Here is a 115,343-nt window from a genome sequence, read left to right on the forward strand (position 1 = left end):
TAAGGAGCCGCCCCCTGTGGCCCGAAGGTGATCCTCGCCTTCGGGCCACAGGGCCGCCTGGCCTGGGCCGCTCGGCTCCTCTGCTCAGTCTCCGGCAGCGGCAGGGCGCGGCAGGCGGAGTCCCTTGAGGGCAAGTGCGTTGACCGCGACGATGAAGCTCGATCCGGACATGGACAGGGCGGCGATCTCCGGGCGCAGCACCAGGCCGAAGGCGGGTTCGAAGACGCCGGCCGCGATCGGCAGCGCGATCGTGTTGTAGCCGATCGCCCAGCCCAGGTTCTGCCGCATCTTGCGTAGCGTGCCGCGGCCGATGACCAGCGCCGTCGGTACGTCGAGCGGATCCGAGCGCATGAGCACCACGTCGGCGGTCTCGATGGCGACGTCGGTTCCCGCGCCGATGGCGATGCCGAGGTCGGCCTGGGCGAGCGCGGGGGCGTCGTTGACGCCGTCGCCCACCATCGCGACCTTGCGCCCGTCGCGCTGCAGCTCGGCGATCTTGGCGGCCTTGTCGCCCGGCAACACCTCGGCGATCACGGTGTCGATGCCGAGCTGCCCGGCGATCCGCCGGGCGGTGGCCTCGTTGTCGCCGGTCAGCATGACGACCTCGACGCCGGCTTCGTGCAGCGCCGCTACCGCGGCCGGGGAGCTGTCGCGGGGAGCGTCGGCGATGCCGATCACGCCGGCCGCGCGGCCGTCCACCGCGACGACAACCGCGGTACGCCCGCCTGCGGTCAGTTCCTCGCGCCGGGAGGCCAGCGGGCCCAGGTCCACGCCTTCGGCCTGCATCAGCTTCGTATTGCCCACCACGACCCGGCGTCCGTCCACCTGCGCCGTGGCGCCGTGACCCGGGACGTTCTCGAACCTGGCGGCCCGCGGGACGCCGGGAGCGTGCGCGTCGGCGTAGCGGACCACGGCCTCGGCCAGCGGGTGCTCGGACTCGCGCTCGACGGCGGCGGCCAGCCGCAGCAGTTCGGCCTCCGCCATCCCGTCGGCGATCACATCGGTGACCTCGGGCTCGCCCCTGGTCAGGGTGCCGGTCTTGTCCATGACCACGGTCTGGACGCGGGCCGCGGTCTCCAGCGCCATGGCGTTCTTGAACAGCACGCCGCGCTTGGCGCCCAGACCCGTGCCCACCATGATCGCGGTGGGGGTGGCCAGCCCGAGCGCGTCGGGACAGGTGACCACGACCACGGTGATGGCGAACAGCATCGCCGTGCCGGCCGCCGCGCCCGACAGCAGCCACACCGCGAGCGTCAGCCCGCCGCCGGCGAGCGCGACGAGGACGAGCCAGAACGCCGCCCGGTCGGCCAGGCGCTGCCCGGGAGCCTTGGAGCTCTGGGCCTGCTGGACGAGCTTGACGATCTGGGCGAGGGCGGTGTCGGCGCCGACTTTGGTGGCCCGGACGCGCAGGGTGCCGTTCTTGTTGATGGTCGCGCCGACCACCGCCGAACCGGGGGCTTTGTGCACCGGCACGCTCTCGCCGGTGACCATCGACTCGTCGACCTCGCTTTCGCCCTCCATGACCGCGCCGTCGACGGCGATCTTCGCGCCGGGACGGACGAGCAGGACGTCCCCGGCCACGACCTCGGCGGTGGGGATCTCCACCTGCTCGCCGTCGCGGATCACCACGGCCTTGGGCGGGGCCAGGTCGAGCAGCGCGCGGATCGCGTCGTTGGCGCCGCCTCTGGCCCGCATCTCGAACCAGTGCCCCAGCAGCACGAACGCCGCCAGCACGATCGCCGCCTCGTAGAAGACCTCGCCGCCGCCGGTCAGCGTGATGTACAGCGAGTACAGCCAGCCCGCCCCGATCGCCACGGCGACCAGCACCATCATGTCCAGCGTGCGGGCCCGCAGCGCCCGTACGGCGCCGTCGAAGAAGATCCACGACGAGTAGAAGATCACCGGCAGGCTGAGCAGCAACGCCCACACGTCCTCGCGCAGCCCGAACGGCACCGGCACGTCCAGCCCCAGCACCTCGCGCCCGATCGGGGACCAGATCAGGATCGGGACGGACAGCACGGCCGCCACCAGGAACCGGTTGCGCATGTCGGCCACCATGGCCTCCATCGACATGGCGCCATGGCCCCCGTGCCCCATCATCTCGTGCGGCGACGGAGCCGCGTGCTCTCCATGCTCGGCAGGCGCCTCCCGGACGGCCGGGGCGACGTCCGGCGGGTCGGGCTCTGCCAGGGGATCGCAGACGTGCGACGGTACGGACTGCCCCGCGCAGTGGTAGCCGCATTCCTGTACCCAGCGGCGAAGCTCGGCCAAGGACGTGACCCTCGGATCGAACACCACGACGGCGCTCTGCCCGACCGGGTTCACCTCGACCTCGATCACACCGGGGCGGCGGCTCAGCACGGCACGCACCACGTTCTGCTCCGAGGCCCACTGCAGCCCGCTCACGTCGAGAACCGCCGTGCTGCGATCCTTGGTGTCCCCGGTCGTCATGGTTTCCCCTCCACCCGCGCCCGGTAGCGATTGATCTACTGTTTTCCATAGTAGACGTCGCCCCTCGGGCGCCATGGGCCGGCCTCAACGACTCCTGACGGCTTCGGGGATCCGATCCGCGATCACGGCCTGAAAGTGGGGACAACCGGCCAGGTCCTCGTGATCGCAGTCCAGCGCGCAGTCGACGAGCTCGAGCGACGCCTGCGCCTCGGCGATGCGCCGGGCCAGCTCCTCCCGGCGGCGCAGCAGGACGGCGCGCCGTTCCGCCGCGTCAGAGGTGGTCATCATCTCGTGGATCTCTTCCAGGCTGAACCCGGCTTCCTTGCCACGCAGGATCACGGCCACCCGGTAGAGGTCGTCGGACCTGTAGCGGCGGCGCGCTCCTTCGACGCGGATCGGACTGATCAGGCCCATCGCCTCCCAATGCCGCAGGACGTGGGTCGCCAGGCCGAACCGCTCCGCGACTTCACCGATGCTCATGGTCGCACTTGACTTCATGTCGACATTAAGTCGCATGCTGGCCCGCATGTCCAAAGACAACGACTCGATGGAATCACTCATCAAGCTGCTCGACGTCGCCGACGCGCTGCCCGGGGCGGTCGCGTTGCGCGCGCGTTCGTACGATCTGCTCACCCTCCCCGACGGCGCGGCCGTGGTGGATGTCGGCTGCGGCGCGGGCCGGGCGGTCGGCGAGCTCGCGGAGCGCGGGATGAGATCGATCGGCGTGGACCTCAGCGAGGAGATGATCGCGGTGGCCCGCCACCGCCGGCCGGATGCGGACTTCCGGCTCGGCGACGCTTTCGACCTGCCGCTCGAAGACGGGCAGGTCGCCGGGTATCGAGCCGAGAAGGTCTATCACGAGCTCGCCGACGCGGCCAAGGCGCTGGAGGAGGCCAGGCGGGTGCTCGCTCCGAGAGGGCGTATCGTGCTCGTCGGGCAGGACTGGGACTCCTTCGTCATCGACTCCGACGACCCAGCGCTCACCCGGGCCATCGTGCACGCGCGCGCCGACCTGATCCCGAATCCCCGTGCGGCCCGCCGCTACCGCAACCTGCTGCTCGACGCCGGCTTCCAGGACGTCGAGGTGGAGGCGCACGTCGGCGTCTTCACCGACCCGGCCATGCTGCCCATGCTCACCGGCATCGCGGAGGGCGCACGCGCCGCCGGAGCCATCACCCGCGAACAGGAGACGGCGTGGGCGAATGATCAGCGGACGCGCGCCCACGGCGGACGCATGTTCCTGGCGCTCCCCCTCTTCGTGGCGTCGGCTTCGCGGCCAGAGGAATAGCGCACGCGACGCGGCGGAAGCGGCAGACGATGGCGGCGATCACGCTCGGCCGTGATCGCCGTCAGAGCCTTTCCCGTGCCGTGATCGCCCGCTTGAGCTTGATCAGGTCCTTGGGGGAGTTGACGGCGACGGCGCCGACCAGCACGCCGTCCCGCGTGAAGGCCACGGCGAAGCGATCCTCTTCGGGGGAGCCGGTGGCGATGCTCGCCGCATCGGCGAGGTGCGGCAGTCCGGCGGTCTGGATGCGGGCGCCGTGCACATGGGTGGCGAAGTTCGGCACGTCCGCGAATGGTTGCGCGTTCTCCGCCCCGGCCAGCAGATTGCGGGCGGCGACCGCGCCCTGCTCGTTGGCGTTGGACCAGTGCTCGATGCGTACGATCTCCCCGCCGAAGTGAGCGTGCGGCCAGCGCGCGACATCCCCCGCGGCCACGATGTCGGCCGAGTCGGTCGCGAACAGCGTCGGCTCGCACAGCACGCCATCGTCCACGGCCAGGCCGCTGCCGTCCAGCCATTCGGTGTTCGGGATCACGCCCATGCCGCCGACGACCAGGTCCGCGGCGACGGTGCGGCCGTCGCCGAGCCGGACCCGGTCGCCGTCCACGGCGGTGACCCGGACGTTCGTGATGAGCTCGACGCCGTTGCGCTCGTGGTGCGAGGCCAGCCAGCGCGCCGCCTCCTCGCCCAGCCCGGCGTGCATGGGGTACGGCGCGGAGTCGATCAGGGTGACCTTCCGGCCGAGCTGCCGGGCCGTCGAGGCGACCTCGCCGCCGATGAACCCGCCGCCGATGACCAGCACGTGCTCGTGCCCCGAGTCGAGCTCGGCGCGCAGAGCCAGCGCGTCGTCAATGGTGCGCAGGGTGCGCACCCCGTCGAGCCGCCGCGGGCGCGCGCCGCTGGCGATGACGAGCCCGTCGTGGCCGAGCTCGGCGCCGTCGTCGAGGGTGACCGTCCGGGCCCGGGCGTCAAGGTGCACGGCCTTTCGCCCGCGCAGCCACTGGTCGCCGAGGTCCTCGGCGCCCGGGAGCGTGATGTCCTCGTCGCCGCGCAACATGCTCTTCGACAGGGGCGGGCGGTTGTACGGCACATGCGTCTCGGCGCCGACCAGCGTGACCTCGCCCTCGAACCCCTCCTGGCGCAGCGTCTGCACGGCCCGCAGTCCTGCCAGCGAAGCGCCGACAACGGTGATCTTGTTAAGCCTTCTCATGCCGTGGACCATACCTGGAGGGGGTATAGGCGTCGCAACGTGACATAGGTCTCATATACCCCTTACCCGTATGGCTTGCCTCGGCGGTGATCGCCGCGTACCGTCTCCTGTTGCACATACCTGGTAGGGGTATGCAGGAGAGGAGCCATGGCAATGAGCACCAGCACGTACAAGGTGTCGGGAATGACGTGTGGCGGCTGCGCCGGCAAGGTCAAGGCCGAGATCGGCAAGGTCGCCGGAGTCTCTTCGGTGGCTGTCGAGCTGGCGACCGGGCAGGTCACCGTCACCTCGGACGGCCTGCTCGACGACGCGGAGATCAGGAATGCCGTCGAAGAGATCGGCTACGAAGTGGTGGCCGTCTGAACGCGGGGGTGCCGCCGTCCACGCCTCGGCGGCCCGCCTGCTGAACTGCGCGCCGGACGAGATCGCGCTCGTCGACAGCGCGACCCGCGTGGGACCTGGCCTTTCTACGCGGTGCCCTGGCGGGCCGGCGACCGCGTCCTGACCAGCAAGGCGGGTACGGCGTGGCCGCCCGGCTCGGGCTGGGCGCGGCCATCGACGAGGCGCTCGCCCGGGGGCTCGAGCAGATCAAGAGCCGGCTGGCCGGCCGATCGATCTCGAGGAACTGGCGAGCTGAGGGGGATCGGCGCGGGCGAGGACGTCAGGCGGCGATCTCCGTCAGCGAGCGGTCCCGGGTGCGGACGCCGAGACGGATGATGCCGGCCGCGATCACGAGCAGGCCCACCATCACGAACGACGCCGGCCGGGCCCCGAAGGAGGTCAGGACGGGCAGCACCACGAGGGGCGCGACCGCGCCGCCCAGGTGGCCGACCCCGTCCGCGATGGCCGACGCCGTGCCCCGCGCCCGGGTGGGGAACACCTCCGCCGTGTAGGTGTAGGCGGGGGTGGCCATGAAGGCGATGCCGAACGAGCTGAACAGCGCCCCCACGGTGGCGACCGTCTCGCCCAGGTCGAGGGTGATGAGCAGCAGCGCGGCCGCGAACACCAGCGTGCCGATGATGACCATGGTGCGGCGTTCCATCCGCTCCACCAGCAGCACGGCGGCCAGACCTGACACCAGCGGCATGGCGCGGGTGAGCACGCTGACCAGGACCGCGTCGGAGGTCGAGATGCCGATGCCTTCCAGGATGAGCGGCAGGTAGCTGGCGTAGCCGTACATGGCGATGTAGAAGGCGAACCAGAAGCCGAGCACGATGAGCATCCGGCTCTGGTACGGGGGCCGGAACAGGGCCCGGACCGGCAGCCTGTCGTCAGCGTCAGCGTCAGCGTCAGCGGCGGCGGCGGCGGTCGCGGCGGTGTCGGGGACGGAGACGGTCCCGCCCGGGGGCAGGCCGACGCGGGACTCCATCCGGCGGACGATGCGGTCGGCCTCGGCGGAACGGCCCATCGCGACCAGCCAGCGCGGCGACTCCACCAGCGCCCGGTCGTTGATCAGCGGCAGCACCAGGAGCACCAGACCGCCGAAGGCCAGCAGGTACCGCCACCCGCCGGCGGAGGCGGCCAGCACCGGCAGCGACGCGAACCCGATCACCAGGAGCAGCACGGTGCCCACCATGTAGAGGCGTGACAGGTAGCCGCCGCGCTGGTGCTTGGGGGCCAGTTCGCCGATGTAGGCCGAGCAGAGCGCGAGCACTGCGCCCATGCCGCACCCGGTCACGAACCGGAAGAACGTCAGCGACCACACGTCCCACGAGAACGCCGTGAGGAATCCGCCGAGGCCGAGCGCGGCGATGGTCAGCGCGAGGCCCTTCTGCCGGCCGTGCCGGTCGGCGACGTGCCCGAACGCGTACGCGCCGACGCAGTAGCCGACGAGGTTCCACGTGACCGGGTACCCCAGCTCGGCCCCGGCCAGCCCCAGCTCGTCCCGCATGGAGGGCAGCGTGATGGTGAGGACGGAGATGTCATAGTTGGCGAAGAAGAAGCAGAGCATGAGCGCGAACCATGCGGCGCGGCTGAGCCCGACCTTCGCCATGGCGTCGATGCGGGCGTCGATGCCGCCGGCCGACACGGACGCGGGCGAGGGGGGTGTCTGAGACATCGTGGCCTCCTAGGGGGTAGCGCGAAGGCACCGCTGTGGCACGGGCGGCGAACGCCTCACAAAGGCCTCATGTAGCGGTGTGCGTGGAACCGTAAGCAGGCCGCACCGCCGGTGACCATTGCGCTTTCGCGCACGTGCACGTACGCGAATCCGCAACGTGCCCGCCGTCAGAGGGTGAGGCGGCGCCCGGCCCACTCCTGGCGTGCCACCTGGACGAGCTCCCGTACGACGTCGTCCTGCCGCGCCCGCGACCGGTTCCAGGCCACGCCGAGCAGGAAGTCCAGGTCGTCGCGGAGCGGAACGACCGCGAAGGCCGGGTCGTCGTAGACCCGGGCGCTGCCGCCGTTGCGCGGGTCGATCGTCAGCGTGATCCCGCCGTCGCGGCGGATGCGGCTGGCCAGCATGACCGCGTCGTTGTCCGGCATCTGGTGGAACGAGGTGAGGCCGGCGTCCTTCAGCCGCTCGTGGAACAGGTTGACCGCCACCGGCTGGGGCGTGGGCGGGCCGATGGTCAAGGTGCGGTGCGCGAGGTCCTTCAAGGTCAGCTCGGAGGCGGTGGCCAGCGGGTCGTCGGCCCGCATCGCCACGCGGAACAGGTAGCGGGCCACCACCAGGCTGTCGAGCCGGGGCCGGTCCAGCGGCAGGTGGACGAGGGCCGCGTCCAGCTCGCCGCGCTCCAGGGCCGGCAGCAGCTCGGCGGACGGCCCGATCGTCGCTTCGACCGTGCGGGCGGGGAGCGCCTGCCCGGCCAGGGCCAGGAAGCGGTCCATGACCGCCGGCGGGCACAGGTGCGTGCCGCCCACGCGCACCACCTGGCGACCGGCGGCCTCCTTGATCACGTCCTTCAGGCCGTCCAGCTGCCGCAGGATGTCGCGCACCCGGCCCGCCAGGAGCGCGCCGTCGGCGGTGAGCTCCACCTGGTGGTAGCGGCGGACGAACAGGTCGACGCCCAACTCCCGTTCGAGCTCCTTGACCGAGCGGCTGACCGGTGAGGGCGTCAGGTGCAGCCGCTCCGCGGCCCGGCCGAAATGGAGCTCCTCGGCGACCGCGAGGAAGCACCGAAGCTGCTGTACGTCCATGACCTGGAGTTTCGTGATGGTCGATGCCGTACGTCAACCGCGCACGTTGCCGATCCGGACGCGTGCCACGTTGCCGATTCGGACGTTTTCAGAACGGGACCGCCGTGGCAGCCTCACCTCAGGAACCTGTCCTCGACGATCCGCGGGACAGGTCATGTCCGGCGTACTCCGCACCCGCCCGTCCACACAGTGGGGTGATCCACCATGCCCGCAGCCGGGGACCTTCCCCTCGCCGGTCTACGCGTCATCGACCTGGCCGACGGCAAGGCCGAGATGTGCGGCCGGTTCCTGGCCGACCTCGGAGCCGACGTCATCCGCGTCGAGCCGCCGGGAGGCGCGCCGACCCGCCGGCGCGAGCCGCTCCACGACGGCGTGAGCCTCTACTTCGCCACGCACAACGCCGGCAAACGCGGCATCACCCTGGACCTGCACGACCCCGCCGACCGCGACCGGCTGCTCGGCCTGGCCGCCGGGGCCGACTTCCTCATCGAGACCGAACGGCCCGGCACCCTCGACGCTCTCGGCCTCGGCGCGGACGCGCTGCTCGCCCGCAACCCCGCGCTCGTCGTCATCTCGATCACCGACTTCGGGCAGAGCGGCCCGTACCGGGACTGGGCCGGCACCGACTGGACGCACCTGGCGCTCGGCGGGGTGCTGTCGCGTTCCGGCATCCCCGGCCGCGCGCCGGTCGTGCCGCCGGGCCCGCTGGCGTACGAGTCGGCGGCCGTCCAGGCCGCCTGGGCGGGCCTGCTGGCGTACACGAACAGGCTGGAGACCGGACGCGGCGACCACGTCGACTGCTCGGTGTACGAGATGACCGCGCAGGTCCTGGACCCGGGCTTCGGCATCGGCGGCTCGGCCACCGGCGGCGTGCCGGCCACGGAGCTGCCGCGCGGCCGCCCCGACGCGGGCAGCCTCTACCCGATCTTCCCGTGCGCGGATGGATATGTACGGATCTGCGTGCTGGCCAAGCGGCAGTGGCGGGGGATGTTCGGCTGGCTGGGCGAGCCCGAGGAGTTCGCCGACCCCAAGTACGACACCCTCGCGGGCCGCTACGGCGCGACCGAGCGGCTGCACGCGTTGATCGGCGAGCTGTTCAAGGACCGGACCAGGGACGAGCTCGTGGCCCAGGGCCAGGAGCGCGGCGTGCCGATCGCGTCGCTGCTCGCCCCCGGGGAGGTGCTCGCCGGCCCGCATTTCCGCGCGCGAGGAGGACTGGTCGACGCCGAGGTCGCGCCCGGCCTGACGGGCCGGCTGCCGTCCGGGTACGTCGAGCTGGACGGCGTACGGGCCGGATTCCGCGGCCGCGCCCCCGAGGTCGGGGAGCACGACGACGAGGTCTTCGCCGAACCGCCGCCCGCCACCCCGGCCCCGGCCGAGGGCGCGACCCGGCGGCCACTCGGCGGGCCCACCCCGTCCCCGGCCTCGGCCGGGGACGTGCCCCGGCGGCGGCCGCTCGACGGGCTGCGCGTGCTGGACCTGGGCGTCATCGTGGTCGGCGCGGAGCTCGGCCGGCTGCTCGCCGACCAGGGCGCCGAAGTCATCAAGATCGAGAGCCGCGCCTACCCCGACGGCAGCCGGCAGTCGCTGACCGGCGAGGCCATCAGCGCCGGCTTCGCCTGGGGCCACCGCAACAAGCTCAGCGCCGGGATCAACCTCCGCTCGCCCGAAGGGCTGGAGCTCTTCAAACGGCTCGCCGCCACCTCCGACGTGATCCTGTCCAACTTCAAGCCCGGCACGCTGGAGTCGCTGGGGCTCGGCTACGACGTCATCAGCGAGCTCAACCCCCGGATCGTCATGGCCGACAGCAGCGCCCTCGGCCCGACCGGGCCATGGAGCCGCCGCATGGGGTACGGCCCTCTCGTGCGCGCCTCCGCCGGGCTGACCGGGCTCTGGCGGGACACCGGCGTCGAGGCGGGATTCTGCGACGCCATCACCATTTATCCGGACCATCTCGCCGCACGGGTCGGCGCCGTCGCCGTGCTGGCCGCGCTCATCCGGCGGCGGCGTACCGGGAGGGGCGGCACGGTCAGCGTCTCCCAGGCCGAGGTCATTCTCACCCAGCTGTCCACGAGCCTGCTGCGCGAGTCGCTGGAGCCCGGCTCGTTCACCGCCCACGGCAACAGCGGCGAATGGGACGCGCCCCAGGGCCTCTACCCGTGCGCGGGCGACGACGAGTGGTGCGTGGTGAGCGTCGAGGGCGACGAGCAGTGGCGGAGCCTGTGCGGCGTCATCGGCCGCGCCGACCTGCTCGCCGACGAGCGGCTGGCCACCGCCGCGGGCCGCCGCGCGCAGCGCGGGCTCCTCGACGCCGCCGTGACCGCGTGGACGTCGGCCACCCCGCCCCGCGAGGCCATGGAACGGCTGCAGGCGGCGGGCGTGCCGGCCGGCGCGATGCAGCGGGTGATCGAATACCTCGACGATCCCCAGCTCGCCGCCCGCGGCTTCCTGCGCGAGATGCGCCACCCGCGCATCGGGCACGCCATGCGGACCGAGAACGGCCCGGCGACCTTCGGCGGGGTGGCCGACCCCGAGCTGCGCCCGGCGCCGCTGGCGGGCGAGCACACCAGGACGGTGGCCGCGAAGCTGCTCGGCCTCGCCGAACCGGAGATCCGGGCGCTCATCGAGGCGGGCGTCCTGGAAGAACCAGCTGAAGGAGTTGACCATGGGTGAGCCCGCCGCGCTCGTCGAGCGCCGCGACCACACGATGCTGATCACGTTCAACCGGCCCGAGGTGCGCAACGCGGTGAACGGGGCCCTGACCCGCGCCGTCGGCGAGGCTCTGGACGAGGCCGACGCCGACACCGGGATCCGGGCCGTGGTGCTGACCGGGGCCGGGGACAAGGCGTTCTGCGCCGGCGCCGACCTCAAGGAGGTGGCCCGCGGGGAGTTCTCCACCGAAGGATTCAAACCCCATTGGGGCTTCGCCGGGTGCGTGACGCATCCGATCGCCAAGCCGGTCATCGCGGCCGTCAACGGGTTCGCGCTCGGCGGCGGCACCGAGATCGCCCTGTGGGCCGACCTGGTGGTGGCCGCGGAGAGCGCCCGGTTCGGCCTTCCAGAGGTCAAGCGCGGCATCATCGCCGGCGCGGGCGGCGCGTTCCGGCTGGCCGCGCAGCTGCCGGCCAAGGTGGCCATGGAGATCCTGCTGACCGGCGAGCCCGTGACCGCCGCCGACGCCCTGCGGCTCGGCCTGGTCAACCGGGTCGTGCCGCAGGAGCGGGTGGTGCCCGCCGCCCTCGCGCTGGCCGAGGCGATCGGCGCCAACGCGCCGCTCGCCGTACAGGCCAGCAAGCGGATCGCGCGGGGCATCGCGGACGGCACGGTCGCCTCGGAACGGGCCGCCTGGGAGCGGACCGCCGCCGAGGGCGCCGCGATCATGCGCTCGTCGGACGCGAAGGAGGGGCCGCGCGCCTTCGCCGAGAAGCGCGCTCCCATCTGGGAGGGTCAATGAACCGCGCCCCCGTCATCGCCGGTCTCGGCATCACCGAGATGGGCAAGGTCTACGGCAGGACCGCCCCCGAGTTCGCCGCCGAGGCCGTCCGGCTCGCCGCCGCCGACGCCGGGATCGAGCTGCACGAGGTGGACGGGCTGCTGACCAACACCGGCATCACCGGCGACGTCGGCCTGGGCCTCCAGCGCGACCTCGGGCTGCGCCACCTGCGCCTGCTGTCGGAGGTGCAGGCGTACGGCTCGTCCGCCGGAGCCATGGTCCAGTACGCCGCCATGGCCGTGATGTCCGGCATGGCCGACATCGTGGCCTGCGTCTTCGCCGACGCCCCGCTGAAGGACAAGTCGGCAGGCGGCGGCGCCGCCTACGCCGCCGCGGGCCGGCGGCCGACGGGCTGGCAGGGCCTGACCGCCGCCTCGGGCATCTACAGCGCCAACACCATGTACGCGCTGGCCGCCCGCAGGCACATGCAGACGTACGGCACCACGAGCGAGCAGCTCGGCCACATCGCCGTCGCCCAGCGCGCCTGGGCTGCCCGCAACCCCCTGGCCCAGCTGCGCGAGCCGATCACCGTAGAGGACCACCAGAGCTCCAGGTGGATCGCCGAGCCGTTCCACCTCCTCGACTGCTGCCTGGTCAGCAACGGCGGCGTCGCGGTCCTGGTCACCTCCGCCGACCGGGCCGCCGGCCTCGCCCAGCCCGCCGTCCACATCCGCGGCTGGGGCCAGGCGCACCCGGGGTACGTCATGGGCAGGGACAGCGAGTTCGGCCTGGTCAGCGGCGCGGCCCTGTCGGGCCCCACGGCGCTGAAGATGGCCGGGATCACGATCGCCGACATCGACGTGGCCGAGCTGTACGACTGCTACACCTACACCGCGCTCATCTCGCTGGAGGACTACGGCTTCTGCGCCAAGGGCGAGGGCGGGCCCTTCGTGGCCGGCGGCGTGCTCGGACCGGAGGGGAGCCTGGCCGTGAACACCGGCGGCGGCCAGCTCTCCTCCTACTACATGTGGGGCATGACCCCGCTGTCAGAGGCCGTCATCCAGGCCCGCGGCCAGGGCGGCGAGCGCCAGGCGCCGCGCAACGACATGGTGCTGGTCAGCGGCAACGGCGGCCTCCTCGACCATCACTCCACCCTGATCCTCAGCCCGCACGCCCGATAGGAGCACGCCGATGCCTGTGGGAATCGTCCACCGCGACGCGGCCACCGCCGAGTTCTTCGACGGCACCGCCCGTGGCGAACTGCTGATCCGGCGCTGCCGCGCCTGCGGCGCCCATTCCGCGCCGCAGGCGCGCGCGTGCCCGCGGTGCGCCTCGCCCGAGCTGTCCTGGACGGCCGCGGCCGGGACGGGGCTGGTGGTGAGCTGGTCCGTGGTGCACGTCAAGGGCGGGCCGCCGTTCGTGGTCGGGATCGTCGAGCTGGACGAGGAGCCGTGGGTCCAGGCGCAGATCGTCGAGGTCGCCCCCGAGGACGTGCACGGCGGCATGCGCGTACGCGTCGCCTTCGAACGCCCCGAGGGGGGTGAGGCGGTCCCCGTGTTCCACCCGGCCTCGTGAGCCCGCGCGGAGCATGGTGGGCCTGCGCAGGCCGGATACCCTGTCCGGGTGGACATCCAGCAGCTCCGCTACTTCATGGTCGTGGCAGAAGAGCTCCACTTCGGCCGCGCCGCCGAGCGGCTGCACGTGACCTCCTCCCCGCTCAGCCGGCGCATCCGCGAGCTGGAGAAGGAGCTCGGCCACGACCTGTTCGACCGGGGCTACCACCAGGTCGAGCTGACCCCCTTCGGACGGACGTTCCTCGATCCCGCCCGCGACGTCCTGGCCCGCTTCGACGCGCTGTCCGAGCTGGCCGCCGGGGCCGCCCCGCCGCCGGCGGTCGTGCGCGTGGGGGCCACGCCGCTCGCCCCCACGCAGGTCCTGGACCTGGTCCTGGAGACGTTCGCCGAGGTCAGCCCCGGGACCGGGCTCCCGCTGACCCTGGAGCCGTCCGCGGGGCTGCTCGGCCTGCTGGCGGCGCGCAAGCTGGACCTCGCCGTCGTCCACCTGCCCGTAGACGCCGGCGGTCTCGCCAGCCTCGCGCTCGCGGAGTACCGCTTCGCGGTCGCCATGCGCGCCGACGACCCGCTCGCCGGCCGCCCCCGGCTCACCCTCGCCGACCTCGCCGACCGGCAGATGCTGCTCACCTCTCCGAAGGTGCATCCGCTGGTGATGAACGGGCTGCGCGACCACCTGCGCGCGGGCGGCGTCACCCGGATCCGTGAGCTGCCGCACAACGACGCGGTGCAGGTCGCCGCGCACGTCACCCATTCCAGAGCCCTGTCGCTGACCACGCTCAGCACCATCTCGGGCCGCATCTTCGGCGAGGCGGGCCTCGTGCTCGTGCCGCTGCACGACCCGGATCTCCACTTCCGGCTCGGCGTCGTCTGGCCCGCGAACGCGGAGGCGCGCGGCGGCCCGCTCGCGAAGGTCCTCGACGCGCTGCGCACGCGTCACGGAGACCACCTCGTCATCCTCTGAGGACGTCCGTGCGGCGATCGGCCTCCTGCGGCACGGGTTCCCCGGCCGGGCGGTAGCCGAGGCGGCCGCGGGTCGCGATGAGGACCACGATCGCCGCCGTGGCGCCCGCGAGCAGGGTGACCTGGCTCGCCTGCTCGGCGGTGGCGATCGACGGGAACATGTCCGAGTAGGCGAGCGACATGAAGTTGTTGACGCTGACGTGCAGCAGCATGACCAGGGGCAGGCTCTGGCCGGTCCGGTTGAAGACCCAGGTGACGACCACGCTGAAGGCGCAGGCGAAGGCGATGAACTCGCCGACTCTCATCCAGGTGACGTCCGGCCAGCCGCCCCACTCGCTCAGGAACAGCGGCAGGTGCCAGACGCCCCACAGCGGGCCGAGGACGAGGGTGGCGCCCAGCGGGCCGAACCTGCGCTGCAGGCGGGGGAGGGCGAAGTCGCGCCAGCCGGGCTCCTCCGCCAGACCGGTGGTGACGAGCTGGATCAGCAGCCCGGGCACGTAGGCCGCCAGCACGGCGAGCGGCGGCAGGTGGAGGTCCTCGCCGGACACCGCGACGCCGGCGACGATGATGGCGGCGGGGACGCCGAGGGCGGCCACGGCGTACCAGACCCAGCTGACCCGCCACTTGGTCATCCGCCCGATCCACCGGCGGAGTCCCTCCCTGCCGTCCGCGGCCGCGGTCACGATGAACGCGCCGAAGATGGGGCCGAGATAGGCGCCGGGGAGGACGCCGGTGAACTGCGTGGTCCCGAGCAGCGAGGGGAAGCTGAAATCCCAGACCCCGAGGCCGTTCGCCGAGAGGATGTAGGGCGTCCAGGCGAGCCAGCTCATCAGGTCGGCCAGGACGAAGAAGCTGATCAGCGGACGGCGGCGGATGAGGCCCCGGAGTCCGCTCCGCGGCCGGCTGTCGACTGCCATGTCGTTCTCCTTAGAGGAGGGCTTGAGTGACAGCGATCAGCACACCAGGTACGGGGGCCCGCGGTCGTTCCCGCCTGCGGCCCAATCGAGGTACAGCCAGGGGTACCACGGGGAGAACGCCCAGGTCACCGGTGGCTAGCGCCCCTCCGCCGCCAGCTCCCGGGCGTAGTCACGGGGCCGGTCGCGCAGGTCGAGCAGGCGCCGGTGCAGCCGCGCGAGCGGTTCCGGCGAGAAGCCGGTGTCCCGCCACGTCTCGAACGTGATGCCGATCCCCAGGTCGACGCAGAAGCGCACGTTACGGTCCTCGTGCTCGCCGTACCCCTCCAGGCAGATGATCGGCGTCGCCGCGGTGAACGCGTCGAGGATCGTGCCGCCGCCCAGCTTGGCCATGATGGCCACGGCGTGCCTGGCCAGGTCGAGTGCCTGGTGATGGTCCTCGGCCTGCTCGTACACGGGGGGCGCGCCGGCGACGATCTCGCCGAAGGGCGGGAAGCCGTCGTCGTGCCAGGGGCTCCAGGAGGGGTCCATCATGAAGCGGCGCGAGCCGGGAGCGAGGCCGGGGGCCTCGCCGACGTCGCGCACCACGAGGTCGAGCGGCAGGCCCTCGGCGCTCAGCTCCGCGGCCCGCTCCAGGTACGTGCCCATCGACCAGCCGCCGCCGTGCGCCAGGACGCGCCTGTCCCGATCCTTCCAGCGCAGCGGCGGCTCGGTGGTGGCCCTGATCGTCCAGGGGATGTCGTTGCCGGCGGAGTCGAACAGCCACACCTCCCGGTGCCTGCCCAGCGACTCGGCCCGGCGGGCGAAGGACGGCGAGTTGGCCGAGTCGGCGTGGCACACGTCAACGGGCACCGCCCCGAACTCCTCCGCGTAACGCTCCACGACGGGCAGCCAGAGACCGCTGAAGACGACGAAACGGCGGACCCCGCCGTCATGCCAGCGCTTCTTCGCCGCTTCGATCAGCATCGGGTCGAAGGCGTCCGACAGATCGCGGAAAAGGCGCTGGCCGACCCGGGCGAGGCGGAAGTCCCGCTGGTACGCCTCCTTGCTGGCGGAGATCCTGTCGCGCCGTTCCGGCCGCCAGAACGCCTCGGCCAGGAAGACCTCGCCGGGCGTCCCGAGCTCCTTGAGCCGCCGCCTGAGCAGCAGGCCGGTGACGTGGGCGCCGAGCCCCGGGCCGCCGGTCAGGATCGCGATCATGCCAGGGCGTTGACGTGCGCCAGGACGAAACCGCAGAAGGCGCGGATGGAGTACAGCCCCTCGATGTCCAGCCGGTCGAAGTCGAGCTCCACGTCGAACTTGTCCTCGACCATGAACAGGAAGTTGATCAACTGGATGGAGTCCATGCCCAGCTCGCGGATGATGTCCGCGTCGTCGCCGAGCTCCTCCGCGGCCCGGCCGTCGCCCAGGGCCTCGGCCAGCATCGACTTGATCTGCGGCAGGAGGTCGTCCATCTGGTTCACACTCCGTTCTCGTAGAGCGAGGAGCACTTCGAGCAGACGGGCATCAGACCCGTCGCGCGCAGCGTGGTGCGCACCCGGCGGAAGGCGGGGCTGTGCCAGACCTCCGCCAGCGTCCCGTCCCTGATGTCCCCGACGATGAACTCGGGGAAGAACTTGCACGAGCTGACCTTGCCGTCGGCGTGCACCTCCAACCGGCTGGAGACCGCCAGGCAGGTGGACTTGCCCGCGACCAGGCGGCTGCGGCCGAGGGCGAAGTCGGTGACGTCGTCGAGCGTCACCTCGGGCGTGTAGCGGATCCAGGGCCGCCACACGCGTCCGGCGAGCCTGCTCATCGACTCCCGCAGGACGGGGATGTTCTCCGGTTCGAGGTGGTAGGTGTAGGAGTGCCAGGTGGCCTGCCCGGGCGGGGGCGGCGGGTTGAGCCAGGCGAAGTCGCGCGCGTACACCTCGTCCATCCGCGCGGCGGCCTCGGGCGTGATCCACCAGGGCAGCTGGAAGAAGACCGAGTGGAGCTCCAGCTCCTCGGCCCACTCCATGAACTCGTAGAGGCGGCCCGCCGTCGCGTTGCTGACCATGGAGTTGACGGTGACCTCGCCCTGATAGTCCCCGCTCCTGCGCAGGTCGAGCAGGGTCTTGAGGTTGCGCTCCGTCCTGGAGAACGACCTCGGCCCGCGCAGCGCCTCGTGGTCGGCTTCGAGCCCGTCGAGGCTGACCGTCAGGTTGAGGTTGCTGCCGAGCTTGAGCAGGTGCTCCAGGTTGCGCTCGATGAGCAGGCCGTTCGTGCAGATGTTGGCCTTGCGGGGGTAGCGGAGAAGGAGCTCGACCAGCTCGGGTAGGCGGCGGTACATCAGCGGCTCGCCGCCCCACAGCCAGGTCTTGGGCTTGGTCTCGTCCGTCTCGCGGAGCAGCCGTTCGAGCACCTCGATGTCGAGCTCGGCGGTGACCCGGTCCCTGCTGTAGTCGCGCAGGAAGCCCTGGTCGTTCCACTGGAAGCAGTGGTCGCAGCGTAGGTTGCAGGAGTAGGTGAGCTGCAGGCTGAGCTCGCCGGGCAGGTCGGTGGCGTAGCCGGGATCGGCTCCGACGCCCCTCTTGGCCCGCGAGCGCACCGTGAGCTTGCGCCGGACGTCGGCGAACTCCGCCGGGGTCAGCGTCCTGCTGGATCGATTCTCCGTCAGCTTTCTTTCCACCTTGGTCATCTCCCTGCGCGGTTCAGCGGATCAGCTGTTCGAGGAGCGCTTTCACGACGCGGTCATGGCGGTCGGCGTCATCGAATCCCCGGGGCTTCTCCTCGATGATCATGATCAGGTAGAGGTAGGTCCGGTAGAGGGCGAGCCGGGCGAGCGCGCTCCCGGTGAGCTCGACACGTCCGCCGGCCTGCCGGTAGCCCCGCAGCAGGTCCGGGTCGTGCTCGGCTCGGCCGTACACGTCGAGGGAGACGAAGTCGGCCAGCGGATCTCCCCAGAACGCCCGTTCGTGATCGATCAGCGCCGCGATGCGCGGCGGCCGGCGGTCGAGGTCCAGCAGGATGTTGCCGGGCCACAGGTCGAAATGGATCAGGGCGGGCTCGGTGACCTCGTCGAGCGCGCCGGCGGCGGCCCGTACCGCCCGCGCGATCTCGCCGGCCGGCCAGGGCAGGTCGGCGTCGAACCGGACGGCGTCGGCGAGGAGGCCGTCGACCATGGCGAGGAAGGCCTCCTTCCAGGTGGCGGCCCTCATCCGGGGCAGGTGCGGGTAGCCGAACTCCGTCCCCTTGACGCGGTGCAGCGCGGCGACGTGCTCCCCGAGCGTGGAGCGCAACCGCCGGGTCTCCTCCTCGGTGAGCCGGTCGGCCGCCTCCGGCCAGGGGATTCCCTCGACCGCGGTCATGATCAGGTGTGGTACGGGCCCGTCGAGGCAGGCGTGGAGCAGGCGCGGCTGCGGGACGCCGGTCCTCTCGGCGAGGGGGTAGAACAGCGCCTCCGTCCGGATGATGTCCCGCTCGTAGGTGAGGAGCCGGGCGTCGCCGGGAGGGCTCAGCTTGAGGACCACCTCGGAGGCGTCGTCCAGCCGGACGCGCCACAGCGCGGCGAACGTGCCCGCCTCCAGCTCTCGCGCGGCGACGGCGCGGCGTCCGAGGGCGCGATGGACGAGCCCCTTGACCTCGGCCTCGGGCAGGCGTCTCTTGGTGTGCGCGTCCATCAGTGATCACCGCTGTCCATCAGCTTGCCCAGCAGGTCCAGGCTCCCGAGGACCGTGGAGGTCTCCAGGCCGAAGTCGATGAGGCAGGCGATCTCGTCCACGCCGATCGCCGCCAGCCGGCGGACCCGTTCCGCCGCGACGTCCGGTTCGCCCAGCAGGCCCGCCTCGTCGAAGAACCGTTTGACGGCTCTGCGCGTCATGAACTCGACGCCCTTGCGCCCGAGCGCGGCGGGGGCGACGTCGCGCGCCGAGCCCGCGTTCGAGCCGAGGTGCAGGCCGACCGAGCTCCGGACATACGCCGTCAGCGCCTCCCGCACCGCGTCGGACGGCGGCCCGAGGTAGGTGTGCAGCATCACCACCACGTCGCCGGGCCTGCCGGCGAGTCCCGCCCGGTATTCCTTGATCTTGAGCGCCAGCTCGTCGACGCTCTGGTTGAGCAGGTTGGTCAGGACGCCGACGCCGAGGGCGCCCGCCGTGCGGAACGTCCCGACGCTGCCGGAGCTCGTCAGCCAGACCGGGAGCTCCGGCTGGACGGGAGGCGGGAAGACGCGGACCGGTTGTTCCTCGCCCGTCCCGGTGACGACGCTCACCTCCTCGCCCCGCCACAACCGGCGGACCTGCTCCATGGTCTCGACGGTGATGCGGGTTCTGTCGGCGTACCTGCCGGGGTGGAAGGCGAAGTCCACCGCGTGCCACCCGGAGGCGAAGGAGACGCCCACCCGCCCGCCGGACAGGTTGTCGACCACGGCCCAGTCCTCCGCGATGCGGATCGGGTGATGCAGCGGGGCGACCACGCTGCCGGCGCGGACGGCCACGCGTTCGGTGACCGCGGCGACGGCCGCGCCGGTCACCGCGGAGTTCGGGTAGAGGCCGCCGAAGGCGTGGAAGTGGCGCTCCGGCGTCCACACGGCCGTGAAGCCGTGCGCGTCCGCGTAGCGCGCTCCCTCCAGGAGCAGCTCGTAGCGGTCGGCGGAAGGCTGGGTGCTGTCGTCGGCGAAGTAGAACAGACTAAAACGCATCGGCTCTTTCTTTTCCGCGGGTCTTCTCCGGAGGCTGGGGCAGCCGGGGACGGTCGACCTTGCCGCTCAAGGTCCGTGGCAGCTCGTCGAGCCGGACGAACACGGTGGGGATGACGCCGGCCGGGAGGTGCTCGCGCAGGTGGCGCAGCATCTCCTGCTCGTGGTGGCCGTCGTCGGCGACCACGTACGCGCAGAGCCGCTCGCCCGTGAGCACGACGTGGGCGTCGTGGATCCCCGGAGAGCGCATGAGGACGTTCGCCACGTCGTCGAGCTCGACGCGCACGCCGTTCACCTTGACCTGCCGGTCGCGTCTGCCCAGGAGCTCCAGGGAGCCGTCCGGCCGGAACCGCCCGAGGTCGCCCGTCCGGAACCGGTGCGGATCGGACGGGTCGAAGCCGCCCTGCCGCCCCCCGAGGTAGCCGTGGAGCGGGAAGGGCGTGCGCAGCTCGACCTCGCCCGACTCCAGCAGCCGCACCGCCACACCGGGGAGCGGCTTGCCGACGGGGACCGAGTCGGCCGTCGCGTCCGCGGCGGTGACCCGGTGGAAGAGCTTGGTCATCGTGGTCTCGGTGGGGCCGTAGAGGTTGATCAGCTCCTTCTCCGTCCCGAAGAGCTCCTGCCAGGAGCGGACATCGGAGGGGCGCAGCGGTTCTCCCGCCAGCAGGACGGTGCGCAGCTCGCCGAGCGACCCGGGTGTCAGGCCCACCGCCCGCAGAGTGCGGAAGACCGTGGGAACGCAGTGCAGGATCCGCACGCGGCTGGTCTCCAGCCAGCGGGCGAGCCCCTGCCCGCTCCGGGCGCTGTGCGGGGCCACGACCATCGTCCCGCCCGAGCACAGCGGGACGAAGGCGTCGCGCAGGAACGCGTCGAACCCGGGAGAGGTGAGCGAGGAGACGCGCGTCCCCCTGCCCGCGCCCAGGAGGTCGATCTCCCAGGTGACGAAGTGCGTGATCGCCGGGAGGCCGCCCTGGACCCCCTTCGGCCGGCCCGTGGATCCGGAGGTGAAGTAGACGTAGCCGGGGCCGTCCGGCTCGCCGGCGTTCCATCGGCCCGGATCCACCGCGTGATCCCGTACGTCCCGGGCGTCCAGGATCCGGAACCCTCTCCTGCCGGTTCCGGTCAGGGCCGGCGATCCGGCCCGGTCGACGACGACGGCTCCCGGCCGCAGGTCGTCGATGGCCATGGCCAGCCGCGCGGGCGGCGTCCGCACGTCCACCGGGGCGAACACGCGGCCGCAGGCCATGGCCGCGAGCATCGCGGCGACGGTCTCCACCGGATCGGCGCACACGATGAGCACGGGATCGCCGCCCGGGACGGCATCGAGCTCCGCCAGGTGTCCCGAGGCCCGGACCGCGAGGTCGTGGTAGGTGGCGGCCCGGTTCCTGCCGTGGATCGCGACGTCCTGGGGATGGGCCCGGACGTGGCGCATCCACCGGCCGATGACGCCGGTCATCCCGGGTGCCCCGTCGTACGGCCCGCGCCGTCCGCCACCACGGGCCGGCTCAGCCAGGCGTCCAGGTCGGTCACGTCGTCCGGGGCGTGATCGCAGAGCACGTAGCGGCGGGGCGTCATCGCGGTGGGCCGGCGGCGCAGGCCCTCCATGCAGAGCGCGTGCGCCTCCTCGGCGGATCGCACCCGCGGGCCGCGGGCGAGGAAGGCCACCAGCGGCTCGCCCCGGACCTCGGGGAAGACCCGGGCGGGGAGCGGGGCGAGCGCCTCGTCCAGGAGCCGCTGCACCTCGCCGATCTGGATCCAGCACGAGTCGACCAGCAGCCAGTCGCCGTCGCGGGGAAGCGGGCCCAGCCCGGTGACCTCGTCCATCCGCGGGCGGCTCAGGTCCTCCGAGGCCGCCGACAGGAGGAGGCGCTCGATCGCCAGCAGGATCCGTTCGAGCTCGTCCCTGGGGGCCCGGTCCAGGTGGCCGGTCCACAGCCGCAGGCGCAGCGCCTCCTCCGCGGCGAACAGGTCGAACCTGAGCATGACGTCGGTTTCCACCATCGGCGTCCAGGTGAGAGCGGTCGCGGCCGGCGTCTCCGGAGGCTGGGAGTCGATCCGGCCCACCACGAGATTGTTGAACAGGGGCTCGAAGCAGAAGCGGACACCTCGCCGATGCTCGGCCTGCTCGGCGATCCGCGAGCGTTCCTCGACGTCGTAGATGCCGTGCTTGCCCGCCTTCACGGTCGCCAGCCATGCCTGGTGGACACATCTGTCGAAACTCAGGGCGGCCAGGTCGACGTGCATGGGGGCCGACTGCACCAGAGTCCCGAGGTAGTCCGCCGACCGGCTGTCGTACCGGTTGCTGGAGAGCGTCAGGAAGTCACCGGGGGGCTGACCGGTGCGCTGGGAGAGCACGGTGCAGATGGCGGCCAGGACGATGGCCGGGCGGCCGGATCCGGCGCGCGCCTCTATCGCGGCCAGGGCCGTCGCCGCCGCCCGCGAGCACAGTTCGGCGGCGAGCGAGTCGCGCGGCGAGCCCGTGGAGGCGGCCGTGTAGAGGTGGTGCGGCGCCCGGTTCAGCACGCTCTCCCACAGCGCCAGAGCGTTCGCCGTACGGCGGGCCAGCGGCGGGCGACGTTCGGCGCGGGCCTGGTCCAGCGGCTGGTGACGGACCTGCCCGATCTCGCGCTCCCTGGGGTGACGCACCAGGTGCGCGAACTCGCGGCAGAAGACGGCCAGGCCGAGGAAGTCCGCGGTCAGGTGGGAGAGGTCCATGACGCCGGCGAGGACCTCGTCGCCGCGCGTGGCCAGGGCGACGCGCAGCGGATGCGTCCTGGGACTGTGCGGCGGGCGCGGGTCCAGGAGCTTCCCGAGCTCCGCCGCGCAGGCGGCGGCCTCGACCGGCCCGGCGCCGGTGTCGAAGCGATGGATGACCAGCTCACCCGCCGCCGCGACCCGCTGGGCCGGGGGAGGGCCGGCCGCGTAGGTGGTGCGCAGCCCTTCGTGACGGGCCAGCAGAACGGCGAAGGTCTCGGTGACGTCGTCGAGACCGGTGCCCTCGGGCAGCTCCAGCGCGCACCGCATCCAGCCGTGCGCGTCGGGGAAGTCGTCCAGCCAGCGCACGATGTTGAGCTGGCCGAGCGTCAGGGGCCCGTCACCGGCGCGATCGCCCTGGAAGGGAACGACGATCGGTTCGCACTCCGTCAGCGTGAGCTCGTGAGTGAGCGCGGTGAAGACTTTCGGCATCGACGCAGATCACCCTCGCAGACACGTGCTTCGCGTGGACCGAAGGACCTTGTTCCCCTGCATGCAGCCCATCGCAGAGCCCAAGCTGCCGAAAGTTTCGGACCGCCCCCGATAAGCTAGCCGGAGCGTATGCGAGCACTTTCTGACCGTCAAGAGTCATCGGCGGCCCTGTCCTCCGTGGAAAGCTCCATTGACCGCGCCGCAGAATCGGACATACGCTGCGCAAGATTTCGCGCGAGAATGGAAAGTTTTCGTCGGCCTGATCTTCTGCCTGACCCGGCCTGCCTGAGGGATGCCCATGCGAGAAAGGCTGGACCTGCTGAGGCTCTTCCGCTACGCGGGCCCGGCGGTGTCCATCGCGCTGACCGTGATGGTCCTCATCGACGCGGTGGTGCCCGCGGGCATCGCGATCGCCGTCCAGGAGCTTGTGGCGGCGGACGGCCGATCCGCGCTGGCGCCGGTGCTGCTCATGAGCGGCGTGGTGCTGGCCGGGCAGCTGGCGCTGGCGTTCCGGCTCCCCGTGGGACGGCTGGCGGCCGACCGCATCGACGGCGCGCACCGCACGCGGATCGCCGCCCTGGTGATGGGCGTGCCGACCGTGGACGTGGCCGAGAGGCAGGACGTCCAGGACCGGGTGAAGACGACCACGGCGGAGCCGCGGGACTGGGTCGACAGGACGTCGGGCGACGGCGCCGTGAGCCAGCTGGAGCTGGCGGGCCATGCCGTCGGGATGGCGTCGTCCGCGGCGGTGCTGGCCTGGTGGTCGTGGTGGCTGGTGCCGGCGACGGTCATCCCGGCGGTGTGCTTCCGCATGATGCACGGCCGCCAGTGGGTCCGGCATTTCCGGATCTGGGTGGAGGGCGTCCTGTACCACCGGCGGTGGAAGTACTGGGGCGAGATCGCCACCACGCCGGCGGCGGGCCGGGAGCTGCGCGTCTTCGGAGCGGGCGAATGGCTGCTCGGGCACTACACGCGTGACATGCGCACCCACGTGGACCCCGTGTGGGAGGACGATCGGCTGGTGCTGCGCCGGCTGTGGCTGGCGCTGCTCCTCCCGCTGGCCGGATGCACCGCGGCCTTCACCTGGGTGGCCCTCGGCACGGCGGCCGGCCAGGGCTCGGTCGCGCTGGAGGTGGCCGTGGTCACCGCGGCCTGGTCGGTGTTCAGCGTGGCCATCAGGACCGACGACGTGATCTCCCTGGAAGGGGCCCGGCCGGTCAGGCGGGCCGCCGGGGAGCTCGAGCGGATCAACCCCGAGCCGATCCCGCTGCGCGCGCACGCCGAAACCGGTGGCGCCGATCCGCGAGCTGATCGCTTCGGGGAACCCCCCGCGAGCCCGCCGCCGCTGCTGCGCTTCGAGGACGTGCGCTTCGGCTACCCGGGCCGGCAGGCGCTCAACGGCGTCGATCTGGAGATCAGGCCGGGGGAGTCGCTGGCGCTGGTCGGGCTCAACGGCGCGGGCAAGTCGACGCTGACCAAGCTGCTGGCCGGGCTGTACCGGCCAGACTCGGGCCGGATCCTCGCCGACGGGACGGACATCGCGGACATCCCCGACTGGCAGTCCCGGCTGAGCGTGGTGTTCCAGGACTTCCTGAAATACCCCCTGTCCCTGCGCGACAACATCACCCTCGGGGCCGCCGACCCCGAGCTGCTCTCCGACGTCGTCCGGGACGCCGGACTGGTCCCCGTGGTGAGCCGGCTGTCCGGCGGGTACGACACGCCGCTGTCGCGCAGCCGTACCGCGGGGGTGGACCTGTCGGGCGGCCAGTGGCAGCAGGTCGCGCTCGCCCGCGCGCTCTACGCCACCCGCCGGGGGGCCAGGATCCTGGTGCTCGACGAGCCCACGGCCCACCTGGACGTCCGCACCGAGCACGACCTGTTCCAGCGGCTGCCGGACCTCACCGAGGGGATCAGCGTGGTGCTGATCTCGCACCGCCTCTCGACGGTGCGGCAGGCGGACCGGATCGTGCTGCTCGACGGCGGCCGGATCACCGAGTCCGGGACGCACGAGGAGCTCATGGCCGAGGGCGGGCAGTACGCCGCCATGTACGCGCTTCAAGCCCGGCGCTTCAGCCAGGGATACGACGACCGGCTGGACGAAGGAGATCTCGCGTGAGGGAGTACGCGCGCCTGTGGCGTGAGCTGATCGGGTTGTGCGGGCGGCGATATCCCGGAGCGACCGCCTTCCTGATCGGCTGGCACGTGGCCTCGACGGTCATGTTCGCGGCGGTGGGGCTCACGCTGCGCGCGCTGGTGGAGGCCACCCAGGCGGGCACCGCCACCGCGATAGGGCTGGCGGCGCTGGGCGCCGCGCTGGTGCTCACCGTCAACCTCGGCGTCGAGCACATCGCCTACCTGCGGACCATCCACCTGGTGGAGCGGATCAGCCTCACCGAGGTCGAACCCCGGATCCTGCGCGCCTGCGCGGAGCTGCCGCAGGTGCGGCATCTGGAGGAGCCCGAGTTCCTGGACCGGGTCACCACGTTGCGGGGCCAGTCCGGCGCGGTGGTGGACTGGGCGTGGGCGGTCCTTCAGGCCGTCGCCGCCACGATCGGGCTGCTGGTGGCGCTCGCGGTGCTGGGCGGCGTGAACCCCTGGCTGCTCGCGCTGCTGCCGTGCGCCGCCGTACAGCTGGCCATGGAGCGGCACGGCCGCAAGAAGATCGCCGAAGAGGACCTGAAGTCGGCCGAGGACCTGCGCCTCCACCGGGACCTGTACGACGACGTCTGCGTGAACCCGGCCGCCCTGAAGGAGCTGCGCGTCTACGGCGCAGCGGCGCACGCGCTCAAGCTCCAGGCCGAAGCCTGGGAACGGGTGACGCGCTCACGCGCCCGCGCCGCCCTGATCGCCGCCGGCTGGTCGTCGGCGGGCTGGCTGGTCTTCGGCGCCGGGTTCACCCTGGCGATCTTCCTGGTCACCGCGGCGGGCCACCCGGGGGACATCATCCTGGCCGTGTCCATGGGCGTCCAGTTCCGCAACGTGGTCGAGCGCGCGCTGCACCGATCGATGCAGGTCGGCGGCTACCGCCGGCTGCTGCGGCCCTACCTGTGGCTCATGGAGTACGCCCGGACGCACCGCGACACCGCCGACGTGGCCTCGCCCGTCCGGCTGCGACGCGGGATCGAGCTGCGGAACGTGTCCTTCACCTACCCGGGGACGACCAGGCCCGTCCTCGAGGACCTGTCCGTCCACCTGCCCGCCGGAGCGGTGGTCGCGGTGGTCGGCGAGTACGGCTCCGGCAAGACCACGCTGGTCAAGCTCCTGGCGAAGATGTACGCCCCGGACTCGGGCAGCATCCTCGTCGACGACGTGGAGCTGTCGGCCCTGGACACGGCCGGCTGGCGGGCCTCGATGAGCGCCGCCTTCCAGGACTTCGGCCGCTACTGCACCACCTTCGAGGATTCCGTCCTGATGGGCGCCCGCGGCGATCTGCACTCCACGGTGCGCGACGCCGACGCCGAAGCCCTGGTCTCCCGCCTGCCCGACGGCCCCGCCACCGAGCTCGGCCGCCGCTTCGGCGGGATCGAGCTGTCGGAGGGCCAGTGGCAGAAGGTGGCGCTCGCCCGCTCCGGCGCGCGGGCGCGGCCCCTGCTGTTCGTCCTGGACGAGCCCACCGCCTCCCTGGACGCGCCGAGCGAGCACGCCATCTTCAGCCGCTACGCGCGCCGCTCCCGCGAACTCGCGGCCCTGAACGGCGCGATCAGCGTCATCGTCTCCCACCGTTTCTCCACCGTGGCCGACGCCGACCTCATTCTGGTGATGGCCGCGGGAAAGCTGGTGGAGTCCGGCAGGCATGACGAGCTGCTCACCCGGAACGGCATGTACGCCGACCTCTACGGCATTCACGCCGCCGCGCACGCCTGAATTTCCTCAGGCCCGGTAATAGCGGTCGATGACGTTTCGGTAGTAGGTCGGCGAGAAACCCATCCGGGCCGTCGAGGGCGCGTGCTGCGCCATTCTCTTCGTCGACACGTTGTAGTCATTCGCCGGGGTGTCCACATAGACCTTGGTGACGGCCCGGCCGGACAATGTCATCAGATAGGAGACGATTTCCTCGGCGGTCACCGGATGGCCCGAGGCGATGTTGACCGTCGCGTGACGAAGGTCGCCGGAGAGGAGCTCCGCGGCGATGGTCACGAGGTCCGCGACGTCGACGAGATCGCGGCGCGCGCCCCGGTAGACGGTCACCACGCCGTCGCTGACCTGGGAGAACAGTGCGGGCAGCAGCTGGTGCCGCCGTTGGTGCGGCCCGACGACCTCCGTCACCCGGAGGATGAGATGGTCCACCCCGGAGGTCCGTATCCTCTCCTCCATCGCCGCCTTGTGACGCCCGTACGCGGTGGTGGGGCGAACCGGGTCCTCCTCCGAACGGGGTGATCCGTCGCCGTTCCCGTAAAGATGTGCCGACGCGGTGGAGAAATAGAGGAGCCGGCGTCGCGCCGCCCTGGCGTCGCTTATCGCATTGTGGAGCAGATCGGCCTCCCGGTGGAACTCCGCCGCCTCGGTGGTGGTCGACCGCGACACCCCGGCGGCGAACACCACCACGTCATCCAGCCGCATCCGTGAATTGACGAAAGCCCGGGCGATCATTCCGTCGCCGACAACCTCCATGAAAACTATTCTCGTATGAACAGCGTCATTAGGGGAGGTTTCCCGGCCTGGATTTACGGCGTGATTTCCCGGGCCTTCTCGTTCGGCTCCTTCGACTCCTTCGATTCGCCTGGCGGCCGATCCCGTTCTCCGCCGCGTCGTTCCCCGCAGGTCGGGCAGTCGGGCCGCCTCGGGATGGGCCGCGAGTGGATCTCCAGCGGCCAGAAGTCCACCTCGCTCCACCGTCCGCTCAGCGCCGGGGGCAACCCGGCCAGGACCCGGATCGCCTCCCAGGCCAGAATCGTGCCGACCAGCCCGCACAGCGCCCCGATGGCGCCCGCCTTCTGCCTCTTGCCGACCAGCGACTCCATCCGGCCGCGCCCGTGGTCGGCGAAGGTCTCGGCGCGGACGCAGGTCCAGCAGGCGCTCTCCCCGGGCAGGACCGTCGTGCCGAGCACCCCGATGTGGTAGGCGTACCCGCTGCCCAGGATGTGCGGCACGTCCGGCCAGCAGGCCTCGCTGACCCAGGTGGCCGTGTCGTTGGGCGTGGGCAGGTCGAACGCGTTGACCACGATGTCCGCGCCGTCCACCAGGTCGGCGAGGTCGGCGGCGGAGGTGACGCGCCGGTCGAAGGTCTCGACCGTGACGAAGGGATTGGCGGCCCGCAACCTGGCCGCGGCCGCCTCGACCTTGGGCGCTCCCACGTCGGCGACGCAGAACAGGGCCTGCCGGGTCAGGTTCGACGGCTCGACCCGGTCGAAGTCGCATAATCGGATGGTGCCGACGCCCGCGTTCGCCAGGGAGAGCGCGACCCAGCCGCCGAGCCCGCCGACCCCGCACACCACCGCGGTCGAGCGGTCGACGCGCTCCTGCAACAACACGCCGCTGGAAAGGTCGGTGAGGCCCTGGTCGCAGAAATCCTGGAGCAGCCGCAATTGGCGGTCGTAGAATTGGGCGCGGTCGTCGCCGAGCCGCGCGAACGACCCCTCGAGATTGCCGACCCGGCTCAGCAGCCGCTCTTCCGTGAGGATTTGCAGCACCTCGCCGAGCGGCTGCGAGCCCCCGACCGACCGCTCGATCTCAGCATATGTACGAGTGCCGTCCAGAAGTGTTATCACCCGTTTCACAAAGGCGTCGGCGGCGAATCTCTTCACCGTTCTGTCCGCCGTGCAAAGGAAGAGCAGTTCGTCGCCCTCGGTCTGGACGATCACGCTTTCCCGCAGGCGAGGGCGCCAGTCCGTCACGTGTTCCTCCGAGAGCGGGTGAGGTGGAAACACCCCACCCGCGCGCTGTCAGTTGCCGGCGGAATTCGAAGCGGTGACCGCGCCGACGCGCATGCTCGTCTCTTCGAGCTTCACCAGGACAGGACGTCTTCTCATGGCCCCACCTTCCGTCCGGACGGATTCCTTCACTGCATTCTCTCCATGCCAGAATTTTTTACAAGGGAAATTCGGCCAGCTCCTGAATCGCCTGGTCGAGGTCGTCGGCGACGCCGCCTTCGTACAGCTGGACGTAAAGCTCGTCGGGGCCGCCGCCATATCTGCGTATCTGGCGGGCCCGCACGCGCAGGCGCGCCTGCGCCTCGCGGACGATCTCCCCGGGGCCGCCGCGCCAGCCGTACTCCTCGAGGAACAGGCGCAGCCGCTCCGGCCGGGCGGCGTGGTCGCCGAAGCCGTCGGCCGTCGCCGCGCGCCGGGCGTACAGCGGGACCCAGGCGATGGCCACCCACGCCACGTCCGAGTCCGGCGTGACCGGCCCGGCGAAGTCCCAGTCGAAGAAGCCGGCCAGCCTGCCCTCGTGCCAGGCGGCGTTGAACGGCCCGGCGTCGTTGTGCGCGATGATCGTTCCCGGCATCCAGGACCCGCCGAGCCGCCAGCGCGCCGAGGGGGAGGGCACGTAGCCGGCCACGGCCTCGTGGTAGTCGCGCAGCCAGTGGGCCACCTGGACCAGCGCGTCCTCGCTCCACGCCCACGCCGGCCACGGCGGCTCGCCGGCGATCTCGCCCGCCAGGTAGGTGAGGATCTCCCGGCCCTCCCCGTCCACCCCGAGGAAGCGGGGGGCGCCGCCGAACCCCTTGCGCTCCAGGTGCCGCAGGAGTTCGTGGACCGACGCCGACCACGCGCGCACCGGCCGCCGCACCGTGGCGCCGATGCGCACCACGGCCTGGTCGTTGCCGCCGATGAGCCGCTCAGCGGCCATGGCCGTCCCGGGCCGCGATCTCGACGGCCAGCACGCGTACGGCGGCGGCGCCCGGGCAGGGACCCACGAACTGGAACGCCTGCCTGGGCCGGTCGGTGCTGCGGCGGCGGCCCACGGACCGGAACGCCTGCCTGGGCCGGCCGGTGCTGCGGCGGGGGCCCATGGACCGGCCGGTGCCGTGGCGCGTGACCGGCACGGCGCCTTCAGGCATCGTCACCAGGGCGGAGGTGCGCCGGCCAGATCTGCCGCAAAGTCCGCTCGCGGTGGCTCCGCATATCACCGGTCCCCGGGTCCGCCATCAGTCGGCCAGCGATCCCCACCATAAGCTGCGATGAGCCTTTTCCGGAAGGACAGCAGCTGCGATCATCAACGCTGTGACTCCCACCCATGATCAGCGCGCCCGCCGGTTCGGCACCGTCGGCTTCTCCGTCATATGCGTGGCGGCCCTCACCGGTTACGGGCTGCTGGTGTGGAGCGTCTATGTGCTGGAGTGGATGACCACGGAGCTGATGGTGGGCGGCGTGATCGCGGCCGTGGCTCTTCCGGCCGCCGGCATTGCCGTAGGTGGAGCTGCCACGGCCGGGCGACCTCGTGACGTGCGAATCTTCGCAGGTGCGGCGGGCGCGGCCCTCGGTGCCGGGTGTCTGCTGCTCGGCTCTGTCGGCTCCTTCATGTTCTTGTTGTTCGGGAACGTGTAGCCCGGTCGCCGCTTCGGGCGCAGGCCGCCCACCGCTCGGCCGACCGCGCGCCTCACCTTCAAGGCGGTGTCGAACGCCTACGGGCCCGACGTGCTGCTGATCCGCGGCACGCTCGACCCCGAGACGGCCTTCGAGGTCCGGCCGGCTCCCCAGAGCTGAAGGCCGGACGGCGACCGCCCGCTGACGCGCAGGGCGGTCGCTGCCGGGGGCGGCGTCACCAGGATCGGATGAGCGCGGCCAGGAGGTCGGCGGCCGGGGCCAGCGCGGCCTCGTCCAGGTCGAAGGTCGGCGAATGATGCGGTCCGTACGTCCCGGCGCCCACGAGCAGGTATCCGGCGAGCCCGTCGCGTTCCTGCACGTGCCGCATGAACAGCGTCGCGTCATCGCTGGCGCGCAGGGGACGCGGCGGCAGCAGCCGCAGGCCGTGGCCCGGGGCGAGGGTCTCGATCCTGCCGAGGATCGCGTCGTCGGTGGCGGCGCTGGTCGCCCAGCCGGTTCTGGCGACGTCCACGGTGACGCCGTGCATGGCGGCCGCGCCGTGAAGGACGTCGCGGGCGCGCCGCTCCAGGTCGTCGTGCTCGGCGGCGCCGCCGGCCCGGACCTCCGCGCCGAGGACGGCACGGGCGTTGACGATGTTCGCCGCGCCCGGCGCGTGCAGCGTCCCGACGTTGACGCGGGTCGTCGCCGTCGCGTAGCGGGGCAGGGCGTGCAGGCCCAGAACGGCGGACGCCGCCGCCAGCAGGGCGCTGCGGCCCTGTTCTGGCGCTCCGCTGGCGTGGGCGGCGACCCCGGTGAACTCGGCGCGCAGTTTCGAGGTCCCGTACAGCTCGGTCGCGGCCGCGACGCAGCCGTCCGGGGTGCCGAAGCCGAGGTGGACGGCCAGCAGGACGTCGACGTCGTCGGCGAGCCCGGCGGCCAGCATGGGAGCGGCGCCGCGGACGCCCTCCTCGGCAGGCTGGAACAGCAGCCGTACGGTGCCGGCGAACCGCCTGTCGGACAGCAGGGCCGCCGCCCGCAGCGCGATGGCCACGTGCCCGTCGTGCCCGCAGGCGTGCATCGCGCCGTCGACGTCCGAGCCGAAACCCCGGGCCGCGGGGTGGTGGCCGCCGGAGCGGCTCTCCTGGATCGGCAGGGCGTCCATGTCCACCCGCACGGCGATCAGCGGACCCGGGCGAGTGCCCCGCAGCTCCGCGACGAAGGCGGTGTTCCCGTCACGGAACCGGTGCACCGACGCCGCCGCCACGCCCTGCGCGGCGGCCCGCCGGACGGCCGCGTCGAGCTCGTCGCGGCTCGGCAGGCCGGGGTGATCGCGCACGTCGACGAGCTCGCCGCCGCCGCGCAGCCGCCAGCCCAGGCCGGCGAGGAGGCCCCAGGCGAGATCCGCGGTCTCGATCTCGAGGAAGCCGGGCTCGGGCCGCCGGTGCAGCCGGCGCCGGACGGCGGTCGCGTCCAGCGGATCCGGCAGGGCCTCGGCTCGCCGGCCCGCGCTCACGGCGCGCCCTCGTCGAGGGCCTGGACGACGGCGGTCGTGAACTCCTCGGTGCTCGCCGTGCCGCCGAGATCGCGGGTGGCGGTCCCCGCACGGAGGACGTGCTCGAAGGCGGACACGAGACGGGCCGCGGCGGCGGGTTCGCCGAGATGATCCAGCATCATGGCCGCCGCCCAGAGGGCGCCGACCGGATTGGCGATGCCCATTCCGGCGATGTCGGGCGCCGATCCGTGCACCGGCTCGAACATCGACGGGTACGTCTTGGTGGGGTCGAGGTTGGCGCTGGGCGCGACCCCGATCGACCCGGCCAGCGCGCCGGCGAGGTCGGAGAGGATGTCGCCGAACAGGTTGGAGGCCACGATGACGTCGACGCTCTCCGGCCGCAGCACGAGGCGCGCGGCCAGGGCGTCGATGAGGACCTTCTCCAGCCGCACCCCGCTGGCGCCGGCCACCTCCGCCACCACCTCGTCCCAGAACGGCATCGTGTGAATGATGCCGTTCGACTTCGTCGCCGAGATCAGCCGGCCCGAGCGCCGCCGGGCAAGATCGGCGGCGAAACGGGCGATCCGTTCGACGCCGGTCCGGGTGAACACCGCCTCCTGGACGGCGAACTCGCCGGGCCGGCCCCGGTTGACCCGGCCGCCGACCTCGCTGTATTCGCCTTCGACGTTCTCGCGCACGACGACCAGGTCGATCGGGGCCTCCGAGCGCAACGGCGAGCGGATCCCGGGCAGCGACCGGACCGGCCGGAGGTTGACGTACTGCACGAACTCCCGGCGGATGGGGATGAGCAGCCCCCACAGGGTGACGTCGTCGGGGATGTCCGGCGCGCCGACGGCGCCGAGCAGGATGGCGTCGGCGGAGGCGAGCTGCTCGAGGCCGTCCACGGGCATCATGCGCCCGTGCGCCCGGTGGTGGTCGCACCCCCACGCGCGCTCGCGCCACTCGACGGTGAACCCGAAGCTCGCGGCCAGGTGGTCGACGCAGCGCACGGCGGCGGGGACGACCTCGGTGCCGATGCCGTCACCCGGGACGACGTCGACGACGTGGCGCCGCGCCGTCCCGGTGCCGGGGTGTCGCGGGGAAGTCGTGGTCACGACAGCTTCGTGTCCTTCGTGAGCAGGGTTCGCTCCAGCGGGTCGGTCGGCAGGCCCTGAACGCTGTCCGCGACGCCCATGGTGAGGCTTTCGTGGACGAGCGGGACGAAGGCCACGTCGGCGGCCAGCTGGGTGGCGATCTGACCGTAGAGTACGTGCCGCTCGGCCGGGTCCGCGGTGCTCCCGGCCTCCTTGACGAGCGCGTCGACCTTCGGATTGCAGTAACCGGCGAGATTGAAGCTGCCCTTGCAGGTCTCGTCCGAGCGCAGGACGCTGATGGGCTCGGGCAGGTCGATGAGGTGGTTGCGGGACAGCAGGGTCGCCTGGAAGTCGCCGCTCATGAGGTCGTCCTCGACCGAGGCGTAGTCCCCGGTGCGGATCTTCACGGTGATGCCGGCCTCGGCCAGCTGCGCCTGGATCACCTGGGCGAGGTCGGCGAACTCGGGCCGGTCGGAATAGGCGATGAGCTCGAAGCCGAGGGAGCCGGGGTCGATGCCGGCCTCGGCCATGGCGGCCTTGGCGGCCGCGGCGTCGCCCTGCACCGGCCGCAGCCCGGCCGGCGTCCAGGGCTCGTCGGGGGTGAACGGCCCGGCCGCCGCGGTGGCAGTGCCCTCGTAGACCGCCTTGACGATGGCGTCGAGCCCGAGGGCCCGCTGGATCGCGCGGCGCGCCTCGACCTTGTCGAAGGGGGCTTTGCGGGTGTTGAGGTACAGGCCGGTGGTGCGGGGCAGCGCGACCTGCTGCAGGGTGATGTTGTTGTCGCCCTTCAGGGTGGCGAGGGTGGTGACGGGCAGGTTGGCAGCCACCGAGACCTCGCCGGCCCGCAGCTGCGTGGCGCGGGTGGCGCCGCTCTCGGCGTAGCGGATCTCGGCCCCGTCGAGGGCGACGTCCCCGCCCCAGTAGGCGTCGTTGGCGGCCAGCGACAGCGACTGGCCGGTCCCGATGCTGGTGATCTTGAACGGCCCGGTGCAGGTGCCGACCGGGTTCGTGGCGGTGCCGGAGAACGCCTCAGGGGCGAGGATCCCGGTGTTGGGGACGCTGACCCGCAGCGGCAGGAAAAGGTCCTCCTCGGGCGTGTCGATCCGTAGGGTCCGGTCGTCGACGGCGGTGACCGCGGCGATGACGCCGGGGGCGAAGCTGCGCGGCGGCGCCGTGGCCTTCAGCAGCCGGTTGAGATCGTCGGCGACGACCTTGGCGGTGAGCGCGGTGCCGTTCTGGAACGTGGTCTCACGGATGGTGAACGTCCAGGACTTCGGCGCCGTCTGCTTCCACTCCGTGGCCAGGGCGGGCTGGGGCTGGTTGTCCTTGTCCACGGCCACCAGGGTCTCCAGGCAGCCGGCGCGGGTGAGGGTGAAGGCGTCGTCGGTCTCCAGGGCGTACCCGGAGTCGGGCGCCCAGAGGTCGGCGACGACCAGCTTGGAGCCGCCCTTCGCGGTGGCGTCGGGACTCGCGGAGTCGAACGAGCAGCCGGCGAGCACGACGAGGGCTGTCGACATGCCGGCGAGGGTTTTCCAGGTGCGTGCCATGCTGGTGTTCCTTCTGAACGTCACAGGGGGGAGAGCAAGGAAACGGGCACCACGACATGACCGGTTGACGTTCGTTTGTCCCGGCCGGATGGGCGGCGGATGGATGGTTGCCGGTGAGGGGGGCTCAGCTGATGGAGGTGAGCCGGGCTGCGATGACCTTGGGTGCGGTCATCGCCACGACGGCGCTGGTGACGCCTTCCCGGCCGATGCCGCTGCGGTGGAAACCGCCGAACGGCATGGCGTCGATGCGGAAGTCGGACGTGTCGTTGATCATCACCGCGCCGGCCCGCAGCCGGCGGGCGGTGCGCAGGGCCGCGGTGGTGTCGCGGGTGAAGACGCCGGCCTGCAGGCCGGTGGCCGCGCGGTTGGCCTGGTTCACGGCGTCGTCGAGGTCGGCCACGGGCAGCACGCTGACCACGGGGCCGAAGATCTCGTCGGTGACGATGGGATCGTCGGGGGCGAGGCCGGTGAGGATGGTCGGCTGGTACGTGGCCTCCTGGCGGACCGCTCCCGCCCGTACGACCGCGCCGCGGGCGACGGCCTCCCCGACGCGGTGCTCCACGCGGCGCGCGGCCGCCACGTCGATCAGCGGCCCGACGTCGGTCCTCTCGTCGTGCTTGCTGCCGACCCTCAGGTGAGCGGTCGCATGGGTCAGGTGGCCGAGCAGCTCGTCGTAGTGCCGGGCGACCACGTAGACGCGCTGCACCGACAGGCAGTTCTGCCCCGCGCACCCGAACGCCCCTTCGGCGATGGCCCGCGCGGCCGCCATCAGGTCCACGTCGTGGTCGACGATGACGGGGTTGGAGCCGCCCAGCTCCATCAGGAGGGTACGGGCGCCGGCCAGGCGGGCCACCTCGTCGGCGGTGCGCACCCCGCCGGTGAAGGAGACGACGTCGACGCCGGGGTGCGACACCAGCTCGCGCCCGGCGGCCGGGCCGCCGGGCAGCACGGCGAGCCGGTCGCCGGGAACGCCTGCCTCGAGGAGCAGTTCGGCGAGGGCCAGCGCGGACAGCGGCGTCGCCTCGTGCGGTTTGACCGCGATGACGTTGCCGGACAGCAGCGCCGGGCCGACCTTGTGCGCCACGAGGTTCAGCGGGTCGTTGAACGGGGTGATGGCGGCGACCACCCCGAGCGGCTCCCGGCTGCTCCACCCGAGCCGGTCCGCGCCGCGGGAGGTGTCCTCGAACGGCACGCTGGCGCCCTGCAGGGCGTGTCCCGCGCCGGCGGACAGCTGCAGGGTCTCCGCCGCCCGGCCCACCTCGCGGCGGGCGTCCCTGATCGTCTTGCATCCCTCGGAGCCCACGATGGCGGTGAACCGTTCGGCCCGCTGCCTCAGCAGGTCGGCGGCGCGGTGCAGGGCCTCCCGGCGTCGCCACAGCGGCCAGTCGCCACGGCCGGCGTCGGTGTCGGCGCCGGTGCCGGCCCGGAAGGCGTCCACGAGCGCGTCGACGGCCGCGCGTACTTCCGCAGCGGTGCTGTCGGCGACCTCGCCGAGGAACGCGCCGGTCTCGGGGTCGGTGACGGCGGTGCGCCGTTCGGTCTCCTGCCAGCGTCCGCCGGCGAACGCCTGGCCGGGCGGGCTCCAACGGGTGGCGGCGGACGGGGCGGTGGGTCCGGTCATCAGGCTCATGCGGGGATCTCCTCAACGACCAGGTGGCTCCTGCTCTCCGCGGAGCGGTGGCAGCGGACGTGGTGGCCGTTTCCGATGTCGACGAGGTCGGGTTGCTCGGCGCGGCAACGGTCGGTGGCCAGCGGGCAGCGGGTGTTGAAGCGGCAGCCGGGCGGCGGGGAGACGGGGCTGGGAGGCTCGCCCTTCAGCTGGTCCTGCGCGCCGGCGACGATGCGGTGTCCCCGACCGGAATGCAACAGCGCCAGCGTGTAGGGGTGCAGGGCGCCCGCGAAGATGTCGTCGTGCGTGGCCATCTCCACGATCTGCCCGAGGTAGAGAACCGCCACCCGGTCGGCGAGGAACTCGACCACCCTCAGGTCGTGGGAGATGAACAGCATGCTCAGCCCCCGCGACCGGCGCAGATCGACCAGCAGGTTCAGGATGGTCGCCTGCACCGAGGCGTCCAGGGCCGAGACGGGCTCGTCGCAGACGAGCAGCTTGGGCTCCAGCAGGAGGGCCCTGGCGATGACCACCCGCTGCAGCTGCCCTCCGGAGCAGTCGCCCGGCCGGCGCTCCAGGAAGCCGTGGTCCAGGCCGACCTCCGTCAGCGCGGTGGCGACCCGCCGCAGGCGTTCCTGCGGCGTGCCGACGCGGTGCTGCTCCAGCGGGGCGAGCAGTGATTCCCGCAGCGTCATGCGCGGGTCCAGCGCCGAGTGCGGGTCCTGGAAGACCAGCTGCGCCGACCGGCGCAGCTGACGGAGCCGGGCGCCGCGCAGCTTGCCGACCCTCAGCCGATCGACCTCGATCCGTCCGGAGTCGACCGGTACGAGGCCGAGCAGGAGCCGGGCCAGAGTGCTCTTGCCCGAGCCGGACTCACCGACCAGCCCCAGCACCTCTCCCGTGCGGATGGTCAGGGACACGTCGTCGACGGAGTGCACGTGCGGCCGGCGCCCGAAGCCGTTCCGCGACAGCGGATAGTGCTTGGTCACGTGGTCGACGACGGCGATGTCGGCGGTGTCGGCGTTCTGCGCGGGGTCGTTCATGCCGGAACCTGTCGTCGGGGGCCGATGGTGACCCAGCAGCGTGAGTTGCGGCGGGTGCCGCAGCCAGCGAGATCGGGTTCCTCGCTGTCGCAGTGGGAGCCCAGCTCCCCGTCGCCGGCGGCGACGGCGCAGCGCGGGCGGAAGCGGCAGCCGTGGCTGACGGCGCGGGCCGAGGTGGCGTTTCCGGGGATGGTGTGCAGATGGCCGGTTTCGTCGGTCTGCAGGGTGGAGCAGCGCAGCAACGCCTGGGTGTAAGGGTGCTCGGCGGCGGTGATGACCTCGGCGGCCGGTCCGTCCTCGACGATGCGGCCCGCGTACATGACGGCGATGCGGTCGGCGATGGAGGCGACGGTGGTGACGTCGTGGGAGATGAACAGGACCGACATTCCGGTCTCGACCTGCATGGCGGCGATCAGCCGCAGGATCTGCGCCTCGACGGTGACGTCAAGGGCGGTGGTGGGCTCGTCGGCGATGAGCACGTCCGGGTGGGCGGCCAGCGCCATGGCGATCATGACGCGCTGGGCCATGCCGCCGGACATCTGGTGCGGATGGTCGCCGGCGCGGCGGTCGGGATCGGGGATCCCGACCGCGGCGAGCAACTCCACGACCCGGCGGCGGGCGGCCTGCCGGCTCATGCCGAGATGCCTGCGCAGCGGCTCGGCGACCTGGCTGCCGACCGTCGCGGTCGGGTCGAGCATGCGCTTGGGCTGCTGGTAGAGCATGGAGATCCGCCGGCCGCGCACGCCGTCCAGCGCCCGCGAGGAGGCGGCGAGCAGGTCCAGGTCGCCCAGCCGCAGGCCCTCGGCGTGCATGTGCAGCCCGGCCGGCAGCATGCGCAGCACCGAGTGGGCGGTCATGCTCTTGCCCGACCCCGATTCGCCGACCACGGCCAGCACCTCGCCGGGATCGAGGGTCAGGCTCACGCGGTCGAGGATGGGCGGGGCCTGTCCCGGCCGGCCGGCGTGAACGGTCAGGTCACGGACCTCCAGACGCGCGCTCATGGCTGCTCCCGGGGCTGCGGTGGGGCTTGCTGGTCGTCGCCGTGCCGGTAGCCGTCGGCGTGTTCGTGGAACTCCGACGGGTCCTGGTGGCGATGCGAGTGAGGGTGGAGGCGGCGCTTGGGCGGCTGCTCCGAGGTCCCCGGCTGGAGCTCGCCGGCCTCGGCGAAGTGCCGGTCCAGGAGCGCCTTGGCGGCGGACCTGTCACCGCTGGCGATGACGTGCAGCAGCTGCTCGTGCTCGGCCCACAGCGTGGAACGATCGCTGTAGCTGTCGACGATCATCCGGAAGCACAGCTGCATCTCGTTGGCGATGAGCCCGTACAGCCGGTCCAGCCGGGTGCTGCCGGCGGCGCTGACCAGCCGGCGGTGGAAGGCGAGGTCCAGGGCGGCCAGCGCGCTCTCGTCCGCGTGGCCGACGGCCTCCCTCATTTGCGCGACGATCACTTCGAGGTCGGCGACCAGGCCCGCGGAGACCCCCCGGGCGGTGACCCGGCGCAGCGCCTCCCGCTCGATCGCCTGGCGGGCGACGAAGATGTCCTCCAGGTCCTCCCTGGTCAGGGTGGGGACGAAGACCCCTTGGCGGGGGTAGCTGACGAGCAGGCCCTCCTGCACCAGACGCTGCATCGCCTCGCGCAACGGGCCGCGCGAGACCTCGAAGTACGCCGCGAGCTCGACTTCGTTCATCTGGGTCCCGGGCGGGAACTCCCCGCCGAGGATGCGGTCGCGCAACAGCCCGGTGACCACCTCCGTCAGCGTCCGCTTCGAGGTCCTGCCCGCCGGGGCCGGGGTCTGATGGCTCATGAGTGTGCTTCTCCGGGTTCGTGTTCCGTTCCCACCGCTCGCGCTCTCCAGCCGCAGGAGCGCGTGATCGTTTCCAGTGTGACCGCCGTGGGGGCTCGGCGGGACTCCGCAGCTCATGTTGACCCTCCCGTCCGGGCCCGGCGCGTCTCCAGGCCCCGGCCGGCGAGCGTGACGCTGAGAGCCGCGACGAAGATCGCGGCACCGGGGGCCAGGACCAGCAGCGGCGAGCGGTCGAGGTAGGGAATGGCCTCGGACAACATCGACCCCCAGTCGGAGAACGGTGGCTGGACGCCGAGTCCCAGGAAGGACAGGGCGCCGACGGTGATGAGCTTGTGGCCGAAGCGCACGGCCGCGTGGGCCAGCAGCGGGGGCAGGGCGTTGGGGAGCAGGTGGCGGCGGATGATGAACCATCCCGAGCACCCCAGAGCCTGGGCCGCCTCGATGAAGTCACGGCCGTTGATCTCCAGCGCGACGCCACGGGCCAGCCGGCAGAACGGCGTCCACCCGCCGATGGTCAGGGCGAGCACCAGCGTCAGGTCGCCGGTGCCGAGCACCGCGACGAGGAAGAGCGCGACCACCATCTCGGGGAAGGCCAGCAGGATGTCGGTGACGCGCATGACGACGGTGTCGAGCAGACCGCCTCGCCGCGCGACGACGAACCCCACGAGAGTGCCGGTGACGGCGCAGATCACCAGCGTGACCGTGGCGACGGCCAGGGAGAACCGGCCCCCGTCCAGCAGCCTGCTGAGCACGTCGCGGCCCAGGTGGTCGGTGCCCAGCAGGTGGGCCGCGGAGCTGCCTTCCAGGCGCGCGACGAGGTCCTGCTGCGCCGGCGGATAGGGCGCCAGCCACGGTGCCAGCACCAGGAGCGCGGCGATCACCCCGAACAGGATGGACCCGGCCAGCAGCGCCGGCGGCCACGTTCCGCGCCGGCGGCGCGCGGGGGCGGCGGCGGTCTCGGCCGGTGACGGCGGAGGCGCGGCGCCGGGTTCGTCGCGGCGGGCGTCGTCGCCGAAGACGTCAAGCACGGACACGGCTCGTCCTCGCGTTCGGGTTGATGGCGGTGTAAAGGACATCGGTGAGGGTGGTGATGAGCACGGCCAGGCCGACGACCGCCACGACCCCGCCCTGGATGAGCGGGACGTCGTTGTTGATGACCGCGTCGTACATCTGCCGCCCGACCCCGGGCACCGCGAAGATCACCTCGACGACGACCGAGCCGCCGAGCAGGCCGGCCAGCCAGACCGCGAACAGCGTCAGGACCGGCAGAACGGAGTTGCGCAGCCCGTGACGCAGCATGGTCTGGGCGAAGCTCAGCCCGCGACCCCGGGCGGCGGTGATGTAGGGCGCCTCGAGCACCTCGATCATCGACGCGCGGGCCACCTGGGTGAAGTAGCTCATCGGCCGCAGCGCCACGGTCAGGCAGGGCAGCACCATCGACTCCACCCCGTGCCAGCCGGAGGAGGGCAGGACGCCGAGCTGCAGGGCGAACACCAGGACCAGGACCGGGCCGAGCCAGTACTCCGGGACGGCCACGAACGCCTGCGTGACGCCGGTGATCGCCCCGTCGAGCGGGGTTCCGCGCCGCACCGCGCAGACGGCTCCCAGCGGGACCGCCACGAGCAGGGCGAGCAGGAGGGCGATGACGGCGATCGAGGCGGTGACCGACAGCGCGCGCATCAGCTGGGGGAGAACCTCCGTGCCGTTGGTGAACGACCGGCCGAGATCACCCCGCAGCGCCGAGCCCAGCCAGGACAGGTACTGCTGGAGCAGCGGCCGGTCCAGCCCGTACTCGACCCGGAGGCGGGCCAGCGTCCGCGGGTCCTGGACCAGGTCGCCCACCCTGGCCCGCAGGATCCGCGCGGCCGGGTCGCCGGGCGTGACGTAGGGGATGAGGAACACCAGGAAAGAGGCGACCAGCAGGGTCGTCACGAGGACGGCGAACCGTCTCAGCACGTACAACACTCGGGAACCTCCGGGTCGTCACACGTTCGCGGATCGATCAGCGCACGGCGTCGAGCGCGCGGAAGAACGCCCCGGCGGCCGGCAGGAACCAGGGCGGCCCGAAGTGACCGGGAACCGGCGGGAAGGCCAGCCCCTTCCAGGGGTTGACCGTCGGGTCGCCGCCGATGACGTCGGCCATGACCTTGCCCATGTGGGTGGCCATCTGGACCCCGTGGCCGCTGTAGCCGACGGAGTAGTGCATCCCGTCCCGTACGCCGGCGTGGACCATCTGATCCATCGTCATGTCGACCAGCCCGCCCCAGCAGTAGTCCAGCCGGACGTCGCGCAGCCGCGGGAACACCTCCGTGACGGCCCTGCGCAGGATCTCGCCGCTCTTGAGGTCGGACTGGGCGTCGGACAGGGCGAAGCGGGCCCGCCCGCCGAACAGCAGCCGGTTGTCCGGCGTGGGACGGAAGTAGTACAGCAGGTTCTTGGTGTCGGAGGCCATCCGCCGGTGCGGCATGAGCTGGGCGACGAGGTCGTCCGGCAGGGGTTCGGTGACGACGATGAAGCTGCCCACCGGCACGATGCGGCGGCGCAGCCACGGGGTCAGCGACCCCGTGTACCCGCTGGTGGCGATGAGCACCTCGGAAGCCGTCAGGACGCCGCGCGTGGTCTGCACCCGGTGCCCGTGGCCCGGGCCGAGGCGGCGGACGCCGGTCACCGCGGCGTTCTCCGCCACCAGGGCCCCGTGACCGGCCGCGGCGCGGGCCAGCCCCATGACCAGCTTCCCGACGTGGGCGCCCGCCCCGTTCGGGTCGACCTGCGCGCCGTGGTAGCGGTCGCTGCCGAGCTCGTCCCGCATGCGGCCGCGGGGGACCAGGTGGACCGAGCGGCCGACGAGTCTCTCGATCATCTCCGCCGACCGCTCCAGCGCGGCGTAGTGCGCCGGTTTGGCGGCCAGGGTGAGCTTGCCGGAGCGCACGAAGTCGCAGGCGATCTCCTCGTCGGTGACGATCTTCTCGATGGTGTCGATCGCGTCGTCGTAGGCGGTGAACATCGCCGTCGCGCGCTCCGGGCCGTACCGCTTGACCGCGGCGGGGAAGGAGATGGCCAGGCCGGTCGTGGCCATGCCGCCGTTGCGGCCGGAGGCTCCCCAGCCCACGGTGTGCGATTCCAGCACGGCGACCCTGGCGCCGCGGCGGGCGAGGTGCAGCGCGGCGGACAGGCCGGTCAGGCCGGCGCCGATGACCGCGACGTCTACCTGCCCGGGGAGTTCGGCACGGCGGAAGTCGCCGGCCGGTTCGGCGGTGTCGAGCCAGTAGCTGGTCAGCTTCACGACGTCCTCCTCCCGGTCAGAGACCCAGCACGGCGGGGACGCCGGACAGGTCGGCGGTCTCCGCGTACTGGTAGAAGGGGGTGGAGGGGTCGTAGCCGCGGTTGACGTAGACCTTGTGCGGGATGCGCAGCTCGTGGGCGGGGATCACGTCGTACCAGATGTGCGAGGAGACGTGGACGATCTCGTCGCGTTCGCAGCCGAGCTGGTCGAGCATGTACTCGAAGGCCTGGTAGCGCGGCTTGTACGCCCTGGCCTGCTCGGCGGTGAACACCTTGTGGAACGGGGCGCCGAGCTGGTCGACATTGTGCCGCAGCGTCTCGTCGACGGCGTTGGACAGGATCACCAGAGGGTAGGCGTCGGCGAGCTTGGCCAGGACGGGGGGAACGTCCGCGTGGGGGCCCCAGGTCGGCACGCAGGCCACGATGGCCTCGCCGTCGGAGGGGCGGTAGCCGATGCCCCAGCGTTCGCAGGCGCGCCTGAAGGAGTCCTTGAGCACGTCGGGGTAGAGCTTGAACTCGCCGAGCACCTCGTCCATCCGGTACGCGCGGTAGTCCTTGAGGAAGAGCGGCATGTCCTCCTCGGAGATCCGGTCGGCGACCAGCGGCTTGACGGTGAGGTTGAGATCGAAGCTGGTCAGCGTCCCATAGCAGTCGAAGGTGATGTATTTGGGGCGCACGCTGGTCAGGTCCACGAGCAGTTCCTCCGGTGGGGGTCGGTCCGGTGGGAGTGGGAGCGTCGGTGGTCGGTCCGGTGAGAGCCGGAGCCCGTCGGTGCGAGCGGCGAGATGTCACGCTCGGTGTCAGCCGCCTGATGCGACCGGCCGTGTGGTGTCTGGAACGCTAAGCATCCGATTCTCTGCTGTCAACAATTCCGGGCCGCCTGCTTGTAACGAGTATGTTTCCCGGGATTTCTTCGATCTTCAGGGGCTGATTGCCTGGTGTTGGGGCTGATTTTCAGTGTCCGTACGCCCTTAGTCGCGGGAAGATTGTTGACAACAGTTGACCGTCGCTCGCTCTTGTGGACAAGATGTGGTGGCGCGGCAGACGCCACTCGGCAGCCGGCCGCCTTTCTCTCCCGGCCCCCGCGACTCACCCTCTCGGCCCCCGCGACTCACCTTCGCTCTCGCGACTCACCCTCCCGGTCCCGCGACTCACCCTCCGCCGGCATGAACGGACTCTCGATGCGAGCTTCCACGACCCCAGACGATCACGGCCACGGACATGGACATGGCCACGACCACCCACACGATGACGCTCCTGCCGCCGCCGTGAACGGCCACGGGCACGGGCACGGCCACTCCGATCATCACGATCACCACGAGCCCGAGGCTCCGGCCGCGGCCGGCCACGGCCACGGACATGGGCACGGACATGGGCACGGCGACGACCACGGCCACGACCACGGGACCGGCCTGTGGGCGCGGGTCAAGCACACGCTGATCCCGCACGCCCACGACGCCAACGACGCGATCCAGACCGCCGAGGAGTCGGCCCGGGACGGGATCCGCACGGCCTGGATCGGGCTGGCCGGCATGATGGCCACCGCCATCGGCCAGATGGTCATCGTCGCGGTGTCCGGCTCGATCGCCCTGCTGGCCGACACCATCCACAACCTGGGCCACGCCGCGACCACGATCCCCCTGATCATCGCCTTCCGGCTGGGCCGGCGCGCGGCGACCAAGAAGTACTCCTACGGTTACCGGCGCGCCGAGGACCTGGTCGGGCTGTTCATCTCCCTGGTCATCGTCGCCTCGATCGTGCTGATCATCTGGGAGTCGATCGACGCGCTGATCAACCCGCACCCGCTGACCAACCTGTGGTGGGTCTTCGCCGCGGGGCTCGTCGGCTTCCTCGGCAACGAGCTGGTGGCCGTGTACCGGATCCGGACCGGCCGCCGCATCGGCTCCGCCGCGCTGATCGCCGAGGGCCAGCACGCCCGCGCCGACGGATACACCTCGATCGCCGTCGTCGCCGGCGTGGTCGGCGTGTGGCTCGGGTTCGACCGCGCCGACGCCATCGTCGGCCTCCTCATCGCCCTGGCGATCAGCGGCATCCTGGTCAACTCCCTGATCATCATCGTCCGCCGCCTCATGGACGGTGTCGAGCCGGGGACGATCGACCGGATGCGCAGCACCATCGCCGGCGTGGACGGCGTCGTGTCCGTCGGCGAGGTCCGCGTCCGCTGGTCGGGCCACCGCATGGAGGGAGACGCCGAGATCGGCCTCGACTCCGGGCTGAGCATGATCGAGGCCCACGCCGTGGCCGAGAACGTGCAGCACTCCCTGATGCACGCGGTGGGCAACCTCGACCGGGTCACCGTCCACGTCCACCCCACCTTCGACGGCGTGATCCCCGACGACCTCCACGAGCTGTCCGGCCACCACGCCTCGAAGGAGGCCAGGGAGGCGTACCGGGCCAAGCTCGCCACGCAGGGAGCGCGGTGACCCCCGTGGAATGGTCGATCCACCCGCTGAGCGAGCGCACCCTGGCCGGCGCCCAGGCGGTGATGCGGCGCAGCATCGCCGAGGACTTCGGCGACGCCTACGACCCGCGCATCCACGCCGACGTGGACGACCCCATGACCCACTACGCCCCGGGAAACGGCCCCTTCCTCCTGGTGGTGACCGACGACGGCACGGGTGACGTCCTGGCCACGGGCGGGATCCGCAGCGGACGGCTGAAGCCCGGCCTCACCCCGCAACACGTCGTCGACCGGTACGAGGACGGCCGGCACGGCCAGCTCGTCCGCGTCTACGTCCGCAAGGAGGCCCGCCGCGGCGGCATCGCCAGGGCCCTGGTCCGCGCGATTCTCGACCGGGCGGACCGGGAGGGGCACTACCAGGCCATCGCCCTGCACACCTATCGCCACTCACCCGGCGCCGTCGCCTTCTGGGAGTCCTTCGGCGCCCGGCTCGTCCATGACGACACGCAGGGACCCAGCGGCGCGGTCTTCTACGACCTGCCGCGCGGTCCGCACAGCCACCCCCACCGCACTGGCGAGACAGGAGAACACCATGTCCAAGCGTCGTGACGTCTTCATCTTCGTTGCCGAGCCCACCAAGATCGAGGCCGCCCGCACCAGCCTCGTCGACTGGCTGCGCAGCCTCGAGGGCCACCCCGGCTACCTCGGGGGCTCGGTGCTGCGCGAGTGCGCCGGCGAGCTCATCCCGAACACGCTGGTGATGACGCTGGAGTTCGAGAGCACCGAGGCCGCCCGGGCCCTGTGGCCGAAGATCGAGAACACGGTCAACCCGCTCTACCCCGATGACAAGTCTGACAAGTCGATGGACCAGGGCGCCGCGTTCTTCGCCGGCGCGGACGCCCCCGTGGCGCCCGAGGACCTGAAGTTCACCCGCGGCGACGGCCTGGTGGCCCGGATGCTGCACATCCACGCCGAGGTCGTCGAGGACGTCGTGGTCGCCGCCTGACCCGCACCGATCCCCACCCGCAGTCCCCTCCCCGATGTGATGAGGAGCATTTCTTGACGAGCACCAGCCTGTGGCATCCGCAGACCGCGATGTCCACCATCGAGGAAAGCCTCACGGTCATCGCGTCGGGGCGGGGCGCCTCGGTGCGTACCGAGGACGGCCAGGACCTGCTCGACCTGCCGGCCGGCCTGTGGCACGCCAACGTCGGACACGGCCGGACCCGCATCGCCGACGCCGTTCGGCGGCAGATGGCCGATCTGGAGACGTATCACCTGTTCCAGGGCATGGCCAACCGTCCCGCCATCCGGCTCGCCGAGCGCCTCGCGGCGCTGAGTCCCATCCCCGACGCGAAGGTCTTCCTCACCAGCGGCGGCTCCGACTCCGTCGACACCGCCTGCAAGCTCGCGCGCCGGCACTGGCAGCTGGCCGGGCGGCCCGGCAAGCGCGTCATCGTCTCCCGGCAGCACGCCTACCACGGCCTGCACGGGTTCGGTACGAGCATCACGGGCATCCAGAGCAACCGCGACGGGTACGGCGGCGACTCGCTGATCCCCGAGACCGCCCGCGTGCCATGGGACGACCTGGCCGCCACCGAGGCCGAGCTGCTCCGGCTCGGACCCGACAACGTCGCCGCCGTCATCGCCGAACCGGTCATCGGCACCGGAGGCGTGCTGCTGCCCCCGCCCGGCTACCTCACCGGGCTGGCCGAGCTGTGCCGCCGCCTGGACGTCCTGCTCATCGCCGACGAGGTGATCACCGGCTTCGGGCGGGTCGGGCAGTGGTTCGCCTGCCGGCGCTTCGGCATCGAGCCGGACCTCCTCACCATGGCCAAGGGCATCACCTCCGGCTACCTGCCGCTGGGCGGCGTGCTGGTGTCCCGGCGCATCTGGGAGCCCTTCTTCGCCGAGACCCCCGACGCCCCGACCTTCCGCCACGGTCTGACGTACTCGGGTCACGCCGCGGCCTGCGTCGCCGCCGAGGAGAACCTGAGCATCCTCGAGGAGGAAGGTCTGCTGGAGCGCGTCCTGGACCTCGAACCCGTCCTGGCCCAGGCCCTCACCCCGCTGCGCGACCACGAAGCCGTCGTCGACGTGCGGGCCGGCACCGGGCTGCTCGCGGCCGTCCAGCTCGACCCCGACGCCGACGCCCGTCCCGTGCTGCGCGCCGCGCGGGAGGGGGGCGTCCTGACCCGGCTGCTGGCCGACAACTCCCTGCACGTCAGTCCCCCGTTCGTCATCACCGCCGAGGAGATCTCCCGTGCCGCCGATGTCCTCAAGTCCGCTCTCGACCGAGCCCGTACCCTCGAATCCGCCTGAGGCCGCGCCGTCGCCGGCCGAGATCGCCCGGCACCGCGAGCTCACGGAGACCGCCGCCGCGTCGCTGCCCGACGGCTTCCTGGCCGCCGGGTGGACGGCGCCGCGCTCCGGGCGGACCTTCGCCGTCGCCGATCCCGCGCTCGGCCGGCCGGTCGCCGCCGTCGCCGACTGCGAGCCGGAGGACGCCCTGCTCGCGCTGACCGCGGCGAACGACGCGTTCCCCGCCTGGGCGGCCACCCCGACCCGGCGGCGGGCGGACATCCTGCACCGGCTCTACCAGGCGATGCTCGCCGACGAGGAGCGCCTGGCGGCCCTCATCACCCTCGAGGTCGGCAAGACCCTCACCGAGGCGCGCGGCGAGGTCCGTTACGCCGCCGAGTACGTCCGCTGGTACGCCGAGGAGGCGGTCCGCAGCTCCGGCCGCAGCACCCCGACCCCCGACGGCAACTGGCACATCGTCACCGCCCCGCGCCCGGTCGGCCCCTGCCTGCTCATCACCCCGTGGAACGTGCCGCTGGCGATGGCCACCCGCAAGGCCGCGCCCGCCCTGGCCGCCGGCTGCACGGCCGTGCTGAAACCGGCCGAGCTCACCCCGCTCACCACGCTGGCCTTCGCGCGGCTCGCGCAGGAGGCGGGGGTCCCGGCGGGCGTCCTCACCGTGGTCACCACCACGGATCCGGCGGCGGTCTGCGGCACGCTCATCGCCGACCCGCGACTGCGGAAGGTGTCCTTCACCGGGTCCACCCCCGTCGGGAAGCTGCTGCTGCGGCAGGCCGGCGCGCACGTGCTGCGTACGTCGATGGAGCTCGGCGGCAACGCCCCGTTCCTGGTCTTCGACGACGCCGACCTCGACCTCGCCGTCCGCGAGGCGGTCGTCGCCAAGATGCGCCTCGGAGGGCAGTCGTGCGTGGCGGCCAACCGGTTCCTCGTCCAGGAGCCGGTGGCCGACGAGTTCGCGGCCCGCCTCACCGAGGCCCTCACCGCGATCAGGGTCGGGCTGGGGACCTCGGACGTCGATCTCGGCCCGCTCATCGATGACCGCGCGGTCGCCAAGGCCGACCGGCTGGTCGCCGACGCCGTCGCGAAGGGCGCGACGCTTCTGGGGCGTGCCGGCGCGCCCGGCGGCCCCGGCAGCTGGTTCGGCCCGGTGGTGCTGGACCACCTCAGCGCCGACGCCCTCCTGCAGCAGGAGGAGGTCTTCGCCCCGGTCGCCGGCATCCGCCGGTTCCGGACGGAGGACGAGGGGGTGGCGCTGGCCAACGACACCCCGTTCGGGCTCGCGGCGTACCTGGTGGCACGCGACGGCGACCGGATCGCCCGGGTCGCCGGCCGGCTGGACAGCGGCATGGTCGGCATCAACCGGGGGCTGCTGTCCCACGTGGCCGCGCCGTTCGGCGGGATCAAGGAGTCCGGGCTCGGCCGCGAGGGCGGCGCCGAAGGGCTCCTCGAATACCAGAACCTCAAGTACCTCGCCGCCCCGGCGCTGGCCTCATGAGGCTCGCCGGAACCGCTCGCAGGAGGGCGGCGGTCGTCGGGGCCGGAGCCATGGGGAGCATGGCCGCCTGGCAGCTGGCCGAGCGCGGCCTGGAGGTGCATGCCTTCGACCGCTGGGGCGTCCCGCACCACCGCGGGGCCTCCGGCGGGCAGAGCCGCCGGTTCGCGGTCATCAGCATGGCCGACCCGGACCTGCCGCCGCTGGTGCTCCGGGCCGAGCGGCTGTGGCGCCGGCTGGAGGAGGCGACCGGGCGGCGCCTGCTGGAGCAGACCGGAGGGCTGATCCTCGGCCCCGCCGGCAGCACCTCCGTCCGGCAGGCCGTGAGCAGCTGCGAGACCTGGGGGCTGGCCCATCGCATCCTCGACCCGCACGAGGTGCGGCGGCGTTTCCCCCAGCACGCCGTCGACGACGGGGACATCGCCGTCCATGACTCCGCGACCGGCTTTCTCCGCCCCGAGCCGGCCATCCTCGCCGCGATCGAACAGGCCGCGACGCTCGGGGCGACCGTACGCCATGACACCGAGGTCCTCGCCATCGACGTGCGGTCCGGGACCGTCGGGCTGACCTACCGGACCGGCGCGGATCGACCTCGCAGCGAGACGTTCGACGCGGTGGTCCTCGCCCCCGGCGCGTGGGCGGCCACGCTGCTGCCGGACGGGCTGCGGGAGGCGATCGGAGTGGCCGGGCTGACCGCCAGGCGGCTGGCGCAGACCTGGTTCGTGCCGGACGACCTGTCGCTGTACGGCGCGGAACGCTTTCCGGTCTTCGAACGCGTCGCCATGCCGGACGGCGCCTCCATCTACGGCTTTCCCACCCTGGACGGCGCCACGGTGAAGATCGGCGTGAAGAGCCGCCCGCATCCCGAGCTGGCCGATCCGGCGCGGCCGGATCCCCACCTCAGCGCCGACCACCTGGCGGAGATCCGCGACGTCGTCGGGCGCTGCCTACCCCGGCTCAACCCGCGTCCGGTGCAGACCTCGGTGCACGTGGAGTCGTACACAGGGGATGGCCGGCCCGTCGTCGGGCTGCTCCCGGGCGCCGCGCACGTCGCGGTCGCCGTCGGATTCTCCGGCGGAGGATTCAAGTACGCCCCGGCGATCGGCGAGGCCCTGGGCGACCTGCTGGCGGACGGCGTCACCGAGGCCAGGATCCGGCAATTCGCACCGGGCCGGTCGGCGATGGTGTGATCAGAGCACCGCCCAGCCGGGGCGACCGGCTGGGCGGCTCGATCGTCAGGCGATCTGCGTGCTCGGGTGCCGGACGGCCGATTTCGCCTTCGGACGGTCCGGACGTTGGGCTCCCGCACAAGCCGGGCGGCGTCGTTCGTCGGGAGCACCGAAGATGCCCGGACGGCCGAGGCTTACGGTTCGTTCATGCCGCATCTCGCGCTCGACGACCTCTACCGGCTCGCCGTCCCTTCCGACCCCCAGCTGCGTCCCGACGGGGGAGCGGTGGCGTACACGCTGACGACCGCCGTACGGGACTCCGACGAGAACCGCACCGAGATCTGGCTGGCCGCTCCCGGCGCCGAGCCCCGGCGTCTGGCCGCGGGCAGTGCCGCGAGGTGGTCGCCGGACGGCCGGGCGCTGGCGTTCCTGCGGCCGGTGGACGGCAGGCCGCAGATCCACCTGTTGCCGATGGACGGCGGCGAGCCCGAACCGGTGACCTCCGCGAAGCTCGGCGCCGGCGCGCCCGTCTGGTCTCCGGACGGCTCCCGCATCGCGTTCGCCGCACCCGTCGGAACGGGTGAGGACGGCGGGATGCCCGACCCGAACGCCCCTGTCGTGACCGGCAGGCTCGACCACAAGGCCGACGGCGCCGGGCTGCTGCGCGGCCTGACCAGGCACCTGTTCGTCACGGACCTGGCCGGCGGCGAGACCGTCCAGGTCACCCAGGGCGACTTCCACGCGGGCGAGCCGTCGTGGTCGCCCGACGGCCTGCGCCTGGCGTTCGCCGCCGCCATGGACGCCGACCGCGACCTGGAGGCGGGCGGGTCCGCGTACGCGGTCGAGGCGGCCGAGGGCGGCGTGCCGGAGCGGCTGACGGATCCCGGCCTCATCTGCGGCGGTGTCTGGTGGCTGGGCGGCCGGCTGGTCGCCGCGGGGCTGAAGGGCACCGTGGTGGGGCACGTACGGCTGTTCGCGCTCGGTCCGGGCGGGTGGACCGAGGTGGAGACGGCCCTCGACCGGAACGTCATGATCGGCGCCCCCGGCTACCCCGGCGGCCTCCCGGCGCTGCTCGGCGAGGACCTGCTGTTCTGCGCGCGCGATGGTGGCTCGACGCATCTCTACCGTGTCTCCGACGGGGCGCCCGGCGAGCGGCTGGTTCCCGGTGAGGTCAACATCTCGGGGTTCAGCACGGCGGCGGGCGCGGTCGCGTACGTGGCGGCGACGCAGCACAGCGCGGGAGACGTCTACCTGATGTCGGATATGTCTGGCGCGGCAGCGCCGGATATATCCCGGCTCACCGACTACGGCCTCGACGACGTCGAGTTGTTCACCGCCCGCCGCCGCACGTTCACCGCCCCCGACGGCACCCAGGTCGAGGGTTTCGTCCTGCGCGACGAGACCGCGCAGACGCCCGGCCCGCTGCTGCTCGACGTGCACGGTGGCCCGCACAACGCCTGGTCGCCCGTCTTCGACGGCGTCCACCTCTACCACCAGCTCCTCGCGGCTCGCGGCTGGACCGTCCTCACCGTCAACCCGCGCGCCAGTGACGGGTACGGCGAGGACTTCTACACCGCCTCCATCGGCGCCTGGGGGGTGGGCGACGCCCAGGACCTGCTCACCCCCGTCGACGCCCTGGTCGCCGACGGCGTCGCCGACCCCGACCGGCTGGCCGTCGCCGGCTACAGCTACGGCGGCTACATGAGCTGCTGGCTGTCGGCCACCACCGGCAGGTTCAAGGCCGCGATCCCGGGCGGCTGCGTGAGCGACCTGACGAGCCTGAGCGGCACCTCCGACCTCGGCCACCTGATGAAGGTGCACGAGTACGCCGGCGACCTGGCCGCCCAGTCGCCGATCACGCACGTCGCGGAGGTCACCGCTCCGACGCTCATCCTGCACGGCCAGGACGACGACCGCTGTCCCGTCGGCCAGGCCGAGCAGTGGTTCACCGCCCTGCGCGAGCGCCGGGTGCCCGTCGAGCTGGTGCGTTATCCCGGCGCGAGCCATCTGTTCATCCTGAGCGGGCGCCCCTCGCACAGGTACGACTACAACGAAAGGATCATCGAGTGGCTGGAGCAATGGGTCAGCGGCTCGCCGAGCTGATCGCCGAGTACGAGGTTCCCGGCTCGGCGCTGGCGTACTGGCACCAGGGCGAGCTGCACGAGTTCGCGGCCGGCACGCTGAACGCCGACACCGGCGTCGAGGCGACCACCGACGCGCTCTACCAGATCGGCTCGGTCACCAAGGTGTGGACCGCGACCCTGATCATGCAGCAGGTCGAGCAGGGCCGGCTCACGCTGGACACGCCGGTCATCGAGGTGCTGCCCGAGTTCAAGGTGGCCGATCCCGAGGTCACCGCGAACGTGACGATCAGGCACCTGCTCTCCCACACCAGTGGCATCGACGGCGACCAGTTCATCGACACGGGCCGCGGCGACGACTGCGTGGAGAAGTACGTGGCGGCCTGCGCCACCCTGGCGCAGAACCACCCGCTCGGCGTCACCCAGTCCTACTGCAACTCCGGGTTCGTCATCGCGGGCCGGGTGCTGGAGCGGCTGACCGGCAAGCGCTGGGACGACGTCCTGCGCGAGGGCATCTGCGAGCCGCTCGGACTCACCCACACCTGGACGCTGCCGGAGGACGTCCTGCGCTTCCGCGCCGCGATGGGCCACGAGGACGGCAGGACCGCCCCGGTGTGGGGTCTCATGCGGTCGATGGGCCCGGCCGGGATGATCTGCGCCCGCCCGGCCGACGTGGTCGCCTTCGGCCGTGCCCACCTGGAGGGCGGCCTGCTGGAGAACCCGGCCGCCATGTGGGAGCCGCAGGTCGACATCCCCGACCCGTACACGCTGGGCAAGCAGTGGGGCATCGGCTGGATCATCGACGAGTGGAGCGGGCACAAGGTCATCTCCCACGCCGGCAACACCATCGGCCAGCACGCCGTACTGTGGGCCGTGCCCGATACCGGGACCGTCGTCTGCGTGACCGCCAACGGGGGCCGGAGCGGCGAGTTCACCCGAGCCGTGGCCACCGAATTGTTCGCCGAGCTCGACGGCCTGACCGTGCCGCCCGCGCCGTCCCTGCCGGAGACCCCGGCCGACGTGGACGTCGCGCCGTACGCGGGCGTCTACGAGCGGGCCGGCGCCCGGATCACGGTGAGCGTGCTCGACGACGGCAAGGCTCGCCTGCGCCTGGAGACCACCGGCGAGCTGGCCGCGCTGAAGGAGCCCGAGGAGGCCGACTTCGTCCCGGTGGACGAGAACCTGTTCCTGTTCCGGCTGCCGGGCACCCGCGACTGGATGGCGGCCGTCTTCTTCGAGCTGGCCGACGGCACCCGGTACGTGCACATGGGCGCCCGCGCCACTCCCAAGGTCGGCTGATGGGCGCCCACCCGCCCGTCGGCCGGCTCCGCTGATGTCGGTTTTCGTGGACTATCGTGACCGTGTGAAGAACCGTCCCCGCGCCAGCCTGGGACGGATCCTGCAGGACCTCGGCACCACCGTCCTCGACGTGGCGGCCTCACCCGGTGACCTCGACGCCGAGGTCACCGGCGTGCACATCTTCGACCCGCTCGACGAGCTGATCGTCCCCCCGGGCGGGATCCTGCTCGCGGTCGGCGTGCGGGGCGCCGCGGAGATCTGCTCACTCATCGAACGCGCGCCCGCCGCCGCCGGCGTCGTCGTGAAGCTGCCCGTGGACGTCGACGAGCAGGTCCGCGCCACCGTGCTGGAGACCGGCGTCGCCGTGCTCGGCCTCACCCGGGCCGCCTCCTGGGCGCAGGTCGCCGCGCTGCTGCGTTCCCTGCTGGCCGAGGCCGACCTGGCCGAGCCCGAGCAAGGGCCGCAGGGAGACCTGTTCTCGCTGGCCAACGCGGTCTGCGCGCTGCTCGACGCGCCCGTCACCATCGAGGACAGGTCGTCCCGGGTGCTGGCCTTCTCCGGCCGGCAGGACGAGGCCGACCCGGGCCGCGTGGAGACCGTACTCGGCCGCCAGGTGCCCGAACGCTACCTGCGGATGCTCGACGAGCGCGGCTTCTTCAAACAGCTCTACCAGAGCCGCGCGCCCGTCTACATGCAGCTCGATGACGACGGTGGGATCAACCGGGCCGCCGTGGCCGTGCGCAGCGGCGACGAGATCCTCGGCTCGATCTGGGTGGCCGTGCGCGAGCCGCTCAGCGAGCAGCGCGAACGCGCGCTCGCCGACGCCGCCAAGATCGTCGCGCTGCAGTTGCTGCGCGAGCGGGCCGGGGCCGACACCCAGCGGCGGCTGCGCGCCGACCTGCTGTCCACCGTGCTGGCCGGTGGCGGCGACGCGCCCGAGGCGGCGGGGCGGCTCGGCATCGCCACCGCCCGGCTCTGCGTGCTGGCCGCCCAGCTCGTCCCGGACGACGCCGCCGCCGATCCGGCCCGCGGCGAGAGCGATCGGCAGCGGTTCTGCGACGCGCTGGCGCTCCACGTCGCCGCCATCCACCCCAAGTCCGCCGCCGCGCTCATCGGCTCCGTCGCGTACGCCGTGCTGCCGCTGCACTCGCTCGGGGACGAGGAGGCGCGGGCCGTACGCGTGGCGGAGAGCTTCCTGGCCAGGGTCGGCCCCCGCCATGCCGCCAACATCGGCGTGGGCCGCCTGGCCGCCAACCTTTCCCAGGTGGCCAGGTCGCGCGCGGACGCCGACCGGGCGCTGCGCGTGCTGGGCGCCCGCGGCACCGCCGGGCAGGTCGCCGGCTACACGAGCGTGCACTTCGAGTCGCTGCTGCTGCAGGTCGCCGACGTGGCCGCGGCCGAGGAGCAGACGCCCACCGGCCCCTATCAGCGCTTGCTCGACCACGACGCCGAGCACGGCACCGAGCTGGCCGCCACCCTGCGGGCCTATCTCGACGCGTTCGGCGACGTCAACTCGGCCAGCGCCCAGGTGCACGTGCACGCCAACACCTTCCGCTACCGGCTCAAGCGCCTGGTCGAGATCAGCGGCCTCAACCTGTCCGACCCCGACGCCCGGCTCACCGCGATGCTGCAGATGCGGATCTTCGGTCGTTAGCACGAGCCCTCCCGGCTTTTTCGTGTGCGGGCACATAGAACCGGATCTGCGCAGGCAGGAAGGTTGTGCACACCCCCCGTGCTCGTCTGGAGTCCTCATGACAAAACCAGCAGTCGCGGCCCTCGCCGGGCTCGCTCTGCTCACGGCCGCGTGCGGAGGCACGACGAGCGGCCCCGAGCAGCAGGGCAAGCCGGCCACGGGCGGCACCTTCACGTTCGCGATCCCGGCCGATCCCGGCGTCCTCGACCCGGCCATGGGCGTGCTGACGGTCACCAACAACGTGCTCGCCCTGGCCTACGACACGCTCGTCTCCGCCGACGACTCAGGGAAGATCGTCCCCGAGCTGGCCGAGAAGTGGGACGTCAAGCCCGAATCAGTCACCTTCACCCTGCGCAAGGGCGTCACCTGCTCGGACGGCTCCCCGGTGACCCCCTCGAACGTGGCCGACAACGTCAACCACATCGCCGACCCCGCCGCCAAGTCGCCGATCTACGGCGTGTTCGTGCCCGCGGGCATGAAGGCGAAGGCCGACGACGCCGCCGGCACCGTGACCCTGTCCATGCCCGAGCCGTTCAGCTTCATCCTGGAGAGCACGCGGACGATGTTCATCGTCTGCGGCAAAGGGGTGAAGGACCGTGCCTCGATCGCCCGGGCCACCTCCGGCAGCGGGCCCTACCAGCTCACCGAGGCCGTACCCAGCGACCACTACACGTTCAAGGTCCGCCGCGACTACGCCTGGGGCCCCGCCGGCGCCACCGCCAAGGAGCTGCCGGAGACGGTCGTGATGAAGGTCGTGCCGAACGAGCAGACCGCCGCCAACCTGCTCATCGCCGGCTCCCTCAACGGCGCCGTCTTCAACGGCGCCGACCGGACCCGCGTCGAGGCGTCCCCGGGCGTGACCAAACAGTCGGTCTCGGCGGGCAACGGCCAGTTCTTCTACCACCAGGGAGAAGACCGGCCGACCCGCGACCCGCAGGTCCGCAAGGCCCTCACGCAGGCGCTCAACCTCCAGGAGCTGGGCGGCATCGCCTCCGGCGGCACCGGCAAGCCGGTCACCGGCCTGGTCCTGGAGCCGCGCCCCTGCCAGGGCGACTCCGTGGCCGGGCACGTGCCCGGCCACGACGCCGCGGCCGCCGCGGCCGCGCTCGACGCGGCCGGGTGGAAGCTCGGCGCCGACGGTTTCAGGGCCAAGGACGGCAAGCGGCTCAGCCTGCGCTACATGTACGGCACCACCCGCGGCCCCGGCTACCAGGCCGCCGCCGAGTACATGGCGCAGGCGTGGAAGAAGCTCGGCGTCGAGGTGAAGCTGAACGGCGTCATCGACACCAAGCTGTCGGAGTCGCTCAACGCCACCCAGGACTGGGACGTCGTGTGGCTGCCGATCCGCCTGCCCCTGCCCAGCCAGCTCGTCGGCTTCCTGTCGGGACCGTCCGCCCCCAAGGGCGCCAACTTCGCCCACCTGGCCAACAAGCGCTACGAGGAGCTCGTCGCCGAGGCGAGCAAGCTCCCCGCCGCCGAGGCCTGCCCGAAGTGGCTGGAGTCGGAGTCGGTCCTGTTCGAAGCCGCCGACCTGGTGCCCGTGGTGGACACCACGGCGCTGCAGGCCGGCAAGGGCGCCACGTTCCGCACCATGGCCGGAAGCCTGGTGCCCACCTCGATCCGCCTCACGCAAGGAGACTAGTGAGCGACCCCCGGACCACGCGGCGCCCGGGCAGCCAGGCGGGGAGCACGACCGTGCGCAGGACGCTGCGTACGGCCGTGCGCCGGATCGTGCGCTTCGCCGTGTCACTGGCGGTGCTGCTGGTGGCGTCGTTCGCGATGATCCACCTCATCCCGGGCGACCCGGTGCGCGCCTCGCTCGGGCCGGCCGCCCCGATCGAGCTGGTCGAGGCCCGTACGGCCGCGCTCGGTCTCGACCGCCCCCTGCCTGAGCAGTTCGTCACGTACGTCGGCCACGTCCTGACCGGTGACTTCGGCACGTCCTTCCTGACGGGGGAGCCGGTGGGCGACGTCATCGCGGCCCGCCTGCCGAACACCCTGACCCTGGCCCTCCTGGCCACCGCCGTGGCGCTGATCGTGGCGGTGCCGCTCGGCATGTGGGCCGCCGTACGCACCGAGAACGGCCGCAACCGCGGCACCGACCTGGCCTTCGGCACGGTCACCGGCACCGCCGTGGCCGTGCCCGAGTTCCTGTACTCGATCGCGCTGGTGGCGGCGCTGGCCGTCGGCCTCGGCTGGTTTCCGCCCGCAGGCAAGGCCGGGCCGCTCACGTACGTGCTGCCCGTCGCGGCCCTGGCGGCCGGGCCGATCGCCATGATCGCCCGGATCACCCGCGTCGAGACCCTGCGCGAGCTGGGCACCGACTACGTGCGCCTGGCCCGCGCCAAGCGGCTGCCCCCGGCCCGGCTCCATCTGCGGCACGTGCTGCCCAACACGCTCACGGCCACGCTGACCGTGGGCGGTCTGCTGCTGACCTCGCTGATCGCCGGCAGCGTCCTGGTCGAGTACGTCTTCGCCTGGCCCGGACTCGGCCTGAAGATCGTCGAGTCGATCACGCAGAAGGACTATCCGGTCGCGCAGGCCGTGATCCTCGTGTACGGCGCCATCGTACTGATCGTGAACCTCGTCGTGGACCTGGTGCTCGGCGCGCTCGATCCCACCTCGGAGATCAAGGAGGTCTCGGCCTGATGCGGGCCAGGACTGCACCGGACGGCCTGCGGGCCGCGGAGAAGGAGGACGGCGTGCCCTCCGAGCGCGCGAAGAAGGGGCCGAGGTCCGGGGGCGGCGTGTGGCGCAGCGCCCCGGCGCTGATCGGCGGCGTGCTGGTGCTGCTCATGGCGGTGCTGGCCGTGGCCGGGCCCATCATCTGGGGCGAGGCCGCAGAACGCATCGACGCCGGGGCCATCCTCCAGGGCGCCTCCGCCGAACACCCGCTCGGCACCGACAACCTGGGCCGGGACCTGCTCGCCCGAGTCCTGGTGGCGGGCCGTTACTCGCTGGCCCTGGCGCTGGCGGCCACGCTCATCGGCGCCGCCGGGGGCATCCTGCTCGGCGCGCTCCCGTCCGTGCTGCCCCGCCGGGCCGCCCGGATGGCGACCGGCACGGTCAACGCCCTGGTGGCCTTCCCCGGCCTGCTGCTGGCCATGTTCACGGCGGTGGTCAGCGGGCTCGGCGCGCGCGGTGCGGTGCTCGGCATAGGCGTGGCCATCGCGCCCGGCTTCGCGCGGCTCACCCAGACCCTGGCCGCCTCGGTCGCCGGCGCCGACTACGTGGCCGCGGCCCGCATGCTCGGCGTGCCCCGCCGCCGCGTCCTCGCCCGGCACATCCTGCCCAACATCGCCGAACCGCTCATCCTCAACCTCGCCCAGTCGCTCGGCGGCGCGCTGCTCGGCCTGGCCGGCATGTCGTTCCTGGGCCTCGGCGTGCAGCCACCGGACTTCGACTGGGGGCGCCTGCTGTTCGACGGCTTCGCGCGGATCTACGTCACCCCCGTGGTCGCGCTCGGTCCCGCGGCGGCCGTCGCCCTGGCCGGCATCGGCTTCAACCTGCTGGGCGACACCCTGGCCAGGGCCGCCGCCCGCTCCCCGGCCGGGCAGGGCGACGCCGTCCGCCCCGAGCCGCCGCGGCCCTCCGGGGAGCCGGACCCGGACGCAGTCCTGGAGCTCCGCGACCTGACCGTCTCGTTCCCGGGCGGCTCGACCCCCGTACGCGAGCTGTCTCTGACCGTGGCGCCGGGGGAGATCGTCGGCCTGGTGGGGGAGTCCGGCAGCGGCAAGAGCCTGACCGCCGCCGCCATCGGCGGCCTCGTTCCCTACCCCGGCGCGGTGACGTACGGCCGGCTGCGCCTCGGCGGCGTCGACGTCGCGACCATGTCCGGCAAGGAACTGGGCACCGCGCTCGCCATGGTGTTCCAGGACCCGATGGCCTCGCTCAACCCCGCGCTGAAAGTCGGCGGCCAGCTCGCCGAGGTGGCCGTCGTCCACCAGGGCGCCGGCCGCGCGGACGCCCGCCGCCGGGCCGTCGACCGGCTGGGCCACGTCCGGCTGCCCGACCCCGCCAAGCACGCCGCCCAGCATCCGCACGAGCTGTCCGGCGGCATGCGCCAGCGCGCGGTCATCGCCATGGGCCTCATGGGCACTCCACGCCTGATCGTCGCCGACGAGCCCACGACCGCCCTCGACGTGACCGTGCAGCGGCAGATCCTGCGGCTGCTCCGCGAGGTCGTCGAGGAGACGGGCGCGGCCCTGCTGTTCATCTCCCACGACATCGCCGTCGTCGGCGAGCTGTGCGACCGCGTCGTCGTCATGTACGCGGGCCGGGTGGTCGAGGAACTGCCCGCCGACCGGCTCGCCGACGGCGCCGCGCACCCCTACACCAGGGCGCTCATCGCGTCCCTGCCCGACCTCGACACCGACCGGAGCCGCCCGCTGGCCGGCATCCCCGGGACCCAGCCGGCCCCGGCGCAGGTCGGCACGGGCTGCGCGTTCGCCGGCCGGTGCTCGCTCGCCACCGAACAATGCCGGACGGAACGTCCCGAACTCGTGGTCCATGGCCCGCGCCAGCGGGTCGCCTGCTGGGAGGTCACCTCGTGAGGATCGAAGGGCTGACCGTGCGCTACGGCGGCTTCACCGCGGTCGACGACGTCACCCTGGAGATCCCCGACGGCCACGTCGTCGGGCTCGTCGGCGAGTCGGGATCGGGCAAGTCGTCGCTGGCCAGGGCCGTGAGCGGGCTCGTGCCCTACACGGGCGCGATCGAGGGAGCGCCGCGGATCCAGATGGTCTTCCAGGATCCGTACGCGTCGCTGGACCCGCGCATGACGATCGGCGAGACGGTCGGGGAGGGCATCGAGAAGCGCCGCCGTGCCACGGAGGTGCCACGGCTGCTCGGTCTCGTCCAGCTGCCCGCCGAACTGGCCGGGCGTTACCCGCGCGAGCTTTCGGGCGGCCAGCGGCAGCGGGTGGCGATCGCCCGGGCACTGGGCGGCGACCCCGCCCTGCTGGTCGCCGACGAGATCACCGGCTCGCTCGACGTGTCGGTCCAAGGGGCCGTGCTCAACCTGGTCCGCGGGCTGCGCGACGAACTCGGACTGTCGATGTTGTTCATCTCGCACAACCTGGCCGTCGTCCGGTACGTCGCCGACACGATTGCCGTCATGCACCACGGCCGGATCGTCGAGCACGGGCCCGCCGAGCAAGTCGTCGGCGAGCCGGCGCATGACTACACGCGCGCGCTGCTGGCGGCGGTGCCACGGCTCAGGACGTGATCGCGCCACTGCGCGGCACGGCTCGCCGGCGCACCATGCGGGAGGCGGCTTGCCGTCCGCGCCCGCTCAGGCGCATGAAGCGGCCGCCGAACACGGGCGGAAACCGGATGACGTGCCGTCGGGAGGCCATCACGATGGTGTCATGCTGGTCGATCACTTTCCGCCGGCCGGGCTGCGGCTGACCACGCCGCGGCTCGAACTGCGGCTGCCCTCGCCCGAGGAACTGGCCGAGCTCGCCGACCTGGCCGCCGGCGGCGTCCATGACCCCGACGCCTCGCCGTTCCTCGTGCGGTGGACCGACGCGCCGCCCGCCGAGGCCGCCCGCAGCGTGATCCACTACCACTGGCGGCAGCTCGGCTCGTGGACCGCGCGGGAGTGGTCGCTCGACCTCACCGTGTTCCGGGACGGCGTGGTCGCCGGGCAGCAGAGCCTCGCCGCCCGGGACCTGGGCATCACGCGTCAGGTGCGCACCACCTCCTGGCTCGGCCGCCGCCACCAGGGGCAGGGCGTCGGCACCGAGATGCGGGCGGCCGTACTCCACCTCGCCTTCGCCGGGCTGGGCGCCGAGGAGGCGCTGTCAGGCGCGCTCGAGCACAACGTCGCCTCCCTGGCCGTCTCCCGCAAGCTCGGCTACGAGCCCGACGGCCGCCGGCGGCACGCGCTGGACGGGAGGATGGTCGTGGAGCACCGGTTCCGCCTGAGCCGGGACGCCTGGGAGCGGCACCGCACCGTTCCCGTCCAGATCGACGGGCTCGAGCCCTGCCTGCCTCTGATGGGCCTCGACGCGCCGCCCGCGGCGGCCGGCAGTACCTGGAGGGCGAAGAGCTGAGGCGCCGCCCCGAACTCGGCCGTCACCTCACGAGAAACCCCGCCGGCCCGCGCGATCAGAGGGACCGCGAGCATGACGCCCGCGCCCATCACCCCGAGCACGAGGGACAGCCAACGCGCGTCTTTCAGGATGGGCAGCGCCTCGGCGGGACGATCGCGGCGGGCCGCGACGAACGGGGCCATGCCGCGCAGTCCGCCGGACACGGCCGCGGTGACAGGGGCGAGCACCGCGCCGACGAGGGCGAAGGCCGCCAGCTGAACCGTCGCCTGGTGTCCGAGCAGGGAGGTGCCGAGGAGCTGGGCGATGACCCCGGCGCTCACGGACAGGAGGAGAGGCGCTGCCGCGTTCAGGATCACGCGATGAGGAGTGGGCATGGAAAGCAAAATCCCGGGCGGATAACCGCTCGGGACAAGTTGACTATACCCTGGCCGAGCTCGGGCCGGGTGGTGGTGGCGGCGGTGGGCGGGCACGTAGGGTGCCCGGATGATCGGGATACCGGAGGCGTTCACGCGGAGCACCGTCGAGCGTGAGGGAGACCCGGGCGCGGCGTGGCTCGCCGAACTGCCCGGGATCGTGGACGAGCTGCTGGAGCGCTGGGGGTGCGCGCCGGACGGCGAGGTCATGCACGGGGGCGTCGGGATCGTCGTCCCGGTGCGCGGGCGGGTCGAGGGGGACGCCGTGCTGAAGGTGTCGTTCCCGCATCCCGGCAACGTCCACGAGCCGGACGCGTTCGCGGCGTGGGGCGGGCGTGGAGCCGTCCGGCTCTACGCGCGCGACGACGAGCGTTTCGCCATGCTGCTCGAACGGGTCCGGGCGTCGATCCTGGCGGAGATCGAGGACGCCGACGAGGTCGTCACGGTCGCGGGCCGAATCAACCGCCGCCTGGCCGTCCCCGCGCCGCCCGGCCTGCCCCGGCTGCGGGAGCGGGCCGGCGCCTGGGAGGAGCAGCTGCGCAAGGACGCCGAGGAGCTGCCGCACGCACTGCCGCGTCACGTGGTGGACGCCGCCGTGGCGACCGTACGCGAGCTGGGCCCCCTCCAGCCGGACCTCCTCATCCACGGGGACCTCCACCCCAGGAACATCCTGCGCGCCGACCGCGAGCCCTGGCTGGCCGTCGACCCCAAGGGGCACGCGGGAGACCCCGCCTACGACGGCGGCACGCTCCTCAAGTCACGCGCGCTCACCCTCCTCGAGGCGGACGACCTGCGCAAGGCCCTCCACCGTACGCTGGACGTCTTCGCCGAGGCCGCCGAACTCGATCGCGAACGCACCCGGCGCTGGGCCCAGTTCCACGCCGTCCAGGCCGCGTTCTGGGGCCGGCGCCACGGCTTCCGCGTCGCCCGCGACGGACCGCGATTGGACTGGCTCGTCGAGTTCGCGGATCGTCTGTCGGAGTTGCTCCTGGAACGCTCGTAGCGGAACCCCGGCCGGCGTCCGCTCCGGGTGTCAGTGCATGAGCTTGGTGGTGAGGGCCACGCGTGAGCTCACTCCCAGCTTGGCGTACGCGTTCCCCAGGTGGTACTCGATCGTCTTCACGCTGAGCACCAGCTCCCTGGCCACCTGCCGGTTCGTCATCCCGGTCGCCACCAGCCGCGCCACCGCCTGCTCCTGCGGGGTCAGCCGCAGCAGCGGGGAGGCGCCCGGTTCGGCGCGCGGCAGCCCGCACGCGCTCAGCTCCTGCTCGCACCGCCCCACGTACGGCGCCGCGCCCAGCTTGGCGAACAGCCCGAGCGCCGGCTCCAGGTGCGACTGGGCCTGCCTGCGGCGGCCCAGCCTGCGCAGGAACCGCCCGTACGCCAGCCGCAGCCGGGCCTCGTCGAACGGCAGCCCGGCCCCCGCTCCGGCGTGCGCTCCCGACCCGCCCTGCACCCCCGCCCCGGCATGTGCGAGAGCGGTGGTGAAGGCGGCGTCGGCCAGGGCGTTCTCGTGGCGGGCCGCGTGCAGGCCGCCCCGGCAGCGGGCCGCCGTGGCCAGCGCCGAACGCCTGCCGCGCCGCCCCGCCAGCCGCTCCACTCCGACCAGGCAGGTCTCGGCCCGGTCCAGCTCGCCCAGCCCCACCAGGGCGTCGACGAACAGGTCGAGCCACTGTACGACGCCGGGCTCGTACACGATGTCGTGCACCTCCACCGCCAGCAGCGGCTCCAGCGCCGCCACCGTCGCGGCGTGGTCGCCCCTGGCGGCGGCCAGGTGCGCGGCGGCGCTGCACCCGTGCGCGAGTGCCGCCACCGAGTCAGCGCCGGCGACGGCCGCCCGGACGTGTGACTCCGCGAGCGGCCAGTCGCCGCGCGAGGCCGGGACGAGCGCGGCCAGCCCGTGGCAGATGGGCGAGAGCCACCGCTGGTCGGCGTCGTCGGCCACGGACGCCGCCGTCTCGGTGTGCAGGGCGGCGTCGTCCCAGCGGCCGGAGCGGTACTCGACCTGCCCCAGCATGGCCGTGGCCAGCATCCGGAACGGCACCGAACGCTCCCCGCACGCCGCCACCACCCCCGACAGGTCGGCCAGCCCGCCCGCCAGGTCGTCGGAGCAGGTGCGCAGCAGCCCGCGGCCGAGCAGCGCGTCCAGGTCGGCGATCGTCGCCGACGCCGGCGGCGGCAGGCCGGCGGTCGCGGCCAGCGCCGCGTCGATCTCGCCGGAGACGGCCAGCCCGGTGAGCTCGGTGAAGCGGTTGTAGTCGATGCTGAGGCGGTAGCCGGGGGAGTCGCGGGCGCGTTCGGCCCAGCGGGCGGCCTGCCCGCCCTCGGCCTTGACCAGGCAGAGCATGGCGAGCTGCTGCGCCGCCCGCGCCGCCAGGCCCGACTCGGGCGGCCCGGCCCGCTCCCAGGCCGTGATGAGCTGCGCCCGCGCCTCCTCGACCTGGCCGCGCACCATGGCCAGGTGGCCGAGCGCGTAGCCGCGCACCGCCGGATGCGCGTCGTCGGGCAGGCTCGCGGTCAGCCCGGCCGCCTCGTCGACCCGCCCGTCCAGCAGCAGCGCCTCCACCGCCTCGGCGGCCAGCGGCGCTGGGTCGCCCGACAGCTCCGCCGCCGCCTTCAGATGCTCGGCCGCGCCGCCGAACGCGCCCAGCCGTACCTGCGCCCGGCCCAGCTCCGCCAGCTCGGCGGCCAGCTCCGGGCTCGGGCCCGCCACCGCCTCGATGCGGTGCCGCAGCCGCGCCTGCTCGCCCTCCGCCACCAGCGCCGCCCGCGCGTGCAGGGCCGAGCGGTGCGCCGGGCCCAGGTCGCGGTAGACGGCCGCGCGGATCAGCGGATGCGCGAACGCCGCCACGGGCCCGCGCGAAGAGGACCGTTCCAGCAGCACGCCCTCGCGCACGGCCTGCTCGAGCGCCTGCAGCGGCTCCGCCACCCCGGCCACCCGCGCCGCCAGGTGCAGCGGGCACGACATGCCCAGCACGCTCACCGCGCCGACCAGCTCGCGCACCGGCGGCGCGCACCTGGCCACCTTGGCCAGCACCAGCATCGTGTACGACCTGGGCGCCGGCAGCGGCTGGGCCAGGTCGTCCAGCGCCTCCGGGGGCACCTCCTCCAGCAGCGCCCGCAGGTGCAGCGGCACGCCCTCGGTGTGGGCGACCAGCCTGGTCACGGCCCGCTGCGACACCCGCCCGCCGGCCAGCGCGGCCACCTCCGGCTCCCGCAGCCCGCGCAGCCGCAGCCGGCGGGTGGTGCCGGCGGCGATGAGCCGCCGCAGCCCCTCCGGGCCCGGCAGCGTGGCGGCCTCGCGCAGCATGAGCACCGCCATGACCCGGTCCACGCGCAGCCTGCGCAGGCAGAACGTCAGCGCCCGCAACGTCGGCGCGTCCGCCCAGTGCACGTCGTCCACGACCAGGCAGAGCGGCTCGCTCGCCTGCCGCTCGCTCAGCTCCGGCAGCAGCGCCGCCCCGACCGCCAGCGGATCGGGCGGCTCCACCGCGGCCGGCGCCTCGACCTGCGCGGGGAGCCCGCCGAACAGCCTGGTCAGCGTCCCGTACGGCAGCAGCGCCTCGCCCTCGTCGCCGTCGGTGAACAGCACGTTGCCCGTCCCGCACGTCTCCAGGAACCGCTGGACCAGCGTCGTCTTCCCGATCCCCGCCGGCCCCTCGACCACGACGAGCCTGGGCAGTCCGGCGCGGGCGCGCTCGAACTCCGCGGCCAGGCATCGGAGCTCCTGATCCCGTCCGACGAACGTCATACCGTCCTCCGCACCCTGGGAAATCCAACGTTGCGCGCCAGGGCGGGCGGCTCAAGTAAGACTTGCGTGTCCCCTTGTCCAGAGGGGGCGCGGAAATCAGGGGTTATCCCCAGGTGCCGCCCCAGGTGGCCGGGCCGGTCCGGGTCCCAGCGGCCGTCGCGCGGGCGGCCGGACCTGCCGCGCGGGCGCGAGGCCCCGTACTCCAGGGGAAATCCCCGGGGCGCTCCCTGAAGCGCGCGGCCCCGGGGCGGCGGACCATGTGAGGCGGGCCCCAACGGGAGGGGTGCGGGCGAGGGCTGCCGGCGGTTCGCGCAGAACGGCCACCGGTCCTCGCCGCGCAGGAGGGCACGCCTCCCGGACCCGTGTCACCACCGTCGCACGGGAGGCCCGCGGGGCGGTCACGCACGTAGCCACACACGTGGCCGCCCCGATCCCGTTCATCGACTCGCGCCGGACCCGGATGCGGGCCCTGAGGTTGCCGGGCCTTTACCGATCTGTGCTTCGCGCCATCATTGCACTGTGTGATAGTAATGTGACGTTGCGTATCCGATGAGTTTCGGGAGATTCTTCATGGTGGCGTACACGCTCTCAGTCGTGGCGGCGGTGGGCGCGGTGGCGCTCACCGCGCTGATCTTCAGGAAGGTCAAACGGGCCGAAGAGGACCGCGACCCCGGCGGCCCGTCGGCCGCGCACGCGGGAGCGATGCTGTCGGCCATGTTCCTGCTGGTCTTCGCCATCGCGATCATCGTTCCCTGGACGACGGCCGACGCCGCCCGCCTCAACACCCACACCGAGAGCCAGGCGACCGTCGACGCCTACTGGGCGGCCGACGCCCTGCCGGGCACCGCGCCGCAGGACGTGCGCAGGGCGCTGCGCGACTACGTCACGTTCGTGGTCAGGGACGAGTGGCCGCTCATGGCCGAGGGCAGGATGGACCCGGTCGGCGCCGCCAGGATGGACGAGCTGCGCGGCCGCGTCACCGACCTGCAGGTGACCGGCGACAAGCAGGAAAACGCCAAGACCGCCGTGCTGGAGAAGCTCAGCGCGATCTCCACCGCGCGGGCCCAGCGCGGCGCCGACGCCGCCGCCACGCCTCCCGCGGGGCTGCTGCACCTGACCATCCTCACCGGGGTCCTGGTCGCCGTCTTCCCGTTCCTGGCGGGGGCCAGGCCGAAGGGGCTGGCGATACTGCCGCTGCTGGCGACGGCCGCGCTGCTGGGCTTCGGCATCTACCTGACGTGGGACATCTCCCACGCCTTCGCCGGGCCGCTGGCCGTCGGGCCCCAGGCGTTCCAGGGGGCGTTGCAGGAGTTCGCCCGCATCGGCGGGGGAGTGTGAGCGTGGGCGTCCGGCGCGCTCCGCTGCTGTTCGCCGTCGCCCTGGCCGCCGTGACCGTGGCGGGTCCCGCCGCGGCCGACGGGGTGCCGTGGCCGCGCCCGGTGCCTCAGGTGACCGTACGCCCCCCGGCACCCCCGAAGAACGTCACCGTCGGCCCCACCGTGAAGGTGCCCCGGGTCCGGACGCGGCGCTCGCCCGGGCCCAAGGTGTCGATCTCGGTGCCGCCCCGCAAGCGCGGGGCGCCGCCCGCGGTCGTGCTGCCGCACGTGACCGTCTACCGCGACGGCGTGTGCACGGCGGACGTCCAGGTGGGGGAGTGCCCGCGCAAGAAGGCGGGCCGGGTGCGCCCATCCGCACCCTGGGCGGCGCCGCTGCCGGTGCCGACGCCCACCCCCACCCCCAAGAAGACGCCCAAGCCGAAGGCGGTCGTCCCGCTGACGCGCTACCAGCGGGCCGCGGCGGGCCCGGCCCGGCGCAAGAGCCCGCTCAACACCGTGCTGGTCATGACCGTGGTGGTGTCGGCGATCACCTCGACGACGGCCGTGGCCTTCCGCTCCCGCCGCTGATCCGTTTATTCGCGTGCCCTGCCCCGGCGCCGCGTGGCACACTGACCGCCGGGCCCGGAGATCATCGTTCCGGGTCCGGCGGTGATCGGGGGAGAGGCGGTCGTGGCCGACGAAGAGGTGCTGGCCGGTGGCGGCGTCGACCACGTGGTGCGGGCCGACGAAGAGGTGCTGACCGGTGGCGGCGTCAACCATGTGGTGCGGGTCGGCTCGACCGTGCGGCGGCCGGTGGGGGCCTGGACCCCGGCCGTGCACGCGCTGCTCGGCCACCTGCGGGCGCGCGGGTTCACCGGCGCGCCCCGGGCGCACGGGATCGACGGCGAAGGGCGGGAGATCCTGGACTTCGTGCCCGGCGACGTGCCCGGCTACCCGCTGCCGGAGTGGGCCTCGACCGATGACGCGCTGGTGGCCGTGGGCGTGCTCCTGCGGGACTATCACGACGCCACGCTCGGCTTCCCCGCCGATCCCGACTTTTCGTGGTACTTCCCGCCGGTGGGCCCGGCGGAGGTGATCTGCCACGGCGACGCGGCAACGTACAACTGCGTGTTCCGCGACGGGCTGCCGGTCGCGTTCATCGACTTCGACACGGCGCACCCTGGGCCGCGGATCTGGGACGTGGCCTACGCCGCCTACCGGTTCGTCTCGCTCAGCGATCCCCGGCACGAGGGCGTGGGCTCGTGGCCGGTGGCGGAGCAGGCTCGGCGGCTGCGGCTGTTCGCCGACGCGTACGGGCTCGGCGACGCGGACCGGCGCGCGCTCCCGTCCACCGCGCGGGCCCGGCTGGAGCACCTCGTCCGGCACATGTACGACCGGGCCGCCGCCGGCGACGAGGCGTTCGCCGGGCACATAGCCCGGGGCGACGACCGGTTCTACCATGCGGACATGGCGCACCTGGACCGCTGCGAGGCCGCGTTCCGGTCCGCCCTTGTGTCACGCTGATGATTCCCGGGTCCAGGTCAGGAGGCACGATGCCGGACACCCCCAGGCGCGCCACCCTGGCCACCGTCGCCGCCTCGGCCGGCGTGTCGGTCGCGACCGTCTCCAAGGTGCTCAACGGCCGCAGCGACGTCGCGCCCGCCACCCGATCCCTGGTGGAGTCGCTGCTGCGCGAGCACGAGTACGTCCAGGCCACGCCGCGCCGCGAGCCGTGCGGGAGCGTCGAGCTGCGGTTCGACGACGACCTGACCGCCTACTCCATTGAGATCATCCAGGGCGCGGTGCAGGCCGGGGCCGAGATCGGCGTCGGGATCGTCGTCAGCATCAAGAAGGACGCCGGCCACAGCACCGCCTGGGTCCGCGACCTGGTCGCCGCCGGCCGCACCGCGCTGATCGCCGTCACGTGCGAGCAGCTGGCCGCCCAGCAGGTGGCCGCGCTGGCGCGGGCCCGCCTGCCGCTGGTGCTGATCGACCCGCTCAACCTGCAGAGCGCCAGCGTGACCAGCGTCGGCTCCACGAACTTCGCCGGCGGGCTGGCCGCCACCGGCCACCTGCTCTCGCTCGGCCACCGCCGCATCGCCTACGTCGGCGGCCCGGCCACCGCCGCCTGCAACCAGGCCCGGCTGCACGGCCACCGCGCCGCCCTGGAGGCCGAGGGCGCGCCGATGATCCCCGGCTACGTGTGGAGCGGCCAGTTCCGCTACCACGACGGGCTGCTGGGGGGCGCGGCCGTCCTCGACCTGCCGCGGGCGCCGACGGCGATCTTCGCGGGCTGCGACGAGCTGGCCCTGGGGGTCATGGAGGCGGCCAGGGCGCGCGGGCTGCGCATCCCCGAGGACGTCAGCATCGTGGGCTACGACGACACCCAGGTCGCCCGGATGGCCGCGCCGCCGCTGACCACGGTCCGCCAGCCGCTGCGCGAGATGGGCGGGATGGCACTGCGGACCGCGTTGCGGCTGGCGGCCGGGGAGAAGATCGACTCGCACCATGTGGAGCTGGCCACGGAGCTGATCGTCCGCGGGTCCACGGCGCCCGTGCGTGGCTGAGGCCAACCAATCGAGCCCCGTTCGCATCAAACGTCACGTGGAGAGTCTGGCGCCGGGCGATCCGGTCAAGATCGGCAAGTACTGGCTCGCCGGGCGGCTCGGCTCCGGCGGCCAGGGTGTCGTCTATGAGGCGTACGACGACGACGGCGGCCGGTACGCGCTCAAGGTGCTGCACGCGGAGGTGCGCGACCGGCTGGCCAAGGAGGCCGCCGCCGCCCGCCGGGTCGCCTCCTTCTGCACCGCCAGGGTGATCGACGCCGACCCCGCCGCCACCCCGCCGTACATCGTGAGCGAATACGTCGAGGGCGTGGACCTGCGGCGCGCCGGGCGGCGCTTCGCGGGCGACGACCTGCACCGGCTGGCCACCGCCGTGGCGACCGCGCTGACCGCGATCCACGAGGCCGGGGTCGTGCACCGGGACCTCAAACCGGACAACGTCCTGCTCGGTCCCGACGGGCCGCGCGTGATCGACTTCGGCATCGCCCGCACCGAGGAGATGTCGCGCACGGCCGGCGACCACGTCGCGGGCACGCCCACGTACGTGGCGCCTGAGGTCTTCTCCGGAGGCCGGGCCGGCACCGCGGCCGACGTGTTCGCCTGGGGCGGGATCGTGGTGTTCGCCGCCACCGGGCAGGACCCGTTCAGGGCGGAGACCCTCGCGGGGGTCATGCACCGGGTGCTCGCCTTCGAGCCCGGCCTCGACGCGCTGCCCGCGTTGCTGCGGCCGCTGGTGGCCTCGGCGCTGAGCGAGGACCCCGGGCGGCGGCCGAGCGCGCGCGGGCTGCTGCTCGCCCTGGTCGGAGGCGCGATCGACCCGCTCGGCGAGGGCAGCCGGCGCGGTGGGGGCCTGCGCGCCGCCGCGGCCGACCCGGGGCTCGGCACGCTGGCCGAGGACGCCTACGACCTGCTCGCCCCCGAGGAACGCGAGCTGGTGCCCGGCCTGCTGCTGCGGCTGATCACGATCGACGGCGACGGCACGGAGACCGTACGGCGGGCGTCCGTGGACGACCTGCTCCCCGAGCGGCCCGCGCAGCGCCGGCGCATCCTGGACGTCTTCGGCTACATCCTCACCGAACGCGACGGCGAGGTGAGCATCGTCCGCCCGGCAGTGCTGCGCGCCTGGCCCAGGCTGCGCGGCTGGGTGGAGGCCGACCGGCAGGGGCTCGGCGTCCTGCCCGAGATCTCCCGGGCCGCCCACTCCTGGCACGACCACGGACGCAAGGACGGCGACCTGCTCCAGGGCAGCAGGCTCGAAGCCGTGCTCGACTGGGCCGCCACCGGCCGGAACCAGGTGACGCTGACACCGCTCGAACGTGACTTCCTGGCCGCCGCGAGCGGCGTCACCCGGCGCCGGGCCGGCCGCCGCCGCCTGCTCACCGCGGCGCTGGCGGGCCTGCTGGTGGTGGCGGTGATCGGCGCCGCGGTCGCGGTCCAGCAGGGACGCAGGGCCGCCGAGCAGCGCGACCAGGCGGCGGCCGAACGCGACCGCGCCCGTGGCCGCGAGCTGGTCCACCAGGCCGCCGACCTGCGCACGGTGAACCCGGTGCGGGCCATGCTGCTCAGCGTCGCCGCCTGGCGGCTGGCCCCGGGCACCGACACCCGTTCCGGCCTCACCTCGGCCGTCCACCAGCGCGAGACCACGTCGTTCAGCCCGCCCGCCGACAAGGGCGCGGCCACGCGGGCGCTCAGCGGCGACGGCCGCCTCCTCGCCGCCGTGAGCGAGCGCGGAGTGCGCGTGTACGAGGTCGCGACCGGCCGCCAGGTCGCCTCCTGGACCTCGCCGCGGCTGGCCGCGGGCGTGAACCAGGTGGCGCTGAGCCGCACCGGCCGGCTGCTGGCCATCGCGGCCGGCCAGGCCATGACCGTGTGGCAGACGCGCACCGGCCGCCTCGTCGGCGTCAAGAACAAACCGGGCGACGACCCCATGCTGCTCCACCCCGATTTCGGCGACCAGGACTCGCTGCTGTCCATCAGCGTCACCGGCGGCGTGACGGACCTGTGGGACGCCGAGCGCGGCCGCGAGATCCCCACCAGGGCGTGGGACGAGCTCAGCCAGCTCACCGTCTCCTCCTCCGGCAGGCTGGTCGCGGTCGTGACGCCCGCCCAGGACGCGGTCCGCGTGTGGCGGCTGCCGGGCCTGCGGCGCGTGCGCGCGCTCGAGAAGACCTGCGGCAAGGAGCCGGTCGTGGGATTCAGCGCGGACAGCCGGCTCATGTACTGCGCAGGGGACCGCTTCCAGCTCCGGGACACCGCGACGGGCAGGCTGGTCACCGACTCGCAGTCGGTGGAGGGCGGCTGGACCTGGGCGGCGGCGGTGGCGCAGGCGGCCCCCGGCACCCGGTGGCGGATCCGGCTCAGCGCCGGCAACAGGCTCGTCGCCGGCGTGCGCGGGCAGCGCGTCTGGGTCTGGGACGTGGCCTCGCACACGGAGATCCTCCGGTACGAGGCACCGGGCGAGATCACCGACGTGTGGTTCGACCCGGCCGGCCGCGTGCTGCGCTACCAGGTGGACGAGCGCGTCGTCGGCCTCGACCTGCGGTCCGGCACCGCGCGCCCCGGCGTGCCCGCCGGGGCGCGGCCCCTGGCGATCAGCCCGGACGCGCGCCGGCTGCTGGTCCGCACTTCGTCCGCGTACCGGACCTGGGACGTGGCCGGGAGGCGCGCGACCGCGTCGTTCCCCGACCCCGGCAACCCGGCGCCGTGGCTGATCAGCCCCGCCGGTGACAGCCTGGTCTTCCAGGACGGCGCGGCGATCGTCATGTACGGCCTGGCCGACGGGCGGCGGCTGTGGGAGTTCGGGGGCATTCCGGCGTTCCTGCCCACGGGCGGGGCCTACAGCCGGGACGGCCGCCTGTTCGCGGCGGTCTTCGCGCAGAACAACCAGAGACACCATGACTTCCGCCTGCGGGTGTGGGACGCGCGCACCGGGAAGGCGGTCAGCAGCGTGAAACCGCCGCTCATCACCGGCGACATCGCCTTCCTGGCCGACGGGAAGACGATCGCGTCGGCGAGCGGGCACTTCTACGACATCATGACGGGCAAGCCCGTCGGCACCGGGTTCGGCGCGACCCGGAACCAGGCCTTCATGGTCGTCGATCCGGCCGGGCGGTGGCTGGCCACGCACAACGGGCGCCGCCTCAGCCTGTGGGACCTGAGCACCCGGCAGCTGCTCGTGCCTGACCTGCGCGTTCCCGGCCAGGAGCTCGACGCCGTCGTGTTCGCCCCCGGAGGCGACGTGGTCGCCGTCTCCGACGCGGGCGGCGGGATCCACCTGTGGGACGTGGCGACCCGGCGGCCGCTGAGCGGGGAGATCCGGCTCGACAGCGGCGGCGCCGTGCACCTCATGGCCTTCACCGCCGACGGGGGGCTGCTGCGGGCGGTCAGCGGGTCGGGGCGGGTTCACGACCTGCCGGTCGCGCCGGAGGCGATGGCGGGCGAGGTGTGCGCGCGGGCCGGCCGCACGCTCACTCTCCAGGAGTGGCGCGAGTATCTGGGCGGCACGGCGTACCGGGACGTGTGCGCGAAGACGTGACGGGAAGAGCGCGGGCCCGGCGGCGGTTTCACTTGATCGTGGAAGAGACCGAGGTGGTGTTGATCGGCGCCGGGCAGGCGGGCCTGTCCAGCGCGTACTTCCTGCGCCGGTTCGGGTTCGAGCCGGTCGTCCTGGACGCGGCCGGCGGGGCGGGAGGGGCGTGGCGTCACCGGTCGCCGTCGCTGACCATGGACAAGGTGCACGGGATCTTCGACCTGCCCGGCATCGCCCGTCCGCCGGGCGTGGACGGGCGCCGTCCCGCCGCCGAGGTGGTCCCCGCGTATTACGCGGCCTACGAGGAGGAGCTGGGGCTGGACGTCGTACGGCCGGTGCGGGTCGCCTCCGTCCGGCACGGCGCGGACGGCCGGCTCGTGATCGGCACGGACGCGGGGGAGTGGTCGGCCCGCGCCGTGATCAACGCGACGGGCACCTGGACCCGGCCCCACTGGCCCTACTACCCCGGCGCCCCGGACTTCGCGGGCCGCCAGCTCCATTACGCGGGCTACCGGGGGCCGGAGGAGTTCGCGGGGCGGCGCGTGATCGTGGTGGGCGGCGGGGCGTCGGCGATGCACGTGCTGTCGGAGATCGCCGGGGTCGCCGCCACCACGGCCTGGGTGACGCGGCGGCCGCCGGTGTTCCGGGACGACGACTTCGGCGAGAACGCCAGGCGCGAGGCCGTCGCGCTGGTCGAGGCGCGCGTGCGTGCCGGGCTCCCGCCGCAGAGCGTGGTGGGCGTCACCGGCCTCGGCTACAGCACGGTCGTACGCGAGGCCCTGGCCAAGGGCGCGCTGGAACGCCTGCCCATGTTCCGGCGCGTCACCGAGCACGGCGTCACCTGGTCTGACGGCCTCCACCTGGAGGTGGACACGATCATCTGGGCCACCGGCTTCCGCTCGGCCCTCGACCACCTCGCGCCGCTGCGGCTCAGGGAGCCGGGCGGCGGGATCAAGGTGGACGGCACCCAGGCCGCCAGGGAGCCGGCCCTGCAACTCGTCGGATACGGTCCCTCGGCCAGCACCATCGGCGCCAACCGCGCCGGACGCACGGCCGCGCGCAACGTCCACGGATACCTGGCGCGGCAGGCCGCCTGACCGACCTACTATGCGGGGTAGTAAAGATACCGATTGCGGCAGCGGTCCGGTTACTCCCGCGAAGGGACTCGACACGGCGTGTGACCCAGGTTAGCGTCCCGACATAAGGATCTTTATCTGGTCAGGAGGTCCCTCATGGAAGTTCCCGGCTACACCGAGATCCGGGAACTCGGACACGGCGGGACGGGCCGGGTGATGCTCGCCGTACGGGACTCAGACGGGCTGGCCGTCGCGGTCAAACACCTGTCAGAGCCGCTGCGCGCGGACGCCGAGTTCGTCGAGCGGTTCCGGGCGGAGGCCGAGGTCATCCGCGAGATCGACAGCCCGCACACCGCCCGCCTGCTCGAATACGTCGAGGGCCAGGACGACGCCGTCATCGTGATGGAGCTGGTCGACGGCGTCACGCTGCGGCGGCTGCTGGAGCACGAGGGCGCGACGGGGCCTGAGGCGGCGCTCGCGGTGCTGAAGGGCGCGCTGCTCGGGCTGGCCGAGGCGCACCGGCGCGGCGTCGTCCACCGGGACTTCAAACCCGAGAACGTCATCATCACCCAGGACGGCGAGAGCAAGCTCGTCGACTTCGGCGTGGCGGCCCACTTCGGGGAGACGGCCGCGCTCGTCGGGACGCCTCCGTACATGGCGCCCGAGCAGTGGGACGACGGGCCGGCCGGCCCCGCGACCGACGTGTACGCCGCCACGCTGGTGTTCTTCGAGTGCCTGACCGGCCACCGCGCCTTCCAGGGCGAGAACGTGGCCGCGCTCGCCTACCAGCACCAGCACATCCTGCCCCAGCTCGGGGAGGTGGAGGAGCCGCTGCGGCCGCTGCTCGAACACGGCCTGGCCAAGGACCCGGCCGGGCGGCCCTCGTCGGCGGAGGCGTTCCTGGCCGAGCTGGAGGAGGTCGCGCTCGCCGCGTACGGCGAGGAATGGGAGACGCGCGGGCGGGCCGGGCTCGGCCTCCTGACCCTGCCGCTGGCCGCGCTGTTACCGAAGCCGCAACCGGTTGCCGAGAGCACCACCAGCGTGGTGCAGAGCACGCTGGCGCCGGCGGCCAAGTTCGCGGTGACGGGCGGGCTGGTGCTGGCGACGGCCGCCGCGGTCGTGTCGGCGTTCGTGATCCTGGGCGACTCGCCGGGGCCGCGGCCGGGGACGGGCGTCGCGCTGCCGCCCGCCACGTCCGCCGCGCCGCCGCCCCCCGCGTCCGCCGAGCCCGGGCCGTCGCGGACCCCGGCGCCCGCCTCGCCGACCTCCGCGCCGCCGAGCTTGCCGACCACGGGGACGCCGCCCGCCACGTACGCCGGTCAGCCGACGGCTCCTCCCGGCTCACCGCCTCCCGCCGCTACCCGGGAGCCGACCGGCAGGCCCACCACGGGTGAGCCGACACGGGAGCCGACGCGCTCCACCCGCCCGACGGAGCGCCCGACGGAGCGCCCGACGGAGCGCCCGACGGAGCGGCCGACCGGGCGGCCCACCGAGCGGCCGACTGGGCGGCCCACCACGCGGCCGCCCACCGGCGAACCCCCGGCCACGAGACCCCCGGCGACCAGGCCGCCGGACACCGATCCGCCCGCCACCCGGCCCCCGGCCACGAGCGCGCCCGATCCCGGCACGCCGCCCGCGACCAGGAACCGGGAGCCGCTCATCTCCGTCTCCGTCAAGGTGTCGGTGAACCTGCCGATCCTCGGCGGCGGCGACGGTGACGGGCTGCTGGACGCCGACATCGGCCTCGGCCTGGGGTCGAGCCTCCTGGGGATGGTGGTCGTGCCCGGCTCGGTGCTGGTCGGACGGCAGATCGTGGCGCGGAGGGTACGACGGCCGCGCGATACCGAAAAGTTGTGAGTTGTGTGCGGAGCAGGATGATCCCCTACTATCAGCAGTCGGATAGAGGGCGTCCCCCGGCCTGGATAACTGCTGACCGGAACCTGCCCTGCGGCTTGGGGTGAGGAGAAGTGTGGCGGTTGCGTCCCGCGCCGACCGGCTCCGCGGACTGGTCCGTACGATCTCCGCGGCGACGCTCGCCGTGGCGTTGCTGACGACGGGCGCTCCGGCGCAGGCCGCGCCCAAGCCCACGGTGAAGCAGCTCAAGAAGGAGCTCGCCGCGCTCCAGAAAGAGTCGGACAAGCTCATCACCGACTACTACAGCAGCAGAATCGCCCAGCAAAAAGCCGAGAAATCGGAAAAGTCGGCACGGGAGAAGCTGGCCGCGGCCCAGGCGGTCTACGACCGCGAGTCCGCCGAGCTCCGCGCCATGGCCGTCGCCCAGTACATCAGCGGGGACTCCGGCCAGATCGCCATGCTCACCTCCGACCGGGACCCCACGTCCCTGCTCAACCGGATGGCGCTCAACCAGCACCTCGTCACGCTCCAGCAGAGCCGCCTGCGCGGCTACGCCCAGGTGCGGGACACCCACCAGCAGGCCAAGGACGAGGCCGACGCGCGCGCCAAGGAGCTCACCCAGACGGTGGACGAGCTGGAGAAGCGCAAGAAGAAGGCCGAGAAGCAGATCGACCGGATCAAGGAGAAGATCGACCAGCTGTACATCGGGCCGGGCGTGCGGCGGCCGGACGGCACGTGGGTGCCCCAGCTGCCCGGCGGGGCCGACAACATCACGCCCCGGATGCGGCTGGTCAGGCAGCTCATCAAGGAGCGGTTCGGCGTCCCGAACGGGATCGGGTGTTACCGGGCGATCCAGGACGGCGGCGAGCATCCGCTCGGGCGTGCCTGCGACTTCATGCTGAGCCGCGGCGGCGCGATGCCGTCGGGGGCGGAGGTCGCGCGCGGCAACGAGATCGCGGAGTGGGCGATCAAGAACTCGAAGCGGCTGGGGATCATGTACATCATCTACCGGCAGCGGATCTGGCACGCCAGAACCGGCTCCTGGCGCACGATGTCGGACCGGGGCGGCACGACCGCGAACCACTACGACCATCCCCATATTTCGGTCTATTAAAGGGTTCACCGTCAGCCGCGACGGCGCCGAACTCGAACGCGGGCGGCAATCACCGCAAGAACGAACCTACGCCCTGCCCCTCCAGCCCCGTCGGCCTCAGCGCCTGCCCGGCTCCGCCTCACCCCGCTGTCAGCGCCTGACCCGCCGGCCTCACCCGCCCTCAGCGCCTGGCCCTCGCGCTTCGCCCGCGCTCAGGGCCTGACCTCCTGCTTTTGCCCCGGCGCTCAGGGCCGGACCTCCTGCTTTGCCCCGGCGCTCAGGGCATGACCCTCTCGCCCCGCCTGCGCTCAGCGTCTGACCTCCCACGCCGCCCACTCCAGCGCCTGACCTCCCACGTCGCCCCCCTTCAGCGTCTGACCCGACCACTCCGCCTCCCGGCCCTCACCGCCTGGCCCTCCCACCCTGGACCTTCGCAGGTTGGGGGCCAAGCCCGGCCCGTCGCTCTCCCAACCCGGGCTAGGCTTCGGCGGCTTCGGCGGCGTTGGCATCGTCGGCGTCCTTGGCCAGGGCCGCCAGCAGCCGGTCTTCCGTGACCTCCGGCCCGACCAGCTGATCGGTGATCGCCCCGTCGCGCAGCACGACCACGCTGTCGCAGTTCTCCACCAGCTCGCTCACGTCCGACGAGATCAGCAGGATCGCCAGCCCGTCCACCGCCAGCTCGTCCAGCAGCCCTTGCATCTCCACTTTCGTCGCCACGTCCACGCCCCGGGTGGGCTCGTCCAGCAGCAGCACCTTGGGGTGCATGGCCAGCCAGCGCGCCAGCAGCACCTTCTGCTGGTTCCCGCCCGACAGCTCCCCGGCGGGCTGCCGTGGGGAGACGGCCTTGATCCCGAGCCGCTTCATGAACGTCGCCACGATGCTGTCCACCCGCGCGTCCGACACGATCCCCGCCCGCGACAGCCGGGGCAGGGCCGCCAGCGCGATGTTGTCGCGCACCGACAGCGTGGGCACGATGCCCTCGGTCTTCCGGTTCTCCGGCACCAGGCCGACGCCGGCGCGGATGGCGTTCCTGATCGACCACTTGCGGGAACGTGCCCCCGCCACCGTCACCTGGCCCGCGTCCACCGGCAGCACACCCGCGATGGCCCGGGCCGTCTCGCTGCGCCCCGCGCCGAGCAGCCCGCCCAGGCCGACCACCTCGCCCGCCCGCATCGCGAGCGACACCCCGTCCAGTACGTGGTGACGGGTCAGGCCCTTGGCCTCGAGCACCGGCAGGTCGGCGGACTCGGCCGGCTCGCCGGTGTGCTGGGCGGGCTCCACGGGGTGGAACGGCCGTCCCAGCATGAGCGAGACCAGTCGTAACCGGTCGAGCCCCGCCAGCGGTCCCGTGTGCACGACCCGCCCTTCGCGCAGCACCGTGACCCGGTCGCAGATCCCGTACAGCTCCTCCAGCCGGTGCGTGACGTACACGACCGACCGGCCCTCCTCGCGCAGCCGCCGCACAGCCCCGAACAGCGTCTCCAGCTCGCCCTGCGCCAGCGCCGACGTGGGCTCGTCCATGATGACCACCCGAGCGTCCGCCGAGGCGGCCCTGGCCAGCGCGACGAGCTGGCGCGCGCCCTCGCCCAGCGCGCCGAGCGGCCGGCGCACGTCCACCTCCAGCCCGTACGCGGCCAGCACCCGCTCGGCCTGGGCGTGCACGGCCGCGGAGTCGATCAGCCCGAGCCGCCCCCTGGGCTCCCTGCCCAGGAGGAGGTTACGGGCGACGCTCATGGTCGGTACGAGGTTCGTCTCCTGGTGGACGGTGGCGATCCCGGCCCGCTTGGCGTCGGCCGGGCTGGCGAACCTGACCGGCTCACCCATGAGGCGCAGCTCGCCCGCGTCCGGCTGATGGACCCCGGAGAGCACCTTCACCAGGGTCGACTTGCCCGCCCCGTTGCCGCCGATCAGCGCATGCACCTCGCCGGGGCGTACGGACAGGGTGACGTGGTCGAGGGCGGTGACACCCTGGAACGTCTTGAGAACGCCTGCCACCTGTAGCACGGTTGCCTCCGCCTCGATGGTGGTCGAGGAAGGAAACATTACAGTAACGGCCTTGTCGCATTCGATCAGAAACGAGCGCAACCCGTCACGCTCACCCGGAGCTCCCTGAGGTCGAGCCCCGAGCGGTTACCTGCTAGGAAGCGGTGAAGCTGGGTCGCGACCGCGTGAGACAGACGATCGCCGGGACCGGGAAGAGCATGAGGTAGAGGTTCGGCAGCCACCAGACCAGCGAGAAGTCACCGCGCAGTGTCCAGAACGCGATCGCCATCAAACCGGAGGCCATGGTCAGCACGAGCGAGACCAGCATCAGTCCCGGCCCGGACGGCGAGCCTCGGCGCAGGAGGTGCAGGCTGGCCAGGCCGGTGGCACTGGCCAGCAGGTCGATCCAGAGAAACGACCAGTTCCAATCGGCCATCAGCGGGTTGGTGTAGTCGGCGAACGCCCATTCGAGCGGGATCAGCCCCAGCCCGGTGATGGTGAAGTAGCCGACGAACGCCAGATCCGTGAGCAGCATCAACGCCTTAGTGACGCGTAGCACGGTCGATCTCCTCCATCAGGTAACGCCTGGTCCGTTCGTGCAGTGCCGCGTCTGGTTCGCCGAGCCCGAGCAGCCTGGCCGCCCACCAGCCGTCGATGGCCAGCCGTACCGCCGTCGCCGCGGCCGGGTCGATGCCGTCGTCGGTCAACCGGGCCTGCCAGGCGGCGAACCGCTCTCGCAGCGGGGCAAGCCCTGCCGGATCCACGAGCACCCCGGCCAGCAACGCGGCGGTCACCCGGTCGGCCGGGGCGTTGGGCGCGGTGTGGTGTTCGGGGATCGTCGCGTTCAGGTAAGCACGCAGAAAGTCACCCGGCTCGGCACCGGTCTCGGCCAGCGCTTGGTCGAAAGCGTTGGTCAGGCGGTCGACCATGGCGGCGACCAGCGCCTGCTTGGTGGGGAAGTGGTAGAACAAGCCCCCCTTGGACACCCCTGCCCGCCGAGCCACTGCTTCCAGAGTCAGGGCCTCGGCCCCCTCGGACAGCAACACCTCGGCGGCGGCGTCGAGCAGTCGTTCTTTCGAGCTGTGTCGCGGCATGAAGGAAACTATACCGGCCGACCGGTATAGTTTCTATCCGATCAGGCCGACAACCAGGTGCTCTGGCGCGATCAGCGAACGAGGAGCTCCGAGCGATCAGGAACTCCCGGTCGGCGTAATTGCGGTCTTGGGTGGAAGCCCGAGGCAGGCCGGCCACTGACGCCGAGGGTGATCAGGGCTACAGCCGGACGCGCTTCGACCTTCACCCCACGCCACCTCCACCGCCCTGCACCAGCTCGCTCACATCCCCGATGCTCGATCACCCCGCCCGCCCCAGCGCTCGGTTACCTCGCCGGCCAGCTGTCCGTCCTCGTCGGCCGGTGCCCCCACGCCCTGTTACCCGCCGGCACCATCACTCGCCGCGCACACCCTCGCCTCCCGCGCCTGCATGCCTGCGTGCGGCTCCCGCGCTCGCGCTCGCGCCCGCTCCCGTCTGCGCCCATGCCGGTTGCGACCGTTCGCCCGGCCGTGGTCGCCGCGTCTGTTCCGTGCTGAGCCTTTGCCCGTGCATGCCACCCCCCGGGGCCAGTCCGGAGCCGTGTACGGGCGACGCCGGGCCACTCCGGCCAGCCGGAGCGGGCCGGAACTGTGCGACGCGCGGCAACTTCGGTCAGCTGGAGCGGGCCGGAACTGTGCGACGCGCGGCAACTTCGGCCAGCCGGAGCGGGCCGGAACTGTGCGACGCCGGGCCGCTTCGGTCGGCCGGAGGGGTCAGAATTGGGCGACGTGGAGGCGGACGCCGCGGGCGCTCAGGTCGTCGAGTACGTCCCGGGGCGCCGTGTCGTCCGTGACCAGGTGGTCGATCCGGTCCGGCGGCACCGTCTGGACCATCGTGTCCACGCCGATCTTGGTGTGGTCGGCCAGCACCACGACCTCCTCCGCAGCCGTCGCCAGCGCTCGGTCGACGCCCGCCACCTGCATGTTGGGCGTTGACAGGCCGCGCTCGGCCGTCAGGCCGTTGCCCGAGATGAACGCCCGGCGCACCCGCAGCCCCGCCAGCGAGTGCTCGGCGGCGCTGCCCACCAGGGCCAGGATCGTGCCGCGCAGCGTGCCGCCGGTGAGCATCACCTCCACCCGCGGCGACCCGGCCAGCACTTGGGCGACCAGCAGGGAGTTGGTCACCACGGCCAGCTCGGAGTGCCTGGTCAGGCGGCGGGCGAACTCCTGCGTGGTCGTGCCGGGCCCGATCACGATCGCGTCGCCGTCCTCGACGAGGGCGGCGGCCAGGTCGGCGATGGCGGCCTTCTCGGCGGACTCGAGTGACACCTTGTGGGTGTATCCGGCCTCGCGCGACAGCTCGCCCGGCAGGGTGGCGCCGCCATGGTGGCGGTTGAGCAGGCCCTCCGACTCCAGCGCGCGCAGGTCGCGGCGGACGGTGACCTCGGAGGAGTGCACGGCCTGGGCGAGCTCGCGCAGCGACACCGCGCCGTTGGCGCGCACCAGCTCCAGGATGCGCTGCCGGCGCTCAGCGGCGAACACGGGTCTGCGTCCGTCGCTCTGCGTGTCGCTCACGTCCCGATCATAGTGGACAGGCCAAGATGAGTTCACCTCTGATCGTATGAGAACGAATTTGATCGGAAATCTTGACCGGCTCGGCCCGTCGGTGCTTACTTGAGAGCGTGTCAGGGTCAAAAGCTGTCCGAACCTGATCGGCGTGTTTCGAAAGGACCCCCCGTGCGCAAGCGCCTCGCGTTCCCGCTGGCCGTACTGATGTCACTGTTATGGCAGCCGTCGCTCCCCGCCACCGCCGCGGCTCCCGACCAGGCCGCCGCCGCCCCGAACGGGCTGCGCGGTGACTACTACCTCGCCTCCGGGGCGGGGAAGTTCGACTTCGCCGAGCTGAAGGCCAGCGTCGTCGACCCCAACCTGGAGCTGACAGACCTGAATCCGACGTTCAGGCTGCTGACCGGCAGGGAGGATGACGTCTCCGTACGGTGGACGGGGCAGATCCAGCCCAAGTACTCCGAGACGTACACCTTCTCCATCATCGGCGACAACGGCTTCCGGCTCTGGGTGGACGGCAAGCCGATCATCGACCACTGGGTGGACGACTGGGACCGGGAGCAGACCGGCACCCCGATCGCCCTGGAGGCGGGCAAGAAGTACGACGTCAAGGTCGAGTACTTCGAGCACTTCGGCGGCGCGAACCTGCGGCTGCGCTGGCAGAGCCCGAGCCAGCCGAAGCAGATCGTGCCGGCGGAGGCGTTCACGCTGCCCGAGGGGTTCGCGCCGCCCGGGCCGTCCGACGCCAGGGTGAACGCGGCCGGTGACGTCGCGGCGCTGACGTTCGCCAAGCCTCTGGGAGCGCTGCCGGCGGACGTCCTCAGCAAGCTGGACGTCACGGTCGCAGGCACCAAGTGGCCCACAAGCTCAGCAACCCTGAAAAATCCGCAAACGGTGGAGCTGAAGCTCAAATATCCGATCCCGTCCAAGGCCGGCAGCAGCGTCCGCGCCGCCTACGACGGCGCCGGCGGCCTCACCTACGCCGACGGCAGCGCGGTCGAAGCCTTCCCGTACGCCTACGTCACCAACGGCTCCGCCTACATCCTGCGGACGAAGTGGTCCGACGACGTCAACCCGGCCGCCCCGCTGCCCGAGTACCCCCGGCCCCAGCTCGTCCGGGACCGCTGGCGCAGCCTCAACGGCAAGTGGCAGTTCGCCCCCGCCAAGGCGGACGAGGCCGCGCCCGTCGGCCGCGACCTGCCCGAGCGCATCGTCGTGCCGTACCCGGTGGAGTCGCAGCTGTCCGGCATCGGCCGCCACGAGGAGCGCATGTGGTACCGCAGGACGTTCGACGTGCCCCGCTCGTGGCGCGGCGAGCGGCTGCTGCTGCACCTCGACGCGGTGGACTGGCAGTCCACGGTGTACGTGAACGGCAAGCAGGTCACCACCCACAAGGGCGGCTACGGCCGGATCACCGCGGACGTGACCGACGCGCTCAGGCACAGCGGCCCGCAGGAGCTGATCGTCGGCGTGTACGACCCGACCGACGCCGGCACCCAGGCCATCGGCAAGCAGCGGCTCGACCCGAGCGGCATCTGGTACACCGCGAACTCCGGCATCTGGCAGACCGTCTGGATCGAGCCGGTCGCCAAGCAGCGCATCGACCGCGTCGACACCGTGCCCGACCTGCGCGGCCAGGCGCTCTACGTGACCGTCCAGGGAACCGGCGGCAAGGCGACGGTCATCGCCAGGGACGGCCGCCGCGTCGTGGGCAAGGTGACCGGCCAGGTGGGCAGCGAGCTCAGACTCCCGGTGCCCAACCCCAAGCTCTGGACCCCCGACAACCCGCACCTGTACGACCTGGAGGTCAAACTCAAGGACGACAAGGTCGAGTCCTACTTCGGGATGCGCTCCATCGCGGTCTCCGGCAACCGCATCCTGCTGAACGGACAGCCCGTCTTCCAGCTCGGCCCGCTCGACCAGGGCTTCTGGCCGGACGGCATCTACACCCCGCCGACCGACGAGGCGCTGCGGTACGACCTGGAGCAGACCAAGGCACTCGGCTTCAACGCCGTCCGCAAGCACGTCAAGGTCGAGTCCGACCGCTGGTACTACCACGCCGACAAGCTCGGCCTGCTGGTCTGGCAGGACATGCCGGCGGCGTTCCGTACAAATGACAGACCCCAGTACGAGGCCGAACTGCGCGAGCTCGTCGACCAGCACCGCAGCAGCCCGTCGATCATCATGTGGGTGCCGTTCAACGAGGGCTGGGGCCAGTACGACCAGGCGCGCATCGCCGATCTGGTCAAGAGCTGGGACCCCTCGCGCCTGGTGAACAACATGAGCGGGATCAACTGCTGCGGCGCGGTCGACGGCGGCAACGGCGACGTCAAGGACTTCCACATCTACCCGGGCCCCGGCAACCCCGGCAAGCCGTCGGGGACGCGGGCGAACGTCCTCGGCGAGTACGGCGGGCTCGGCCTGCCGCTGATCGGCCACACCTGGTCGGGCGGCGGCTGGGGCTACGCGGTCGAACCCGACCCGGAGGCCCTCACCACGCGGTACGTCGGGATGGTGAAGGAGCTGGAGCGACTGCACGCCTGCGAGCAGCTCAGCGCCGCGATCTACACCCAGACCACCGACGTGGAGACCGAGCTGAACGGTCTGATGACGTACGACCGGGCGGTCACGAAGCCGGACGCGAAGCGCGTACACGATGCGAACACGGCCCTGACGAGCGCCATCAACCCGACCTGCACCTGAAACACCGCACCTGGACCAGGTCACCCGTTACACGCCGCACCTGAAACGCCGCACTTGAAACACCGTGCGCGGAAGGCCGTGCGTGAAGGCCGTGCGTGGAAGGCCGTCGTGGGACACCGCGGCTGGGAGCCACGTGCGTAGATCCTGCTCGAACCGCGTGCGCCCAGCCCCGCCTCAACCGGGGGCGTGAACAGGGCGCTCGCGGGTGAACGCCGGTCGCCCGGGCCCCTGTGGCCCGGGCGCCGGGACTGATAGGAAAGGAACGCCATGACCCCCCATATCCGGACAGCCGCATTAACCCTGGCCGTCCTCCTCACCGCGACCGCGTGCGCCAAGGCGGAGGCGCCGCAGAGCGCGCCCGCCGCCGCGAGTACGGCGGGGCAGCAGGTCGTGCAGTCGCCCTCCGGCTCGGCCGGGCCGACGTGCACGCTGGATCAGTTCGGCGGGACGAAGTTCGACCTGAAGACGGCCACGGTCGGGTTCTCCCAGTCGGAGAAGGAGGCCAACCCCTTCCGCATCGCCGAGACCAAGTCGATCAAGGACGAGGCCGCCAAACTCGGCATCACGAACCTCAAGGTCACCAACGCCCAGTCGCAGTTCTCCAAGCAGATCACCGACGTGCAGCAGCTCATCGCCCAGGGCGTGCGGCTCCTGGTCATCGCGCCCCTGAACTCCGACGGCTGGGAGCCGGTCCTCCAGCAGGCCGCGGCCAAGAAGATCCCGATCATCACGGTGGACCGGAAGATCAACGCCAAGGCGTGCAGCGACTACCTGACGTTTATCGGCTCGGACTTCTACGAGCAGGGCAAGCGCGCCGCCGACCGCATGATCGAGGCGCTGAACGGCAAGGGCAAGGTCGCCATCCTCCTCGGCGCCCCCGGCAACAACGTCACCACCGAGCGTACGAACGGTTTCAAGGACCGCGTCAAGGAGAAGGCGCCCGGGATCACGATCTCGTTCGAGCAGACCGGCGAGTTCGCCCGTGAGAAGGGGCAGCAGGTCACCGAGCAGCTCATCCAGTCCAACCCCGACATCAACGGCATCTACGCCGAGAACGACGAGATGGCCCTGGGCGCCGTCACCGCGCTGAAGGGCGCGGGCAAGGAGCCCGGCAACATCAAGATCGTGTCGGTGGACGGCACCCGCAGCGCCGTCCAGGGCATCGCCGACGGCTGGCTGCACGCGGTCATCGAGTCGAACCCCCGCTTCGGGCCGCTCGCCTTCGAGACCGCCCAGAAGTTCCTCGACGGGCAGCCCATCCCGGACAAGGTGGTCATCTCCGACCGGGACTACGACACGGGCAACGCCAAGGACTCCCTCGGTGAGGCGTACTGACTTGGAACCGGTTCTCGAGGCCCGGGGGGTCAGCAAGCGCTTCCCCGGCGTACTCGCTCTCGACGGCGTGTCCCTCGCCCTCCGCCCGGGCGAGGTGCACGCCCTCGTCGGCGAGAACGGCGCGGGCAAGTCCACGCTGATCAAGGTCTTCACCGGCGTGTACCGTCCGGACGGCGGTGAGCTGCGCTACCAGGGCGCTCCCGCCGTCTTCGGCACCCCCATGGAAGCGCAGCGCGCCGGGATCTCCACCATCTACCAGGAGGTCAACCTCGTCCCGATGATGAGCGTGGCCCGCAACCTGCTCCTCGGCCGCGAGCCGCGCGGCCGCTTCGGGGTGATCGACGCGACCGCGATGCACGGGGAGGCGCAACGCGTTCTCGCCGGGTACGGGGTCGCGACCGACGTCCGCCGGCCGCTGCGCACCCTCGGCGTCGGGGCCCAGCAGATGGTCGCCCTGGCCAGGGCGGTTTCGGTGGACGCGCGGGTGGTCATCATGGACGAGCCCACGTCCTCGCTGGAGCCGCGGGAGGTGGAGACGCTGTTCGGGGTGATCCGGCGGTTGCGGGACGCGGGGATCGCCGTCATGTACGTCAGCCACCGGCTGGACGAGCTGTACCGGGTGTGCGACCAGGTGACGGTGCTGCGGGACGGCCGGGTCGCCCACTCGGGGGCGCTCGCGGAGGTGGAGCGGCTGCGGCTCATCTCGCTCATGCTGGGACGTGACCTGAACGAGGTCCGTACGGGCGGCCTCACCCGCTTCTCCCGCACCCGCCACCGCACCACCGGCCTCGCACCGTCCCCGCCGGGGCCGGCGGCGTCGGTGGGGCTCGCTGCGCTGGAGGAGTCGGCGGCCGTGGAGGGGGCTGCGGCTTCGGTGGGGTCCGATGCGCTGGAGGGATCGGTGGCTGCCGACGAGGGGCCTGCGGTGTTGGGTCGGTCTGCGCCGCCGCTGGGGCTTACGGCGCCGGAAGGGCCCGCGGTCTCGGCCGGCTCTGCGGAGCCGTCGGCGGACCCGGCGGCGTCGCCGAGGCGTGCTGCGCCGTCGAAGATCACGGCGCCGGAGCGGCCTGTCGTATCGGGAGGACCTGCGGCGTCGTCGGAGGGATCTGCGAAGCCGGCTAATCCTGCGATGCCGCCAGGGCACGCGGTGCCGGCGGGGCTTGAGGGCGTGCCCGGTGCCGGTGCTTCGGTGACCGGCGGCGCCTCGGCCGGCCCGCCGCTCGGGTCCGACGGGCCGGGCGTGGTCGAGATGAGCGCTGGGGTGGGAGCCCCGGTGGTCGAGGCGCGAGGGCTCACCCGCCGTCACGTTCTCGACGGCGTGAACGTGGCCATCGCGCCCGGTGAGGTCGTCGGGCTGGGCGGACTGCTGGGCGCGGGGCGGACCGAGACCGCGAAGGCCATCGTCGGCGCGCTCCCGCTCGACGGCGGCCAGGTGCTGGTGGCGGGCCGGCCGCTCAGGAAGGGGACCAAGGCGGCGATCAGGGCGGGGGTGAGCCTGCTGCCCGAGGACCGCAAGGCCGAGGGCATCATCCCGACCCTCTCGGTACGGGAGAACATCGCGCTGGCCGCCCTCCCCACTCTGGGTACGGCAGGCGTGGTGTCCGATGCGAAGATCGACCGGGTGGTCGAGATCTTCATGCGGAGGCTGAGGATCAAGGCCGCGTCGCCGCATCAGCTGGTGTCGGAGCTGTCCGGTGGCAACCAGCAGAAGGTGCTGCTCGCCCGCTGGCTGGCCGTGCGTCCCAAGGTGCTGCTGCTCGACGAGCCCACCCGGGGCATCGACGTCGGGGCGAAGGCCGAGGTGCAGGCGCTGATCGACGAGCTGGCCGAGGAGGGGCTGGGCGTGCTGCTGATCTCCTCCGATCTGGAGGAGCTGGTCGAGGGCGCCGACAGGATCCTGGTGCTGCGCGAGGGCGCGGTCGTCGGGGAGCTGTCGGGCGACGAGGTCACCGAGGAGAGGATCATGGCGACGATCGCGGAGCACACGGCCGCGAATGAGGTGGCCGCGGGGCAGGCGGGCGAGGAGCGGGGCGATGGCTGAGCTCACCGTGCAGGGGCGCGTCGCGGTGCTCAAACCGCGCGTGTTCGCCTGGGTCCAGGACTACGGCGTGTACGCGGCGGTGCTGGCGCTGCTGCTGTTCAACGTGCTGTTCACCCCGCACTTCCTGGACGCGGCGAACTTCCGCACCCAGCTCGTCCAGGTCACCCCCATCGTGATCGTATCCCTCGGGATGGCGCTGGTGATCGGCACCCAGGGCATCGACCTGTCGGTCGGCTCGGTGATGGCGCTCGCGGCCGCGCTGGTCGTGCTCTATCTCGGGTACGGCTGGCTGCCCGCGCTGATCGTGGCCGTGGCCGGAGGCGCCGTGGTCGGGGCGGCGGGTGGGGCGCTGGTGGCGTACGTCGGAGTGCAGCCGATCGTGGCCACCCTGGCGCTGCTGGTCGGTGTACGCGGCCTGGCGAACGTCCTGGTGCCGCAGCTCGTCGAGTTCCGCAACCCGGACCTGATCGCGCTCGGCAGCAGCTCGGTCGCCGGGATCCCGGTCATCGTGCTCATCGCGGCGGCGCTGACGGTGGTCGTGCTGTTCGTGGTGCGGCGGACCACGTTCGGGCGGCAGGTGGTGGCGATCGGCGGCAACCGGTCGGCCAGCGAGCTGTCCGGGCTGCCGGTCAAACGCGTGCTCCTGACCGTCTACGTGATCTCGGGGCTGCTGGCGGCGCTGGCCGGGGTGCTGGCCACGGCCCGGCTGCAGGCCAGCGACCCCACCTCGCTCGGGCTCTTCATCGAGCTGTCGGCGATCACGGCGGTCGTGGTCGGCGGCACCCCGCTGACCGGCGGCCGCATCAGGGTGCTGAGCACGGTCATGGGCGCGCTGCTCATGCAACTGCTGTCGGCCACGCTGATCAAGCACAACCTGCCGCAGTCGTGGACCCAGATGGTCCAGGCGGTCATCATCCTGGCCGCCGTCTACGCCACCCGGGAGCGCCGATGAACCGTGAACAGGTGAGCCGCATCCTCCAGCAGCACGGCGCCATGATGGTGCTCGGCCTGCTGGTGATCGTGGGCAGCCTGGCGTTCGACTCGTTCGCCACGCCGGAGAACGCCGCCAGCGTCGTCGTGTCCTCGTCCTTCCTGGCGATCATCGCGATCGGGATGACGTTCGTCATCATCAGCGGCGGGATCGACCTGTCGGTGGGCTCGCTGTTCGTGCTCGGCGGCGTGCTGGCCGCGTACGGGTCGCAATACGGGCTGATCGTGGCGCTGCTGCTGCCCCTGGCCGTGTGCGGGGTGGTCGGCCTGCTCCAGGGCCTGGTCATCGCGCGTACGGGGATGGCGCCGTTCATCGTGACCCTGGCGGGGCTGCTCGGCGTGCGCGGGCTGATGCTGGCGATCTCGAACGAGGGCGCCACCACCTATCTCGTGAAAAATCGGGCCTTCGCCACCCTCGGCCAGGGCGAGCTCCTCGGCCTGTCGTACCCCGTCCACATCACGATCGTCCTGGCCCTGCTGGCGATGGTCCTGCTGCAACGCACCGGCTTCGGCCAGAACGTCTACGCCATCGGCGGCAACGAACAGGCGGCGGCCTTCATGGGCGTCCCGGTCGTGCGCACGAAGGTCTACGTGTACGTGATGTCCGCCCTCCTCGCGGGCCTGGCTGGGGCGTTGAACGCCGCCCGGCTCTCCTCCGGGGTGACGATCCTCGGCATCGGCCTCGAACTGGACGCCATCGCGGCCGTGGTGATCGGCGGCACGTTGCTGACCGGGGGAGCGGGCGGCATCACCGGGACCGTGGCCGGCGTGCTGCTGCTCGGCGTCATCCAGAGCCTGATCAACCAGGTCGGGAGCCTGACGTCGGCGTTCCAGCAGGTGGTGAGCGGGATGTTCCTGGCGCTGGTCGTGGTGGCGCAGCGGCTGCTGAGCAAGGCGCAGCGGCTGACGTGAGGGCGAGCCGCCTGCGCCGCCGCGCGGGCGGGAGAAAGGCTCACGATCGATGCTAGCCGTTTGCAAGATTCGCCGCTCATAATGCGGCCATGCCGCCGATAACTGAACTCAGAGCAGGAGATCCCTCCGGTCTCGGAGGCTACGAGATCCGGGGACGGCTGGGAGAAGGCGTTCAGGGTGTCGTCTATCTGGGCGTCGACGAGCGGGGGAGGCAGGCGGCCGTCAAATGGCTGCGGCCTGAGCTGGCGGGTCACGGGGCGGCGGCGGAGCGGTTCGCCAGGGAGGTGGCGGCGGCGCGGCGGGTGGCGCCGTTCTGCACCGCGAAGGTGCTGGACAGCGGCGTCCACGAGGACCGCCCGTACATCGTCAGCGAGTACGTGGACGGCCCGGCTCTGGAGCGCGCGGTGCGTGAAGAGGGACCGCGAACGGGGCCCGCGCTGCACCGGCTGGCCATCGGCACCGCCACCGCCCTCGCCGCCATCCACCAGGCCGGCATCGTGCACCGCGACTTCAACCCCGGCAACGTGCTGCTGGGCAGCGAGGGGCCAAGGGTGATCGGGTTCGGCATCGCCAGGGCGCTCGACGTGAGCTCCGGCGACACGACCGTGCCCGTGGGGGATTCGGCGTTCCCGGCGCCCGAGCAGCTCCTCGGGGATCCCGCCGGGCCGGCGGCCGACCTGTTCGCCTGGGCGTGCACCATCGTCTTCGCGGCCTCCGGCGCGGGGCCGTTCGCGGCCGGCAACCTGCCCGCGACCGTGCAGCGCGTCCTCAACGCCGAGCCGGACCTGGGGCGGTTGACGGGCACGTTACGCGATCTGGTCGCGGCCTGCCTGTCCAAGGACCCCGCCCGCCGGCCGACTGCCGAGCAGGTGATCCACCGCCTCCTGGAGCACCCGACCTCGAACCCGGACGTCCTCCACCAGGCCGCCGCCACCTTCGGCGCGACCCCTCCGACGAGCGGGCCTTCTCCGGCGGCCGGTGCCCCTCCGGATGGTGGGGGTTCGCCAGTGGGCGGCGCCGCTTCGCCGGGTGGCGGTTCTCCGGCGGGTGGGTGGTCGCAGGCAGGCGGGGCGGCTTCGCCTGGCGGTGCCAGCTCGGCGAGTGGTGAGGTGCCGCGTGGTGGTGCGGGCTCGGCGGGTGGCGAAATGCCGCGTGGTGGTGCCGGCTCGGCGGGTGGCGAAATGCCGCGTGGTGGTGCGGGCTCGGCGGGTGGCGAGGTGCCGCGTAGCGGTGACGGCTCGGCTGGTGGCGGGGTGCTGTCCGGTGCGGAGCCGGTGGGAAGCGGGGGCTCGGGGGGTGGGGGGTCAGCGTGGCGGGCGCCGGGCGGTGATCGGGCCGGTGGGTCCGGGCCGCAGGCGTGGGCCGGGCAACCGCCATATTCCCAGCCGCCGTATCCCCCGCCGCACCCGCCGGTCCCGCCGGCTCCGGGGCAGTATCGGCCGTTGGGCGGAGAGCAGCCGCCGCCGCCCGCCGTCCGCCCGGGTTTCGAGCCGCCCGCTCCCTTCCAGCACCCAGGCACACCCCCCAGAGGCATCCCGTACGGCGGCCCGCCCCCACCCCCGACCGGCGGCAACCGGAGGAACTGGTTGATCGGCGGCGCCATCGCGGGCGTGGCGCTGGTGGCGGCGATCGCCATCGTCGTCGTGACCGTCATCAACCTGCCGCCCAAGCCGCAGGCGCTCCCCACACCCGTTCCGGCGAACACCACGACGAGCCCCACCGCGTCCCCCGTCCCGACCGCGAACCTCACCCCGGTCCGGCTCCCCGACACCGACGCCACCGTGTACGAGAGCCCGGACGACCCGGTCAGGCTGACGACGTACATGGTCAGGGACGCCAAGTCCAAGGACTGGGTGTACTACGCCCGCGACTCCCTGACGGGAGGTTTCACGAAATATCGGGACCAGTGGGAGAGCATGCTCTCCCCGGACGGCCGCTACCTCGCCCAGCGCGGCAAGAGCTTCACCGACCACTACGACTCCGTGGTGATCACCGACAAGACGACGGGCGAGCGGTTCTCGGTCAGGACCTCGCGGCAGCCGCTCAGCGCGTACCTCCAGGCCTGGTCCCGCGACAGCACCCGCGTGCTGGTCAACGTCGGCAACCCCGTCAAGGACACCTGGCAGTCGACCGGCTTCGCCATCGTGGACGTGACCACCAGGAAGGCCAAGGTCGCCTCCCTCAGGGAGAGCTCGCTGAAGAACGTCAGGTACGGCTTCGACGACACCGACACCGGCGTGGTCGCCATGTCGGTCGACGCCCAGCAGCAGGCCCTGCGCTTCTTCGACGCGAGCGGCCTGCGCGTCCGCCGCATCCCGAACGTGGGCGCCGGCATCGCCGACGAGCTGTTCTCGCCGTCGGGCGGGCGGTTCGTCACGAACTGCCCGGGCCTGCAGAGCGGCAACAACTGCGTGTACGACAGCCGGACCGGCGCCGAGGTGAAGCGGATCGAGTCGGCCTGCGGCGGCCTGGCCGCCTGGTTCGACGACGATCACCTGTTCTGCTGGGTGCGCCCGGACGCCGCCTCCGGCCGGCAGCAGGTGCAGGTGATCGACTTCACCGGGACGATGGTGCGCCTCCTGGCCGAGATCCCGACCAGGGGCGACGACCTCGAGGTCGTCTACACGTTACGGAAGGGCTGACGCACCCGGCCGCGCGGCTTCAGCCGCGTGGTGGGCAGGACGGGCGCGGGGAGCGGCGCCCCGTCGAACCCCTCGACGGCGCCGAACCCCTCGCCCTCCATCCAGTCCTTGCGGAACGCGGCGATCTCGTCGTGGGAGCGGCCGACGAAGTTCCACCACATGACGATCTCCTCGCCGAAGGGTTCGCCGCCGATCAGCAGGACCCGGCCGCGCCCCGACAGCCGCAGCGCGGAGCGCCCCGGCGGCAGGTAAACCAGCGGCCCCGCCTCCAGCCGCTCGACCGCGCCGTCGAGCAGCAGCACGCCGTGCTCGAACCCGGGCGAGAGCGGCACCTCGCACGTGCCGTCCACCGTGATCTCGGCCCCCACCAGCGGGCTGAACGCGGTGGCGGGCGATTCGACCCCGCCGAGCGACCCCATGGCGACGATCGCCTCGAACCCGGGCCCCGCGAGCACGGGCAGCGCCGGATGGTGTTCGAACGCGGGCCCGGTTTGCCGGTGCTCGCCGGGCAGCGCCACCCACAGCTGCACCCCGTGCAGCACCGTCTCCGGCGACTCCTCCGAATGGGAGATGCCCCGGCCGGCGGTCATCAGGTTGAGCTGGCCGGGGCGGATCTCCTGCAGGCTGCCCAGGCTGTCGCGGTGCAGCACCTCGCCCTCGACCAGCCAGCTCACCGTCTGCAGCCCGGTGTGCGGGTGCGGCGGCACCCGCATCGTGGCGCGCTGCGGCCCGTAGGCGTCCACGAAGCACCATGCGCCGATCAGGCGCCGGTGCACACCCGGCAGCGTCCTGCTCACCGTCATCGCGCGAGGCCCGCCCAGCGGCACCTCGCGTCCCATCAGCGCCTCGCCGTCCGCGCCCGCCTCGGCGCCGCAGCGGATCTCCTGCGGGTCAAGCTCCAGGTTGCTCACGCCATGACTGTACGGGCTGCGAGACGCGCGGAAGGCGGGCAGGGGTCACCCGAGGAGCTCCCACCAGCCCTCCACCACCTGGGCGGCGGAGGTGTCCACGGCCTCGCCGGGCCGGGGGACGACGATCTTGACATCGCGGGCCTTGGACTCGCGCCACAGCCGCTCGACCGGCTCCGACCACGGGTGCAGGGCCAGCGTGAAGGTCGCCCAGTGGACGGGGAGCAGCAGCGACCCGCCGAGGTCGAGATGGGCGTTGACGGCCTCCTCCGGGTTCATGTGGATGTCGGGCCAGGCGGGGCTGTAGGCGCCGATCGGCATCAGCGTCAGGTCGAACGGCCCGTGCGCCGACCCGATGCCCCGGTAGCCCTCGAAGTATCCGGAGTCGCCCGCGTAGAAGACCCGCTTGTTCGCCCCGGCCACCACCCAGGATCCCCACAGGGTGTCGTTACGGGTGAAGGCCCGGCCGGAGAAGTGCCGGGCCGCCGTGGCGACGAAACGCAGCCCCGCCACCTGGGCCTCCTCCTCCCAGTCGAGCTCGATGATCCGGAACGCCGGCACGCCCCACCGCTCCAGGTGCGCCCCGATGCCCAGCGGCACCAGGAACGGGGCCTTCTGCGTCCTGATCAGCGTGCGCACGGTCGCCAGGTCGAGGTGGTCGTAGTGGTCGTGCGAGATCGCGATGGCGTCGACCATCGGCAGCTCGCCGAGCTCGACGGGCATCGGGTGGTGCCGCTTGGGGCCGACGAACTGCGAAGGGGAGGGCCGCTTGCTCCACACCGGGTCGAACAGCACCCGCCTGCCCTCGATCTCCACCAGCGTCGAGGCGTGGCCGTACCAGATCACGCGCAGGCCGTCGGCGGGCGGCGGGGTGGACGGCGGGACGCGCAGCGGGATGGGGCCCGCGGGGCGGCGCTGCTCCTTGTTCTTGGCCAGCTCGCCGAGCAGGCCGGCGGGCGGGGCCGTCATCATGGTGGTCGGCTCCGGCATCGGGTTGAAGAACGTGCCGTCCCTGAACTGCGGCGAGCGCCGCATCCGCGCCGCCCGGTCCGGCCCCGACGTCAGAGGCCGTACGCCCAGCTCGGCGGGGACCTCGCGCAACGCCCAGCCCGCAGCCGCCAGGGCCACGCCGCCCGCGAGGACCCGCCGTGCCGTACGCATTCCTGCCATCAGCCACACTCCCCTGGAAAGTCTGTGCATCCCGCTCAACCGAGCGGGATTCCCCGGTGTTCCCGTCCTACGATATATCGCGATAGGTCAGGCTGCTTCGATCATTTCGCCGACGCTCCCCAGCGTGCGGCGACCTCATCGACCGGAAGAACCTACCGGTCGTCATCCTCGCGCCTCGCGGCAGCCCCTGCCGTCATCAGGCGGGGTGTCGCCGCACCCGGGTTCACGGCCCCGGTCGGGGAAGGGCCACGGATTGGGGCGGCAGCGGTCCAGCGACTTCGACTGCTGGGTCATGACGGGGGCGAGCCGCCCCGGCCCGGGACAGGGCTCGTGGCCGTGCCCCAGGCCGTGCCCGACCTCGTGGCTGATCAGATAGGCCCGGTACGCGGCCAGGTCGCCGCGGTACTGCGGGACGCCCTTCGCCCAGCGCAGGGCGTTGATGACCGAGCGGGTGCCGTTCCAGCAGGACAGCTCGCCCCCGGTGCGCAGGGGCTCGCACTGGAGGGTCGTGAGCAAGGGACTCGACAGGGCGACGCGGACCTGCACCGGGCCGTGGTCGACGCGTTCGAAGCGCGCCCAGCCGCGTACGTCGTTGAGCACCCGATGCACGTCGGCGGCGAACACGGCCGGCTCGAACGGCAGGCCGGCCTCCACCTCCACCAGATACCGCACCACCTCCCCGGACCCCGGCCGCGCGGGCGCGCCGCCGGGCACGACGTCGTACCGGCCAGAGGCGGCGTACGGGACCCACACCTCCTTGGCGGGCGGCCGCTTCCTCGGCGTGGGGGAAGGCCGGGGCGGGCGCGGCGGGGGCGGGGGCGCGGGTGCGGGCACGGGCGCGGAGGCGCAGGACGTCATCAGCAGGAGCAGCATCAAGAGTGCGAGCAGCGGCAACGCGGCCTCCCCACGGCGTCACGGTGGGGAGGAATCCGATGGTACGTGAGTGCTTGCTGGGATTATCCGACGGCGGGCGCGTAGGGCGTGATGTCGATGGGCGGCTCCTCGCCGAGGGCGAGCGCGGCGGCGATCTCGCCGGTGAACGGGCCCGCCGTCAGCCCGTAGGCGCTCAGGCCCGTCGCCACCACCACGCGCCCGGTCAGCGGCCCGATGAGGGGCGAGCCGGGGGCGTACACGGGGCGCAGGCCGACCCTGGTCTCCGCGACGGTCGCGTTGAACAGCCCGGGCGCCACCCGCAGCCCCGCCTGGATCACCTCGTCCAGCCCGCCCAGCGTGACCCGCGGGGCGAACCCCACGTCCTCCACGGTCGCCCCGATCACGACGCGGGAGTCGGGGAAGCCCAGCAGGTACGGGCCCACCCTCGGCAGCACGATCGGCCACCACGCGGTGTCCACGCCCTCCAGCGTCACGTGCATGATCTGCCCCCGCCGGGGGAACACCGGCAGCTCCACGCCCAGGGGCCGGCACACCTCGCCCGTCCAGGCCCCGGCGGCCACGATCACCATGTCGGCGTCGAGCGGCTCGCCCTCGCCGGCGAACCTGCGCGCCCCCATCGGCACGGGAGGCTCGGCCGCCCGCGCGGTGGGCGCCCCCTGCCGCCAGGAACCGCCCTGGTCGAGGGGCTCCTCGGGCACGCCCGCGGCCGAATGGGCCGGGATCCACGGCTCGCCCTCGGAGGCCGCCTCGCCGGCCAGGGCGTGCATGAACACCTCGCCGCCCGGGGTGAGCCGCGCGGCGCCCACGCGGACCTCCGCCCCCTGCGCCACGGCGGCCCGCAGGAGCTCGTCGCGGACCGAGCAGCCGTCCACGCGCGCCGCGCCCGGCACGAGGATGGCGCTCAGGTCGTCGGACAGCGGCGGGAACAGCTCGGACGGGGTCGCCACGTCGACGACGTCGCCCATCTCGGGCGCGCCGGCGTGCCGGCGGCGCAGCAGGGCGCGCACCGGCTCCAGGTCGGCCGGATCCGCGGCGACCAGCAGCGCGCCCACCTTTGCGTAGCCGATGTCCTCGCCCAGCGCCTCCACCAGCCCCGGGTAGCGGCGGGTGCCCTCGCGGGTCAGCTGGTACCAGTCGTCGTCCTCCGGGTGGTCCACCCACGGGCACACGATGCCGGCCCCCGCCTGGGTGGCCTCGCCCGGATATCCGCCGTCCACCACGGTCACCGCGGCGCCCCGCCGGCTCAGGTAGTAGGCCGCGCCGGCCCCGACGATGCCGCTCCCGATCACCACAACACGCATGTGTCCCATGATCCCAGTCCGGCCGGCCTCGGCTGCTACGGGGATCGCCCCCTTACCTACCGCATACCCCCGCGCGGGCGTCTCAGTGCACGGCCACACGGTCCAGGACAGGGGCTGGCGCGCGCGGTCCGGAGGGCTATGGTCAGCGCATGGACCTCGCCGTCACGAACATCGACCTGCCGTGGCCCGCCCGGGTCGCCGCGTCGGACGGGACCACGGTCTGGTGCTCGGCGGCCGGCCGGATGCGGGTCTACACCGCCTCCGGCGCCCCGCTGGACGGCGGCGAGGCGGTGCGGCTGCCGGAGCTGAGCTCCCTGGCGGCGGTCCCGGCTACGGTGCCGCGTACGGCGGGCGTGCCGGGCACGCTGCCCGAGACCGTGATCGTGCCCAGGACGTTCGCGGGGCCGCCCCACCTGGGCTCGTTATCCGAGAGCCCGCTGCGGGGCACGCTGGCGGGGACCGCGCAGGGCCGGGTCCACTGGCTCGACCCCGCCGGCGCCCCGCTCGCCACCGCACCCCTCAGCACCGGGCCCCTCAGCACCGGGCCCCTCAGCACCGGGCCCCTCAGCACCGGGCCCTTCGACGGCCGCGTGCTCGCGGGCGGCGGCGAGATCTGGGCCGTCGGCGCGGAGCGGGCACGCAGGCTGACCGCGCCCGGCGACCTCGGCGAGCCCGTGGAGTTACCCGGCCTGGACCGGTGCGCGGTCGAGGGCGAGCGGCTGTGGTGGACGTCGAAGCGGGACACCCTGGTGCGCGGCGGCCCGAGGGAGGTGGACCTGTGGACCCGCGAGCGCGGCGGCATGACCGTCTGCGCGGGCTCCCTGTGGATCAGCGTGGCGGGCGGTCTGGAGCGGGTGTCCGCCTGGTCGGGGGAGCCGCGCCGGTTCGTGAAGCTGCCGAAGGGGCCGGTGCCGTTCCTGGTCTGCGCGAACGGGGTGCTGGCGGGCGGGGAACGCGACCTGTTCGTGCTGGACCCGGCCGCGGGGGCCGCCGCCCGCGTGATCCGGCTGGGCCTGAAGACCCGCCTGGCGATGGTGGTCGCGGCCGGCAAGCACATCTGGGCCTTCCCCGCCGACCGCCCCCAGGCCCTGATCGTGCCGCTGTGAGAGCGAACGGCCGGCGGCGAGCTACGCCTTCGACCGCCCTCCGACGCATCAGCGGATCCTCAAGTCGGCTCGCCTGAAGCATCCGGTCAGGCGAGCATCGGACATCGGATGCGGGGCCGGCGTGTCTACTGCCGCGCTCGCGCCGTTGGCCGAGTGTGTGATCGGCCTGGAGCCGGTCCCGGGATGCTCGTGCACCGGCGATCCGTCGCGCCGTCCGCTCGATTCGTCATCGGCGCACGGCGGTCTCTCCGTGGGGGCGGGGCGAAGGGCATAAGCGGGGACGGTGCTGATCGGGGAGCCGGCGCGGGCGAGCGGCGTCACCGTCCGGGCCCTGCGCTATTGCGAGCAGCAGGGTCCGCTCCAGCCGGAGGGGACGTCTCGCTGGGGCCGGCCTGCCCGCCCCGGCTGATCGTGGCGCACCGCCCTCTGGCCGCGCCGGCCAGGGAAGATCTGGATGAGGAGGTGCTGGGGGGTGAGCTCCTCCCACGCGGGCTCCCGATAGTGGACCCGGATGCGGTAGGTGCCCTTGCCGGCGAAAGCCATGTTGGGCATCTGGGGTCCGCCCATGGCGTCGCCCAGTTCGATCGTTCCCGACGGGCTGGCGTAGCCGACCTCGACCACGCGGTCCCAGCCCTTCTTCTCCAGGGGAGGCCGCTGCCTGTACGCCTCGACGGTGACGCAGTTCTCGTAGTCGGAGTGCGTGAGGATCATGAGATGTCCCGGGCCGGTGGCGACCAGCCCGTCGTCCTGCGCCGTGGTCAGCAGATCGTCATCCCAGTCCTCGGTCTCCAGGGCTTCGATCACGCCGTAGTCGGTGAAGATCCGATCGTGGGCGACCCGGACGGGCCTGACCCGGGGCCGGTGCCGGTTCGCGTCGCAGATCTTCTGGCTTCTCGCCTCCTCGGCCTGGATCTCGGCCTGTTGCGCCGCTCGCTCCCGCCGTGCCACCTCGGCGGCCGGCGGGCAGATGCTCGCGATCAGGTACGGATCGACGCCCGGAGCGGGGAAGGCGGCACACTGCCGGCGCCCGTAGGCCAGCGCCAGATGGTCGCCCACCTTCGTGAAAAGTCCCCTCTGGTGCATCGTGCACAGGAAGACCTGCTCGGGATCCCGCGAATCCCCGCATTTGCTGACCGGCCCCGGAACGAAGTCGCTCACCGGCGCGAACGCCAGCAGCCCCAGCGCGGCCGAGACGGCGAGCCCGCGCCGGAACCACCGCGCCCGCAGCGTCCGCCGCACCAGGTATCGGGGGTTCCGCACCGCGGCCAGCATGCAGAGCGCCGCCGCGGCGGGACCGACCTGCCAGCCGGTGAGGTACGCGACGCCCTCCAGCCCGCCCCACACGTCCAGGCAGCCCCGGTCCAGCACCAGATCCACGGCCACGGCCACGGGGCCGGACCCGGCCACCAGCACGAGCGCGACCGCCGCGGTCCAGGCGAACAGCCGCCCGATCCACGGCCGCCCCAGCCACGAGGCCAGCCAGTGCACCGCGAAGGCCAGCACCACCACCGGCCCCCCGCCGTACCAGAACAGCGGCACCCACGCGGCCACCGGCCACAGCACGGCCGAGATCTCCGAGGTCGCGTCATGGCCGGGGCATGAGGCGAAACCGAAGTAGCCGTAGCTGAAGGACTCCGGCAGCAAGCGCCCGTACAGGGTCCCCGCCACCGAGGCCAGGAGCGCGGTGAGCCACCATAATCGCGATCTTCTCGACACGGCCCCTCAACTTACTGGCCCCGGGTCCCTCCTTGGCCCCTCTTTAACGCCCTAATGTGCGAAGAGTCCACCGCAGCCCTGGGAGGCCCCACGCGTCGGCGTCTGACGCGTCGCCGTGTCCCGCTCGCTATAAGTGGCTAACCGACTACGGAGTGTGCATGATTAGGGGGTTGTCTCTTCTAGAAGGGATCTGATATGCGTTCCATCCTCGCCGTGCTGACCGTGGCCGCCACGGCCGTCACGCTCACCGCCACCCCTGCCTCCGCCGCCTCGGGATCCGTGATCGTCCGCACCCTCGGCGAAGCCACGTGGGGGATCGGGGACCCACGGCCCAGCGAATGCCACGACCTCGGCCCGGGCTTCCACGCCGTGATCAACGAAACCGACGGCCCGCTCCTCGTCTTCCCCGACCACGCCTGTGACGGCGAGGCCATCCTCGTGCACGCCTGGGACAACACCGAATACGGCCTGCACTACTCCTTCCAGGCGCTGACCTGACGACCGCTGTCATAGCCGCGCGGCCGCACCGCGCCCTGTCCGGGGCGGTGCGGCCGGGCTCTCCGGGCGCCGGGCGGACGCGCCTGACCGCGGCCCCGGGCGGAGGTTGTCACCTGTAGTGTCGAACCCCTGGTCGAAGGCGTTATGATCATAGCGACGTCACGCCTGCGACGAGGAACGATGTCGAGCATCAAAGAGGTCGCCCGGCTCGCCGGGGTCTCCGTCGGCACGGTGAGCAATGTGCTCAACCGGCCCGACATGGTGGCCCCCGACACCCGGCTGCGGGTGCGGGCCGCGATCGCCCGCCTCGGCTACGTCCGCAACGGCTCCGCCCGGCAGCTGCGGGCCGGCCACAGCCGGACCATCGGCGTGGTCGCGCTCGACCTGGCCAACCCGTTCTTCATCGACGTGCTGCGCGGCGTCGAGACCGCCGCGCAGCGGGTCGAGCTCACCGTGATGGTCTTCAACAGCAACAAGGACGCCGACCGCGAGGCGGGGCTGCTGGAGACGTTCGAGGAGCAGCGCCCGCTGGGTGTCCTGATCACGCCGGTCAACGACAGCGCCGAGGAGGAGCGGCTGGGCCGGCTCGTCTCGCGCGGCATCCCGGTGGTGCGCTTCGACAGCTCGGCCCCGCACAGCCACGGCTGCGCGGTCGCGGTCGACGACGTGCTCGGCGGGCGGCTGGCCGGCCGGCACCTGCGCGAGCGGGGGCACCGTCACATCGCGTTCGCCGGCGGGCCGTTCACCGTCCGCCAGGTGCGGGAGCGGCACGAGGGCCTGTCCGCCGTGCTCTCGCCGGACGACCGGCTGACCGTCATCCCCCTGCCCGACCTCACCATCGCCACCGGGCGGCTGGCCGGGGAGGAGATCGCCACCCGGCCGCCGTCCGAGCGGCCCACCGCGGTCTTCTGCGCCAACGACCTGGTGGCCATCGGGGTGCTGCAGGAGATGACGCAGCGCGGGCTGCGGGTCCCGGACGACCTGGCCATCCTCGGCTACGACGACATCGACTTCGCCGCGGCGGCCGCCGTGCCGCTGTCGTCCATCCGGCAGCCGCGCGAGCAGCTCGGCCACACGGCGGCGCTGATGCTGCTGGAGGAGGCCAACCGGCCCGCCGGGCACGAGCACCGCCAGGTGATCTTCCAACCCGACCTGGTGGCACGCGCCTCCACCAGGTAACCCACCGCACCGCGAGCCCGGCGACGGAAGGGGCGCGCCCGCCCGGGTCCACCTCGCCCTCCGAGGGCGTCGGGTGTGCCCGCCGGCCCCACGCCGCCCTCCGAGGGCGCCGCCGCGTGAGGGCGCCATGGCCGGCGTGGGCGAGGGGGCTACCGGGCGGCGTCCCAGCCGTAGGTCTTCATGAGCCGGGCCGCCACCCGCGCGAAACGGTCGCCGTCGAGCACCGCGCCCTCGCGCCGGATGTCGTCCTCGTCCAGCACGAACACCCGGTCCAGCCGTACGTACGACACCCGCTCGTCCCGGCCCCAGGCGCCCAGCTCCACCCAGTCGGGCCCGTCGTCGCCCTTGCTGGACAGCATCACGCCGAGGAGCCGGCGCCCGGTGCGGCCCACGACCAGCAGGGGACGGTCCTTGCCGCGGGACGGGTCCTCCTCGTAAGGGACCCAGGCCCAGACGATCTCCCCCGGGTCGGCCAGGCCGTCGAGGTCGGGGGAGTAGGACAGGGTGGCCGAGTCGCCGAGGGAGTGGATCTCGCGTACCGCGCCCCGCACGGGCCGGGGGTCCTCACCTAGATCGCGCATTGGGGGAGCCTACGGCGGCGCGCCGCCGAAATCCAGCCGAGCCTCCTCCCGCCGGAGAGGCCGGCCCGCCCGCCACGACGCCCTGATAGTGGCCGTCCTGTGCTTCACCGCGTGCGCCGCCGTCGTGCTGTACGGCATCTACCTGATCGTGCCTCAGTTCCACTGAGCGAAGAAGGTCCTGATGTCGCCGGCCAGCAGCTCGGGGGCCTGCAGGGCGGCGTAGTGGCCGCCCGTCGCGAACTCCGACCAGTGGACCACGTTGTGCGCCCGCTCGGCGTAGCGCCGGACCGTGCTGTCCCCGGGGAAGACCGCCACGCCCGTCGGGGTCCCGCCCGGCGCGTCCGGCACCGCCCAGTCGCCGCCGCTCTCCCGGTAGATGCGGGTGGAGGAGCCGGCCGTGCCGGTGAGCCAGAGGATGCTGACGTCGGTGAGGACGTCGTCGGCGGGCACCCCGCCCACGTCCCGCCCCCAGGAGGCGAACGCGTCGAGGGTCCAGCCGAGCAGCCCGGCCGGCGAGTCCGCCAGGGCGTACGCGAGCGTCTGCGGCCTGGTGCCCTGGACGGCCGCGTACCCGGAGAACTCCTTCCGCCACCGCTCGACGCCCCGGGCCCGCTCCCGCTCGGCCTCGGTCAGGCCCGACATGTCGTCGGTGACGAACGCGGTGAGAGCGTTCACGTGCACGCCGACCACCCGTTCGGGGGCCAGCCGCGCCACGGCGGGGGAGACCAGGGCGCCGAAGTCGCCGCCCTGCGCGCCGTAGCGCTCGTAGCCGAGCCGCGCCATCAGCTCGGCCCAGGCGGCGGCGACCCGCCGCACGCCCCAGCCCGGCTCCGTCGTGGGGCCCGAGAACGCGAACCCCGGGATGGACGGGATGACCAGGTGGAAGTCCCGGCTGAGCGGCCCGGCGACGCGCGAGAAGTCCGCGAACGTGCTGGGCCAGCCGTGCGTCAGCAGCAGCGGCAGCGCGTCCGGCCGGGGGGAGCGCACGTGCGCGAAGTGCACGCGCTGCCCGTCGATCACGGTCGTGTACTGCGGGAACGCGTTGAGCCTGGCCTCGTGCGCGCGCCAGGAGTAGCCGTCGAGCCAGTACGCGGCCAGCTCGCCCACCGCCTCGGGCGGCGTCCCGTACGACCAGCCGGCCCCGTCGAGGGCGTCGGGCCAGCGGGTACGCTCCAGCCGCTCGCGCAGGTCGTCGAGCCGGTCCTGGGATATGTCGATGACGAATTCGTCCATACCCGCAACGCTAGGAGCCATCGCGGCCAGATTCGGGCCACAATGGTGCCCGTGTTGGACACCTCGGCGAGATTGCTACGCCTGCTGGCCCTCCTGCAGGCCCGGCACGAGTGGTCCGGCGCCGACCTGGCGGAGCGGCTCGGCGTCGCCCCCCGGACGATGCGCCGCGACGTCGACCGGCTGCGCAGCCTCGGCTACCCGGTCCACTCGACGCCCGGCGTCTGCGGCGGCTACCGGCTGGGCGCGGGCGCGGAGCTGCCGCCGCTGCTGCTCGACGACGAGGAGGCCGTGGCGGTCGCGGTCGGCCTGCGCACCGCCGCGAACGGCACCGTGACCGGCATCGAGGAGACCTCCCTGCGCGCGCTGGCCAAGCTCGAACAGGTCCTGCCCGCCCGCCTGCGCCGGCGGGTCAACACGCTGCAGCGGCACACCGTACGCATCAACCGCGAGGGCCCCACCGTGGACGCGGACGTGCTCACCCGCGTCGCCGCCGCCTGCCGCGACCACGAGCAGCTCCGCTTCGACTACACCGGCCACCGGGGCGGGAGCGCGCTCAGGAGGGCCGAGCCGCACAGCCTCGTCACCAAGGGCAACCGCTGGTACCTGGTCGGCTGGGACGCCGACCGCGGCGACTGGCGCACGTACCGGGCCGACCGGATGCGCCTGCGGACCCCGAACGGCCCCCGCTTCACGCCGCGCGAGCCGCCCGCCCCCGACGTCGCCGCCTGGGTGCAGCACCGCCTGGCACACGAGATGTGGCCGTACGAGAGCCGCTTCCTGCTGCGCGCCCCCGCCGCGCGGATCGAGGGCCGCACGGCCGGCACCGTCGAGCCGGTGGACGAGCACACCTGCCTGCTCACCCTGCGCGGCGACGACCTGCGCCTGATGGCCACGGTGGTGGCCTTCCTGGACGTGGACTTCGAGGTGCTGGAGCCCGTGGAGCTGAAGGAGCACCTGCGGGCTCTCGGCGAACGGCTGCTCTGCTCTAGAATCTGATTCTGTGTCAGCCTTCTTCACGCAGAAGAAGGGCGAGCTGGTGCCCGCGCCGCACGCCCGAGGTCCCTGGTCCCCCGACATGCTCCACGGCCGCCTGCTCGGCGGGCTCGCCGCCCGCGCCATCGAGCGGCGCTACGCCCAGCCGGGGCTGCACTTCGCCCGCCTGACGGTCGACCTGTTCCGCAACAGCCCGATGGTGCCGGTCACGGTGGAGACCTCGCTGATCAGGGCCGGGCGCCGGATCCTCGTGGCCGACGCGGTGATCACCACCGAGCAGGGGGTGATCGGGCGGGCCGGCGCGGTGCTGCTGCGGCAGGGGGAGCAGCCGGAGGGGGAGCAGACCTTCGTCACGCCCCCGTGGGACACGCCCGCGCCCTCCGGGCCGCCGGTGGACGGGCAGGTCACGTGGAAGCCGCCGTTCGACCTGTGGCGCGTCACCGAGTGGGCGGCGCCGGGGCCGGGGCGAGTGTGGCTGCGGGAGTCGTATCCGCTGGTGGACGAGGAGCCGCTGACGCCGTTCGTACGCGCGGCGCTGGCCGCCGACTTCGCCAGCCCGCTGAGCAACTCCGGGGTGGAGGGGCTGCGCTTCATCAACGCCGACTACACCATGACGCTCGCCCGGCTCCCGGCCGCGGAGCTGATCGGGGTCGAGGCCACCGGCCACCTGTCCGCCGACGGGGTCGCCACGGGGCAGGTCACCATGCATGACGCGAGCGGGCCGTTCGGGTTCTGCGTGGTCACGGCGGTCGCCAACACGATGGGCATCGGCGGCCGGCAGTCCTGAGGGGATTTGTCGTACCCGCGGAGTAACCTTCCGCGGGTGCGTTCAGCTGTGCGTCTCGCTGCCGGGGACGGGTTCCACCTCGATGCCGTGACCTGCGTCGACGACCACCGCGGGTGGTCGGCGGCGGAGCTGGGCTCCGGGCACCGCCTGGTGCTGGTGCGCCGCGGCCGGTTCCGGCGCAAGGCCGACGGCCGGGCCGCCGTGATCGACCCGGCGATGGCCTACCTCGGGGTGCCCGGCGAGGAGGAGCGCTTCGCCCACCCGGCGGGCGGCGACGTGTGCACCTCGGTGTCCCTGACCCCCCGGCTGTGGCGCACGCTCGCCGGGGACGGCCCGCCGGCCCGGCCGACCCTGTACGTGGACGCCCGCCTCGACCTCGCCCACCGGCGCTTCCTCGCGGCGGCGAGGGGCGGGGACACGGCTTTCGAGCTGGCCGAGTCCCTGCTCTCCCTCATCGGCGCCACCCTCGCCCAAGTGGCCTCATCGTCAACGCCGGCTTCCTTCGGCTCGGGCGCCATGCCCCACCCTGGAGCCGGCGCCGCCGAGGCGTCCGTCCACAGGACGACGGCGCCCGCCTTCGGGCCGGACAGCACCGGATCTCCGGCTCTTGGGCCACGCGACACCGAGGCCGCCACCAGCGTGACGCCCGCCTCTTGGCAGGGCGGTGCCGAGGCCACGACCAGCGCGACGCCTGCTCCCCGGCCAGGCCGCGCCGACGTGAGGCCCGCCCCTTGGCCGGGTGGCGGCGTCCGGAGATCCGGTGCGGCGATCGCCGACGCCGCCCGGGAGGCCATCGCCGCCGATCACCCGGCGGCCGGTGGGCTGATGTCGCTGGCCGAGCTCCTGGCCGTCTCGCCGTACCAGCTCAGCCGGGCGTTCACCCGGGAGCTGGGCGTCTCCCTGACCCACTACCGCAACCGCGTGCGCGTGGGCCGGGCGCTCGACCGGCTGGAGGACGGCGAGGCGAGCCTGGCCGGGCTGGCCGCCGACCTCGGGTTCGCCGACCAGGCACACCTGACACGGACGATCCGTGACCACGTCGGCCACACCCCGACCGCCCTGCGCCGCCTGCTCGCCCCCCGCACCCCCTGAACGACGCCCGGCGCGTCAGCCGCCCATGACGCAGAAGGGGTGGCCTTCGGGGTCGAGCAGCACGGTCCAGTCGCCGCCGCCCGGCTGGAAGCCGGGCACGGTGGCGCCGAGATCGGCCAGTTCCTTCACGGCGGCCTCGACGTCGGGGACCGTGAAGTCGAGGTGCGCGTGCTTCCCGCTGTCCGGCCAGGCCGGGCCCCGGTAGCCGTCGATCCGCTGGAAACCGACCGAGACGGGGCCGCCTTCAAGGCTGACGAAATCGGGGTCGTCCGAGGTGATCCGCCAGCCGGTCGCCCGGGCGTAGAAGGAGGCCAGGGCGGCGGGGTCGGCGCAGTCGATGACGATGGAGGAAAGTGTCGTTGTCATGCGCCCTAGCCTGGCGGCGACGGGGCGGCCGGGTCTTGAACATCCTTGCACCACCGCCACCCGCGTCCCGGCGTGGGTGGCGGTGGTGGGGTGCGGGTCAGGCCGGGTGCTCGGTGCGGTCGCCGGACCAGTCCGTGTGGAAGGAGCCCTCCTTGTCCACCCGGCGGTAGGTGTGCGCGCCGAAGAAGTCGCGCAGCCCCTGGACCAGCGCGGCCGGGAGGCGGTCGCGGCGCAGGCCGTCGTAGTAGGCCAGCGCCGAGGAGAAGCCGGGCGTGGGCACGCCGATCTGCACCGCCGTCGTCACCACGCGCCGCCAGGCCTCCTGCCCCGCGTCCAGCGCGGCGGCGAAGGTCGGGTCGGCCAGGAGGGTCGGCAGGGCCGGGTTGGCGTCGTACGCGGCCCGGATCCGGTCCAGGAACTTGGCCCGGATGATGCACCCGCCGCGCCAGATCGTGGCCATGGCACCCAGGTCGAGGTCCCAGCCGTACTCGCGGGAGGCGGCGGCCATCTGGTCGAAGCCCTGCGCGTACGCGACGATCTTGGAGGCGTACAGGGCCTGCCGCACGTCCTCCACCAGCTCGCTCCCCCCGATCCCGGAAAGGCCGGGCCCCTGCAGGGAGGCGGCGGCGGCGCGCTGCTCCGGGTGGCCGGACAGGGCGCGGGCGAACGTCGCCTCGGCGATGCCCGTCACCGGCACGCCCAGGTCGAGCGCGCTCTGCACGGTCCACCGGCCGGTGCCCTTCTGCTCGGCCTGGTCCACCACGACGTCCACGAACGGCTTGCCCGTCTCGGCGTCCACCTGGTCGAGCACCTCGGCGGTGATCTCGATCAGGTACGAGTCCAGCTCGCCCCGGTTCCACTCGCGGAACACCGAGGCCAGCTCGGCCGGGGTCGCGCCCAGGGCCTGGCGCAGCAGGTCGTACGACTCGGCGATGAGCTGCATGTCCGAGTACTCGATGCCGTTGTGGACCATTTTCACGAAATGTCCGGCACCGTCGGGGCCGACGTGGACGCAGCACGGCACCCCTTCCACCTTGGCCGAGATGTCCTGCAGGATCGGGCCGAGCGCCTCCCACGACTCCTTCGAGCCGCCCGGCATGATGCTGGGACCGTTCAGCGCGCCTTCCTCGCCGCCCGAGATGCCGGTGCCGACGAAGTGCAGGCCGCGCTCGCGCAGCGCGGCCTCGCGCCGCCGGGTGTCGTCGAAGTGCGCGTTGCCGCCGTCGACGATCATGTCGCCCGGCTCCATCAGGTCCGCGAGCTGGTCGATCACCGCGTCGGTGCCCGCCCCCGCCTTCACCATGATGATCGCCCGGCGCGGTCGCTTCAGCGAGGCCACGAAGGCGGCCAGGTCCTCGGACGGGACGAACGTGCCCTCCCCGCCGAACTCCTTGACCAGCTGCTGGGTGCGCCCATACGTGCGGTTGTGCACGGCTACCGCGTATCCGTGCCTGGCCAGGTTGCGGGCCAGGTTGCGCCCCATGGTGGCCAGGCCGGTGACGCCGATGTCTGCCAAGTCCATCTCAAGCTCCTTTGTGGGGGATACGCATGATCCAGCTCGGTGGTTCCAGGGGATATTCCAGCATCAGTCGGACTGCCGGACGCCGAGCTCGTCGAGCCTGCCCAGCATGTCGGCCGGATCGGTGTAGACCCTGAAGGCGCCGGCGCGTTCGAGCTCGTCCCTGCCGTACCCACCGGACTGCAGCCCGATGCCCAGCGCGCCGGCCCGGCGGGCGGCGAGCAGGTCCCAGACGCTGTCGCCCACCACCATGGCATGCGCGGGGTCCACCCGGACCAGTGCCGCACCGGCCAGGAACAGGTCGGGGTCCGGCTTCGCCCGGCGCACCATGTCACGCGTGATCATCGGGGTGTCGTCCGGCAGGCCCAGCATGCCCAGCGCGAGCCGCGCCGTGCGGGCGTACCCGCTGGTGGCGATCGCCCACGGCACGCCGCGCGAGGACAGCTCCGACAGCAGCTCCGCCGCGCCGGGCAGCGGCCGCACGGAGTGGACCTGCTGCTCGTACGCCTCCATGTGGGTGGTCTGCAACTGGTCGATCTGCTCCCGCGTCAGCTTCAGCCCGGTCTCGCGCAGCAGCGCGCTGACGAACAGCCCGCCGCTCATGCCGATGCGCCGGTGGATCCGCCACACCGACAGGTCGATCCCCATGCTCGACAACGCCTGCCGCCACGCGATGACGTGCTGGTAAACGCTGTCTATCAGGGTGCCGTCCAGGTCGAACAGGAACGCGGGCGTCGGGGCCTCCGGAAACTCGCTCATGGGTCCATGACACCATGAGGGACTATGCGGATCATCATCGCGGGTGGTCACGGGAAGATCGCCCTGCGCCTGGAGGAACGGCTCAAGTCCGGCGCGGTCGGCCTCGTGCGCAATCCCGCGCATGTCGCCGACATCGAGGCCATCGGGGCCGAGGCCGTGGTGTGCGACCTGGAGCGGGCGAGCGTCGAAGAGGTGGCCGCGATCGCCGCGGGCGCCGACGCGGTGGTCTTCGCGGCCGGGGCCGGTCCCGGCAGCGGCGCGGCCCGCAAGGACACGGTGGACCGGGCCGCGTCCGTGCTGCTCGCCGACGCGGCCGAGCGCGCGGGTGTGCGGCGGTTCGTCCAGGTCTCCTCCATGGGCGCGGGCAGGCCGCCGCAGGGTGGCGACGAGGTCTGGGCCGCGTACATCAAGGCCAAGACCGAGGCCGAGGAGGACCTGCGCGCCCGCGACCTCGACTGGACGATCCTGCGGCCGGGGCGGCTGACCGACGAGCCGGGCACGGGCCTGGTGCGGCTGGCCCCCGAGGTCCCGCCGGGGGCGGTGCCGCGTGACGACGTGGCCGCCGTCATCGCGGCCCTGCTGGAGGCCCCCGGTACGGTCCGCAGGACCCTGGAACTCGTCTCCGGGGACACCCCCATCAAGACCGCTATTGGGACAGAGTGATTTCTGTGACTGAATATCGCGTACTTGGAGGTACTGGACTCAAGGTCAGCCCGCTCTGCCTGGGGGCGATGATGTTCGGCGGGTGGGGCGAATCCGACCCCGCCGAATGCGCCAAGATCATCGACCGGGCGCTCGACTCGGGGATCAACTTCATCGACACCGCCGACGTCTACGCCCAGGGCCAGTCGGAGGAGTTCGTCGGCCAGGCGCTCGCCAAGTCGGGCAGACGTGACGACGTGGTGCTGGCCACCAAGGTCCACGGCGCCATGGGCGAGGACCCCAACCAGCGCGGCAACTCCCGCCGCTGGATCATCCAGGAGGTCGAGAACAGCCTGCGCCGCCTCGGCACCGACTGGATCGACCTCTACCAGATCCACCGGCCCGACCCGGCCACCGACATCGAGGAGACCCTCGGCGCGCTCACCGACCTCGTACGGCAGGGCAAGGTCCGCTACATCGGCAGCTCCACCTTCCCCGCGCACCAGATCGTCGAGGCCCAGTGGGCGTCGGAGCGGCGCTCGCTCGAACGGTTCGTGTGCGAGCAGCCGCCGTACTCGCTGCTCGCCCGCGGCATCGAGGCCGACCTGCTGCCCGTGGCCGAGAAGTACGGCATGGGCGTCATCGTGTGGAGCCCGCTGGCCGGCGGCTGGCTGAGCGGCCGCTACCGCAAGGGGCAGGAGCTGCCGCAGACGCGCAGGGCGTCCCGGCTGCCCGAGCGCTACGACCTGACCAAGGAGGTCAACCAGCGCAAGCTGGACGCCGTCGAGCAGCTCGCCCTGCTGGCCGAGGAGGCGGGCGTCACGCTGGTCGAGCTGGCGATCGCGTTCACGATCAGGCACCGGGCGGTGACGTCGGCCATCATCGGGCCGCGCACCCTGGAACACCTGGAGGGCCAGCTCACGGCCGCCGACGTACGCCTGAGCGACGACGTGCTCGACAGGATCGACGAGATCGTCCCGCCCGGCGTCACGCTCAACCCGGCCGACCGGGGCTGGCAGCCGCCGGAGCTGGGCGACGCGGGCCTGCGCCGGCGCCCCTGACCAGGCCCGAGGCTTTGCCTGACGCTGGGTGTGACGTCCGGCATCCGCGGTAGGGGTCCCCCGAATCGAGGGGGGACAGGTCATGTCGTTTTTCGGTGGGGACCCGTTCAGAGGGTTCGAAGAGCTCACGGGCCGGGTGTTCGGCGGCATGGAATCCTGGCCGCCGGCCCGGCCCGGCGTGCAGCGGGTGGACGTCGGCCGGCTGCTGTCCGCCTCGGCGAGGGAGGTCCTGGGACGGGCCATGGACGCCGCAGGTCAGCGCGGCGCCCCCGACCTGGACGTGCTCGACATCCTCGACGCCCTGACGGAGGACGACGCCATCCGCAACACGCTGCGCACGGCCGGGGTGGACGTGGGGCGGGTGCGCGACCGTATCGACGAGGTGGCCGGGCCGGGCGAGGCCGGCGAGCCGCCCACCACGCTCTCACCGGCCGCCAAGAGGGCGATCCTCGACGCCCAGCGGATCTCGCGTGCGCTGCGGTCGTCGTACATCGGGCCCGAGCACCTGCTGCTCGCGATCGCCGCGCGCCCCGACTCCGGCGCCGCCCGCATCCTCCAGGACCAGGGGGTCTCCGCGAACGAGCTGCAGCAGGCCATGATGGCCGTCCCGCGCCGGACCGACGGCGAGCCGCGCCGCCAGAGCGACACGCCGACGCTCGACGAGTACGGCAGGGACATGACCGAGGAGGCCAGGCAGGGCAGGCTCGATCCGGTCGTCGGCCGCGAGGAGGAGATCGAGCAGGCCATCGAGGTGCTCTCGCGCCGCACCAAGAACAACCCGTGCCTGATCGGCGAGCCGGGCGTCGGCAAGACCGCGATCGTCGAGGGCATCGCCCATCGCATCGTGAACAACAGCGTCCCCGACACGCTGAAGGACCGGCGCGTCGTCGGCCTCGACCTGACCGGCATGGTGGCCGGGACGAAGTACCGCGGCGAGTTCGAGGAGCGCATCAAGAAGGTCATCGACGAGGTGCGCGCGCACTCCGACGAGATCATCGTCTTCATCGACGAGGTCCACAACCTGGTCGGCGCGGGCGCCGCCGAGGGCGCCATGGACGCGGCCAACATCCTCAAGCCCGCCCTGGCCCGCGGGGAGCTGCACGTCATCGCGGCCACCACGATCGACGAGTACCGCAAGAACATCGAGAAGGACGCCGCGCTCGAACGCCGCTTCCAGCCCATCCTGGTCGCCGAGCCGAGCGTGGAGGAGACGGTCGAGATCCTGGCCGGGCTGCGGGACGCGTACGAGGCGCACCACCAGGTCCGCATCACCGACGAGGCGCTCGACGCGGCCGCGACGCTGTCCGACCGCTACGTCTCCGACCGGTTCCTGCCCGACAAGGCCATCGACCTCATGGACCAGGCCGCCGCCCGGGTGCGGCTTCGCTCGCGCACGCCCGGCGCCGACGTGCGGGAGCTGGAGGAACGGCTCGACGCGCTGCGCCGCGACAAGGACCAGGCCGTCGCCGCCGAGGACTTCGACCGCGCCAAGGACCTCACCACGCAGATCGAGAAGACCAGGCCGGAGGTCGAACGCGCCAGGCACGGCACGGACAGCGTGCCCCTGGTCACGGTCGAGGACATCGCCGAGATCGTCTCCCGCCGCACCGGCATCCCCGTCACGCAGCTCACCCAGCAGGAGCGCGAACGCCTGATGCGCCTGGAGGAGCACCTGCACGAGCGCGTGATCGGCCAGGACGAGGCCGTCACCGCCATCGCCGAGGCCGTACGCAGGGCTCGGGCGGGCCTGAAGGACCCCAACCGCCCGATCGGCAGCTTCCTGTTCCTCGGGCCGACGGGCGTCGGCAAGACGGAGCTGGCCAGGGCGCTCGCCGCGGCGCTGTTCGGCGGCGAGGACCACATGGTGCGCCTCGACATGAGCGAGTTCCAGGAGCGGCACACGGTCTCCCGCCTCATCGGCGCGCCGCCCGGATACGTCGGGTACGAGGAGGCCGGCCAGCTCACCGAGGCCGTCCGCCGCCGCCCGCACGGCGTGATCCTGCTGGACGAGATCGAGAAGGCCCACCCGGACGTCATGAACATCCTGCTCCAGATGCTCGACGACGGCCGCCTCACCGACGGCCAGGGCCGCACGGTGGACTTCACCAACACGATCGTCATCATGACCAGCAACATCGGCGCCCAGCTCATCCTGGACTCGCCGGGCGACGTCAAGGACCTCGAGGACCGGCTCATGGACCTGCTGCGGCACTCGCTGCGGCCGGAGCTGCTCAACCGCATCGACGAGACGATCGTCTTCAAGCGGCTGGAGAAGGAGCAGCTGCGCCAGATCGTGGACCTGATGCTGGAGCGCACCCGGCAGCGGCTGCGCGGGCAGGGCGTCACGCTGGAGGTCACGGACGCGGCCAAGGACCGGCTGGCGGAGCTCGGCTACCAGCCGGAGTTCGGGGCCCGGCCGCTGCGGCGCACGGTGCAGCGGGAGGTGGACAACCGGCTGGCCACGATGCTGCTGACCGGGGAGGTCGAGGAGGGGGGCAGGGTGACGGTGGACGTCGAGGGCGACCACCTCACCTTCCGCGCCACCGCCCCGCAGCCCGCCACCTGACCGCCGCCGCCGGATCCGACTCTCAGGACGCGGGCACGCCGGTGACCCGGCGCATGAACGCGTCGAACGTGCGGTCGGGCAGCACACCGTGCAGGAAGATCATGGGCTTGGCGCCGAAGCCGACCGCGTACCGCGTCCTGGGGCGGCGCGCCTTGACGGCCTTCACGATCGTGTCGGCGATCAGCTCGGGGGCCGAGAGGCGGCGCTCGTTGGCCTCGGAGCTGAGCGAATCGGCCACGGCGTTGCCCTGCGGCGCGTAAGGGCCGGTGCCGGAGACGTCGCGGACCTTCCGCGCGGCGACGCCGCCCCACTCGGACCTGACGCCGCCCGGCTCGATCACCACGACGTCGATCCCGAAGGGCTTGACCTCCATGCGCAGGCAGTCGCTGATCGCCTCGAGCGCGAACTTGGTGGCGTGGTACCACGCGCCGAGGGAGGTGTAGATCTTGCCGCCCATGGAGGTGACGTTCACGATCGTGCCCGAGCGCTGCGCGCGCATGTGCGGCAGCACCAACTGGGTCAGGCGCGCGGCGCCGAAGACGTTGACCTCGAACTGGTCGCGGGCCTCGTCCATGGGCACGTCCTCGAGCGCGCCGTAGGAGCCGTAGCCGGCGTTGTTGACCAGCACGTCGATCCGCCCGGTCGCGGCGATGATCTTCTCGACCCCGGCCTGCATGGAGGAGTCGGCGGTCACGTCCATCGCGAGCAGGCGGATGCCCGACTCGGCGAGGTGCCGCATGCGCTGCACCCGCCGCGCCGCGCCGTAGACGATGTAGCCGGCCTCGTGGAGCTTGAGCGCGGTGGCCTCACCGATGCCGGAGGAGGCGCCGGTGACCAGCGCGACCTTGGTAGCCATGATGGTTCCTTCCTGAACGTGTCGGAGCTCGGTCCTCGTGGGGGGACCTCGACCTTCGCCACGAACGCTAGGGGCCCATCCGGGCTCATCGACTGGCACAGCGCGCCGATCCACTTGCATCTCGCGCCACTGACGCGGCCTCTAGGCTGGCCTGGTGAGCGTCGAGCGATTCACCCTGGACCCGAGCATCAAGGCGCTGCTGAACGATCTCGGCGTCTCCCCGGCGCGGGTGCTGCGCCGCGCCCGGCTGCCGGCCGACCTGTTCGGCCGCGGGCCGACCGCCCTCGCGCCTGAGCAGTACTTCCGGTTCTGGGAGGCGCTCGACGCCGAGGGCGGGGATCGCGATCTCGCTGTCGAGATCGGCCGGTCGATCTCGGTCGAGATGTTCAACCCGCCCATCTTCGCCGCTCTGTGCAGCGCCGACCTCGCGACCGCCGCGCAGCGCATCGCGACGTACAAGCCGCTGATCGGCCCGATGCGGCTGGAGCTCGACCAGAGCGGCGGCGACGGGTTGACGATCACCTGCCGCTGGCCCGCGGGCATGACCCCGCCGCAGCTGCTGGCCACGGCCGAGCTGGTGTTCTGGGCGGCCCTGGCGCGGATCGCGACCCGCCACCACGTCCGGCCGGTCAAGGTCACCGTCCCGCGGTCACCCGCGGACCGCCTCGGGCTCGAGGGCTTCTTCGGGGCACGCGTACGCACCGGGTCCGTCCACGCCATCACCTTCGACCCCCACGACGCGCACCGCCCGTTCCTGACCGAGAACGAGCAGATGTGGCGCTTCTTCGCACCCGAACTGCGCAGACGCCTTTCCGACCTGCAGGCCGCGGCCAGCGTCGCCGACCGCGTGCGCGCGGCCCTGCACGAGACACTCCCGGCCGGCGGCGCCTCCATGGCCGAGGTCACCCGCCACCTCGCCGTCAGCGCGCGCACGCTGCAGCGACAGCTGCGACTCGAGGGCACCACCTTCCAAGAAGTCCTCGCCGGCACCCGCGAAGACCTCGCCCGCCACTATCTGAGCCACAGCGCGATGCGGACTGCCGAAATCGCCTACCTCCTGGGCTATGACGACTCCAACTCCTTCTACCGGGCGTTCCGCGCCTGGACCGGGACAACCCCGGACACCCTCCGCGCCACCGCCCCGCAGCCCGCCACCTGACCGCCCCCCTCCGCGATCCCTCGGCCACCGCACGTGGCTGGTGTCCTTCGCAGACGTGTCCCTTGGGAAGGGAAGGCGCCGCCGCGTGCGGCCGGGATCTCTTGGGGAGGCGGGGGCGGGGTCCGTCGGCGGGGCTGGGCCGGTGGCCGTGGTGGGGGTCCTTCGGCCGAGGGACCCCCGCGGAGCCGGAGCCGGGGGCGCGGTCAGGCGAGGGCCGCCGTGGCGCGTTCGCGGCAGTCGGCCAGCGTGAGGCCGGCCAGGGCCTCGCGTACGGCGGGGACGCACACCGGGGCCATGGACAGGCTGGTCACGCCGAGCCCCACCAGCAGGGGCGCGAGCAGCGGGTCTCCGGCCGCCTCCCCGCACACCCCGACCGGCTTGCCCGCCTCCCGCCCCGCCCGGGCGCACATGGCGATCAGCTCCAGCAGCGCGGGCTGGCGCGGGTCGAGCAGGTCGGCGAGGGCGGAGTGCTGGCGGTCGGCGGCGAAGGTGTACTGGGCGAGGTCGTTGGTGCCGATGCTGAGGAAGTCCAGCTCCCGCAGCAGCCGCCCGGCCCGCAGCGCCGCCGCCGGGACCTCGATCATCGCGCCCACCCTGGCGATGCCCCTGGCGCGGGCGCGCTTCGCGAACCCGGTCGCCTCCGCCGTCGTGGTGACCATGGGCGCCATCACCCACGCCTCCGCCCCCGTCTTGCGGGCCGCCTCGGCGATGGCGTCGAGCTGGGTGTCCAGCACGTCCGGCAGCAGCCGGTCCACGCGCAGGCCGCGCACGCCGAGGGCCGGGTTCGGCTCGCCGGGCAGGCCGAGGAAGGGCAGGGGCTTGTCGGTGCCCGCGTCGAGCGTGCGCACGATCACGCTCTCCGCCCGCGCGAACACCTCGGCGTACGCGGCCACCTGCTCCTCGAACGAGGGCGCCGTCGTACGGTCCAGGAACAGGAACTCCGTCCTGAACAGCCCGACCCCCTCGGCGCCCGGCCGCAGGTCCGCGGCCGAGCCGATGTTGAGCAGCAGCTTCACCGGGTGGCCGTCCGAGGTCCGGCCCGGGCCCCGGCCGGCCGCCAGCCTGGCCCGCTCCGCGCGGTCGGCCTCCTGGACCTCGGCCGCCTCCTGCTCGGTGAGGCCGACGGCGAGCTCGCCGGTGCGGCCGTCCACGCCGACCACGGTGCCGTCCGGGACGTCCATGATCCCCTTGCAGGCCACCACGGCGGGCAGGCCCCGGCCGCGGGCCAGGATCGCGGTGTGGCTCGTCGGCCCGCCCCGCTCGGTCACCAGCGCCAGCACGTCCGGGCCCAGGCCCGCGGTGTCGGCGGGGGAGAGGTCCTCGGCCACCAGCACGTACGGGTGCCCGGGGGAGGGGAGCCCCGGCATGGGCAGGCCGAGCGCGAACGCCACGGCCCGGTGCTTGAGGTCGTCGAGGTCGGCGGCCCGTTCGGCCAGGTAGCCGCCGAGCGCGGCCAGCGTGTCCCGGTGCTGGGCGAAGGCGGCG

At 72.7% G+C, this 115,343-nt stretch carries 94 protein-coding genes (1 of these 94 running past the window's edge); 49 read left to right on the forward strand and 45 right to left on the reverse strand.

What is annotated here, in order from left to right; genetic code table 11:
* Nucleotides 1-84: 84 nt before the first annotated feature.
* Nucleotides 85-2,451, reverse strand: a complete 2,367-nt coding sequence (locus H4W80_RS00005; protein ID WP_192783151.1) for a heavy metal translocating P-type ATPase — start codon at nt 2,449-2,451, stop codon at nt 85-87.
* An 84-nt stretch (nt 2,452-2,535) separates the two neighbouring features.
* The gene (locus tag H4W80_RS00010) at nt 2,536-2,931 is read right to left on the reverse strand and encodes a MerR family transcriptional regulator (protein WP_225963152.1); all 396 of its coding nucleotides are present in this window, start codon (nt 2,929-2,931) and stop codon (nt 2,536-2,538) included.
* A 46-nt stretch (nt 2,932-2,977) separates the two neighbouring features.
* Between H4W80_RS00010 and H4W80_RS00015 the strand changes: the two genes are divergently transcribed.
* Nucleotides 2,978-3,739 (forward strand): methyltransferase domain-containing protein, encoded by a 762-nt coding sequence (locus H4W80_RS00015; RefSeq protein ID WP_192783152.1) that lies wholly within the window; start codon nt 2,978-2,980, stop codon nt 3,737-3,739.
* Nucleotides 3,740-3,800: 61 nt separating this feature from the next.
* Here H4W80_RS00015 and H4W80_RS00020 read toward each other — a convergent pair whose 3' ends face one another.
* On the reverse strand, nt 3,801-4,943 hold the full coding sequence (locus H4W80_RS00020; protein WP_192783153.1) for an NAD(P)/FAD-dependent oxidoreductase: 1,143 nt from the start codon (nt 4,941-4,943) through the stop codon (nt 3,801-3,803).
* Nucleotides 4,944-5,096: 153 nt separating this feature from the next.
* Here H4W80_RS00020 and H4W80_RS00025 point away from each other — a divergent pair, with 153 nt between their 5' ends.
* The gene (locus tag H4W80_RS00025; RefSeq protein WP_192783154.1) at nt 5,097-5,306 is read left to right on the forward strand and encodes a heavy-metal-associated domain-containing protein; all 210 of its coding nucleotides are present in this window, start codon (nt 5,097-5,099) and stop codon (nt 5,304-5,306) included.
* A gap of 298 nt (nt 5,307-5,604) precedes the next feature.
* On the opposite strand, the gene H4W80_RS00030 is transcribed toward H4W80_RS00025, so the two are convergent.
* On the reverse strand, nt 5,605-7,002 hold the full coding sequence (locus H4W80_RS00030) for an MFS transporter (RefSeq protein WP_192783155.1): 1,398 nt from the start codon (nt 7,000-7,002) through the stop codon (nt 5,605-5,607).
* Nucleotides 7,003-7,169: 167 nt separating this feature from the next.
* On the reverse strand, nt 7,170-8,081 hold the full coding sequence (locus H4W80_RS00035) for a LysR family transcriptional regulator (RefSeq protein WP_192783156.1): 912 nt from the start codon (nt 8,079-8,081) through the stop codon (nt 7,170-7,172).
* 204 nt (nt 8,082-8,285) lie between these two features.
* On the opposite strand from H4W80_RS00035, the gene H4W80_RS00040 reads away from it, so the two are divergent.
* Genes H4W80_RS00040 through H4W80_RS00060 form a run of 5 tightly spaced genes read left to right on the forward strand, consistent with a single transcriptional unit; the run spans nt 8,286 to nt 14,049 of the window.
* Nucleotides 8,286-10,754: a CaiB/BaiF CoA transferase family protein gene (locus tag H4W80_RS00040; RefSeq protein WP_192783157.1), complete on the forward strand. Its 2,469-nt coding sequence runs from the start codon at nt 8,286-8,288 to the stop codon at nt 10,752-10,754.
* Nucleotides 10,747-11,535, forward strand: coding sequence for an enoyl-CoA hydratase-related protein (locus H4W80_RS00045; protein WP_192783158.1), 789 nt, complete (start codon nt 10,747-10,749; stop codon nt 11,533-11,535). Before H4W80_RS00040 ends, H4W80_RS00045 begins: the two co-directional genes overlap by 8 nt.
* Nucleotides 11,532-12,695, forward strand: coding sequence for a thiolase family protein (locus H4W80_RS00050; protein ID WP_192783159.1), 1,164 nt, complete (start codon nt 11,532-11,534; stop codon nt 12,693-12,695). Before H4W80_RS00045 ends, H4W80_RS00050 begins: the two co-directional genes overlap by 4 nt.
* A 10-nt stretch (nt 12,696-12,705) precedes the next feature.
* Nucleotides 12,706-13,089 (forward strand): Zn-ribbon domain-containing OB-fold protein, encoded by a 384-nt coding sequence (locus H4W80_RS00055; RefSeq protein WP_192783160.1) that lies wholly within the window; start codon nt 12,706-12,708, stop codon nt 13,087-13,089.
* Between the two features lie 48 nt (nt 13,090-13,137).
* Entirely contained in the window at nt 13,138-14,049 is a 912-nt protein-coding gene (locus H4W80_RS00060) for a LysR family transcriptional regulator (protein ID WP_192783161.1), read from the forward strand.
* On the opposite strand, the gene H4W80_RS00065 is transcribed toward H4W80_RS00060, so the two are convergent.
* The 8 genes from H4W80_RS00065 to H4W80_RS00100 form a co-directional block, all read right to left on the reverse strand.
* Nucleotides 14,039-14,965 carry a CPBP family intramembrane glutamic endopeptidase gene (locus tag H4W80_RS00065; RefSeq protein ID WP_192783162.1) on the reverse strand — a complete coding sequence of 309 codons (927 nt, stop codon included), beginning with the start codon at nt 14,963-14,965 and terminating at the stop codon, nt 14,039-14,041. The two genes, H4W80_RS00060 and H4W80_RS00065, sit on opposite strands and share 11 nt — an antisense overlap.
* 135 nt (nt 14,966-15,100) lie before the next feature.
* Nucleotides 15,101-16,162, reverse strand: coding sequence for a hypothetical protein (locus tag H4W80_RS00070; RefSeq protein ID WP_192783163.1), 1,062 nt, complete (start codon nt 16,160-16,162; stop codon nt 15,101-15,103).
* A complete protein-coding gene (locus H4W80_RS00075) occupies nt 16,159-16,416 on the reverse strand; it encodes an acyl carrier protein (protein ID WP_225963153.1) in 258 nt (85 codons plus the stop codon). Before H4W80_RS00075 ends, H4W80_RS00070 begins: the two co-directional genes overlap by 4 nt.
* Before the next feature lie 5 nt (nt 16,417-16,421).
* A complete protein-coding gene (locus tag H4W80_RS00080; RefSeq protein WP_318786620.1) occupies nt 16,422-17,612 on the reverse strand; it encodes a radical SAM protein in 1,191 nt (396 codons plus the stop codon).
* Nucleotides 17,613-17,634: 22 nt separating this feature from the next.
* Nucleotides 17,635-18,603 (reverse strand): phosphotransferase family protein, encoded by a 969-nt coding sequence (locus tag H4W80_RS00085; RefSeq protein ID WP_192783164.1) that lies wholly within the window; start codon nt 18,601-18,603, stop codon nt 17,635-17,637.
* Nucleotides 18,603-19,622, reverse strand: coding sequence for a MupA/Atu3671 family FMN-dependent luciferase-like monooxygenase (locus tag H4W80_RS00090; protein ID WP_192783165.1), 1,020 nt, complete (start codon nt 19,620-19,622; stop codon nt 18,603-18,605). The genes H4W80_RS00085 and H4W80_RS00090 overlap by 1 nt, the downstream gene beginning before the upstream one ends.
* Nucleotides 19,612-21,075, reverse strand: a complete 1,464-nt coding sequence (locus H4W80_RS00095) for an AMP-binding protein (RefSeq protein WP_192783166.1) — start codon at nt 21,073-21,075, stop codon at nt 19,612-19,614. Before H4W80_RS00095 ends, H4W80_RS00090 begins: the two co-directional genes overlap by 11 nt.
* The gene (locus H4W80_RS00100; RefSeq protein WP_192783167.1) at nt 21,072-22,805 is read right to left on the reverse strand and encodes a condensation domain-containing protein; all 1,734 of its coding nucleotides are present in this window, start codon (nt 22,803-22,805) and stop codon (nt 21,072-21,074) included. The genes H4W80_RS00095 and H4W80_RS00100 overlap by 4 nt, the downstream gene beginning before the upstream one ends.
* A 298-nt stretch (nt 22,806-23,103) precedes the next feature.
* Between H4W80_RS00100 and H4W80_RS00105 the strand changes: the two genes are divergently transcribed.
* The gene (locus H4W80_RS00105; RefSeq protein ID WP_192783168.1) at nt 23,104-24,921 is read left to right on the forward strand and encodes an ABC transporter ATP-binding protein; all 1,818 of its coding nucleotides are present in this window, start codon (nt 23,104-23,106) and stop codon (nt 24,919-24,921) included.
* The gene (locus H4W80_RS63285) at nt 24,918-26,669 is read left to right on the forward strand and encodes an ATP-binding cassette domain-containing protein (protein WP_192783169.1); all 1,752 of its coding nucleotides are present in this window, start codon (nt 24,918-24,920) and stop codon (nt 26,667-26,669) included. The genes H4W80_RS00105 and H4W80_RS63285 overlap by 4 nt, the downstream gene beginning before the upstream one ends.
* Before the next feature lie 6 nt (nt 26,670-26,675).
* Here the strand turns inward: H4W80_RS63285 and H4W80_RS00115 are convergent, their stop codons facing one another.
* The 4 genes from H4W80_RS00115 to H4W80_RS00130 form a co-directional block, all read right to left on the reverse strand.
* Nucleotides 26,676-27,416, reverse strand: coding sequence for an NAD-dependent epimerase/dehydratase family protein (locus H4W80_RS00115; protein WP_192783170.1), 741 nt, complete (start codon nt 27,414-27,416; stop codon nt 26,676-26,678).
* A gap of 53 nt (nt 27,417-27,469) precedes the next feature.
* Nucleotides 27,470-28,639, reverse strand: coding sequence for a TOMM precursor leader peptide-binding protein (locus tag H4W80_RS00120; protein WP_192783171.1), 1,170 nt, complete (start codon nt 28,637-28,639; stop codon nt 27,470-27,472).
* Nucleotides 28,640-28,832: 193 nt separating this feature from the next.
* Nucleotides 28,833-29,594, reverse strand: coding sequence for a phosphotransferase (locus H4W80_RS00125; RefSeq protein ID WP_192783172.1), 762 nt, complete (start codon nt 29,592-29,594; stop codon nt 28,833-28,835).
* Nucleotides 29,584-29,805: a hypothetical protein gene (locus H4W80_RS00130; protein ID WP_225963155.1), complete on the reverse strand. Its 222-nt coding sequence runs from the start codon at nt 29,803-29,805 to the stop codon at nt 29,584-29,586. The genes H4W80_RS00125 and H4W80_RS00130 overlap by 11 nt, the downstream gene beginning before the upstream one ends.
* A 163-nt stretch (nt 29,806-29,968) precedes the next feature.
* Here H4W80_RS00130 and H4W80_RS00135 point away from each other — a divergent pair, with 163 nt between their 5' ends.
* Nucleotides 29,969-30,292, forward strand: coding sequence for a hypothetical protein (locus H4W80_RS00135; protein WP_192783174.1), 324 nt, complete (start codon nt 29,969-29,971; stop codon nt 30,290-30,292).
* A 214-nt stretch (nt 30,293-30,506) separates the two neighbouring features.
* Here H4W80_RS00135 and H4W80_RS00140 read toward each other — a convergent pair whose 3' ends face one another.
* The 11 genes from H4W80_RS00140 to H4W80_RS00190 form a co-directional block, all read right to left on the reverse strand.
* A complete protein-coding gene (locus H4W80_RS00140; protein ID WP_318786621.1) occupies nt 30,507-31,784 on the reverse strand; it encodes an amidohydrolase in 1,278 nt (425 codons plus the stop codon).
* Nucleotides 31,781-32,878 (reverse strand): tartrate dehydrogenase, encoded by a 1,098-nt coding sequence (locus H4W80_RS00145; protein ID WP_192783175.1) that lies wholly within the window; start codon nt 32,876-32,878, stop codon nt 31,781-31,783. Before H4W80_RS00145 ends, H4W80_RS00140 begins: the two co-directional genes overlap by 4 nt.
* Complete coding sequence (locus H4W80_RS00150; RefSeq protein WP_225963156.1) at nt 32,875-34,404, reverse strand: ABC transporter substrate-binding protein; 1,530 nt, start codon at nt 34,402-34,404, stop codon at nt 32,875-32,877. Before H4W80_RS00150 ends, H4W80_RS00145 begins: the two co-directional genes overlap by 4 nt.
* Before the next feature lie 124 nt (nt 34,405-34,528).
* On the reverse strand, nt 34,529-36,034 hold the full coding sequence (locus H4W80_RS00155) for an aldehyde dehydrogenase family protein (protein ID WP_225963157.1): 1,506 nt from the start codon (nt 36,032-36,034) through the stop codon (nt 34,529-34,531).
* Nucleotides 36,031-37,056: an oligopeptide/dipeptide ABC transporter ATP-binding protein gene (locus H4W80_RS00160; protein WP_192783176.1), complete on the reverse strand. Its 1,026-nt coding sequence runs from the start codon at nt 37,054-37,056 to the stop codon at nt 36,031-36,033. The genes H4W80_RS00155 and H4W80_RS00160 overlap by 4 nt, the downstream gene beginning before the upstream one ends.
* Complete coding sequence (locus tag H4W80_RS00165) at nt 37,053-38,057, reverse strand: ABC transporter ATP-binding protein (RefSeq protein WP_192783177.1); 1,005 nt, start codon at nt 38,055-38,057, stop codon at nt 37,053-37,055. The genes H4W80_RS00160 and H4W80_RS00165 overlap by 4 nt, the downstream gene beginning before the upstream one ends.
* Nucleotides 38,054-38,857: a GntR family transcriptional regulator gene (locus tag H4W80_RS00170; RefSeq protein WP_192783178.1), complete on the reverse strand. Its 804-nt coding sequence runs from the start codon at nt 38,855-38,857 to the stop codon at nt 38,054-38,056. Before H4W80_RS00170 ends, H4W80_RS00165 begins: the two co-directional genes overlap by 4 nt.
* 113 nt (nt 38,858-38,970) lie before the next feature.
* Complete coding sequence (locus tag H4W80_RS00175; RefSeq protein WP_318786622.1) at nt 38,971-39,891, reverse strand: ABC transporter permease; 921 nt, start codon at nt 39,889-39,891, stop codon at nt 38,971-38,973.
* Nucleotides 39,878-40,822, reverse strand: coding sequence for an ABC transporter permease (locus H4W80_RS00180; RefSeq protein ID WP_192783180.1), 945 nt, complete (start codon nt 40,820-40,822; stop codon nt 39,878-39,880). The genes H4W80_RS00175 and H4W80_RS00180 overlap by 14 nt, the downstream gene beginning before the upstream one ends.
* 37 nt (nt 40,823-40,859) lie before the next feature.
* Nucleotides 40,860-42,140 carry an NAD(P)/FAD-dependent oxidoreductase gene (locus H4W80_RS00185; protein ID WP_192783181.1) on the reverse strand — a complete coding sequence of 427 codons (1,281 nt, stop codon included), beginning with the start codon at nt 42,138-42,140 and terminating at the stop codon, nt 40,860-40,862.
* A 16-nt stretch (nt 42,141-42,156) separates the two neighbouring features.
* A complete protein-coding gene (locus H4W80_RS00190; RefSeq protein ID WP_318786623.1) occupies nt 42,157-42,831 on the reverse strand; it encodes a haloacid dehalogenase type II in 675 nt (224 codons plus the stop codon).
* 576 nt (nt 42,832-43,407) lie between these two features.
* On the opposite strand from H4W80_RS00190, the gene H4W80_RS00195 reads away from it, so the two are divergent.
* The 15 genes from H4W80_RS00195 (at nt 43,408) to H4W80_RS00265 (ending at nt 62,089) form a co-directional block, all read left to right on the forward strand.
* Nucleotides 43,408-44,583 carry a cation diffusion facilitator family transporter gene (locus H4W80_RS00195; protein WP_318786624.1) on the forward strand — a complete coding sequence of 392 codons (1,176 nt, stop codon included), beginning with the start codon at nt 43,408-43,410 and terminating at the stop codon, nt 44,581-44,583.
* Nucleotides 44,580-45,170, forward strand: a complete 591-nt coding sequence (locus H4W80_RS00200; RefSeq protein ID WP_318786625.1) for a GNAT family N-acetyltransferase — start codon at nt 44,580-44,582, stop codon at nt 45,168-45,170. The genes H4W80_RS00195 and H4W80_RS00200 overlap by 4 nt, the downstream gene beginning before the upstream one ends.
* Nucleotides 45,154-45,567, forward strand: a complete 414-nt coding sequence (locus H4W80_RS00205) for a hypothetical protein (RefSeq protein ID WP_192783183.1) — start codon at nt 45,154-45,156, stop codon at nt 45,565-45,567. Before H4W80_RS00200 ends, H4W80_RS00205 begins: the two co-directional genes overlap by 17 nt.
* A 53-nt stretch (nt 45,568-45,620) precedes the next feature.
* On the forward strand, nt 45,621-46,883 hold the full coding sequence (locus H4W80_RS00210) for an aminotransferase family protein (protein WP_225963158.1): 1,263 nt from the start codon (nt 45,621-45,623) through the stop codon (nt 46,881-46,883).
* Nucleotides 46,834-48,378 carry an NAD-dependent succinate-semialdehyde dehydrogenase gene (locus tag H4W80_RS00215; protein WP_192783184.1) on the forward strand — a complete coding sequence of 515 codons (1,545 nt, stop codon included), beginning with the start codon at nt 46,834-46,836 and terminating at the stop codon, nt 48,376-48,378. Before H4W80_RS00210 ends, H4W80_RS00215 begins: the two co-directional genes overlap by 50 nt.
* Nucleotides 48,375-49,565: an N-methyl-L-tryptophan oxidase gene (gene solA, locus H4W80_RS00220; protein WP_192783185.1), complete on the forward strand. Its 1,191-nt coding sequence runs from the start codon at nt 48,375-48,377 to the stop codon at nt 49,563-49,565. Before H4W80_RS00215 ends, solA begins: the two co-directional genes overlap by 4 nt.
* 186 nt (nt 49,566-49,751) lie before the next feature.
* Nucleotides 49,752-51,647 (forward strand): S9 family peptidase, encoded by a 1,896-nt coding sequence (locus H4W80_RS00225; protein ID WP_192783186.1) that lies wholly within the window; start codon nt 49,752-49,754, stop codon nt 51,645-51,647.
* On the forward strand, nt 51,611-52,924 hold the full coding sequence (locus H4W80_RS00230; protein ID WP_318786626.1) for a serine hydrolase domain-containing protein: 1,314 nt from the start codon (nt 51,611-51,613) through the stop codon (nt 52,922-52,924). Before H4W80_RS00225 ends, H4W80_RS00230 begins: the two co-directional genes overlap by 37 nt.
* 64 nt (nt 52,925-52,988) lie before the next feature.
* A complete protein-coding gene (locus H4W80_RS00235) occupies nt 52,989-54,578 on the forward strand; it encodes a PucR family transcriptional regulator (protein ID WP_318786627.1) in 1,590 nt (529 codons plus the stop codon).
* Between the two features lie 97 nt (nt 54,579-54,675).
* Entirely contained in the window at nt 54,676-56,259 is a 1,584-nt protein-coding gene (locus tag H4W80_RS00240) for an ABC transporter substrate-binding protein (RefSeq protein WP_192783188.1), read from the forward strand.
* Complete coding sequence (locus tag H4W80_RS00245; RefSeq protein ID WP_318786628.1) at nt 56,259-57,266, forward strand: ABC transporter permease; 1,008 nt, start codon at nt 56,259-56,261, stop codon at nt 57,264-57,266. The genes H4W80_RS00240 and H4W80_RS00245 overlap by 1 nt, the downstream gene beginning before the upstream one ends.
* Nucleotides 57,266-59,170: a dipeptide/oligopeptide/nickel ABC transporter permease/ATP-binding protein gene (locus H4W80_RS00250; RefSeq protein WP_225963159.1), complete on the forward strand. Its 1,905-nt coding sequence runs from the start codon at nt 57,266-57,268 to the stop codon at nt 59,168-59,170. The genes H4W80_RS00245 and H4W80_RS00250 overlap by 1 nt, the downstream gene beginning before the upstream one ends.
* Nucleotides 59,167-59,844: an ABC transporter ATP-binding protein gene (locus H4W80_RS00255; protein ID WP_318786629.1), complete on the forward strand. Its 678-nt coding sequence runs from the start codon at nt 59,167-59,169 to the stop codon at nt 59,842-59,844. Before H4W80_RS00250 ends, H4W80_RS00255 begins: the two co-directional genes overlap by 4 nt.
* Before the next feature lie 142 nt (nt 59,845-59,986).
* Complete coding sequence (locus H4W80_RS00260) at nt 59,987-60,673, forward strand: GNAT family N-acetyltransferase (protein WP_192783190.1); 687 nt, start codon at nt 59,987-59,989, stop codon at nt 60,671-60,673.
* Nucleotides 60,674-61,156: 483 nt separating this feature from the next.
* Entirely contained in the window at nt 61,157-62,089 is a 933-nt protein-coding gene (locus H4W80_RS00265; protein ID WP_192783191.1) for an aminoglycoside phosphotransferase family protein, read from the forward strand.
* Between the two features lie 30 nt (nt 62,090-62,119).
* Here the strand turns inward: H4W80_RS00265 and H4W80_RS00270 are convergent, their stop codons facing one another.
* Nucleotides 62,120-64,837: a helix-turn-helix transcriptional regulator gene (locus H4W80_RS00270; RefSeq protein WP_192783192.1), complete on the reverse strand. Its 2,718-nt coding sequence runs from the start codon at nt 64,835-64,837 to the stop codon at nt 62,120-62,122.
* A 549-nt stretch (nt 64,838-65,386) separates the two neighbouring features.
* On the opposite strand from H4W80_RS00270, the gene H4W80_RS00275 reads away from it, so the two are divergent.
* The 8 genes from H4W80_RS00275 (at nt 65,387) to H4W80_RS00310 (ending at nt 76,290) form a co-directional block, all read left to right on the forward strand.
* A complete protein-coding gene (locus H4W80_RS00275; protein WP_225963160.1) occupies nt 65,387-66,175 on the forward strand; it encodes a bestrophin-like domain in 789 nt (262 codons plus the stop codon).
* Nucleotides 66,176-66,177: 2 nt separating this feature from the next.
* The gene (locus H4W80_RS00280) at nt 66,178-66,741 is read left to right on the forward strand and encodes a hypothetical protein (RefSeq protein WP_192783193.1); all 564 of its coding nucleotides are present in this window, start codon (nt 66,178-66,180) and stop codon (nt 66,739-66,741) included.
* A gap of 102 nt (nt 66,742-66,843) precedes the next feature.
* A complete protein-coding gene (locus H4W80_RS00285; protein WP_318786630.1) occupies nt 66,844-67,677 on the forward strand; it encodes a phosphotransferase enzyme family protein in 834 nt (277 codons plus the stop codon).
* A gap of 29 nt (nt 67,678-67,706) precedes the next feature.
* Nucleotides 67,707-68,720 (forward strand): LacI family DNA-binding transcriptional regulator, encoded by a 1,014-nt coding sequence (locus H4W80_RS00290; protein ID WP_192783194.1) that lies wholly within the window; start codon nt 67,707-67,709, stop codon nt 68,718-68,720.
* 37 nt (nt 68,721-68,757) lie between these two features.
* Nucleotides 68,758-72,252, forward strand: a complete 3,495-nt coding sequence (locus H4W80_RS00295) for a protein kinase domain-containing protein (protein ID WP_192783195.1) — start codon at nt 68,758-68,760, stop codon at nt 72,250-72,252.
* Nucleotides 72,253-72,290: 38 nt separating this feature from the next.
* Nucleotides 72,291-73,343 carry an NAD(P)-binding domain-containing protein gene (locus tag H4W80_RS00300; protein WP_192783196.1) on the forward strand — a complete coding sequence of 351 codons (1,053 nt, stop codon included), beginning with the start codon at nt 72,291-72,293 and terminating at the stop codon, nt 73,341-73,343.
* A gap of 135 nt (nt 73,344-73,478) precedes the next feature.
* Nucleotides 73,479-75,179 (forward strand): serine/threonine-protein kinase, encoded by a 1,701-nt coding sequence (locus H4W80_RS00305; protein ID WP_192783197.1) that lies wholly within the window; start codon nt 73,479-73,481, stop codon nt 75,177-75,179.
* 112 nt (nt 75,180-75,291) lie between these two features.
* Nucleotides 75,292-76,290, forward strand: a complete 999-nt coding sequence (locus tag H4W80_RS00310; protein WP_318786631.1) for a coiled-coil domain-containing protein — start codon at nt 75,292-75,294, stop codon at nt 76,288-76,290.
* A 456-nt stretch (nt 76,291-76,746) separates the two neighbouring features.
* Here the strand turns inward: H4W80_RS00310 and H4W80_RS00315 are convergent, their stop codons facing one another.
* The 4 genes from H4W80_RS00315 to H4W80_RS00330 all read right to left on the reverse strand — a co-directional run bounded on the left by H4W80_RS00315 (nt 76,747) and on the right by H4W80_RS00330 (nt 80,858).
* The gene (locus H4W80_RS00315) at nt 76,747-78,264 is read right to left on the reverse strand and encodes a sugar ABC transporter ATP-binding protein (protein ID WP_318786632.1); all 1,518 of its coding nucleotides are present in this window, start codon (nt 78,262-78,264) and stop codon (nt 76,747-76,749) included.
* 142 nt (nt 78,265-78,406) lie between these two features.
* The gene (locus H4W80_RS00320; protein WP_318786633.1) at nt 78,407-78,811 is read right to left on the reverse strand and encodes a DUF5360 family protein; all 405 of its coding nucleotides are present in this window, start codon (nt 78,809-78,811) and stop codon (nt 78,407-78,409) included.
* Nucleotides 78,795-79,346 (reverse strand): TetR/AcrR family transcriptional regulator, encoded by a 552-nt coding sequence (locus H4W80_RS00325; RefSeq protein ID WP_192783199.1) that lies wholly within the window; start codon nt 79,344-79,346, stop codon nt 78,795-78,797. The genes H4W80_RS00320 and H4W80_RS00325 overlap by 17 nt, the downstream gene beginning before the upstream one ends.
* 711 nt (nt 79,347-80,057) lie before the next feature.
* Nucleotides 80,058-80,858: a DeoR/GlpR family DNA-binding transcription regulator gene (locus H4W80_RS00330; protein WP_318786634.1), complete on the reverse strand. Its 801-nt coding sequence runs from the start codon at nt 80,856-80,858 to the stop codon at nt 80,058-80,060.
* Between the two features lie 162 nt (nt 80,859-81,020).
* Here H4W80_RS00330 and H4W80_RS00335 point away from each other — a divergent pair, with 162 nt between their 5' ends.
* The 6 genes from H4W80_RS00335 (at nt 81,021) to H4W80_RS00365 (ending at nt 91,472) form a co-directional block, all read left to right on the forward strand.
* Nucleotides 81,021-83,552, forward strand: a complete 2,532-nt coding sequence (locus tag H4W80_RS00335; protein WP_318786635.1) for a PA14 domain-containing protein — start codon at nt 81,021-81,023, stop codon at nt 83,550-83,552.
* Between the two features lie 267 nt (nt 83,553-83,819).
* Nucleotides 83,820-84,887 carry an ABC transporter substrate-binding protein gene (locus H4W80_RS00340; protein ID WP_192783200.1) on the forward strand — a complete coding sequence of 356 codons (1,068 nt, stop codon included), beginning with the start codon at nt 83,820-83,822 and terminating at the stop codon, nt 84,885-84,887.
* A gap of 1 nt (nt 84,888) precedes the next feature.
* Nucleotides 84,889-86,928 (forward strand): sugar ABC transporter ATP-binding protein, encoded by a 2,040-nt coding sequence (locus tag H4W80_RS59950; RefSeq protein WP_225963161.1) that lies wholly within the window; start codon nt 84,889-84,891, stop codon nt 86,926-86,928.
* Complete coding sequence (locus H4W80_RS00355; protein WP_192783201.1) at nt 86,921-87,880, forward strand: ABC transporter permease; 960 nt, start codon at nt 86,921-86,923, stop codon at nt 87,878-87,880. The genes H4W80_RS59950 and H4W80_RS00355 overlap by 8 nt, the downstream gene beginning before the upstream one ends.
* Nucleotides 87,877-88,830 (forward strand): ABC transporter permease, encoded by a 954-nt coding sequence (locus H4W80_RS00360; RefSeq protein WP_192783202.1) that lies wholly within the window; start codon nt 87,877-87,879, stop codon nt 88,828-88,830. Before H4W80_RS00355 ends, H4W80_RS00360 begins: the two co-directional genes overlap by 4 nt.
* Before the next feature lie 89 nt (nt 88,831-88,919).
* Nucleotides 88,920-91,472 (forward strand): serine/threonine protein kinase, encoded by a 2,553-nt coding sequence (locus tag H4W80_RS00365; RefSeq protein WP_192783203.1) that lies wholly within the window; start codon nt 88,920-88,922, stop codon nt 91,470-91,472.
* Here H4W80_RS00365 and H4W80_RS00370 read toward each other — a convergent pair.
* The 4 genes from H4W80_RS00370 to H4W80_RS00385 all read right to left on the reverse strand — a co-directional run bounded on the left by H4W80_RS00370 (nt 91,451) and on the right by H4W80_RS00385 (nt 95,745).
* Nucleotides 91,451-92,383: a pirin family protein gene (locus H4W80_RS00370; protein WP_192783204.1), complete on the reverse strand. Its 933-nt coding sequence runs from the start codon at nt 92,381-92,383 to the stop codon at nt 91,451-91,453. The two genes, H4W80_RS00365 and H4W80_RS00370, sit on opposite strands and share 22 nt — an antisense overlap.
* Before the next feature lie 45 nt (nt 92,384-92,428).
* Nucleotides 92,429-93,550, reverse strand: a complete 1,122-nt coding sequence (locus H4W80_RS00375) for an MBL fold metallo-hydrolase (protein WP_192783205.1) — start codon at nt 93,548-93,550, stop codon at nt 92,429-92,431.
* A 162-nt stretch (nt 93,551-93,712) separates the two neighbouring features.
* Nucleotides 93,713-94,444: a DUF3152 domain-containing protein gene (locus H4W80_RS00380; protein ID WP_225963162.1), complete on the reverse strand. Its 732-nt coding sequence runs from the start codon at nt 94,442-94,444 to the stop codon at nt 93,713-93,715.
* A gap of 62 nt (nt 94,445-94,506) precedes the next feature.
* Nucleotides 94,507-95,745: an NAD(P)/FAD-dependent oxidoreductase gene (locus H4W80_RS00385; protein ID WP_192783206.1), complete on the reverse strand. Its 1,239-nt coding sequence runs from the start codon at nt 95,743-95,745 to the stop codon at nt 94,507-94,509.
* A gap of 149 nt (nt 95,746-95,894) precedes the next feature.
* Between H4W80_RS00385 and H4W80_RS00390 the strand changes: the two genes are divergently transcribed.
* The gene (locus tag H4W80_RS00390; protein ID WP_192794432.1) at nt 95,895-96,851 is read left to right on the forward strand and encodes a hypothetical protein; all 957 of its coding nucleotides are present in this window, start codon (nt 95,895-95,897) and stop codon (nt 96,849-96,851) included.
* 336 nt (nt 96,852-97,187) lie between these two features.
* Here the strand turns inward: H4W80_RS00390 and H4W80_RS00395 are convergent, their stop codons facing one another.
* Nucleotides 97,188-98,567, reverse strand: coding sequence for a hypothetical protein (locus H4W80_RS00395; RefSeq protein ID WP_192783207.1), 1,380 nt, complete (start codon nt 98,565-98,567; stop codon nt 97,188-97,190).
* Nucleotides 98,568-98,762: 195 nt separating this feature from the next.
* On the opposite strand from H4W80_RS00395, the gene H4W80_RS00400 reads away from it, so the two are divergent.
* On the forward strand, nt 98,763-99,065 hold the full coding sequence (locus H4W80_RS00400; protein WP_192783208.1) for a hypothetical protein: 303 nt from the start codon (nt 98,763-98,765) through the stop codon (nt 99,063-99,065).
* A gap of 180 nt (nt 99,066-99,245) precedes the next feature.
* Nucleotides 99,246-100,244 carry a LacI family DNA-binding transcriptional regulator gene (locus tag H4W80_RS00405; RefSeq protein WP_192783209.1) on the forward strand — a complete coding sequence of 333 codons (999 nt, stop codon included), beginning with the start codon at nt 99,246-99,248 and terminating at the stop codon, nt 100,242-100,244.
* A gap of 149 nt (nt 100,245-100,393) precedes the next feature.
* Here the strand turns inward: H4W80_RS00405 and H4W80_RS00410 are convergent, their stop codons facing one another.
* Both H4W80_RS00410 and H4W80_RS00415 read right to left on the reverse strand, forming a co-directional pair.
* Nucleotides 100,394-100,825, reverse strand: coding sequence for a type II toxin-antitoxin system PemK/MazF family toxin (locus H4W80_RS00410; protein WP_192783210.1), 432 nt, complete (start codon nt 100,823-100,825; stop codon nt 100,394-100,396).
* 153 nt (nt 100,826-100,978) lie between these two features.
* Complete coding sequence (locus H4W80_RS00415; RefSeq protein WP_192783211.1) at nt 100,979-102,058, reverse strand: epoxide hydrolase family protein; 1,080 nt, start codon at nt 102,056-102,058, stop codon at nt 100,979-100,981.
* Between the two features lie 51 nt (nt 102,059-102,109).
* Here H4W80_RS00415 and H4W80_RS00420 point away from each other — a divergent pair, with 51 nt between their 5' ends.
* Genes H4W80_RS00420 through H4W80_RS59955 form a run of 3 tightly spaced genes read left to right on the forward strand, consistent with a single transcriptional unit; the run spans nt 102,110 to nt 104,930 of the window.
* Nucleotides 102,110-103,054 carry a helix-turn-helix transcriptional regulator gene (locus tag H4W80_RS00420; RefSeq protein WP_192783212.1) on the forward strand — a complete coding sequence of 315 codons (945 nt, stop codon included), beginning with the start codon at nt 102,110-102,112 and terminating at the stop codon, nt 103,052-103,054.
* A gap of 4 nt (nt 103,055-103,058) precedes the next feature.
* Complete coding sequence (locus H4W80_RS00425) at nt 103,059-103,838, forward strand: acyl-CoA thioesterase domain-containing protein (protein WP_318786636.1); 780 nt, start codon at nt 103,059-103,061, stop codon at nt 103,836-103,838.
* Nucleotides 103,839-103,874: 36 nt separating this feature from the next.
* Nucleotides 103,875-104,930, forward strand: coding sequence for a helix-turn-helix domain-containing protein (locus tag H4W80_RS59955; RefSeq protein ID WP_318786637.1), 1,056 nt, complete (start codon nt 103,875-103,877; stop codon nt 104,928-104,930).
* Nucleotides 104,931-104,945: 15 nt separating this feature from the next.
* On the opposite strand, the gene H4W80_RS00435 is transcribed toward H4W80_RS59955, so the two are convergent.
* From H4W80_RS00435 to H4W80_RS00445, 3 genes are all read right to left on the reverse strand, one after another.
* On the reverse strand, nt 104,946-105,296 hold the full coding sequence (locus H4W80_RS00435) for a VOC family protein (protein ID WP_192783213.1): 351 nt from the start codon (nt 105,294-105,296) through the stop codon (nt 104,946-104,948).
* A gap of 97 nt (nt 105,297-105,393) precedes the next feature.
* Nucleotides 105,394-106,818 (reverse strand): NADP-dependent phosphogluconate dehydrogenase, encoded by a 1,425-nt coding sequence (gndA, locus tag H4W80_RS00440; protein WP_192783214.1) that lies wholly within the window; start codon nt 106,816-106,818, stop codon nt 105,394-105,396.
* 63 nt (nt 106,819-106,881) lie between these two features.
* On the reverse strand, nt 106,882-107,574 hold the full coding sequence (locus H4W80_RS00445) for an HAD family hydrolase (protein WP_192783215.1): 693 nt from the start codon (nt 107,572-107,574) through the stop codon (nt 106,882-106,884).
* A 24-nt stretch (nt 107,575-107,598) separates the two neighbouring features.
* Between H4W80_RS00445 and H4W80_RS00450 the strand changes: the two genes are divergently transcribed.
* The 3 genes from H4W80_RS00450 (at nt 107,599) to H4W80_RS00460 (ending at nt 111,843) form a co-directional block, all read left to right on the forward strand.
* Nucleotides 107,599-108,237, forward strand: a complete 639-nt coding sequence (locus H4W80_RS00450) for an SDR family oxidoreductase (protein ID WP_192783216.1) — start codon at nt 107,599-107,601, stop codon at nt 108,235-108,237.
* 5 nt (nt 108,238-108,242) lie between these two features.
* Nucleotides 108,243-109,277 (forward strand): aldo/keto reductase, encoded by a 1,035-nt coding sequence (locus H4W80_RS00455; RefSeq protein WP_318786638.1) that lies wholly within the window; start codon nt 108,243-108,245, stop codon nt 109,275-109,277.
* An 82-nt stretch (nt 109,278-109,359) separates the two neighbouring features.
* A complete protein-coding gene (locus tag H4W80_RS00460; RefSeq protein WP_192783217.1) occupies nt 109,360-111,843 on the forward strand; it encodes an ATP-dependent Clp protease ATP-binding subunit in 2,484 nt (827 codons plus the stop codon).
* A gap of 22 nt (nt 111,844-111,865) precedes the next feature.
* Here the strand turns inward: H4W80_RS00460 and H4W80_RS00465 are convergent, their stop codons facing one another.
* Entirely contained in the window at nt 111,866-112,699 is an 834-nt protein-coding gene (locus H4W80_RS00465) for an oxidoreductase (protein ID WP_192783218.1), read from the reverse strand.
* Nucleotides 112,700-112,853: 154 nt separating this feature from the next.
* Here H4W80_RS00465 and H4W80_RS00470 point away from each other — a divergent pair, with 154 nt between their 5' ends.
* Nucleotides 112,854-113,858: an AraC family transcriptional regulator gene (locus H4W80_RS00470; RefSeq protein ID WP_192783219.1), complete on the forward strand. Its 1,005-nt coding sequence runs from the start codon at nt 112,854-112,856 to the stop codon at nt 113,856-113,858.
* A 203-nt stretch (nt 113,859-114,061) separates the two neighbouring features.
* Here H4W80_RS00470 and ptsP read toward each other — a convergent pair whose 3' ends face one another.
* Nucleotides 114,062-115,343, reverse strand: the 3' portion of a protein-coding gene (gene ptsP / locus H4W80_RS00475; RefSeq protein WP_192783220.1) for a phosphoenolpyruvate--protein phosphotransferase. It continues 389 nt past the right edge of the window; 1,282 of the gene's 1,671 nt are visible here — the last part of the coding sequence; its start codon lies beyond the right edge, outside the window; the stop codon is at nt 114,062-114,064.

This window comes from Nonomuraea angiospora (assembly GCF_014873145.1).
Classification (GTDB): Bacteria; Actinomycetota; Actinomycetes; order Streptosporangiales; family Streptosporangiaceae; genus Nonomuraea; species Nonomuraea angiospora.

Excerpts from the sequence above, each read along its gene's own strand:
- H4W80_RS00415 (WP_192783211.1), bottom strand. The coding sequence starts at position 102,058 with ATGGACGAATTCGTCATCGACATATCCCAGGACCGGCTCGACGACCTG.
- H4W80_RS00025 (WP_192783154.1), top strand. The coding sequence starts at position 5,097 with ATGAGCACCAGCACGTACAAGGTGTCGGGAATGACGTGTGGCGGCTGC.
- H4W80_RS00215 (WP_192783184.1), top strand. The coding sequence starts at position 46,834 with ATGTCCTCAAGTCCGCTCTCGACCGAGCCCGTACCCTCGAATCCGCCT.
- H4W80_RS00205 (WP_192783183.1), top strand. The coding sequence starts at position 45,154 with ATGTCCAAGCGTCGTGACGTCTTCATCTTCGTTGCCGAGCCCACCAAG.
- H4W80_RS00275 (WP_225963160.1), top strand. The coding sequence starts at position 65,387 with ATGAGTTTCGGGAGATTCTTCATGGTGGCGTACACGCTCTCAGTCGTG.
- H4W80_RS00165 (WP_192783177.1), bottom strand. The coding sequence starts at position 38,057 with ATGAGCGCGCGTCTGGAGGTCCGTGACCTGACCGTTCACGCCGGCCGG.
- H4W80_RS00160 (WP_192783176.1), bottom strand. The coding sequence starts at position 37,056 with ATGAACGACCCCGCGCAGAACGCCGACACCGCCGACATCGCCGTCGTC.
- H4W80_RS00465 (WP_192783218.1), bottom strand. The coding sequence starts at position 112,699 with ATGGCTACCAAGGTCGCGCTGGTCACCGGCGCCTCCTCCGGCATCGGT.
- H4W80_RS00015 (WP_192783152.1), top strand. The coding sequence starts at position 2,978 with ATGTCCAAAGACAACGACTCGATGGAATCACTCATCAAGCTGCTCGAC.
- H4W80_RS00150 (WP_225963156.1), bottom strand. The coding sequence starts at position 34,404 with ATGGCACGCACCTGGAAAACCCTCGCCGGCATGTCGACAGCCCTCGTC.
- H4W80_RS00460 (WP_192783217.1), top strand. The coding sequence starts at position 109,360 with ATGTCGTTTTTCGGTGGGGACCCGTTCAGAGGGTTCGAAGAGCTCACG.
- H4W80_RS00410 (WP_192783210.1), bottom strand. The coding sequence starts at position 100,825 with ATGCGCGATCTAGGTGAGGACCCCCGGCCCGTGCGGGGCGCGGTACGC.
- H4W80_RS00065 (WP_192783162.1), bottom strand. The coding sequence starts at position 14,965 with ATGGCAGTCGACAGCCGGCCGCGGAGCGGACTCCGGGGCCTCATCCGC.
- H4W80_RS00305 (WP_192783197.1), top strand. The coding sequence starts at position 73,479 with ATGGAAGTTCCCGGCTACACCGAGATCCGGGAACTCGGACACGGCGGG.
- H4W80_RS00070 (WP_192783163.1), bottom strand. The coding sequence starts at position 16,162 with ATGATCGCGATCCTGACCGGCGGCCCGGGGCTCGGCGCCCACGTCACC.
- H4W80_RS00100 (WP_192783167.1), bottom strand. The coding sequence starts at position 22,805 with ATGCCGAAAGTCTTCACCGCGCTCACTCACGAGCTCACGCTGACGGAG.
- H4W80_RS00450 (WP_192783216.1), top strand. The coding sequence starts at position 107,599 with ATGCGGATCATCATCGCGGGTGGTCACGGGAAGATCGCCCTGCGCCTG.
- H4W80_RS00085 (WP_192783164.1), bottom strand. The coding sequence starts at position 18,603 with ATGGACGCGCACACCAAGAGACGCCTGCCCGAGGCCGAGGTCAAGGGG.
- H4W80_RS00405 (WP_192783209.1), top strand. The coding sequence starts at position 99,246 with ATGTCGAGCATCAAAGAGGTCGCCCGGCTCGCCGGGGTCTCCGTCGGC.
- H4W80_RS00055 (WP_192783160.1), top strand. The coding sequence starts at position 12,706 with ATGCCTGTGGGAATCGTCCACCGCGACGCGGCCACCGCCGAGTTCTTC.
- H4W80_RS00010 (WP_225963152.1), bottom strand. The coding sequence starts at position 2,931 with ATGAGCATCGGTGAAGTCGCGGAGCGGTTCGGCCTGGCGACCCACGTC.
- H4W80_RS00035 (WP_192783156.1), bottom strand. The coding sequence starts at position 8,081 with ATGGACGTACAGCAGCTTCGGTGCTTCCTCGCGGTCGCCGAGGAGCTC.
- H4W80_RS00240 (WP_192783188.1), top strand. The coding sequence starts at position 54,676 with ATGACAAAACCAGCAGTCGCGGCCCTCGCCGGGCTCGCTCTGCTCACG.
- H4W80_RS00105 (WP_192783168.1), top strand. The coding sequence starts at position 23,104 with ATGCGAGAAAGGCTGGACCTGCTGAGGCTCTTCCGCTACGCGGGCCCG.
- solA (WP_192783185.1), top strand. The coding sequence starts at position 48,375 with ATGAGGCTCGCCGGAACCGCTCGCAGGAGGGCGGCGGTCGTCGGGGCC.
- H4W80_RS00125 (WP_192783172.1), bottom strand. The coding sequence starts at position 29,594 with ATGGCCGCTGAGCGGCTCATCGGCGGCAACGACCAGGCCGTGGTGCGC.
- H4W80_RS00050 (WP_192783159.1), top strand. The coding sequence starts at position 11,532 with ATGAACCGCGCCCCCGTCATCGCCGGTCTCGGCATCACCGAGATGGGC.
- H4W80_RS00390 (WP_192794432.1), top strand. The coding sequence starts at position 95,895 with ATGGACCTCGCCGTCACGAACATCGACCTGCCGTGGCCCGCCCGGGTC.
- H4W80_RS00020 (WP_192783153.1), bottom strand. The coding sequence starts at position 4,943 with ATGAGAAGGCTTAACAAGATCACCGTTGTCGGCGCTTCGCTGGCAGGA.
- H4W80_RS00325 (WP_192783199.1), bottom strand. The coding sequence starts at position 79,346 with ATGCCGCGACACAGCTCGAAAGAACGACTGCTCGACGCCGCCGCCGAG.
- H4W80_RS00435 (WP_192783213.1), bottom strand. The coding sequence starts at position 105,296 with ATGACAACGACACTTTCCTCCATCGTCATCGACTGCGCCGACCCCGCC.
- H4W80_RS00375 (WP_192783205.1), bottom strand. The coding sequence starts at position 93,550 with ATGGCAGGAATGCGTACGGCACGGCGGGTCCTCGCGGGCGGCGTGGCC.
- H4W80_RS00360 (WP_192783202.1), top strand. The coding sequence starts at position 87,877 with ATGAACCGTGAACAGGTGAGCCGCATCCTCCAGCAGCACGGCGCCATG.
- H4W80_RS00170 (WP_192783178.1), bottom strand. The coding sequence starts at position 38,857 with ATGAGCCATCAGACCCCGGCCCCGGCGGGCAGGACCTCGAAGCGGACG.
- H4W80_RS00365 (WP_192783203.1), top strand. The coding sequence starts at position 88,920 with ATGCCGCCGATAACTGAACTCAGAGCAGGAGATCCCTCCGGTCTCGGA.
- H4W80_RS00040 (WP_192783157.1), top strand. The coding sequence starts at position 8,286 with ATGCCCGCAGCCGGGGACCTTCCCCTCGCCGGTCTACGCGTCATCGAC.
- H4W80_RS00225 (WP_192783186.1), top strand. The coding sequence starts at position 49,752 with ATGCCGCATCTCGCGCTCGACGACCTCTACCGGCTCGCCGTCCCTTCC.
- H4W80_RS00090 (WP_192783165.1), bottom strand. The coding sequence starts at position 19,622 with ATGCGTTTTAGTCTGTTCTACTTCGCCGACGACAGCACCCAGCCTTCC.
- H4W80_RS00095 (WP_192783166.1), bottom strand. The coding sequence starts at position 21,075 with ATGACCGGCGTCATCGGCCGGTGGATGCGCCACGTCCGGGCCCATCCC.
- H4W80_RS00130 (WP_225963155.1), bottom strand. The coding sequence starts at position 29,805 with ATGCCTGAAGGCGCCGTGCCGGTCACGCGCCACGGCACCGGCCGGTCC.
- H4W80_RS00005 (WP_192783151.1), bottom strand. The coding sequence starts at position 2,451 with ATGACGACCGGGGACACCAAGGATCGCAGCACGGCGGTTCTCGACGTG.
- H4W80_RS00355 (WP_192783201.1), top strand. The coding sequence starts at position 86,921 with ATGGCTGAGCTCACCGTGCAGGGGCGCGTCGCGGTGCTCAAACCGCGC.
- H4W80_RS00115 (WP_192783170.1), bottom strand. The coding sequence starts at position 27,416 with ATGGAGGTTGTCGGCGACGGAATGATCGCCCGGGCTTTCGTCAATTCA.
- H4W80_RS00260 (WP_192783190.1), top strand. The coding sequence starts at position 59,987 with ATGCTGGTCGATCACTTTCCGCCGGCCGGGCTGCGGCTGACCACGCCG.
- H4W80_RS00290 (WP_192783194.1), top strand. The coding sequence starts at position 67,707 with ATGCCGGACACCCCCAGGCGCGCCACCCTGGCCACCGTCGCCGCCTCG.
- gndA (WP_192783214.1), bottom strand. The coding sequence starts at position 106,818 with ATGGACTTGGCAGACATCGGCGTCACCGGCCTGGCCACCATGGGGCGC.
- H4W80_RS00340 (WP_192783200.1), top strand. The coding sequence starts at position 83,820 with ATGACCCCCCATATCCGGACAGCCGCATTAACCCTGGCCGTCCTCCTC.
- H4W80_RS00445 (WP_192783215.1), bottom strand. The coding sequence starts at position 107,574 with ATGAGCGAGTTTCCGGAGGCCCCGACGCCCGCGTTCCTGTTCGACCTG.
- H4W80_RS00030 (WP_192783155.1), bottom strand. The coding sequence starts at position 7,002 with ATGTCTCAGACACCCCCCTCGCCCGCGTCCGTGTCGGCCGGCGGCATC.
- H4W80_RS00250 (WP_225963159.1), top strand. The coding sequence starts at position 57,266 with ATGCGGGCCAGGACTGCACCGGACGGCCTGCGGGCCGCGGAGAAGGAG.
- H4W80_RS00075 (WP_225963153.1), bottom strand. The coding sequence starts at position 16,416 with ATGGACGACCTCCTGCCGCAGATCAAGTCGATGCTGGCCGAGGCCCTG.
- H4W80_RS00270 (WP_192783192.1), bottom strand. The coding sequence starts at position 64,837 with ATGACGTTCGTCGGACGGGATCAGGAGCTCCGATGCCTGGCCGCGGAG.
- H4W80_RS00265 (WP_192783191.1), top strand. The coding sequence starts at position 61,157 with ATGATCGGGATACCGGAGGCGTTCACGCGGAGCACCGTCGAGCGTGAG.
- H4W80_RS00155 (WP_225963157.1), bottom strand. The coding sequence starts at position 36,034 with ATGAGCCTGATGACCGGACCCACCGCCCCGTCCGCCGCCACCCGTTGG.
- H4W80_RS00385 (WP_192783206.1), bottom strand. The coding sequence starts at position 95,745 with ATGCGTGTTGTGGTGATCGGGAGCGGCATCGTCGGGGCCGGCGCGGCC.
- H4W80_RS00045 (WP_192783158.1), top strand. The coding sequence starts at position 10,747 with ATGGGTGAGCCCGCCGCGCTCGTCGAGCGCCGCGACCACACGATGCTG.
- H4W80_RS00400 (WP_192783208.1), top strand. The coding sequence starts at position 98,763 with ATGCGTTCCATCCTCGCCGTGCTGACCGTGGCCGCCACGGCCGTCACG.